116 protein-coding genes, 1 tRNA gene and 3 pseudogenes (1 of these 120 only partly in view) are annotated in these 107,341 nt (G+C 55.7%); 56 read left to right on the plus strand and 64 right to left on the minus strand.

Features of this window, described 5'->3' with window-relative positions; genetic code table 11:
* On the plus strand, positions 1 to 1,000 hold the 3' portion of the coding sequence (locus N438_RS12445; RefSeq protein WP_008806528.1) for a multifunctional CCA addition/repair protein. It extends 242 nt beyond the left edge of the window; the window shows 1,000 of its 1,242 coding nt (coding positions 243-1,242); the start codon falls outside the window, past its left edge; the stop codon is at positions 998 to 1,000.
* 11 nt (positions 1,001 to 1,011) lie between these two features.
* Here N438_RS12445 and bacA read toward each other — a convergent pair whose 3' ends face one another.
* On the minus strand, positions 1,012 to 1,833 hold the full coding sequence (gene bacA / locus N438_RS12450) for an undecaprenyl-diphosphate phosphatase (RefSeq protein ID WP_008806529.1): 822 nt from the start codon (positions 1,831 to 1,833) through the stop codon (positions 1,012 to 1,014).
* 197 nt (positions 1,834 to 2,030) lie between these two features.
* On the minus strand, positions 2,031 to 2,414 hold the full coding sequence (gene folB / locus N438_RS12455; protein ID WP_004150923.1) for a bifunctional dihydroneopterin aldolase/7,8-dihydroneopterin epimerase: 384 nt from the start codon (positions 2,412 to 2,414) through the stop codon (positions 2,031 to 2,033).
* A gap of 107 nt (positions 2,415 to 2,521) precedes the next feature.
* Between folB and plsY the strand changes: the two genes are divergently transcribed.
* Positions 2,522 to 3,139 carry a glycerol-3-phosphate 1-O-acyltransferase PlsY gene (gene plsY / locus N438_RS12460; protein WP_008806530.1) on the plus strand — a complete coding sequence of 206 codons (618 nt, stop codon included), beginning with the start codon at positions 2,522 to 2,524 and terminating at the stop codon, positions 3,137 to 3,139.
* Positions 3,140 to 3,294: 155 nt separating this feature from the next.
* A complete protein-coding gene (locus N438_RS29080; protein ID WP_046881937.1) occupies positions 3,295 to 3,390 on the plus strand; it encodes a hypothetical protein in 96 nt (31 codons plus the stop codon).
* Between the two features lie 73 nt (positions 3,391 to 3,463).
* Here the strand turns inward: N438_RS29080 and N438_RS28765 are convergent.
* A pseudogene (locus N438_RS28765) lies at positions 3,464 to 3,547 on the minus strand (short-chain dehydrogenase); the annotation flags it as partial.
* Between N438_RS28765 and N438_RS12465 the strand changes: the two are divergent.
* The 8 genes from N438_RS12465 to N438_RS12500 all read left to right on the plus strand — a co-directional run bounded on the left by N438_RS12465 (position 3,537) and on the right by N438_RS12500 (position 10,238).
* On the plus strand, positions 3,537 to 4,361 hold the full coding sequence (locus tag N438_RS12465) for an urease accessory protein UreD (protein WP_012967213.1): 825 nt from the start codon (positions 3,537 to 3,539) through the stop codon (positions 4,359 to 4,361). The pseudogene N438_RS28765 and the gene N438_RS12465 sit on opposite strands and share 11 nt — an antisense overlap.
* Before the next feature lie 9 nt (positions 4,362 to 4,370).
* Positions 4,371 to 4,673, plus strand: a complete 303-nt coding sequence (locus N438_RS12470; protein ID WP_002916871.1) for an urease subunit gamma — start codon at positions 4,371 to 4,373, stop codon at positions 4,671 to 4,673.
* Between the two features lie 9 nt (positions 4,674 to 4,682).
* Complete coding sequence (locus N438_RS12475) at positions 4,683 to 5,003, plus strand: urease subunit beta (RefSeq protein WP_008806532.1); 321 nt, start codon at positions 4,683 to 4,685, stop codon at positions 5,001 to 5,003.
* Entirely contained in the window at positions 4,996 to 6,699 is a 1,704-nt protein-coding gene (gene ureC / locus N438_RS12480) for an urease subunit alpha (protein WP_008806533.1), read from the plus strand. Before N438_RS12475 ends, ureC begins: the two co-directional genes overlap by 8 nt.
* Positions 6,700 to 6,708: 9 nt before the next feature.
* A complete protein-coding gene (gene ureE / locus N438_RS12485) occupies positions 6,709 to 7,176 on the plus strand; it encodes an urease accessory protein UreE (protein ID WP_116696315.1) in 468 nt (155 codons plus the stop codon).
* 1 nt (position 7,177) lies between these two features.
* The gene (locus N438_RS12490; protein ID WP_008806535.1) at positions 7,178 to 7,852 is read left to right on the plus strand and encodes an urease accessory protein UreF; all 675 of its coding nucleotides are present in this window, start codon (positions 7,178 to 7,180) and stop codon (positions 7,850 to 7,852) included.
* Positions 7,853 to 7,860: 8 nt separating this feature from the next.
* Complete coding sequence (ureG, locus tag N438_RS12495; RefSeq protein ID WP_002916877.1) at positions 7,861 to 8,478, plus strand: urease accessory protein UreG; 618 nt, start codon at positions 7,861 to 7,863, stop codon at positions 8,476 to 8,478.
* A gap of 152 nt (positions 8,479 to 8,630) precedes the next feature.
* The gene (locus N438_RS12500; RefSeq protein WP_032731264.1) at positions 8,631 to 10,238 is read left to right on the plus strand and encodes a cytosine permease; all 1,608 of its coding nucleotides are present in this window, start codon (positions 8,631 to 8,633) and stop codon (positions 10,236 to 10,238) included.
* 44 nt (positions 10,239 to 10,282) lie between these two features.
* On the opposite strand, the gene tsaD is transcribed toward N438_RS12500, so the two are convergent.
* Complete coding sequence (tsaD, locus tag N438_RS12505; protein WP_008806537.1) at positions 10,283 to 11,296, minus strand: tRNA (adenosine(37)-N6)-threonylcarbamoyltransferase complex transferase subunit TsaD; 1,014 nt, start codon at positions 11,294 to 11,296, stop codon at positions 10,283 to 10,285.
* Positions 11,297 to 11,533: 237 nt separating this feature from the next.
* Between tsaD and rpsU the strand changes: the two genes are divergently transcribed.
* From rpsU to rpoD, 3 genes are all read left to right on the plus strand, one after another.
* A complete protein-coding gene (rpsU, locus tag N438_RS12515; RefSeq protein WP_001144069.1) occupies positions 11,534 to 11,749 on the plus strand; it encodes a 30S ribosomal protein S21 in 216 nt (71 codons plus the stop codon).
* Between the two features lie 111 nt (positions 11,750 to 11,860).
* Positions 11,861 to 13,606: a DNA primase gene (dnaG, locus tag N438_RS12520; protein ID WP_008806538.1), complete on the plus strand. Its 1,746-nt coding sequence runs from the start codon at positions 11,861 to 11,863 to the stop codon at positions 13,604 to 13,606.
* A gap of 218 nt (positions 13,607 to 13,824) precedes the next feature.
* A complete protein-coding gene (rpoD, locus tag N438_RS12525) occupies positions 13,825 to 15,666 on the plus strand; it encodes an RNA polymerase sigma factor RpoD (RefSeq protein ID WP_008806539.1) in 1,842 nt (613 codons plus the stop codon).
* 99 nt (positions 15,667 to 15,765) lie between these two features.
* Here rpoD and mug read toward each other — a convergent pair whose 3' ends face one another.
* On the minus strand, positions 15,766 to 16,272 hold the full coding sequence (gene mug / locus N438_RS12530; RefSeq protein ID WP_008806540.1) for a G/U mismatch-specific DNA glycosylase: 507 nt from the start codon (positions 16,270 to 16,272) through the stop codon (positions 15,766 to 15,768).
* A gap of 124 nt (positions 16,273 to 16,396) precedes the next feature.
* Between mug and N438_RS12535 the strand changes: the two genes are divergently transcribed.
* Positions 16,397 to 16,472: transfer RNA gene (locus N438_RS12535), tRNA-Ile, on the plus strand.
* Between the two features lie 157 nt (positions 16,473 to 16,629).
* Here the strand turns inward: N438_RS12535 and N438_RS12540 are convergent.
* The 27 genes from N438_RS12540 to N438_RS12665 all read right to left on the minus strand — a co-directional run bounded on the left by N438_RS12540 (position 16,630) and on the right by N438_RS12665 (position 36,696).
* Positions 16,630 to 16,848, minus strand: coding sequence for a DNA-binding transcriptional regulator (locus tag N438_RS12540; RefSeq protein ID WP_023343301.1), 219 nt, complete (start codon positions 16,846 to 16,848; stop codon positions 16,630 to 16,632).
* A 67-nt stretch (positions 16,849 to 16,915) separates the two neighbouring features.
* Positions 16,916 to 18,079: a phage late control D family protein gene (locus N438_RS12545; protein WP_044524743.1), complete on the minus strand. Its 1,164-nt coding sequence runs from the start codon at positions 18,077 to 18,079 to the stop codon at positions 16,916 to 16,918.
* Positions 18,079 to 18,558: a phage tail protein gene (locus N438_RS12550; RefSeq protein WP_032420037.1), complete on the minus strand. Its 480-nt coding sequence runs from the start codon at positions 18,556 to 18,558 to the stop codon at positions 18,079 to 18,081. The genes N438_RS12545 and N438_RS12550 overlap by 1 nt, the downstream gene beginning before the upstream one ends.
* Before the next feature lie 13 nt (positions 18,559 to 18,571).
* The gene (locus tag N438_RS12555; RefSeq protein WP_044524746.1) at positions 18,572 to 21,013 is read right to left on the minus strand and encodes a phage tail tape measure protein; all 2,442 of its coding nucleotides are present in this window, start codon (positions 21,011 to 21,013) and stop codon (positions 18,572 to 18,574) included.
* Entirely contained in the window at positions 21,006 to 21,125 is a 120-nt protein-coding gene (locus N438_RS12560; protein WP_014343413.1) for a GpE family phage tail protein, read from the minus strand. Before N438_RS12560 ends, N438_RS12555 begins: the two co-directional genes overlap by 8 nt.
* 32 nt (positions 21,126 to 21,157) lie before the next feature.
* Entirely contained in the window at positions 21,158 to 21,433 is a 276-nt protein-coding gene (locus tag N438_RS12565; protein ID WP_004195711.1) for a phage tail assembly protein, read from the minus strand.
* A 60-nt stretch (positions 21,434 to 21,493) separates the two neighbouring features.
* Positions 21,494 to 22,009 carry a phage major tail tube protein gene (locus N438_RS12570; protein ID WP_044524748.1) on the minus strand — a complete coding sequence of 172 codons (516 nt, stop codon included), beginning with the start codon at positions 22,007 to 22,009 and terminating at the stop codon, positions 21,494 to 21,496.
* A gap of 13 nt (positions 22,010 to 22,022) precedes the next feature.
* The gene (locus tag N438_RS12575; RefSeq protein WP_044524750.1) at positions 22,023 to 23,204 is read right to left on the minus strand and encodes a phage tail sheath protein; all 1,182 of its coding nucleotides are present in this window, start codon (positions 23,202 to 23,204) and stop codon (positions 22,023 to 22,025) included.
* A gap of 109 nt (positions 23,205 to 23,313) precedes the next feature.
* A complete protein-coding gene (locus tag N438_RS12580; protein ID WP_044524753.1) occupies positions 23,314 to 24,387 on the minus strand; it encodes a phage tail protein in 1,074 nt (357 codons plus the stop codon).
* Between the two features lie 69 nt (positions 24,388 to 24,456).
* Complete coding sequence (locus N438_RS12585) at positions 24,457 to 25,272, minus strand: hypothetical protein (protein ID WP_044524756.1); 816 nt, start codon at positions 25,270 to 25,272, stop codon at positions 24,457 to 24,459.
* Positions 25,272 to 27,608, minus strand: coding sequence for a hypothetical protein (locus N438_RS12590; protein WP_044524758.1), 2,337 nt, complete (start codon positions 27,606 to 27,608; stop codon positions 25,272 to 25,274). Before N438_RS12590 ends, N438_RS12585 begins: the two co-directional genes overlap by 1 nt.
* A gap of 2 nt (positions 27,609 to 27,610) precedes the next feature.
* Positions 27,611 to 28,198, minus strand: a complete 588-nt coding sequence (locus N438_RS12595) for a phage tail protein I (RefSeq protein ID WP_165818801.1) — start codon at positions 28,196 to 28,198, stop codon at positions 27,611 to 27,613.
* Between the two features lie 7 nt (positions 28,199 to 28,205).
* Positions 28,206 to 29,114 carry a baseplate assembly protein gene (locus N438_RS12600; RefSeq protein WP_116696316.1) on the minus strand — a complete coding sequence of 303 codons (909 nt, stop codon included), beginning with the start codon at positions 29,112 to 29,114 and terminating at the stop codon, positions 28,206 to 28,208.
* A 4-nt stretch (positions 29,115 to 29,118) separates the two neighbouring features.
* On the minus strand, positions 29,119 to 29,466 hold the full coding sequence (locus N438_RS12605) for a GPW/gp25 family protein (RefSeq protein ID WP_044524762.1): 348 nt from the start codon (positions 29,464 to 29,466) through the stop codon (positions 29,119 to 29,121).
* Positions 29,463 to 30,056: a phage baseplate assembly protein V gene (locus N438_RS12610; protein ID WP_243414574.1), complete on the minus strand. Its 594-nt coding sequence runs from the start codon at positions 30,054 to 30,056 to the stop codon at positions 29,463 to 29,465. The genes N438_RS12605 and N438_RS12610 overlap by 4 nt, the downstream gene beginning before the upstream one ends.
* A gap of 123 nt (positions 30,057 to 30,179) precedes the next feature.
* Entirely contained in the window at positions 30,180 to 30,923 is a 744-nt protein-coding gene (locus tag N438_RS12615; RefSeq protein ID WP_116696317.1) for a hypothetical protein, read from the minus strand.
* A gap of 15 nt (positions 30,924 to 30,938) precedes the next feature.
* Complete coding sequence (locus N438_RS12620; protein ID WP_044524766.1) at positions 30,939 to 31,394, minus strand: phage virion morphogenesis protein; 456 nt, start codon at positions 31,392 to 31,394, stop codon at positions 30,939 to 30,941.
* Entirely contained in the window at positions 31,387 to 31,854 is a 468-nt protein-coding gene (locus N438_RS12625; RefSeq protein WP_023323002.1) for a phage tail protein, read from the minus strand. The genes N438_RS12620 and N438_RS12625 overlap by 8 nt, the downstream gene beginning before the upstream one ends.
* A complete protein-coding gene (gene lysC, locus N438_RS28770; RefSeq protein WP_224222702.1) occupies positions 31,817 to 32,068 on the minus strand; it encodes an Rz1-like lysis system protein LysC in 252 nt (83 codons plus the stop codon). Before lysC ends, N438_RS12625 begins: the two co-directional genes overlap by 38 nt.
* On the minus strand, positions 31,950 to 32,381 hold the full coding sequence (gene lysB / locus N438_RS12630) for an Rz-like lysis system protein LysB (RefSeq protein ID WP_032435914.1): 432 nt from the start codon (positions 32,379 to 32,381) through the stop codon (positions 31,950 to 31,952). The genes lysC and lysB overlap by 119 nt, the downstream gene beginning before the upstream one ends.
* A complete protein-coding gene (locus N438_RS12635) occupies positions 32,378 to 32,875 on the minus strand; it encodes a glycoside hydrolase family 104 protein (RefSeq protein WP_004195882.1) in 498 nt (165 codons plus the stop codon). Before N438_RS12635 ends, lysB begins: the two co-directional genes overlap by 4 nt.
* Positions 32,862 to 33,152: a phage holin family protein gene (locus tag N438_RS12640; RefSeq protein WP_019725381.1), complete on the minus strand. Its 291-nt coding sequence runs from the start codon at positions 33,150 to 33,152 to the stop codon at positions 32,862 to 32,864. The genes N438_RS12635 and N438_RS12640 overlap by 14 nt, the downstream gene beginning before the upstream one ends.
* Positions 33,153 to 33,156: 4 nt before the next feature.
* Positions 33,157 to 33,360: a tail protein X gene (locus tag N438_RS12645; RefSeq protein ID WP_019725382.1), complete on the minus strand. Its 204-nt coding sequence runs from the start codon at positions 33,358 to 33,360 to the stop codon at positions 33,157 to 33,159.
* Positions 33,360 to 33,866, minus strand: coding sequence for a head completion/stabilization protein (locus N438_RS12650; RefSeq protein WP_044524772.1), 507 nt, complete (start codon positions 33,864 to 33,866; stop codon positions 33,360 to 33,362). The genes N438_RS12645 and N438_RS12650 overlap by 1 nt, the downstream gene beginning before the upstream one ends.
* A 96-nt stretch (positions 33,867 to 33,962) precedes the next feature.
* The gene (locus N438_RS12655) at positions 33,963 to 34,706 is read right to left on the minus strand and encodes a terminase endonuclease subunit (RefSeq protein ID WP_044524773.1); all 744 of its coding nucleotides are present in this window, start codon (positions 34,704 to 34,706) and stop codon (positions 33,963 to 33,965) included.
* 3 nt (positions 34,707 to 34,709) lie between these two features.
* The gene (locus tag N438_RS12660; protein WP_044524775.1) at positions 34,710 to 35,768 is read right to left on the minus strand and encodes a phage major capsid protein, P2 family; all 1,059 of its coding nucleotides are present in this window, start codon (positions 35,766 to 35,768) and stop codon (positions 34,710 to 34,712) included.
* Positions 35,769 to 35,841: 73 nt separating this feature from the next.
* On the minus strand, positions 35,842 to 36,696 hold the full coding sequence (locus N438_RS12665) for a GPO family capsid scaffolding protein (RefSeq protein WP_032440341.1): 855 nt from the start codon (positions 36,694 to 36,696) through the stop codon (positions 35,842 to 35,844).
* 165 nt (positions 36,697 to 36,861) lie between these two features.
* Here N438_RS12665 and N438_RS12670 point away from each other — a divergent pair, with 165 nt between their 5' ends.
* Both N438_RS12670 and N438_RS12675 read left to right on the plus strand, forming a co-directional pair.
* Positions 36,862 to 38,631 (plus strand): terminase ATPase subunit family protein, encoded by a 1,770-nt coding sequence (locus N438_RS12670; protein ID WP_015959022.1) that lies wholly within the window; start codon positions 36,862 to 36,864, stop codon positions 38,629 to 38,631.
* A complete protein-coding gene (locus N438_RS12675; RefSeq protein ID WP_116696318.1) occupies positions 38,631 to 39,674 on the plus strand; it encodes a phage portal protein in 1,044 nt (347 codons plus the stop codon). Before N438_RS12670 ends, N438_RS12675 begins: the two co-directional genes overlap by 1 nt.
* A gap of 371 nt (positions 39,675 to 40,045) precedes the next feature.
* On the opposite strand, the gene N438_RS12680 is transcribed toward N438_RS12675, so the two are convergent.
* The 11 genes from N438_RS12680 to N438_RS12730 all read right to left on the minus strand — a co-directional run bounded on the left by N438_RS12680 (position 40,046) and on the right by N438_RS12730 (position 46,513).
* Positions 40,046 to 40,399: a hypothetical protein gene (locus tag N438_RS12680; RefSeq protein WP_044524779.1), complete on the minus strand. Its 354-nt coding sequence runs from the start codon at positions 40,397 to 40,399 to the stop codon at positions 40,046 to 40,048.
* The gene (locus N438_RS12685; RefSeq protein ID WP_044524781.1) at positions 40,396 to 40,923 is read right to left on the minus strand and encodes a hypothetical protein; all 528 of its coding nucleotides are present in this window, start codon (positions 40,921 to 40,923) and stop codon (positions 40,396 to 40,398) included. The genes N438_RS12680 and N438_RS12685 overlap by 4 nt, the downstream gene beginning before the upstream one ends.
* A gap of 170 nt (positions 40,924 to 41,093) precedes the next feature.
* Positions 41,094 to 41,825, minus strand: a complete 732-nt coding sequence (locus N438_RS12690) for a hypothetical protein (RefSeq protein WP_044524783.1) — start codon at positions 41,823 to 41,825, stop codon at positions 41,094 to 41,096.
* 82 nt (positions 41,826 to 41,907) lie between these two features.
* On the minus strand, positions 41,908 to 42,348 hold the full coding sequence (locus N438_RS12695) for a DinI-like family protein (protein WP_052542046.1): 441 nt from the start codon (positions 42,346 to 42,348) through the stop codon (positions 41,908 to 41,910).
* 114 nt (positions 42,349 to 42,462) lie between these two features.
* Positions 42,463 to 44,535 carry a replication endonuclease gene (locus N438_RS12700; RefSeq protein WP_165818802.1) on the minus strand — a complete coding sequence of 691 codons (2,073 nt, stop codon included), beginning with the start codon at positions 44,533 to 44,535 and terminating at the stop codon, positions 42,463 to 42,465.
* 148 nt (positions 44,536 to 44,683) lie between these two features.
* Positions 44,684 to 44,905 (minus strand): TraR/DksA family transcriptional regulator, encoded by a 222-nt coding sequence (locus N438_RS12705; protein ID WP_044524785.1) that lies wholly within the window; start codon positions 44,903 to 44,905, stop codon positions 44,684 to 44,686.
* Entirely contained in the window at positions 44,905 to 45,132 is a 228-nt protein-coding gene (locus tag N438_RS12710; RefSeq protein WP_044524787.1) for a DUF2732 domain-containing protein, read from the minus strand. The genes N438_RS12705 and N438_RS12710 overlap by 1 nt, the downstream gene beginning before the upstream one ends.
* A gap of 67 nt (positions 45,133 to 45,199) precedes the next feature.
* Positions 45,200 to 45,538, minus strand: coding sequence for a DUF5347 domain-containing protein (locus N438_RS12715; protein WP_000963463.1), 339 nt, complete (start codon positions 45,536 to 45,538; stop codon positions 45,200 to 45,202).
* A complete protein-coding gene (locus N438_RS12720; protein WP_023343330.1) occupies positions 45,502 to 45,702 on the minus strand; it encodes a phage filamentation protein Fil family protein in 201 nt (66 codons plus the stop codon). The genes N438_RS12715 and N438_RS12720 overlap by 37 nt, the downstream gene beginning before the upstream one ends.
* A gap of 7 nt (positions 45,703 to 45,709) precedes the next feature.
* Positions 45,710 to 46,219, minus strand: coding sequence for a phage regulatory CII family protein (locus tag N438_RS12725; protein WP_039818858.1), 510 nt, complete (start codon positions 46,217 to 46,219; stop codon positions 45,710 to 45,712).
* Positions 46,220 to 46,249: 30 nt separating this feature from the next.
* Entirely contained in the window at positions 46,250 to 46,513 is a 264-nt protein-coding gene (locus N438_RS12730) for a hypothetical protein (protein WP_010835444.1), read from the minus strand.
* A 129-nt stretch (positions 46,514 to 46,642) separates the two neighbouring features.
* Between N438_RS12730 and N438_RS12735 the strand changes: the two genes are divergently transcribed.
* Together N438_RS12735 and N438_RS12740 are read left to right on the plus strand one after the other, a co-directional pair.
* On the plus strand, positions 46,643 to 47,218 hold the full coding sequence (locus tag N438_RS12735; RefSeq protein ID WP_044524792.1) for a phage repressor protein CI: 576 nt from the start codon (positions 46,643 to 46,645) through the stop codon (positions 47,216 to 47,218).
* The gene (locus N438_RS12740; protein ID WP_044524794.1) at positions 47,218 to 48,219 is read left to right on the plus strand and encodes a tyrosine-type recombinase/integrase; all 1,002 of its coding nucleotides are present in this window, start codon (positions 47,218 to 47,220) and stop codon (positions 48,217 to 48,219) included. The genes N438_RS12735 and N438_RS12740 overlap by 1 nt, the downstream gene beginning before the upstream one ends.
* 2 nt (positions 48,220 to 48,221) lie before the next feature.
* Here the strand turns inward: N438_RS12740 and N438_RS12745 are convergent, their stop codons facing one another.
* From N438_RS12745 to N438_RS12755, 3 genes are all read right to left on the minus strand, one after another.
* Complete coding sequence (locus N438_RS12745) at positions 48,222 to 49,685, minus strand: hypothetical protein (RefSeq protein ID WP_116696319.1); 1,464 nt, start codon at positions 49,683 to 49,685, stop codon at positions 48,222 to 48,224.
* Between the two features lie 412 nt (positions 49,686 to 50,097).
* Positions 50,098 to 50,670 (minus strand): GNAT family N-acetyltransferase, encoded by a 573-nt coding sequence (locus N438_RS12750; RefSeq protein ID WP_023323299.1) that lies wholly within the window; start codon positions 50,668 to 50,670, stop codon positions 50,098 to 50,100.
* A gap of 92 nt (positions 50,671 to 50,762) precedes the next feature.
* On the minus strand, positions 50,763 to 50,996 hold the full coding sequence (locus tag N438_RS12755) for a hypothetical protein (RefSeq protein ID WP_116696320.1): 234 nt from the start codon (positions 50,994 to 50,996) through the stop codon (positions 50,763 to 50,765).
* 749 nt (positions 50,997 to 51,745) lie between these two features.
* On the opposite strand from N438_RS12755, the gene N438_RS12760 reads away from it, so the two are divergent.
* On the plus strand, positions 51,746 to 52,591 hold the full coding sequence (locus N438_RS12760) for an MBL fold metallo-hydrolase (RefSeq protein ID WP_116696321.1): 846 nt from the start codon (positions 51,746 to 51,748) through the stop codon (positions 52,589 to 52,591).
* Positions 52,592 to 52,861: 270 nt separating this feature from the next.
* Positions 52,862 to 53,134 (plus strand): hypothetical protein, encoded by a 273-nt coding sequence (locus tag N438_RS12765; RefSeq protein WP_032691249.1) that lies wholly within the window; start codon positions 52,862 to 52,864, stop codon positions 53,132 to 53,134.
* Between the two features lie 68 nt (positions 53,135 to 53,202).
* On the opposite strand, the gene N438_RS12770 is transcribed toward N438_RS12765, so the two are convergent.
* A complete protein-coding gene (locus tag N438_RS12770) occupies positions 53,203 to 53,568 on the minus strand; it encodes an HdeA/HdeB family chaperone (protein WP_162494467.1) in 366 nt (121 codons plus the stop codon).
* Between the two features lie 300 nt (positions 53,569 to 53,868).
* Between N438_RS12770 and evgA the strand changes: the two genes are divergently transcribed.
* On the plus strand, positions 53,869 to 54,483 hold the full coding sequence (gene evgA / locus N438_RS12775) for an acid-sensing system DNA-binding response regulator EvgA (RefSeq protein ID WP_008806546.1): 615 nt from the start codon (positions 53,869 to 53,871) through the stop codon (positions 54,481 to 54,483).
* Positions 54,484 to 54,487: 4 nt separating this feature from the next.
* Complete coding sequence (locus N438_RS12780; RefSeq protein WP_116696322.1) at positions 54,488 to 57,730, plus strand: transporter substrate-binding domain-containing protein; 3,243 nt, start codon at positions 54,488 to 54,490, stop codon at positions 57,728 to 57,730.
* A 90-nt stretch (positions 57,731 to 57,820) separates the two neighbouring features.
* Here N438_RS12780 and N438_RS12785 read toward each other — a convergent pair whose 3' ends face one another.
* A complete protein-coding gene (locus N438_RS12785; RefSeq protein ID WP_165587095.1) occupies positions 57,821 to 58,483 on the minus strand; it encodes a YfdX family protein in 663 nt (220 codons plus the stop codon).
* Between the two features lie 237 nt (positions 58,484 to 58,720).
* Between N438_RS12785 and N438_RS12790 the strand changes: the two genes are divergently transcribed.
* The 3 genes and pseudogenes from N438_RS12790 to N438_RS12800 all read left to right on the plus strand — a co-directional run.
* Positions 58,721 to 59,296: an HdeD family acid-resistance protein gene (locus N438_RS12790; RefSeq protein ID WP_012540525.1), complete on the plus strand. Its 576-nt coding sequence runs from the start codon at positions 58,721 to 58,723 to the stop codon at positions 59,294 to 59,296.
* A gap of 26 nt (positions 59,297 to 59,322) precedes the next feature.
* Complete coding sequence (gene hdeB, locus N438_RS12795; RefSeq protein ID WP_094917591.1) at positions 59,323 to 59,628, plus strand: acid-activated periplasmic chaperone HdeB; 306 nt, start codon at positions 59,323 to 59,325, stop codon at positions 59,626 to 59,628.
* A 76-nt stretch (positions 59,629 to 59,704) separates the two neighbouring features.
* A pseudogene (locus N438_RS12800) lies at positions 59,705 to 59,782 on the plus strand (cobalamin adenosyltransferase); the annotation flags it as partial.
* On the opposite strand, the gene dhaR reads toward N438_RS12800, so the two are convergent.
* Together dhaR and N438_RS12810 are read right to left on the minus strand one after the other, a co-directional pair.
* The gene (gene dhaR, locus N438_RS12805; protein WP_032733834.1) at positions 59,760 to 61,685 is read right to left on the minus strand and encodes a dihydroxyacetone kinase operon transcriptional regulator DhaR; all 1,926 of its coding nucleotides are present in this window, start codon (positions 61,683 to 61,685) and stop codon (positions 59,760 to 59,762) included. The pseudogene N438_RS12800 and the gene dhaR overlap by 23 nt on opposite strands.
* Before the next feature lie 101 nt (positions 61,686 to 61,786).
* A complete protein-coding gene (locus N438_RS12810; protein WP_044613632.1) occupies positions 61,787 to 62,884 on the minus strand; it encodes a glycerol dehydrogenase in 1,098 nt (365 codons plus the stop codon).
* A 251-nt stretch (positions 62,885 to 63,135) separates the two neighbouring features.
* Between N438_RS12810 and N438_RS28020 the strand changes: the two are divergent.
* From N438_RS28020 to N438_RS12835, 5 genes and pseudogenes are all read left to right on the plus strand, one after another.
* Positions 63,136 to 63,338, plus strand: a pseudogene (locus N438_RS28020) (hypothetical protein).
* A 155-nt stretch (positions 63,339 to 63,493) separates the two neighbouring features.
* The gene (dhaK, locus tag N438_RS12820; RefSeq protein ID WP_032741013.1) at positions 63,494 to 64,564 is read left to right on the plus strand and encodes a dihydroxyacetone kinase subunit DhaK; all 1,071 of its coding nucleotides are present in this window, start codon (positions 63,494 to 63,496) and stop codon (positions 64,562 to 64,564) included.
* A 10-nt stretch (positions 64,565 to 64,574) separates the two neighbouring features.
* A complete protein-coding gene (gene dhaL, locus N438_RS12825; protein WP_008806558.1) occupies positions 64,575 to 65,207 on the plus strand; it encodes a dihydroxyacetone kinase subunit DhaL in 633 nt (210 codons plus the stop codon).
* Between the two features lie 10 nt (positions 65,208 to 65,217).
* On the plus strand, positions 65,218 to 66,639 hold the full coding sequence (dhaM, locus tag N438_RS12830) for a dihydroxyacetone kinase phosphoryl donor subunit DhaM (protein ID WP_116696323.1): 1,422 nt from the start codon (positions 65,218 to 65,220) through the stop codon (positions 66,637 to 66,639).
* A 75-nt stretch (positions 66,640 to 66,714) separates the two neighbouring features.
* Positions 66,715 to 68,364, plus strand: coding sequence for a glycerone kinase (locus tag N438_RS12835; RefSeq protein WP_116696324.1), 1,650 nt, complete (start codon positions 66,715 to 66,717; stop codon positions 68,362 to 68,364).
* A gap of 203 nt (positions 68,365 to 68,567) precedes the next feature.
* Here the strand turns inward: N438_RS12835 and N438_RS12845 are convergent, their stop codons facing one another.
* Positions 68,568 to 69,344, minus strand: a complete 777-nt coding sequence (locus tag N438_RS12845) for a siderophore-interacting protein (protein ID WP_022066313.1) — start codon at positions 69,342 to 69,344, stop codon at positions 68,568 to 68,570.
* A gap of 237 nt (positions 69,345 to 69,581) precedes the next feature.
* On the opposite strand from N438_RS12845, the gene N438_RS12850 reads away from it, so the two are divergent.
* Together N438_RS12850 and ygjG are read left to right on the plus strand one after the other, a co-directional pair.
* Positions 69,582 to 70,136 carry a PadR family transcriptional regulator gene (locus tag N438_RS12850; protein WP_116696325.1) on the plus strand — a complete coding sequence of 185 codons (555 nt, stop codon included), beginning with the start codon at positions 69,582 to 69,584 and terminating at the stop codon, positions 70,134 to 70,136.
* A gap of 257 nt (positions 70,137 to 70,393) precedes the next feature.
* The gene (ygjG, locus tag N438_RS12860; protein WP_012540512.1) at positions 70,394 to 71,773 is read left to right on the plus strand and encodes a putrescine aminotransferase; all 1,380 of its coding nucleotides are present in this window, start codon (positions 70,394 to 70,396) and stop codon (positions 71,771 to 71,773) included.
* Positions 71,774 to 71,820: 47 nt separating this feature from the next.
* On the opposite strand, the gene lsrG is transcribed toward ygjG, so the two are convergent.
* The 6 genes from lsrG to lsrA are packed head-to-tail and all read right to left on the minus strand — an operon-like array spanning position 71,821 to position 77,546.
* Positions 71,821 to 72,117, minus strand: coding sequence for a (4S)-4-hydroxy-5-phosphonooxypentane-2,3-dione isomerase (lsrG, locus tag N438_RS12865; RefSeq protein ID WP_002917723.1), 297 nt, complete (start codon positions 72,115 to 72,117; stop codon positions 71,821 to 71,823).
* Positions 72,114 to 73,001 (minus strand): 3-hydroxy-5-phosphonooxypentane-2,4-dione thiolase, encoded by an 888-nt coding sequence (lsrF, locus tag N438_RS12870; RefSeq protein ID WP_002917724.1) that lies wholly within the window; start codon positions 72,999 to 73,001, stop codon positions 72,114 to 72,116. Before lsrF ends, lsrG begins: the two co-directional genes overlap by 4 nt.
* 11 nt (positions 73,002 to 73,012) lie before the next feature.
* On the minus strand, positions 73,013 to 74,026 hold the full coding sequence (gene lsrB, locus N438_RS12875) for an autoinducer 2 ABC transporter substrate-binding protein LsrB (RefSeq protein ID WP_008806564.1): 1,014 nt from the start codon (positions 74,024 to 74,026) through the stop codon (positions 73,013 to 73,015).
* Complete coding sequence (gene lsrD / locus N438_RS12880; RefSeq protein WP_064179335.1) at positions 74,023 to 75,027, minus strand: autoinducer 2 ABC transporter permease LsrD; 1,005 nt, start codon at positions 75,025 to 75,027, stop codon at positions 74,023 to 74,025. Before lsrD ends, lsrB begins: the two co-directional genes overlap by 4 nt.
* Positions 75,028 to 76,062 (minus strand): autoinducer 2 ABC transporter permease LsrC, encoded by a 1,035-nt coding sequence (lsrC, locus tag N438_RS12885; RefSeq protein WP_004174225.1) that lies wholly within the window; start codon positions 76,060 to 76,062, stop codon positions 75,028 to 75,030.
* Positions 76,059 to 77,546, minus strand: coding sequence for an autoinducer 2 ABC transporter ATP-binding protein LsrA (gene lsrA / locus N438_RS12890; RefSeq protein ID WP_116696326.1), 1,488 nt, complete (start codon positions 77,544 to 77,546; stop codon positions 76,059 to 76,061). The genes lsrC and lsrA overlap by 4 nt, the downstream gene beginning before the upstream one ends.
* Positions 77,547 to 77,764: 218 nt before the next feature.
* Between lsrA and lsrR the strand changes: the two genes are divergently transcribed.
* The 3 genes from lsrR to N438_RS12910 all read left to right on the plus strand — a co-directional run bounded on the left by lsrR (position 77,765) and on the right by N438_RS12910 (position 82,679).
* Positions 77,765 to 78,736 carry a transcriptional regulator LsrR gene (gene lsrR / locus N438_RS12895; RefSeq protein WP_116696327.1) on the plus strand — a complete coding sequence of 324 codons (972 nt, stop codon included), beginning with the start codon at positions 77,765 to 77,767 and terminating at the stop codon, positions 78,734 to 78,736.
* Between the two features lie 37 nt (positions 78,737 to 78,773).
* Positions 78,774 to 80,366, plus strand: a complete 1,593-nt coding sequence (gene lsrK / locus N438_RS12900; RefSeq protein WP_116696328.1) for an autoinducer-2 kinase — start codon at positions 78,774 to 78,776, stop codon at positions 80,364 to 80,366.
* A gap of 291 nt (positions 80,367 to 80,657) precedes the next feature.
* Positions 80,658 to 82,679, plus strand: a complete 2,022-nt coding sequence (locus tag N438_RS12910) for an NADPH-dependent 2,4-dienoyl-CoA reductase (protein ID WP_087653808.1) — start codon at positions 80,658 to 80,660, stop codon at positions 82,677 to 82,679.
* Between the two features lie 133 nt (positions 82,680 to 82,812).
* Here N438_RS12910 and rlmG read toward each other — a convergent pair whose 3' ends face one another.
* On the minus strand, positions 82,813 to 83,943 hold the full coding sequence (rlmG, locus tag N438_RS12915) for a 23S rRNA (guanine(1835)-N(2))-methyltransferase RlmG (RefSeq protein WP_002917887.1): 1,131 nt from the start codon (positions 83,941 to 83,943) through the stop codon (positions 82,813 to 82,815).
* A gap of 76 nt (positions 83,944 to 84,019) precedes the next feature.
* Positions 84,020 to 85,360 (minus strand): MFS transporter, encoded by a 1,341-nt coding sequence (locus N438_RS12920; protein WP_008806572.1) that lies wholly within the window; start codon positions 85,358 to 85,360, stop codon positions 84,020 to 84,022.
* Between the two features lie 108 nt (positions 85,361 to 85,468).
* Between N438_RS12920 and N438_RS12925 the strand changes: the two genes are divergently transcribed.
* The 6 genes from N438_RS12925 to sstT all read left to right on the plus strand — a co-directional run bounded on the left by N438_RS12925 (position 85,469) and on the right by sstT (position 92,472).
* Positions 85,469 to 86,335, plus strand: a complete 867-nt coding sequence (locus N438_RS12925) for an AraC family transcriptional regulator (protein WP_012540503.1) — start codon at positions 85,469 to 85,471, stop codon at positions 86,333 to 86,335.
* A gap of 129 nt (positions 86,336 to 86,464) precedes the next feature.
* Positions 86,465 to 88,108, plus strand: coding sequence for a glycoside hydrolase family 43 protein (locus tag N438_RS12930; RefSeq protein WP_012967192.1), 1,644 nt, complete (start codon positions 86,465 to 86,467; stop codon positions 88,106 to 88,108).
* Positions 88,109 to 88,186: 78 nt separating this feature from the next.
* Positions 88,187 to 88,687 carry a M48 family metallopeptidase gene (locus N438_RS12935; protein WP_008806575.1) on the plus strand — a complete coding sequence of 167 codons (501 nt, stop codon included), beginning with the start codon at positions 88,187 to 88,189 and terminating at the stop codon, positions 88,685 to 88,687.
* A 73-nt stretch (positions 88,688 to 88,760) separates the two neighbouring features.
* A complete protein-coding gene (locus N438_RS12940; protein WP_116696329.1) occupies positions 88,761 to 89,750 on the plus strand; it encodes a Gfo/Idh/MocA family oxidoreductase in 990 nt (329 codons plus the stop codon).
* A 271-nt stretch (positions 89,751 to 90,021) separates the two neighbouring features.
* Positions 90,022 to 90,993, plus strand: a complete 972-nt coding sequence (locus N438_RS12945; RefSeq protein ID WP_008806577.1) for a TerC family protein — start codon at positions 90,022 to 90,024, stop codon at positions 90,991 to 90,993.
* A 231-nt stretch (positions 90,994 to 91,224) separates the two neighbouring features.
* On the plus strand, positions 91,225 to 92,472 hold the full coding sequence (gene sstT / locus N438_RS12950; protein ID WP_008806578.1) for a serine/threonine transporter SstT: 1,248 nt from the start codon (positions 91,225 to 91,227) through the stop codon (positions 92,470 to 92,472).
* A 15-nt stretch (positions 92,473 to 92,487) separates the two neighbouring features.
* Here sstT and N438_RS12955 read toward each other — a convergent pair whose 3' ends face one another.
* From N438_RS12955 to uxaC, 3 genes are all read right to left on the minus strand, one after another.
* A complete protein-coding gene (locus N438_RS12955) occupies positions 92,488 to 93,042 on the minus strand; it encodes a YgjV family protein (RefSeq protein WP_008806579.1) in 555 nt (184 codons plus the stop codon).
* Positions 93,043 to 93,171: 129 nt separating this feature from the next.
* Positions 93,172 to 94,659 (minus strand): altronate dehydratase family protein, encoded by a 1,488-nt coding sequence (locus N438_RS12960; RefSeq protein WP_008806580.1) that lies wholly within the window; start codon positions 94,657 to 94,659, stop codon positions 93,172 to 93,174.
* Between the two features lie 18 nt (positions 94,660 to 94,677).
* Positions 94,678 to 96,090, minus strand: coding sequence for a glucuronate isomerase (gene uxaC, locus N438_RS12965; RefSeq protein ID WP_008806581.1), 1,413 nt, complete (start codon positions 96,088 to 96,090; stop codon positions 94,678 to 94,680).
* A 482-nt stretch (positions 96,091 to 96,572) separates the two neighbouring features.
* On the opposite strand from uxaC, the gene N438_RS12970 reads away from it, so the two are divergent.
* From N438_RS12970 to N438_RS13025, 11 genes are all read left to right on the plus strand, one after another.
* On the plus strand, positions 96,573 to 97,874 hold the full coding sequence (locus N438_RS12970; RefSeq protein WP_008806582.1) for an MFS transporter: 1,302 nt from the start codon (positions 96,573 to 96,575) through the stop codon (positions 97,872 to 97,874).
* 127 nt (positions 97,875 to 98,001) lie between these two features.
* Positions 98,002 to 98,778, plus strand: a complete 777-nt coding sequence (exuR, locus tag N438_RS12975; protein ID WP_012967188.1) for a transcriptional regulator ExuR — start codon at positions 98,002 to 98,004, stop codon at positions 98,776 to 98,778.
* A gap of 341 nt (positions 98,779 to 99,119) precedes the next feature.
* Positions 99,120 to 99,782, plus strand: a complete 663-nt coding sequence (yqjA, locus tag N438_RS12985; RefSeq protein WP_004206121.1) for a DedA family general envelope maintenance protein YqjA — start codon at positions 99,120 to 99,122, stop codon at positions 99,780 to 99,782.
* 8 nt (positions 99,783 to 99,790) lie between these two features.
* A complete protein-coding gene (gene mzrA / locus N438_RS12990; protein ID WP_162493301.1) occupies positions 99,791 to 100,168 on the plus strand; it encodes an EnvZ/OmpR regulon moderator MzrA in 378 nt (125 codons plus the stop codon).
* 149 nt (positions 100,169 to 100,317) lie between these two features.
* A complete protein-coding gene (locus N438_RS12995) occupies positions 100,318 to 100,686 on the plus strand; it encodes a DUF1090 domain-containing protein (protein ID WP_008806585.1) in 369 nt (122 codons plus the stop codon).
* Between the two features lie 45 nt (positions 100,687 to 100,731).
* Positions 100,732 to 101,037, plus strand: a complete 306-nt coding sequence (locus N438_RS13000; RefSeq protein ID WP_008806586.1) for a YqjD family protein — start codon at positions 100,732 to 100,734, stop codon at positions 101,035 to 101,037.
* Between the two features lie 2 nt (positions 101,038 to 101,039).
* Positions 101,040 to 101,438, plus strand: coding sequence for a phage holin family protein (locus tag N438_RS13005; protein ID WP_008806587.1), 399 nt, complete (start codon positions 101,040 to 101,042; stop codon positions 101,436 to 101,438).
* Entirely contained in the window at positions 101,435 to 101,731 is a 297-nt protein-coding gene (locus N438_RS13010) for a YqjK-like family protein (RefSeq protein ID WP_008806588.1), read from the plus strand. Before N438_RS13005 ends, N438_RS13010 begins: the two co-directional genes overlap by 4 nt.
* Positions 101,732 to 102,087: 356 nt before the next feature.
* A complete protein-coding gene (locus tag N438_RS13015; protein WP_002917920.1) occupies positions 102,088 to 102,480 on the plus strand; it encodes a DoxX family protein in 393 nt (130 codons plus the stop codon).
* Between the two features lie 75 nt (positions 102,481 to 102,555).
* Complete coding sequence (locus tag N438_RS13020; RefSeq protein WP_116696330.1) at positions 102,556 to 103,542, plus strand: glutathione S-transferase family protein; 987 nt, start codon at positions 102,556 to 102,558, stop codon at positions 103,540 to 103,542.
* Positions 103,543 to 103,668: 126 nt separating this feature from the next.
* Positions 103,669 to 104,037, plus strand: coding sequence for a DUF805 domain-containing protein (locus tag N438_RS13025; RefSeq protein ID WP_008806590.1), 369 nt, complete (start codon positions 103,669 to 103,671; stop codon positions 104,035 to 104,037).
* Positions 104,038 to 104,078: 41 nt separating this feature from the next.
* Here N438_RS13025 and N438_RS13030 read toward each other — a convergent pair whose 3' ends face one another.
* On the minus strand, positions 104,079 to 104,975 hold the full coding sequence (locus N438_RS13030) for a LysR family transcriptional regulator (RefSeq protein WP_004144865.1): 897 nt from the start codon (positions 104,973 to 104,975) through the stop codon (positions 104,079 to 104,081).
* A gap of 104 nt (positions 104,976 to 105,079) precedes the next feature.
* Between N438_RS13030 and N438_RS13035 the strand changes: the two genes are divergently transcribed.
* Positions 105,080 to 105,781 carry a pirin family protein gene (locus N438_RS13035; protein WP_008806591.1) on the plus strand — a complete coding sequence of 234 codons (702 nt, stop codon included), beginning with the start codon at positions 105,080 to 105,082 and terminating at the stop codon, positions 105,779 to 105,781.
* A gap of 24 nt (positions 105,782 to 105,805) precedes the next feature.
* On the plus strand, positions 105,806 to 105,973 hold the full coding sequence (locus N438_RS28030; RefSeq protein WP_008806592.1) for a hypothetical protein: 168 nt from the start codon (positions 105,806 to 105,808) through the stop codon (positions 105,971 to 105,973).
* A gap of 73 nt (positions 105,974 to 106,046) precedes the next feature.
* Here the strand turns inward: N438_RS28030 and N438_RS13040 are convergent, their stop codons facing one another.
* On the minus strand, positions 106,047 to 106,457 hold the full coding sequence (locus N438_RS13040; protein WP_008806593.1) for a Spy/CpxP family protein refolding chaperone: 411 nt from the start codon (positions 106,455 to 106,457) through the stop codon (positions 106,047 to 106,049).
* Between the two features lie 311 nt (positions 106,458 to 106,768).
* On the opposite strand from N438_RS13040, the gene N438_RS13045 reads away from it, so the two are divergent.
* A complete protein-coding gene (locus N438_RS13045; protein ID WP_012967186.1) occupies positions 106,769 to 107,233 on the plus strand; it encodes an OB-fold putative lipoprotein in 465 nt (154 codons plus the stop codon).
* The last annotated feature ends 108 nt before the right edge of the window (positions 107,234 to 107,341 follow it).

Here is a 107,341-nt window from a genome sequence, read left to right on the forward strand (position 1 = left end):
CGTGACCCTCGAAGCCGATCTGCTGCGCCGCGACCTGACGGTCAACGCCCTCGCCCAGGATGCCGATGGCACGATCATCGACCCCTACGGCGGGCAAAACGATCTCCGCCTGCGCCTGCTGCGCCATGTCTCTCCCGCCTTTAGCGAAGATCCGCTGCGCGTGCTGCGTGTGGCGCGCTTTGCTGCCCGCTATGCGCATCTGGGCTTTCGCATTGCCGAAGAAACCCAGGCCCTGATGCATGCGATGGTTGAGGCCGGTGAGCTGGCGCATTTAACGCCGGAGCGGGTGTGGAAAGAGACGGAAAGCGCGTTAACCACCCGCAATCCGCAGGTCTTTTTCCAGACGCTGCGCGACTGCCAGGCTCTTAAGGTGCTGTTTCCGGAAATTGACGCGCTGTACGGCGTGCCGGCCCCGGCGAAGTGGCACCCGGAAATCGATACCGGCCTGCACACCCTGATGACCGTCACGATGGCCGCGATGCTGTCGCCGGATGTCGACGTGCGTTTCGCCACCCTGTGTCATGACCTCGGTAAAGGACTGACGCCGAAAGCGCTCTGGCCGCGTCACCACGGCCATGGCCCGGCGGGCGTCAAGCTGGTAGAACAGATCTGCGCGCGTCTGCGGGTGCCAAACGATATCCGCGATCTCGCGAAACTGGTGGCGGAGTACCATGACTTGATCCACACCCTGCCGATCCTGCAGCCGAAAACCCTCGTCAAACTCTTCGACAGCATTGACGCCTGGCGCAAACCGCAGCGCGTGCAGCAGATCGCCCTCACCAGCGAAGCCGACGTCCGCGGACGCACCGGTTTCGAGGCCAGCGATTACCCGCAAGGGCGCCTGCTTCTGGAGGCCTGGGAAGTGGCGCAGTCTGTCTCCACCAAAGAGGTAGTGGCGGCGGGCTTTAAAGGGGCGGAAATTCGCGAAGAGCTGACGCGGCGGAGAATTGCTGCGGTGGCGCAGTGGAAGGAACAGCGTTGCCCCCAGCCGCAAGGCTGAGGGCACTGGTCTTAGAAGAAGACCACGTAAACGGCTGCCGCCACGATAAAGCGGTAGATAGCGAACGGGATAAACGAGATCCGCTTGATCAGCTGCAGGAAGGTTTTAATCGCAATCAGCGCCACGATAAACGCCATCACGAAGCCGACGGCAAACATCGGCACATCGCCCATGTTCAGGAAGCCGATGCTCTTGTAGACGTCCAGCACGGTGGCGCCCATCATCATCGGTACCGCCAGCAGGAAAGAGAACTCCGACGCCGCGTAGCGGCTGACGCCCATCAGCATGCCGCCGGAGATAGTCGCCCCCGAGCGCGAGAACCCCGGCCACAGCGCCAGACACTGAAAGCAGCCGATGACAAACGCCTGACGATAGGTCATATCGTCAATCCCGACCGCGCGCGGCTGTTTCGGCTTGAGTACTTCCGCCGCAATCAGCAATACGCCGCCGACAATCAGGGCGTACATCACGTTTACCGGGTTAAATAAGGATTTAATGGTGTCGTGGAAAATCAGCCCCAGCACCACCGCGGGGATCATGCCGAGGAGGATATGGATAAGCGACAAGCGACCGCTGCCTTTGCCTTCATGCTCCGGCGGCCTGCCGAAATGGATGCCGATCAGACCGAACAAACGACGCCAGAACATCACCACTACGGCGAGTATCGAGCCTAGCTGAATAACCACTTCAAAGGTATTTGCCGTATCACCTTCAAACCCCAGCAGGTGACCAACAATAATCATATGACCGGTACTGGAAACAGGTAAAAACTCTGTCAACCCCTCAACCACACCCAATATTGCCGCCACCAGCAGCGAGTGTATATCGCTCATTCAATTAAACCCTTTAAAAAGTAAAATGAAAAAAACCAGGAACACATTATCGATCAACAGGCGCAACCCGACAGCCAGAGCGCGCGTAATCCGCAGCGTACAGGAAGTACACACGGATTCGTCCACCGTTCTGGAAGGACATCGCCAGTAAAATTGCCTGATGACCGGATGCTATGACCGGTATAAACGCAATTTGTTTAACAAGTATGACCTGAAAAGTTTTGTTTCAGATTAAGGCCACGTTCAATAATCACACCGACATTTGCCGCGCGGGCCACGGCGCCAGGTTTGCTGACTTTAATACGCACCCATGGCGACTGGAATGTTTCCAGCAGCAGGTCGGCCACTTCTTCCGCCACCCGCTCCACTAACGCGAATTTTCCCCCCTCCACATGCGCGATCACTCGCTCGCTGATATCAGCATAGCTGAGGCAGTCGCTGACATCATCGCTGGCGGCCGCCTTGCGGTTATCCCATGCAATTTCGATATCGAACACCAGCTTCTGCTCAATGGTTTGTTCCCAGTCATAAACACCAATGGTGGTGATTACCGAAAGTTGCTCTATAAATACAATATCCATCACGCCCTGCCTGCTTTTTAGCTAAACCGGATACCACTTCCGGCGAATTATGCGTATTATCCACAGATGCAGAGAATACAACGACATTTTCAAAACGGAACAGCGTTATGAGTGCAATCGCGCCTGGACTGGTACTCCTCGCCTACCTCTGCGGCTCCATTTCCAGCGCCATTCTGGTATGTCGCCTTGCTGGCCTGCCCGACCCACGCGACAGCGGCTCAGGCAACCCCGGGGCCACTAACGTACTACGAATTGGCGGAAAAGGGGCGGCCGTAGCGGTACTTATTTTTGATGTGCTGAAGGGTATGCTCCCGGTGTGGGGCGCCTGGGCGCTGGGCCTTACGCCATTCTGGCTGGGGTTAGTGGCGATTGCCGCCTGCGTGGGCCATATCTGGCCAGTCTTCTTTCATTTCCGCGGCGGTAAAGGCGTCGCCACGGCCTTCGGCGCTATCGCCCCCATCGGTCTCGATCTGACCGGGGTGATGGCCGGGACCTGGCTGCTGACCATCCTGCTCAGCGGCTACTCATCCCTTGGCGCTATCGTCAGCGCGCTTATCGCGCCTTTCTACGTCTGGTGGTTTAAACCGCAGTACACTTTTCCGGTGTCGATGCTCTCCTGCCTGATCCTCCTGCGCCATCACGACAACATTCAGCGTCTGTGGCGCCGCCAGGAGAGCAAAATCTGGACCCGGATGAAGAAGAAAAAAGCGCCAGAGCAGAAATAATCTCCCCTCCCGGCCCCGTCTGCCGGGAGGATCCCCGGGCCTGTTTGCCCATCTCACCCGCACTTTTGCTCCACGTCGTCATGATACGCGGTAATCGCCGCATCCCCCTTTTATAACAACGCGTTATCGGCAACTAAAAGCAAAAGTTCCGCCGCCTGCTGGCATCGGGGACGGGCCCGCCCTCCCGCCTTATCCGCCGCGGCCAGTCAGCGGATAAGGATATTGACGGCAAAGATTATCCGGGTGAATAATCCGGAGCGGTTATACCGCTTTCCCCTCGCGCCCGTCGCGACGCGCCGGGTAACGAATGACATAAGCGTTTCATATGACCGGGAAAATCTCCCGCCGATCAATACTCATTGCTGCTGTTTTATCTTGATTTTGCAGGGGCGCAACATTGCACGGCACCGTGTTACCACCACTCAAAAAAGGCTGGCAGGCCACGCTGGATCTCCGCTTTCAGCAGGCCGGAGGCAAGACCGTTCTCGCCAGCGCCCAACACGTCGGCCCGCTGACCGTCCAGCGCCCGTTTTACCCGGAAGAAGAGACCTGTCACCTCTATCTGCTTCACCCGCCCGGTGGCATCGTCGGCGGTGATGAGCTGACAATTAGCGCCCACCTTGACCCCGGCTGCCATACGCTGATAACCATGCCTGGCGCCAGCAAGTTTTACCGCAGCAGCGGTGCGCAAGCGCTATTGCGCCAGCAGTTGACCCTCGCCCCGCAGGCGACCCTGGAGTGGCTCCCGCAGGATGCCATCTTCTTTCCCGGGGCCAATGCCCGGCTGTCCACCACCTTTCATCTTTGCGCCTCCAGCACGCTGCTGGCCTGGGATCTGCTCTGCCTTGGCCGCCCGGTGATTGGTGAAACCTTCAGCCACGGCACCCTCAGCAACCGGCTGGAAGTGTGGGTGGATGAGAGACCGCTGCTGGTTGAGCGCCTGCACCTGCAGGAGGGAGAGCTGTCCAGCGTCGCCGAACGTCCCTGGGTCGGCACTTTGCTGTGCTATCCGGCTACCGATGCCCTGCTCGACGGGGTGCGCGACGCGCTGGCGCCGCTCGGCCTCTACGCCGGCGCCAGCCTGACCGACCGCCTGCTGACGGTGCGTTTCCTCAGTGACGATAATCTGATTTGCCAACAGGTGATGCGCGACGTCTGGCAGTTTCTGCGCCCTCATCTCACCGGCAAATCCCCCGTACTTCCCCGAATCTGGCTGACTTAAGAGAACGTTATGGAACTGACCCCCCGAGAAAAAGACAAGCTGTTGCTGTTTACCGCCGCGCTGGTGGCGGAACGCCGCCTGGCCCGCGGCCTGAAGCTCAACTATCCGGAGTCCGTGGCCCTCATCAGCGCCTTTATTATGGAAGGCGCCCGCGACGGCAAAAGCGTGGCCTCACTGATGGAGGAAGGCCGTCACGTCCTGACCCGCGAGCAGGTGATGGAGGGCGTCCCGGAAATGATCCCGGATATCCAGGTCGAAGCCACCTTTCCGGACGGTTCGAAGCTGGTCACCGTTCACAACCCGATAATCTGAGGTAGCGCCATGATCCCCGGTGAATATCACGTTAAGCCCGGTCAGATAGCCCTGAATACCGGCCGGGCGACCTGCCGCGTGGTCGTTGAGAACCACGGCGATCGACCGATTCAGGTCGGTTCGCACTACCATTTCGCCGAGGTCAACCCGGCGCTGAAGTTCGACCGTCAGCAGGTCACTGGCTATCGCCTGAATATCCCGGCCGGCACGGCGGTACGTTTTGAACCCGGCCAGAAACGCGAGGTCGAGCTGGTGGCCTTCGCCGGTCACCGCGCTGTCTTCGGCTTCCGCGGCGAGGTCATGGGCCCTCTGGAGGCAAACGATGAGTAATATTTCACGCCAGGCCTATGCCGATATGTTCGGCCCCACCGTCGGCGACAAGGTGCGCCTGGCCGATACCGAGCTGTGGATCGAGGTGGAAGATGATTTGACCACCTACGGAGAAGAGGTCAAATTCGGCGGCGGCAAAGTGATCCGCGACGGGATGGGTCAGGGACAGATGCTGGCCGCCGACTGTGTCGACCTGGTGCTCACCAACGCGCTGATCGTTGATCACTGGGGGATCGTCAAGGCCGATATCGGCGTGAAGGACGGCCGGATCTTCGCCATCGGCAAAGCCGGCAATCCCGATATCCAGCCCAACGTCACCATCCCCATCGGCGCCGCGACGGAAGTGATTGCCGCCGAAGGCAAGATCGTCACCGCCGGCGGGATCGATACCCATATTCACTGGATCTGTCCGCAACAGGCGGAAGAGGCGCTGGTCTCCGGCGTGACCACCATGGTCGGCGGCGGCACCGGCCCGGCCGCAGGCACCCACGCCACCACCTGTACTCCGGGCCCGTGGTATATCTCACGCATGCTGCAGGCGGCCGACAGCCTGCCGGTCAATATCGGCCTGCTGGGCAAGGGCAACGTTTCTCAGCCGGATGCCCTGCGCGAGCAGGTGGCGGCGGGCGTCATTGGCCTGAAAATCCACGAGGACTGGGGCGCCACGCCGGCGGCGATCGACTGTGCGTTAACCGTCGCCGATGAAATGGACATTCAGGTCGCCCTGCACAGCGACACCCTCAATGAGTCCGGTTTTGTGGAAGACACCCTCGCCGCCATCGGCGGGCGCACTATTCACACCTTCCATACCGAAGGGGCCGGCGGCGGCCATGCGCCGGACATCATCACCGCCTGCGCCCACCCGAACATTTTACCGTCGTCCACCAACCCAACGCTGCCCTACACCCTCAACACCATCGATGAACATCTCGATATGCTGATGGTCTGCCACCATCTGGACCCGGACATTGCTGAGGACGTGGCCTTTGCCGAATCGCGCATTCGCCGGGAAACCATCGCCGCGGAAGACGTGCTGCACGACCTCGGCGCCTTCTCGCTCACCTCCTCCGATTCGCAGGCCATGGGTCGCGTCGGGGAAGTGGTCCTCCGCACCTGGCAGGTGGCGCACCGCATGAAGGTGCAGCGCGGAGCGCTGGCGGAAGAGACCGGGGATAACGACAACTTCCGTGTGAAGCGCTACATCGCCAAATACACTATCAACCCGGCGCTGACCCACGGCATCGCGCACGAAGTCGGATCCATTGAGGTGGGTAAGCTGGCGGACCTCGTGGTTTGGTCACCAGCCTTCTTTGGTGTGAAACCGGCCACCGTGATCAAAGGCGGCATGATCGCCATCGCGCCGATGGGCGATATCAATGCCTCGATTCCGACCCCGCAGCCGGTGCACTACCGTCCGATGTTTGGCGCCCTGGGCAGCGCCCGCCATCACTGCCGCCTCACCTTCCTGTCGCAGGCGGCGGCGGACAACGGCGTTGCCGAACGGCTGAACCTGCGCAGCGCGATCGCCGTGGTAAAAGGCTGCCGTACGGTGCAGAAAGCCGACATGGTGCACAACAGCCTGCAGCCTAACATCACCGTCGACGCGCAGACTTATGAGGTGCGGGTGGATGGCGAACTCATCACCAGCGAGCCGGCAGACGTTCTGCCGATGGCGCAACGATATTTTCTGTTTTAAGGAGAGCGGATGCTTTATTTAACTCAACGTCTGGAAACCCCCGCCGCCGCGACCGCCAGCGTTACGCTGCCGATTGACGTTCGCGTCAAAAGCCGGGTTAAGGTCACCCTCAACGATGGCCGGGAAGCCGGTCTGCTGCTGCCCCGCGGCCTGCTGCTGCGCGGCGGCGATGTGCTCAGCAACGAAGAAGGCACCGAGTTTGTGCAGGTGATTGCCGCTGATGAAGGGGTGTCGGTAGTGCGCTGCGACGATCCGTTTATGCTGGCGAAGGCCTGCTACCACCTCGGCAACCGTCACGTGCCGCTGCAGATCATGCCGGGCGAGCTGCGCTACCATCACGATCACGTGCTGGACGATATGCTGCGCCAGTTCGGCCTGACGGTGACCTTCGGCCAGCTGCCGTTCGAGCCGGAAGCCGGCGCTTACGCCAGCGAAAGCCACGGTCATCATCATGCCCACCGCGCTCACAGCCACTAGCATGTCGACAGCGGAACAACGCCTGCGGCTGATGCAGCTGGCCAGCAGCAACCTGCCGATAGGCGGTTACAGCTGGTCCCAGGGGCTGGAGTGGGCTGTGGAAGCCGGCTGGGTGCCGGACGTCGCGGCCTTCGAGCGCTGGCAGCGACGCCAGATGACGGAAGGCTTTTTTACCGTTGACCTGCCGCTGTTCGCCCGCCTGTACCGCGCCTGCGAACAAGGCGATATCGCTGCGGCCCAGCGCTGGACCGCCTATCTGCTGGCCTGCCGGGAAACTCGTGAACTGCGGGAGGAAGAACGCAACCGCGGCGCGGCGTTTGCCCGTCTGCTGAGCGACTGGCAGCCGGACTGTCCGCCGGCGTGGCGCACGCTGTGCCAGCAAAGCCAGCTCGCCGGGATGGCCTGGCTCGGCGTGCGCTGGCGCATCGCGCTGCCCGAGATGGCCCTCAGCCTGGGCTACAGCTGGATTGAGAGCGCCGTGATGGCCGGCGTCAAGCTGGTGCCCTTCGGTCAGCAGGCCGCCCAGCAGCTGATTTTACGTCTTTGCGACCACTACGCGGCCGAGATGCCCCGCGCGCTGGCCGCGCCGGACGGCGATATCGGATCGGCCACCCCGCTCGCCGCTATCGCCTCGGCCCGGCATGAAACCCAATACTCCCGATTATTCCGTTCCTAGGAGAAGCCATGAACTCTTATAAACACCCGCTGCGCGTCGGCGTCGGCGGCCCGGTCGGCTCCGGTAAAACCGCTCTGCTGGAAGCGCTGTGCAAAGCGATGCGTGATACCTGGCAGCTGGCGGTGGTCACTAACGACATCTATACCAAAGAAGATCAGCGCATCCTCACCGAAGCGGGCGCGCTGGCGCCTGAACGCATCGTCGGTGTGGAAACCGGCGGCTGCCCGCATACGGCGATCCGCGAAGATGCCTCAATGAACCTCGCCGCCGTGGAAGCGCTGAGTGAAAAGTTCGGTAACCTCGACCTTATCTTCGTGGAAAGCGGCGGCGACAACCTGAGCGCCACCTTCAGCCCGGAGCTGGCGGATCTGACCATCTACGTCATCGACGTGGCCGAAGGGGAGAAGATCCCGCGCAAAGGCGGACCGGGGATCACCAAATCCGATTTCCTGGTGATCAATAAAACCGACCTTGCCCCCTATGTGGGCGCGTCGCTGGAGGTGATGGCAAGCGATACCCAGCGTATGCGCGGCGATCGCCCATGGACCTTCACCAACCTGAAGCAGGGCGACGGCCTGAGCACCATTATCGCCTTCCTTGAAGACAAAGGCATGCTCGGCAAATAGGCCTGTTGCACCAGCCGGGCGCAGGCGCGTCCGGATGGTGCAGCCCCTGCTCTCTCTTCTATCACCCTGCACCATCCTCCCCGCCACGCCTGCCCTGCAATATGGCATAAGGTTTGCTAATTCAAGTCATGCCTAACCATTAAGGAATGACTATGTCATCACTGGATCTCAACCCTGAATTACCTGCGACAACGCGGACTTCCGGCTCCCGGGAAACCTTAGAAGATTACACCTTACGTTATGCCCCGCTGAGCTTCCGCCGCTGGGGACCGGGCGTCGTCGCGGTCACGGCGCTGGGCGGCATCGCCTACCTGGCCGACTTTTCCATCGGCGCCAGCATCGGTATGGCCTGGGGCACCAGCAACGCCATCTATTCGATCCTGGTGGCGGCGCTGGTGATCTTCCTCACCGGCATTCCGCTGGCGATCACCGCCGCGCGCTACAACATTGACCTTGACCTGATCACCCGTAGCGCCGGCTTCGGCTATTTCGGCTCGGTGATCACCAGCATTATTTTTGCCGGCTTCACCTTTATCTTCTTCGCCCTCGAAGGCTCGATCATGGCCCAGGGGCTGCTGGTGGGCCTCGGGATCCCGCTGTGGATGGGGTATCTGATCGCCACCCTGATGGTGCTCCCGCTGGTGGTCTATGGCATGAAAGCCCTGACCCGCCTGCAGGTATGGACCACCCCGCTGTGGCTGGTGCTGATGGTGGTGCCGGTGGTGTGGCTGATTGTCAAAGATCCGCAGCTGGTGGACGGCTTCCTGCATTTCGCCGGTAAAAACAGCGCGTCGACGGTGGATATCACCGCCATCATGCTCGGCGCCGGGGTATGCCTGTCGCTGATCATGCAGATTGGCGAGCAAATTGATTACCTGCGCTTTATGCCGCCTAAGACCGCGGAGAACCGTAAAAGCTGGTGGCTGGCGGTCTTTTCCGCCGGCCCGGGCTGGGTGGTGTTAGGCGCGATCAAACAGATCATCGGCGCCTTCCTCGGCTTCTATCTGTTGACCCGTTTCCCGGCGGTGCACAATACCGAACCGGTGCAGCAGTTCGTCAGCGTCTTCGATAACCTGGTGCCCGGCTGGCTGGCCCTGACGCTGGCGGTGGTGCTGGTGGTGATCTCGCAGATAAAAATTAATGTCACCAATGCCTATTCAGGCTCGCTGGCGTGGACCAGCGCCTGGACCCGCACCACCAAACGCTATCCGGGACGGATTATTTTTGTGGTGGTCAACCTGGCGATTGCCCTGGCCCTGATGGAAGGCGATATGTTCAGCGCCTTGTCGTGGATCCTCGGCTTTTACTCCAACTTCGCCATCGCCTGGGTCGTGGTGGTGGCGACCGACATCACCTTTAATAAAGGCTTGCTCAAGCTGGCGCCGGCGCAGCCGGAGTATCGTCGCGGCATGATCTACAACGTTAACCCGGTGGGCGTGGTCTCCTTTGGTCTGGCCGCCGGGCTGTCGATCTGCGCCTTCTTCGGCCTGCTGGGCGCGACGCTGGCGCCGTTCTCGCCGCTGATTGCGCTGGTCGTCGCCTTTGTCATGACCCCGCTGATGGGGATCCTTACCCGCGGGCGCTACTATATTAAGCAGGTGGATGACGGCATCGCCGAGCCGCGCTATGACGCGGCGGGGAACGCCTCCACCACCGTGTATCAATGCGTTAGCTGTGAGGAAGAGTACGAGCGCCCGGATGTGATGCACTCACACAAGCATCAGGGAGCCATCTGCTCGCTGTGTAAAAGTATGGAGTAGTCAGAAAGGCAGGCCGACGTGACGTCGGCCTGTTTCAGGATGCGTTAGGCGGCAGGCAGCTCGGCCAGCGGCCAGCGCGGGCGAACCGTCACGCCGAGCTCGGCTTTGGCGCCGGTTTGCAGACGCACCATGCCGGCGTAGGCGATCATCGCGCCGTTGTCAGTACAGAACTCAGGGCGGGCGTAGAACACCTCGCCGCCGCGTTTTTGCATCATCTCCGCCAGCTTCGCCCGCAGGGTACGGTTGGCGCTCACGCCTCCCGCCATCACCAGACGCTTAAAGCCGGTTTGCTCCAGCGCGCGGCGACATTTAATCATCAGCGTATCGACGACCGCATCCTCAAATGCCCGGGCGATGTCGGCGCGGGTTTGCTCATCGTCGCCATTATTACGAATGGTGTTGGCGGCGAAAGTTTTCAGGCCTGAGAAGCTGAAATCGAGCCCCGGGCGGTCGGTCATCGGCCGCGGGAAGACAAAGCGGCCTTCGGTGCCCTGAGCGGCCATTTTCGACAGCATCGGCCCGCCGGGATAATCCAGTCCCAGCAGTTTCGCCGTCTTATCAAAGGCTTCGCCCGCCGCATCGTCAATCGACTCGCCCAGCAGTTCATACTGACCAATACCAGTGACGCTAATCAACTGGGTGTGGCCGCCGGAAACCAGCAGCGCGACGAACGGGAACGCCGGTGGGTTATCTTCCAGCATCGGCGCCAGCAGGTGCCCTTCCATATGGTGTACCGGGATCGCCGGCACGTTCCAGGCGAAGGCCAGCGACCGGCCAACGGTCGCCCCGACCAGCAGCGCGCCGACCAGGCCAGGACCCGCCGTATAGGCGACGGCGTCGATATCTTTCGCCGTCAGACCGGCTTCTTTCAGCGCCGCCTGGATCAGCGGCACCGTTTTGCGCACGTGGTCGCGCGATGCCAGCTCCGGCACCACGCCGCCGTAGTCCGCATGCAGTTTCACCTGACTATACAGTTGGTTGGCTAACAGACCTTGCTGGTCGTCATAAATCGCGATGCCGGTTTCATCGCAGGATGTTTCAATGCCCAGTACACGCATGAGTTGTTTTACCTCGCTTCAATACCGCGCAGTGTAGGTCCAATGACCGGCGATGTAAAACTTTGCTCACCCCTGGTGCTCTCTTCGTGTATACTCCTCACCCTTATAAAAGTCCCTTTCAAAAAAGGCGCCGGTGCTTTACAAAGCAGCAGTAGTTGCAGTAAAATTCCGCACCATTTTGAAATAAGCTGGCATTGCGGCCAGCGGCAAACCGAATTAATCAAAGGTGAGAGGCACATGCCGGTAATTAAAGTACGTGAAAACGAGCCGTTCGACGTAGCTCTGCGTCGCTTCAAGCGTTCCTGCGAAAAAGCAGGTGTTCTGGCGGAAGTTCGTCGTCGTGAGTTCTATGAAAAACCGACTACCGAACGTAAGCGCGCTAAAGCTTCTGCAGTGAAACGTCACGCGAAGAAACTGGCTCGCGAAAACGCACGCCGTACTCGTCTGTACTAATCTGTTGAGAGCGACGCTCTCAATTCAGACCGAGTTGTAGTTGTAAGGCCGTGCTTCCGAAAGGAATGCGCGGCTTATTTTCGTTTATAGTCATCAGAAATAACGGGGCTTATGGCTGGACGAATTCCACGTGTATTTATTAGCGATCTGCTTGCCAGAACCGACATCGTCGATCTGATCGATGCGCGGGTAAAGCTGAAAAAGCAGGGCAAAAATTTTCACGCGTGCTGTCCGTTCCATAACGAAAAAACCCCCTCTTTCACCGTCAACGGTGAAAAACAGTTTTACCACTGCTTCGGCTGCGGGGCGCACGGCAATGCTATCGACTTCCTGATGAACTACGACAAGCTCGAGTTCGTGGAAACGGTCGAAGAGCTGGCCGCCATGCACAACCTTGAAGTGCCTTATGAAGCAGGCAACGGACCCAGCCAGATAGAGCGCCATCAACGGCAGAACCTCTACCAGTTACTGGATGGGCTGAATGCGTTTTACCAACAGTCTCTGATGCAGCCCGCCGCCGACCCTGCGCGCCAGTACCTGGCAAAACGGGGGTTAAGCAGCGAGGTGATTACGCGCTTTGCCATCGGCTATGCTCCCCCGGGTTGGGATAACGTTTTAAAACGTTTTGGCGGCAATCAGGAAAACCGCCAGTCGCTTATTGATGCCGGCATGCTGGTCACCAACGATCAGGGACGCAGTTACGACCGCTTCCGCGAACGGGTGATGTTCCCCATCCGCGATAAGCGAGGCCGGGTAATTGGGTTTGGCGGACGAGTGCTGGGCGATGCCCTGCCGAAGTATCTGAACTCCCCGGAAACCGACATATTCCATAAAGGCCGTCAGCTGTATGGCCTGTATGAAGCGCAGCAGGACAATCCCGAACCACCGCGTTTGCTGGTTGTCGAAGGGTATATGGACGTCGTGGCGCTGGCGCAATACGACATCAACTATGCCGTGGCCTCGCTGGGCACCTCGACCACGGCCGACCATATCCAGCTGCTGTTTCGGGTGACCAATAACGTCATCTGCTGCTACGACGGCGACCGGGCCGGCCGCGATGCCGCCTGGCGCGCGCTGGAGACGGCGCTGCCGTACATGACCGATGGCCGCCAGCTGCGTTTTATGTTTCTGCCTGACGGCGAAGACCCGGATACGCTGGTGCGTAAAGAGGGCAAAGCGGCGTTTGAGGCGCGGATGGAGCAGGCTCAGCCGCTCTCCACGTTCTTGTTTAACAGCCTGCTGCCGCAGGTCGATCTGAGTACCCCGGACGGGCGCGCGCAGCTGAGCACGCTGGCGCTGCCGCTGATAACCCAGGTCCCAGGCGAAACGCTGCGCATCTACTTGCGTCAGGAGCTGGGCAACAAGCTGGGCATTTTAGATGACGCACAGCTTGAACGTTTAATGCCAAAACAGTCTGAAAATGGCGCGCCGCGTCCCGCGCCACAGCTAAAACGCACGACCATGCGTATACTGATAGGACTGCTGGTGCAAAACCCGGATCTGGCGCCGTTAGTCCCGCCGCTGGAGGGACTGGACTCGCGCAAAATGCCAGGCCTTAGCCTGTTCAGCGAGCTGGTGAAAAGCTGTCTGGCGCAACCTGGTCTGACGACCGGGCAACTTTTAGAGCAATATCGCGGCACAAAAGAGGCTGCAACCCTTGAAAAACTGTCGATGTGGGACGATATAGCAGATAAAGATATCGCTGAAAAAACCTTCACCGACTCGCTTAACCATATGTTTGATTCACTGCTGGAACTGCGACAGGAAGAGTTGATAGCTCGCGATCGCACACACGGTTTAAGCAGTGAAGAACGCCGGGAACTCTGGACCATCAGCCAGGAGCTGGCGAAAAAATAAATGACAGACAATATCCTTCACGTTGTATCAAAGCAGTAAGAAAACGCAGAACAACGCGAGGGAAAAGTATTTAACGGCTTAAGTGCCGAGTATCGATCGGGAAGCCCCCGACAGCCGCGCAGAGGCGCAGCGGCAATAATATAAGTACGCCCTCGCTTTAAATGTCGACAGCCCGCCTGCCGACACCAATCAAACGAATTAAGTGTGGATACCGTCTTATGGAGCAAAACCCGCAGTCACAGCTGAAGCTTCTTGTCCAACGTGGTAAGGAGCAAGGCTATCTGACCTATGCCGAGGTCAATGACCATCTGCCGGAAGATATCGTCGATTCCGATCAGATCGAAGACATCATCCAAATGATCAACGACATGGGTATTCAGGTGATGGAAGAAGCACCGGATGCCGATGATCTGATGCTTGCCGAAAACACCGCGGATGAAGATGCTGCCGAAGCTGCCGCGCAGGTGCTCTCCAGCGTGGAATCCGAAATCGGACGCACGACCGACCCGGTGCGCATGTACATGCGTGAAATGGGTACCGTAGAGCTGCTGACCCGTGAAGGCGAAATCGACATCGCCAAACGCATCGAAGATGGGATCAACCAGGTCCAGTGCTCCGTTGCCGAATACCCGGAAGCGATCACCTACCTGCTTGAGCAGTACGACCGCGTCGAAGCGGAAGAAGCCCGTCTGTCCGATCTGATCACCGGTTTCGTCGATCCGAACGCCGAAGAAGACATGGCGCCGACCGCCACGCACGTTGGCTCCGAGCTGTCTCAGGAAGAGATGGATGACGACGAAGACGAAGATGAAGATGACGACGCCGACGACAACAGCGATGACGACAACAGCATCGACCCAGAGCTGGCCCGTGAGAAGTTCGCCGAGCTGCGTACCCAGTACGAGCTGACGCGCGACACCATCAAAGCCAAAGGTCGTAGCCATGCCGCCGCGCAGGAAGAGATCCTGAAGCTGTCTGAAGTCTTCAAGCAGTTCCGCCTGGTGCCGAAGCAGTTCGATTACCTGGTCAACAGCATGCGCAGCATGATGGATCGCGTTCGTACTCAGGAACGTATCATCATGAAGCTGTGCGTTGAGCAGTGCAAAATGCCGAAGAAAAACTTCATCACGCTGTTCACCGGCAACGAAACCAGCGAAACCTGGTTCAACGCTGCGGTAGCAATGAACAAGCCGTGGTCCGAGAAGCTGCTGGAAGTGAAAGAAGACGTGCAGCGCGGCCTGCAGAAGCTGCAGCAGATCGAAGAAGAGACCGGCCTGACCATCGAACAGGTGAAAGACATCAACCGTCGCATGTCCATCGGTGAAGCGAAAGCCCGCCGTGCGAAGAAAGAGATGGTGGAAGCGAACTTGCGTCTGGTTATCTCTATCGCCAAGAAATACACCAACCGTGGTCTGCAGTTCCTCGATCTGATTCAGGAAGGCAACATCGGTCTGATGAAAGCGGTTGATAAGTTCGAATACCGTCGCGGCTACAAGTTCTCGACCTACGCGACCTGGTGGATCCGTCAGGCGATCACCCGCTCCATCGCGGATCAGGCGCGCACCATCCGTATTCCGGTGCATATGATTGAGACCATTAACAAGCTCAACCGTATCTCCCGTCAGATGCTGCAGGAGATGGGCCGTGAACCGACCCCGGAAGAGCTGGCTGAGCGTATGCTGATGCCGGAAGACAAAATCCGTAAGGTGCTGAAGATCGCCAAAGAGCCTATCTCCATGGAAACGCCGATCGGCGACGATGAAGATTCGCATCTGGGGGATTTCATCGAGGATACCACCCTCGAGCTGCCGCTGGATTCCGCGACCACCGAGAGCCTGCGTGCGGCAACGCACGACGTGCTGGCCGGCCTTACCGCTCGTGAAGCGAAAGTCCTGCGTATGCGTTTCGGTATCGACATGAACACCGACCACACGCTGGAAGAAGTGGGTAAACAGTTCGACGTTACCCGCGAACGTATCCGTCAGATCGAAGCGAAGGCGCTGCGTAAACTGCGCCACCCGAGCCGTTCTGAAGTGCTGCGTAGCTTCCTCGACGATTAATCGTCGCGGGGCATCGTCCACAGCCGGTTAAAAAGCTCCCTGCGGGGAGCTTTTTTTATGGCGTTCAGGTGGCCATCCGGGGACAGTCGCCTCTCTCCGCTACTGGCCGCGGGTCGCCAGGGCATCATCCAGTTCACGATAGGCCGCCACCAGCTTATCGAGCGTCGCCCGGTTTAAGCCGCTGGGATTGGGCAGCACCCAGACCTGGGTCGTCCCGATGGTCATAGGCTGTTTCCCCCACTTCGCGCCGCGCTGGTTAAAGGCGAGCTCGAAGGCCTGCTTGCCGAGCACCGCCAGCGCCTGCGGCTGATACTCCTCAATCTTCCTCACCAGCTCACGGCCACCGCTGCGCAGCTCCTGCAGGGCGACCTCGCTGGCCTGCACCGTCGGTCGCTCTACCAGCATGGTGATGCCGCAGCGCGTATCCAGCAGCTGCAGCTCCTCTTCCGGCCTGAGCTGTCGATCGGTGAATCCGGCCTGATGGATGACCTTCCAGAAGCGATTGCCAGGATGGGCAAAATGAAAGCCGGTATGGGCGGAGGACTTCCCCGGGTTGATACCGCAAAAGACAACGCGCAGGCCCGGCGCAAGGATATCGCTAATCATGTTTTCTCCGGCTGTATGGCTAAAACATGATTATAAAGGATTGAAAATGCATTGTTTATAAAAACAGCAGCTGCGCGCTTTACGCTGGATTGCAACCGTCAGTTACTTTATAATCCCTCGCCACGGCCCCTTAGCTCAGTGGTTAGAGCAGGCGACTCATAATCGCTTGGTCGTTGGTTCAAACCCAACAGGGGCCACCAAATTTTAGCTTTAAAATCATATAATTAAGCCACTCACGTGAGTGGCTTTTTTCTTATATCGCTATTGAGTGGCGATAAAATGGCGGTGCATTTTTTACCGCCACTTTTCAGATCACATAAAAAAACCCGCTCGCGGCGGGCATTTTATGAAATTTTTTCAGAGCCATAGCGGGCGCTGACCACCAACTGTCGGATGAGGCGGGGCCGGGATTATCGTTCCTGGCGTAACAATAAAACGTTCCACCGATTCCATCGTTACGAACGTACAACTGCAATTTATGTTAGTACATTGGTGGTAACGCTCTTTGGTATTCTCACTTAGATAGCGACTGGTGCGCGCATGTGCCGCGTGCTGGCATTTTGGACAATGGAACATTTCACACCCCAAAAATTCACATAAAGTGAATTTATGATACTCATTTTTTCACTATTTGAGAATAGCTTTATTCTTCCCCTTCAGTCCCGTACTCTACATCCAACAATCTAACCTCAAGCTCTAGACTCGTCGTAAAGCCGCTATTATTCAGAGAGTGCATAACCTTCGTGATTGTCCATGATTGATCGTCTATGACGCGCTTAAAGCCCGAAACCTGCACGGGTGTCTCCGGGTAGAGATCGGCGCGCCCTGTCGCCAGCCTGATAGAAAACTCAGCAACACCACGTTGCAGTTTGTCCCATTTTGCCTGGGCAGCTCGCATCGCCTGCGCTTTGGTTGAAAAAATTGTCGTCAGGGCGAACACGTTGTCATCCTCGCCGACCATGTATTCACCTTCCCTGGCTTCCGGCGTCTTCACCGCTTTTTTCTTCGTTACCGGTTTGGCTTTTGGGTGCTGTAGTGCACGTAAATGTTGCTCTTTCGGTTTCCGCTTTAACGTCACCTTTTGCTTTTGTGGTTTCGGGTCTTTGGTGTGTAACCATTTTGCCGTGACACCGGTATATGCCCCACGGTCGGCAATCGAAAACTGATGCCTGTCGCCATCGCTGCGGGTGATAGTGACTTGTGGAATAGCCTTTCCACTGGCTGTTAACCCACGCCCGGCTTTCAGAAAAAGCAACTTTCCCGCTTTTACCGAAACCTCACCGCCGTTTCGCTCGGCGAGCCGTGTTAAAAATTTGGCATCTGATTCCTGTGACTGGTCGATATGCGGAATTTTTATTCCGGCCAGCTCCGGTATAACGCTCGCCGTCAGTTTGTTACGTGTCGCTATCGCTGCCACGATCTCGCCGAGCGTCTTGTCATGCCAGGACTCTTCCCGACGTGAGTTAAGCGTCCCCCGAAAATCGGCGCTACGGGCGCGGATTGTCACCGTATCTGGCGCGCCGTGATGTTCAACCTCATCGACGGTAAAACTTCCCTTACCAATCAACGCAAAGCCTTTCCACCCGAGGTAAAGCGTCAGTACCGCACCACGTAACGGAAGCTCGACCAGCCCGTCAGCATCATCAAGCTCAATGTCGAGCTGGTCGGCCTCGAATCCGCGATTGTCTGTCATGGTCAGACTCATCAACCGATTACTGATGTTGCCGGTAATATCTTTGCTGTCGAGCATCAGCATAAAATCGGGCGTCAGTACGCCACCCGCATTCAAATTCAGCATATCCAGCATCAGCTAATCCCCACCATGCCAGCCACTGACGAGGCCATATTACCCGCCTTTCCAATAAGTGATTTGGCCTGTTCACCAATATCACCATACAGCGCAGCGAGAGATTCATCCACGCGGGTAAGCGTCAGCGTAAAATCAATTTTTCTCGCCGTTCCGTCAGCAAAAAACAGGCTTCCCGTCTCGCTGATATTATTGATGACGTACATACCGTAAATCGTGCCAGTGCCATCCAGTAACGGCCAGGCGCGCCCCTCGTCAGCCATTAAACGAATGGCCGTCATCGTCAACTTTCCGCCGGTGAGCTCCGGGTAAAGCACACCGGCCAGGGTAATTTTTTCATCCCCCGGCCCCAGATACTGGAAAGAGTCCCGCTTACCAACGCGGGAGTTTGACGGCCACCGATATTCGGCGTCGCGTTGCATCGTCTGGTGTGGCAATGTCTGACGCATAAAAACAAACATACCGAGTGCGAGCATCATTTTTTGTCACCTCCTATCCGTCGTGGTTCATGCTGGCACGCTGGCGGGCGCGTTTTTCACGCTCAAACTTTTCGAGCGCATCCTGTAACTGGCGATCGAGCTGCGTACCGCTGCCGCCCCCCTGAACGTCGATGTGATATTCGTTTTTACTTTGGTCTATATAAGAACGCCCCGCCGGTGCGGTGACGGGTTGATATGCCTGATAGCCACCGTAAGTGCCGGTTGCCGGAATATAAGAGTTACCCTGTGTGGCTGCGTTCGCTTTTGCGGCAGTCTGGTCAAGCGTGATGGACTCTTTGTTGATAATGCCGAGTTTCTCTAGCACCCAATCAATACCGCTGCGCAGCTTATTGAATGCTGTAAGCGGTAACGTAAGAGCGTCAGCCAGGCGCTGACCAAACAACACACCGGCATCACGAAAACTGTTTAAGGTTTCCTGCGATGATTTTACCGGCGCAATCAGGTTGTTAAACCAGTCCCATGCGGCTTTCAGTTTTCCGCCCAGCCAGTCAAACATCGGTTTAAGCGGCGCAAACAGCTCAGCTACTGGCGCAAATGCGGCCCGCATCCCGTCAATCACTCCGCCGAAAAATGCGCTGATGGGCTCCCAATATTTACGGATGAGCAATGCCCCGGCGACAATCGCAGCCACAACAGCGACAACCGGCCAGGAAATCGCACCAATAGCGGTAATGATGCCTCCGGCCACCGTTGTAAATACGGTACCGAGCACCGTCGCAGCGGCGATGATGGCATTAACTCCTGTTATAACCGGCCAGGCAATCAGCCCAATGATCCCAATCATACCCACCACACCAAGCGCCACGGCGGTAATCATCCCAAGCGTCTGCGCGAGCTCTTTATTTCGCTGGATCCACTTATCAAGTTTGAGCACGTAGCCGGTCGCAGTCTGCACCAGTTTGCGTAATGAGGATTCCTGTTGGTCAAACAGGTCGGTGCCAACAGCCTCATACGCAGACTGAAACTCTTTGAAGTCACCACCGAGGTTATCCTGCATGACTTTAACCAGCTCCTCGGTCTTGCCGTCCGAGGCTTTAAATGCCACTGTCAGCTTATCGAGTTTCCCGCTGGCCGCAGCGTCTAACAGGGCATTAGACGATTTCAGCGCTTCCTCGCCGAATATCGTTTTCAGGTATTCGCCTGTCTGACTTGTTCCGAGCTTATTCTTTTTAAAACTGGCTTGGATTTCTTTCAGAATGGTAAATACGGGCCGCATGTTGCCCTTGCTGTCTGCCGTCTTAACCCCCAGCTCTTTTAATGCCGCCCATGCCTTACCTGTTGGGGCCTGTAACCGGCTAACGACAGCGCTGCTCCCGGTACCGGCCATCGATCCCGTGATATTGTTATCATGAAGCACACCCGTCATGGCGGCGGCTTCTTCGAGGCTTACTCCCGCAGCTTTGGCAACTGGTGCCAGATAGGTTAAGGCGTCGCTTAATCCCTGAAAATCGGCCGCTGATTTATTCATCGTTGCTGAAAGCACATCGCCGATATGGGCTACCCGGTCATTTGAAAGCTGGAAAGCGTTTTTGGTACCGAGCAAAAGCTGCGCGTTCTCTTCCATCGTCCGACGGTTAGCAAGCGCCATATTAAGTGTGACGGGCGTCGCCGCCTGAATCGCTGCCGCGTCTCCGCCTGCTTTCGCAATGATAATCTGAGCACCGGCCGCATCATCGGCAGAGGCGGCAGTATTGTCGCCCAGCAGTCGGGCCTGCTTTCGCAACGCAGTCATTTCTGCGGAGTCTTTCGCCACGCCGAGTACAGCCTGTAACTCGGAGTTTTTCTGCGCAAAATCATAACCCGGTTTCATTAGTGCAACACCGGCCAGCGTGCCTGTCGTCGCCATACCTACACCGGCGGCACCCATTGCGGCCGCATTTCCGGCCAACTCTTTACCGGCCTGATATCTCTGCTTAACCGCATTGAGCTTTGCCTGTTGCGCGCTGACCCGCGCCAGCGCTTCACGCTGACGATTGAGCTGTGCTGTCGTTTCGCTAATGTTGGTTTTTAACCGGCGTTCATCCGCGGCCAAGGTACGGGTATTAATTCCCGCCTGGCTGAGTTCCTGCCGCTGGCGCTGTACAGCCTGCCGTAAGCTGTTGTGTTTAAGCTGTAGCGCGGCGGCGCTTTTTCGTGCAGCGTCCATCGCCTGCGCCTGTGCGCGGGTAGGCTGCTCCGTATTTTTGAACTGGATCGCCAGCGCGGCGGCTTCCTGTTTAGCTTTCTTCAGCTCCTGACCGGTAACGGCGAGTTGCGCGCTGGCCTTGCGAAATCCGTCAATACGGGATGCCTGACCGTTAAGCTCACGCAGTAATTTTTGAGTGTCCCGGATATCACCAGACAGCGTTTTACTCGCTGTCTGGATGGTTTTAAACGGGCGGGTCGCCTGGTCAACAGCCTTGAGTAAAACCTGCAATTTAACGTCGTTACTCATTCGTGTTTCCGCTTCGCTGTAGCGCCTTTTCGCGCCAGGTGGTGAGCTCGGTCAGGCTCATGGGATATAATTCTGATGGCGGCCAGTGAAAAATCACCGCGATATCCGCCATCAGGTCATCGACCGACATGTCTTTCGGGAAATTTAATCCGCCAAATTCGGCGACAAAAAACCGATCACCTTTGTTGCCAGCGCCATCAGGTCGGGTAAATCCATCATGACGACATCCGATTCGGTAAGAGACGGACTGGTCATACGCGGCAGCACTTTAATCAGGGCATCCACTTCAGAGCGAGCGACGTCCGCCAGGCTAACGCCGCGCAGGGTTCCGGCGTTGGGTTTCATCAGGGTGATTTTTTCGATGACCTGCTCGCCGCGTTTGATCGGGTTTTCCAGGGTGACTATGTTTTCTTTGCTCATGAGTTTCTCACTATTTACGGATTCCGGGTTAACCGGCCAGACATGCTGGCCGGGGAAAAATTACAGGCCGATATTGCGGCGGTGCTGGTCGAGTCGGTCGACGCCGTTCACCTTCTCAATCATGTTGAGGACGTCGATTTCTACCAGCTCTTTACCGTTCATGCTCAGCTTGTAGTACGTGCAAACCAGCGATAATTTGCTGCTGGTATCCTCGCCCTGTTTGCTCTCGCCGTTATCGACTTCCTTCACCTTGAAACGGGTCTCAACTTCCACCGCCACGGTTTCGCCGGTATCGTCCCGCTGGTAAGAGCCTGCATAGCGCAGTAGCGTCCCGGTACCGACGGCACCATAAAGTGACCAGATCGCATCATCAGGGAAGCCGCCGAGGGAAATTTCCATCGCCAGCGCGTCATCGTCGAGGCCGAAATCGACAGGGGCCGAGCCTGACATCCCGCCGCCCCGGTAATTTTCCAGCTTACGGGTCAGCTTTGGCAGGGTGACGGACTCGATAACGCCGAGATAGCTGACGCCATCCAGAAACGTATTCAGGTATTTGAGCTTGCGCGGCATTGCCATTGGTCAGGGCTCCTTAATTGCTGTTAACCGATGACACCAGATTCGCCAGGTATTTATCGGTAATTCGCTGGCGTAGCGTCAGGTTTTCGAGAGGGGGAACCGGCGTATAGTCGTAATCGATATACAGTTTCCCGGCTTTGAGGGTCGCCGCGTCGTTGGCCGATTCATCAAACCAGCAGGTCGCATCGACGATATAGCCCGCCGTTTTCATCTCGCGGAATTTCGCATTGATACCCGCAACGATGTCCTTAATCAGCGTGGCAGTGATCGGCTTGTCGACCGCCCACATGTGACCAGCGGCCATTGTGTCAGCGATAACCTGCGCGGTGCGGGTGTAGTTCTCGAACAAGAACAGCGGGTCATCTGAGCAGCAGCGGTTGCCCCAGAAGCGGAAACCGTCTTTACGAATGAGCGTGGTGACGCCAGCCTCGTTAAGCAGGTCGGCATCGGTGCCGGATTCCTGCAAATCCCAGAAGACCGACGCGCTGATGCCAGTGACGCCATTCACGCCAACGTTTGACAGAGTTTTGTGCCAGCCGGTGTCCTGGTCGATTTTGGCGCGCAGGCCCAGCGCGCGGGCGGTCGCCCAGGCGGTCTCGGTCGCGTTCGCCGTGGTATCCCATGCCAGAAAATCCGGCCAGATAACCATCAGCTCACGCTGGCTGAAATTCTCGCGATAGAGCATCGCCTCGGAAATGTTCTTACAATCCCATGCGCTGATATAGCCAAAGGCGCGCAGCTTCTGGCAAATCGGCGCGAGAGCAGTTGCAACCTCAAGGGAGTCGAGCCCCGGAATACCGAGGATGCGCGGTTTAACGCCGGTGACGGCCTCCGCCGTGAGCAGTGCTTTCAGCCCGGTGTAATTGCCGTTTTCGTCGGTGCCGCCGATGATATTAGAGATAGTCTGCGCTTCGGCATCATCGCCGCTACCTTCGGCTACGCGCACAACGACAATTACCGGCTTCGACTGGTCGGCAATCGCCTGGAGGGATGCGGCCAGTGTGCCTTTTGTACCCGCTTTGGCGATGGCGCTTTGCACGCTGGTAATCAGTACGGGCTTATTGAGTGGGAAGGTGGCAGCATCAGCATCGCTGGCCGTGCAGACCATGCCGATAATAGCCGTTGATACGGTGGAAATGACGCGGGTGCCGTCGTTAATCTCGACAACCTGGACGCCGTGATGAAAATCGCTCATCCGTTTAACTCCGTGGTTAAGGGTGAGCATTATTTTCAATCGTGGTGGAAAGGGTGACGAGTCATCCCCGCTGTAACAGGGACAGAACAACAGGAATGACCGTCACAGGTCAGGCAACACGACTCCAGCACATCAGCAGCGTGTGGGATTCCACCACACTGAACGGTTTGCCCTCACCGAGGCTGGCTGTTTTGCCGCTGGTCGAGTGTTTGTGCGGCGGGATCGTGACGCCATGCTGATGGTCTTCTGCATAGTCGGTATAGTTCCACCCCGTATATTTCTGGTTATCCGTCCCGTGTGTGGCATCCTGCCAGGTATCCCCCGGCGCCCCATCCCCTGCCCTGTGCCGGTGCCTTCCGTTGCCCGATGTCGTCAGCTCCTGCTGCTCCTGTTCGCTGGTTTCGCCGGTCACGTCAATCTGAACGGCGGGCAGGTTGGCCTGCTGAAGTGTAACGGTATCGCTGCCACCGATCTGCCCGACATTCGAACCATCAGCCTTTCCGACGCGGATCGTCTTGTTTTCGCCGGTGTACACCCATTGCGACCACGGCCAGCGCTCATTGGGATTGAGGTTCTGGTTAAAAAAGCGGGTGGTTCCAACCGGGTTATCATCTTCCCAGAAATCTCGCTTAGCCGCCGTTATCGCATCGGCAATCACCTGCTGTATATCCGTATCCAGCTGGCCCGCAATCTTGTCGGCATAATCCTTTGCCTCATTTTTCGCCCGGTTTACCTCATCAACCGAAGCAAGAACAACCGTCGGGTCTGTCATCAGCTGGACATCGGCTGTACTGCTGACCGATATCCACATGTTAAGCGCCTGCAAACGGCCCGATCCTTCCTTGAGTAAGGGTTTATAGGATGGCGGCAGACTGGCGACGGCAAGACAAACTCCCTCGTTATCAAACAGCGCCGCCTCCCTTAACCAGAAACCACCGACCTGCGGCAACATAATCATTTCTGCCCTGATTACATTTGCAGCCTGATCCGCAACGACCACGCGATTAACTGGCGCTCGGTATAGCTCATTAACCAGTCCCGATTCCGGATCAGGCGTGTGATTCTCCCCGCCGCCATCACCGACGCCCATTTGAGAAAAGTTCACCGGCTCTCCGGTGACTGCCGCGGCCGCAAGGCGATTTCGCCCGGCCTCCGTCAGCACAGAGTAAAATTGTCCGGCCATTCATCCCCCGGTCATTAATTCTGTTTCGATGCTGCACGCCGGATCAGCCCGGCGATGCTGCTTTTTATATCAGCTGAACAGACCATTCACAGCGGCCATTTCGTCAGCGATAACTTCCTGTACAGTTTTCCCGGAAATCGTCAGGTCATCCATTCGCGCCCGGTAAAACAGACCGGCAAAAGCGCCGGTATCCGCCCGATCAGATCCCACACCGTTGTAGGTAATCGCGGATGACGGGTAAGGCACCTTCGCTACAAAGACCCCCTCATAAACCAGTTCTCCATCGAGATATATCATCCCCTTTTGCTGTGTGCCGTCCCCGGACTCCACATAACGTACGCTCAGGCAATGCAGAGAACCGTCAGTCAATGCCCCCAGGCGATCAATAACGCTGTAATTGATGCCACGCACACTCACTGTCAGTGCTTTTACCACTCCCTCGGTAATGGTCGGGTAGACCTGTAGGAGCCTGTTTACCGTCGTGGCATAACTGGTTGCCGCGATGCCAATTATCGCGTTGCCAAACCCTTCATTACCGGCATTGGCAGGATCAATTTTCAGCCAGAACGTATGCATGTAATCCCGCATAGCGGCCGTCGGGATAAATGCCGCTGGCATCCTGAAATACTGACGCGAGGCCCTGGTAAAAATCACACCGCCGTGCGCGGCATCATAATTCAGGGATACCGATCCCACAGTCGCGGGGTCTTCAACCCAGCACAGGTTCTGTAATTCTTCCCCTGACGCAAGGTTTTTCCCACCGCCCGCCCATCCATGCTTAACATCAACCAGCCCCAGAGTCCCGGCGTTAATGGCGGGATCACGGTACATCTTTGCCCGGGTCTTAATGGAGAGTCCCATAAACTGTTCAGCTTTACCGGCCATTATTTCACCCATCCTTTCATTTTCATAAACTGATATACAAACCGGGCATTCACTTCTGCCCCGATATAGAGTGCGCCATTCATTAACACCTGTGACGGGTGCAATGTGTCATATTTCAGTGATGACGGCGTGGTGTCATCGGCGATATTTTTTACATCCGTTTCATTTTCCGGGTTGAAATGATTTTTAAAGTTCTGGAGTAAATCCACTCCGTCAATTTCACAATAGTTACCCGGCCAGTAGTTTTTGAAAGCGGCATTAATGGCATGAATACGCTGCCAGCCCTCTGTTCCTTTAATTTCATCCCCACGCGTAAACTGTGGGCAAATAACAAAGCGTTTTCCCTTTGGTTTCAGGCTGGCTACTATTTTTTGTGCATCCCGTAATACTTCCTGCCATGACGCCGTGTTATTCCTGCCAAATGTTAATATCTGGATAGCCTCATTATGCTGTTCGTATAACGTTCCCGCCGCAACAGAGTTTTTGACAGTGGATGTCGTCACGGGATAAACATAAAGTGGTGACAGATCACTGACTTCAACGGGTGCACCCTCGCCATCACGAACAAAAATAGCCTGCGTTCCTGTCCAGTTAAAAACCCCGTCTACCCCAGCCAGACGGCATTTTATCCCTGACATGGTACCGTTTGATGCTGATGCCGCCGGACCGGGTAAATTGGGGATCAGATTTACTGAACCGCCTGACGGAATAATGCCGTTTACCGGGGCACATAAAAATGGCGATCCGCCTTGTCGCGCAGAGACAGCGGTACTGCGGATACCTGACTTCCCGAAATTGTACGCCGTTAATCCCGTTAGTTGATGAATCGTGCTCATGAAGACCGGATTTTCCATGAACGAATCACCCCACCCGCACAGAACATCACGGGAGATAAGCGGCCGGATAGTGTCATTTTCATCCAGAAAAAAACGGCCTCCCGGCACAGTCATATCACGGTCAGACTGCCAGCTTATCAGTCCGCTTCCATCCACCACCGGCGCGTATTCGCTGGCTGTCCCGTCCGTAACCTGCACCTGTTCACCGGAGACCGTATCCAGTATAAAAATCTGGCTTTTCCCGTCTTTTACCTGAGCGTAAGGGATACGTGAATCTCCCTTGTTTGCCAGCAGCAGATTCAGGTTTACGCCGTCCACAGTGATGGCATCAGCGTTAATTTCATCAAAATGATGTGGAATAAGATGATGCTGCTTCCCGGCCAGAATATAAGAGAGAATATTTCCGTCTTTATCATATCTGATATCATCGTAAGCGGCCCACGCTTCCATTTCTCCGCCGGGACTGAAAAGATCAGGGTTGATTAACCGGCTGGCTCCGTCAAGAGTAAATGTTTTTGTGACCATATCGTCAGCTGCAACCGGGATAAAGAAAACCCGACGACCATCACGAATGCACTCAAGGATATTATTATCTTTATCTAATTTAATATCTTCATCTTTGACTGATGCAAATTCACCACCTTCCCGGAAAACATCAGGGTCTAAAAACCGACTCGCCTTTGCCAGACCGGTTAAGTTTTCGGCGAGGATGGCAGGAGGAATACCATTCGGATCTATCTTCACGCCGCTGATTTCCAGCTCTTCGCCGGTTAACTTTTCTGACCAGACCGGGACAAAAAACATCCTCACACCTTCCCGCAGGCACTCGGTCATGTTTTTCTCCTTGTCTACTTTAATATCTTCATCTTTGACCCTTTCATATTCGGTCCCTTCAACCCCGGTTTCATAGAAACGTGAAGTATTATTCAGCGGGGTGATATTTTTAACTGACTGTGCAACGGCATCCACGGCCGCTTTGCCTACTGTCTCGGATAAAGGGGTAGGTGTACCGTTATCATTTCGATAAAGCACCTCGCGCCCGCCGTCATCATGAAATACCACGCGGAAAGTCTGACCGGTAAAGGTCGCGCTAATGCCTGTTACCGTTCCGTCAGGGTCGTTTTCCGTCGGAAAAATCGTCACCGTAAAAGACTGACCGTCGAGTATTTTTTTACCCGTTGCGACGGCCTGACCGCCTGCATTTGTGAACTCCTCCGCCCACACCCGGGCATCTTCCGACCTGACGGAAAAAAGCGCCCCCTCAGGGATGCGCCCCTGGACAATCGCGGCCTGCGCTTCTGCCTCAGAAGTAAAGGGGAGTTCGCCTGATTTAATCAGGGCGTTGTAAGCCTCCAGCTCCCCCTTCAGGTACGCTGTCCGGTTCGCCAGTTTACTGGTCTGGATATTAACCAGCCCCGCTTTTCCCCCTTCAACCTTATCCAGCCGGGCAATTAAAGGAATGTCAGTTTCCCATAGTGAAGTTTCATTAATCGTTGGCATAGTTAATTCCCGGAATAGTGATAATTGCCGTCATAATTCGCGAATTCATCGTAAAAAATACTGTCATCAGGCTGATAACCTTGTGGATATACAGTAATAACCTCTCCATCCGTTATTGCTGCACCAATAAACGCGATACCATTTACGCGGGTTGATAACGTCAGCTGTGATATGTGGCGACTGACCGGCTTTGCATCCCCGATAATCCGCTCCAGTTCTTTGATCATTGGCTCAGTGATGCCGATATCATTGAGGTCAATCTCAAGGCGGAAAGTCCCGGCAGGGTCGGCAACCTTCCACCACTCCTGGAGCGTCATGCTGTAGCCCAGCGTTTCAATCACCCGACGAACGGCGGCGACGGTTCCCTTGCGTTGGTGGATCCAAAACGCATCACTGACAGCCTGGCGCTTTTCCGTTTCTGACCAGGTTTCCTCCCAGCGGTCGACAGAAAACGCCCACGCCAGATAGGGCAGGAATTTCACCGGACATTTCCACGGATTCCACAAATCTCGCAGCGGCACAGATAAATCGCTGATAGAGGCGCATGCTGCTGCGGCTCGCTGTTCCAGCAGAGATGACCCGTTCGCCATCAGCGAATTATTCATCCGATCCCCCGATAATGACGCGGGCATCGGTGCAATAAGCGGCCTGGGCTTTATCCAGCACCACATCGGCCAGCGGTTCGCGAAGTTCGACGCGCTGGACCCCCTGCACATGCAGCGCGGCGTAAATCGCCGACATTCGGATGTCACGACCAAGGCGGCGCTGCTCCGTGATATAGGCAGTTAACTGCGCTTTTGCGGCAGCAAGAATCGGCTCGGTCGCCGGGCCGGGGTACACATACAGCACCGCGTCGATCGCATAATTGACGATTTCAGCCGAGACGACTGTCAGGCGGTCAGCGACCGGTCGTACACTCTCATCATTCAGCGCGGTACTGACGGCCAGCAATAAATCGTCCGACGCCGTGCCGTCACCTTCCCGCGACAGTACCGCGATAGTGACCTCTGCTGGAGCCGGGCTGTTCGCCGAAGCATCCGCGACACGTCCGTCGGCACTCAGGGCGTGAAATTCATAGGCACCGGTTGGCCCGGCAACACTCATCCCCTCAAAAGCAGCAGGTACGCGCTGACGTAAATCGCTGTCAGATTCCATGACCGCCGCCACCGGCGGGATTTGGGTCTCGTCTCCGGGGGTGATGACCAGGCGTTCAACGTTATTATTTGCCGCGAGCTGGTCGAGGTCGTTTTTGATGGCATAGGCCACCATCCCGGCTTTCGCCGCCTCGTTAATGCGCTGGCGTAAAATCACCTCGCGATAGGCATTCTCTTCGAGATATTTCACCAGTGGCTCTGACTCCAGCGTCAATGTCCTTGCGATCGCTTCCTGCTCATCTTCCGGGTACAGTGAAATCAGCGTCGCTTTGCGCTCGGCGAGGATGGTTTCAAAATCCAGCGTTTCCACCACATCAGGCGCGGGGAGCTGGCTCAGGTCGATAACTGCCATAGGTTCAACTCACAGGGATGGTTAAGGAAAGGCTCTCGCCGGTGTCGGTGATTTGGCCGGTCACGTCGACGACCATCTGCCCGTTAAACTGCCGCGCTGTGGTGATGCTGGTCAGTCTGACGCGCGGCTCCCACTTCAGGATCGCCATGTAGCACGCGGCCATAATTTGCAGCTCAAGCGCCGGGGTCTGAGGCTGGTCAATCATCTGCGACAACAGCGAGCCGTATTCACGACGCATGACGCGGGAGCCGGCGGGCGTGCGCAGAATATCCCCAATGCTCTGGCTGATATGGTCAACGTCTGAAATGCTTCCACCGGTCGTGCGGTTCATGCCGAGATAACGGGCTGTCATTGGGTGCCCTCCGTCCATTCATCGCCGCGTTTGATGCCACCGTGCCCGTGTTTATCCACCTGGACACCGTTGGATGTGAAAGCGCCGCCGCTGTGATCGATGTTGCCGGACATCTTCCCGCCTTTTTTCACCTCCAGCGTGCCGGTCGTGAGCTTGTTGGTACAGACCACCTCCGGCGTATCGAGGGTGACGCGGGTCGAGGCTTTTACCAGCACCACCGGCACGCTGACGGCAATCGTATCGGATGCGGTCACATCGGCAGTTTTAATGCCGGAGACGGTCAGCGCGCCGGTTTCCGGCTCATAACTCATAACGGCACCGTCGGGAAACTCAACGAGCCAGGCGTCCGCCGAGGCCGACGGCGCGGGGTTGTCGTCGGAATAAATACCCGGCAGCACAAAAGCGGTATCGAGCTCACCGCCCACGGCCAGAATCATCACCTGCTCACCAACGGAGGGAGCCCACCAGGTGCGCGAGCGCCCGGCCCGGTGCGTCAGCCACTGAAGCCAGTCGGTAAATATTCCCCCCGTCTGCACACGACAGCGCCCGGCATCGAGGTCAGTTTCGACAACGACGCCGGTGCGTATCATGTTGCGTATCGCGCGGGCGAGTTCCTGGATAGATGCGAGAGTATTCATAGGGGAAAGGATGCCGTCTGGGTGTTCCGACGGCAATGTAAGGCAGTTTGTCTAGCTACAGCACAACAGACATTATCAGTCGTTATATACCTTTTTTATTATCTCCATGCATTCTGCATGTGCATCTTTATGTTCAGCAAATTCTTTATTCAAAAATAAAAAGAATGCTTTCCCCACTTGAGGCATTTCAATAAAAATAAAATCATCTACCTTGTGAAAAAAGTGAAAGCTTTTATTTGTGGTGTTAAAAACCAATAATGAATTGTACTTATTTGCCTTTCTTTTCTTAGTTAGCACCCTGCGACTTCTTCTTATGGTATTGAACACATCATTTGGGGTCGCATCAATCTCTCCCCAGAACATTGCCACAGGGATATTAGATAAAAAAGGGATATACTCACCTCCTTTGTATCGCAAGAATTGAGAACGCAAATCCATTATCTGTAATTTAAACGCAATATATTGCAACCACCATATTATACAATCCACTTCATAATTATTTAATTCCGAACCGTCCTTTTCCAATAAAAATCGCTTAAGATAATCTTCAAAAGCACCAAGCAAATCAGAGTTGCATGTCTTGCATGCCGGAACAGTCATCTTTATGTAATTAGACGACTGATTGTTTTTAGTATTTATCAGGAATTTCTCTGGCCTTCCCTCAAATGACCATTGAGGCAACACGTGTTCCTTTGTAATTTCATTATCGCTACCACAAAGAATACATATTTCAGTTTTATGGTTGCTAATAACCTTATTCATTACCGCACTTTGTGATTCTTTTATTTTATGCCTCAGCAAACTAAATTTCTTATCCATTGCGAACTCACCACATTATTTGTTTTTAGACAAAAATATTAATAACTCCTTTTCAATCAATTGTATAGAGTCATCATCAAAACCCAGTAGCTGGCGCTGCGGGTACTCTACGGTGGCGCTTTTGGGGGATGGTTTATCTTTAAGCCCGAGTTGATGCACGCGGGCGATGCGCTGCACTTTCCCGGTAAATTCCACCACCGCCGCGCTGTCGTTACCGCTCGCTTTCATATAGCGATTGGTGCGCAGCTTCGCAAACATCTCGCGCTTAATCCGGCCTTGCTTTGCCCTGACGGGCGGGCGCTTACGCGGGGCAAATGGCGAACCGTCCGGCGCTTTTTGCGATTTAATGCGCTGTTGTTGCCGCTGGCGCAGTTTCTTCGCAATATCGGCTGTCATCCGACGGCGCCCGGCGGGGGAAAGGGCCGCTATCAATCCGGCGAGCTTGTCCTCAAAGGGTTTGAAGTCATTCATCCCATTTACTCACCAGTTCGCCATTACTCCACATTTCGACAGGGCTCGTCACCGGCTCCGGCGGTGGCGGCTCCGGGATGTTCTCAACGTACATTGCGCCGTCGACCTCATTGACCAGCGTGCGCTCGGTCAGCAACAGGCTGATGCTGACATCGAGGCTGCTGTCGTTATTAATGTCAGCGAACCAGGCAAATCCTTTTTTTCGCCCCTCGTCGGTTGTCATGATGTCCGGCTGATTGACGCGCAACCAGGCCATAATCGGCACAAACAGCAGGTCAATATCGTCGGTAAAATCCGTGACCACGATGTTAAGCGTGTACCGCTTTTCAAACGACAGGGAGCGCGCCAGCGTCGCCGTATTGTTGCCATCGTCCAGGCGAAGGTGAAGCATATCGGGGTTGGTACGCAGTACCGGCACCGCATCAGTTAAGGCTTTTCGCAGACTGTTGGGCTTTAACATCGATTTCATCCTGGCATTGTTTAACCGTATCGACCTGGATTGCGCAGCTTTTCAGGGCGTTTTCGAGCTGGCGTATATCCGCACTCAGGTCGCCATTAGTCAGCGGGTCGCTGCCCGGCATCGGGCAGGGACTGACCTTCGGGCAGGCGTTGTAAACAATCACCGGCGGCGGCGTTGGTACAGGCGGCGCGCTGGTGCAACCGGCGCACAGCATCAGGTAAATCAGCGCGATACCAGCGGCGAAACGCGTCATTTTCATTGAGTAACCTCGTGATAGTTTGTTCACGCCGAAAGGCCAGCAGGTTAGCCGCCGTGAGCTTATCCCTCATGGCAACCTGTGCCAGCTCTTTGCGCTGCGACTGCTCTGCGGCAACGTTGAGCTGATTTTTCAGCATGGTGATCGTGGTTTTCTGCGTACCGGCGACCCGGTTCGCACGTTCAAATGAGGCGCGCAAATTGCTGTTATCGTGTCTCATCCACAGCAGACCCGCACAGGCCAGCGCCAGCAGGAGAATCACTATCTTCATGCAGTTCCCCCTCCGGCCTTGCGCCACACTGCGACCAGCTTGTCGAGGCTATGCTCACGCTGACCGTATCCGGCACCCGGCAATGAAGCCCAGATATTGCGACAGCGGGAAATCGCGCGCTCAATGCGCCCCTGCTGCAAATCTTCCAGCGCACCACGCTCGCGGATAAGCTGAATGGCGAGCCTGTCCTGTGATACCGGGCTGAAATCTGGCAAAGCGAGCTGTTTCTGATAATGCGGCCAGAACAGATAAAGCTGCTGGTAACGCCCGGATGCCGTGGATTTTTCCCCGCGACGATTGAAGACCTTCGCCGGGCGTCCACCCGCGAACGGGTGATCGCGATAATCGGTAAAAATCTCCGGCTTGCCATCGATACCCGTGACGATAACGTCGTAACCGTTGTTTCGGGTCAGCGGATGCGTTGCTGTCCCTTCCGAAAACGCCAGCGTGTCGAGGAATGCCGCAACGTTGGGATGTGTCTTAATGACTGCCATCGTTTTCCCCTTTTTTAATCTTGCGCTGGATAGCAAGCTCTACCGCCTGATAACCGGCGATACCCAGCATGGAGCCAAATCCGCACACGGCCGCGGTTGGCAGGTCTGGAAACTGTACCAGGGCAACACCGGCCACCATCGAAACAAAGCCACCCAGCAACGTGCGACCAATAAAAAGACGTGCGGTGATCGGTTCACCACCGGCCAGCACTTTACCGACGACAATCAGCGCGCCGATGATAAAAAGCGAAATGACGCTTTTTTCCCCTTCCGTCATGTGGTTACTCCCAGAGGTTTATGGTTTCTGTTACGGGGGATGACTTCACATCAGGCAGCTCGATCACAGTGCCATGCGGCAATACTGCGCCGAGCTCGGCTAACCCCGGATTTGCGGCGAGCACCGACTCGAAGACCCCCTCAGTGCGCCCGTAATACCGGGCGCAAATCATGTCGAGCGTGTCGCCCTGTTGCGCGATGGCCTGCATCAGATTTGGCTCACGATGCAGCGGGGTTTGTCCTGGACGCGTGATACGGCCCAGCGCATGTCCCGCCACAGCTCGTCGACAGTGGTATCGATGCTGTCAGCTTTCTTGTCACCTCTGGCGCTGGCATCCACACCGCGATAACGCTCATAGAGCGTGGCGGTCGCCATTGAGGTGACGGCGCGCAGGTAATAGAAAACGCGCACACTCTCTCCGTCGAGATCGTCAGCCGGCACGTCGGCAAGCTTGCTAAAACCCCCGGCAATCTGCTGCTCCCGCCACAAAAACAGCTCGGCATTGGTTTCGGCGATGCCGGTTTTGATGGCCTCACGAAGCCGGGCCGGGGCGACGGTCTGCTCAAGTCGCATCCCTTCACGCACGCGTTTCGGGTCGATGTCAGGAAAGAAAAACGTATTTTTTATCACCGGCTCATCGCTGGCAGGTGGCGGGATGACCACCACGCCACCCGGCTGCGGCTCATCGTTCTTTTTAATAATCAGCGTCGTCATGACTACCTCTGAATAGGTGGGCGGTGGACGCCGGTCTCAGGTCAGGTAAAACACCCTCATCGACCGGCGTGCCGCCCTGGCGCGGGGCGCATTCTGTTAACCGGCGGTCTTTTTCGGTCGGCCACGTTTAGCCGGTGCCGTGGTTTTCACGGCGCGCGGCGCTCTTACCGGGGCTTTAACGACTGTTGCCGGTTTGGGCTTCAGCTCACGCTCAAGCCGTTCAATGTCTTTTTTTACGCCTGCCTGACAATCGAGCTGCATCGCTCGCTTGAGGTGGGCCAGCGCGTCGGCGGGCTGTTTGTTATCCCGTAACACCTGACCGGTGATTTTGTGCAGCTTTGCGCGCACTTCATCAGGCATATCGGCGGCGGCGGTCAGCGCCAGCGTGTCGAGCAGTTGGCTGACGACGACCGGTTCACCGGCGGCATGGGCGCGCATGGCGGCGAGCGCCACCTCTTCGGTAAACATGTATTGCGGCGGGCGGCGATGTTTGCCTGGCATGGTCAGACCGTACTTAAACGCGTAGCGGGCAATATCCATCGCGCCGCCGATATCGCCGACATCGAGACGCCACAGCATGACGGTCATCACGATGTCATCCTGTGCACCTTTGCCCTGTTCCAGCACGCCACTGACCCACGGCAGATAGAACGGCAGCAGCTCGCGCTTTTTCGTGGCTTTCAGCTCTTTACCAAAGATGGCTTTTAACGTGCGTTGGTCTGCGGCCAGCTTAACCAGCATCTGCTCGTAGGCAGTGGCATGCCGCAGCGGGTTGTTTTCCCGCTGCGCGGTTTCAATGGCCGAGACCCGCATCATGTGACGCCGTGCGGGGCTCGTCATCGGTTAGCCCTCCGGTTGTGCGGCAGAGAAATCGCCCAGCTTGATATTTTCAATGAAGCACCCGGCGGCGTAGGTTTCGACCACGTAATCGATGTTCATCGATTCGTAGTTTTCCACCTGGTCGAGTTTCGGGTTTTCGATAATGGAGCGGCGATGACTTTCATCCATGAAATAGATGGACAGGTTATCGAGACGCGTCACCATAATCGCGTTCGCCGGGAAGTACGGCACACGGACGGCGGGCAGGTTGCCGATGCGTTTCTGGCTGATAATGATGTCAGCCGCGAGCGCTTCGCTGTTGGGCTGGTCTTTGTTAACGATCGGGAAATATTTGTCGGCCAGCAGCTTACGGCCCACAATTGCGACGAGCTCCGAATCTTCCTGATAAATCTCGTCAATCAGGTTGTCGGTGGCATCCATGACCAGCGCATCGAGGTTAACGTAATCGCCGTTTTTACCCACGCGGATAACAGCGGAAACGACGTTTCCTTCCTCGTCGACGATTTTGCTCATCACGCGGGTCGGCGCTTCATTGCGGTATTTCTGCGGCCAGCCGACGGCGACATCCTGCAACATCGGATGAGTGGCACGGTCAGAGGTTTCGGCACGCTCAACGCCGTTGAACCCGGCCATGATGAAATCGAGCGCCTGCCGCTGGATGATGGCATCGCGAATACGGCGCTGGAAGTCCTGGAAGCGCGCCCACAAATCCAGCTTTTTATATTTGAAGTGGAAGTCAAAGTTGACCTGATCGCACTCGTATTTTTTGGACTCCAGCGCGGTAAAGTCGGCGGTTTTACGCTCCTTGCCGCTGTTGGTGTCCGTGGTGCTGGCGATGGTGCCATTGACGCCGACGCCAATTTTTTCACCCTTCAGCTCATCCACCGGCACGATATTAATTTTCTGCAAAAAGGCCGAGGACATCTGCACGGTGTTCATCATGGTTTGCGTGACGGACGGCTCGACGGAGAATTTTTTACTCACGTCGTCCGGGTCGATGCCGTTCAGCTCGGCAACGCGGGACAGGTAGGCATTAAATTTAAAACGGGTTTCCTGACGCATAGTCTTTCCTGTTGGGTTAAATCGGGTTGTCTGACCGGGCAAGCCTGTCGCCCGGCGATAAAATCACGACCGTTTAGCAGTCGGTCAGCAGCTCATCGCCACCGCCACCGGTGGAGAGCTTGCGGCGTGGCTGCGTGGTGCTTTCGGTGTTATCCAGCGACGTTTTTAACTGGCTGAATGCCTGGCTGGTCTGGTCAGCCTTCGTGGTGACGTCCTTTTTCAGGGTCGCAAAGGCATTTTCCAGCGTGGCAAGACGCTGTTCAGTGGCAGTGAGGTTTTCCTGCACATGTTCACTGACGGTCGTCACGGCTTCATGCACATCCTGAAAACGGGCGTCATCGCTGGCCTGTTTGCGGCTGAAGATCGCTTTCACTTTGTCGCTCAGGGCTGTAAAGACATTTTCCGCCTGGTCTTCAAACTCCAGCTCGGCGAGAGTGGCGACGGAAATCAGGTTGCCCGGCTCGGCTTTGAAGCGGTTGAGGGGGTTAAATTTGGCACCCCGGCAAAATTCGAGGTATTCGGTGCCTAGGCTGGCCGGGTCATCGGTCACGGCGAGGCCGACCAGGTAGCATTTACCGCTATTGGCGAAATTCGGCTGAATTTCCATTGAGGTGTAGACCTTCTGCAATTTTTTATTCATTGCGATCAGGTCATCGGTCGGGGTGATTTTGGCGAACAGCGCCAGCTTGCCTTTCAGTACCGAATCATCGTCAATCTTTTCAGACTTCAGCTCAACCACATCGCCGTAACGACTGAACGGGCCATCCGGCAGGATGCCTTTCAGGTGTTCGAGGTTAATGCGGCAACCATAGACGCGGGGGTCAAAGGTCTCTGCCATTTCCTGAATATCCGTCGCGCTGATAACGCGGCCGTCACAGGTATCGCCTTCGACGCCGATGCGAAACCATTTTGAAACTTTTTTTGCCATTGTCAGGAGTCCTGATATCGGGTTAACGGGTCGGAGTTAGTTTCCCGACGTCGCCGCCCACCCGCCATCTGTCCCGGATGGCTTATCCCTCACACAACAGCACCTTAGCGATTCGCATCACCCGTTTCTTTAGCCTTGCCCTGTATCAATCACGGCGAGGCATCCATGACCATCACCACCGACACCACTTTATTAAACGACCCGCGACGCCAGGCGGCTTTACTGTACTGGCAGGGGTTTTCCGTGCCGCAGATTGCCGAAATGTTGCAGACCAAACGCCCGACGGTGCAGAGCTGGAAACAGCGCGACCAGTGGGAGGAAACCGCACCGCTGAACCGGGTCGAAAGCACCTTAGAGGCCCGGCTGATTCAGCTCTACGCAAAGCCCAACCTGACGCCCCACGATTTCAAGGTGGCTGATTTTCTGGCCCGACAGATGGAGCGCTTTGCGCGCATTAATCGCTATGGCCAGACCGGAAATGAGGTTGACCTTAATCCCAATGTGGCCAACCGCAACAAAGGCGACCGCAAAAAGCCGACAAAGAACTTTTTCAGCGACGAGGCTATCGAGAAACTGGAGGAGATTTTTTTCGCGGAGTCTTTCGAGTATCAGCTCCGCTGGCACCGCGCCGGGCTTGAGCACCGTATTCGCGACATTCTGAAATCGCGCCAGATTGGGGCGACGTTCTACTTTTCCCGCGAGGCGCTGCTGCATGCGCTGAAAACCGGCCATAACCAGATTTTCCTGTCAGCGAGTAAGACGCAGGCGTATGTATTCCGCGAGTACATCATTCAGTTTGCCCGCCGGGTCGATGTCGACCTGACCGGCGACCCGATTGTCATCGGCAATAACGGCGCAAAGCTGATTTTTCTCGGCACCAACTCAAACACCGCGCAGAGCCACAACGGCGACCTTTATGTCGACGAAATTTTCTGGATCCCCAACTTCCAGAAACTGCGTAAAGTGTCGTCGGGCATGGCCTCACAAAGCCACCTGCGCAGCACCTACTTTTCGACACCTTCCACCCTGGCACACGGCGCTTACCCGTTCTGGTCGGGGGAATTATTCAACCGGGGCCGCGCCAGCGCCAGCGAGCGGGTTGACATCGATATCAGTCATGACGCGCTCGCCGCTGGCGTGGCGTGTCCTGACGGTCAGTGGCGGCAGATTGTCACCATTGAGGATGCGCTCGCCGGGGGCTGTACGCTGTTCAATCTGGAGCAACTCAAGCGCGAAAACAGCGTCGACGACTTCCGCAATCTGTTTATGTGCGAGTTCGTTGACGACAAGGCGTCGGTGTTCCCGTTCGAGGATTTGCAGCGCTGCATGGTCGACAGTCTGGAAGAGTGGGAAGACTTTGCCCCGTTCGCCGACAACCCGTTCGGCTCCCGCCCGGTCTGGGTGGGATACGACCCGTCGCACAGCGGCGACAGCGCCGGGTGTGTGGTGCTCGCACCGCCGGTTGTCGCCGGGGGCAAGTTTCGCATCCTGGAGCGCCATCAGTGGAAAGGCATGGACTTCGCGACTCAGGCCGAATCCATCCGCCAGCTCACCGAAAAATACAACGTCGAGTACATCGGTATCGATGCGACCGGCCTCGGTATTGGCGTCTTCCAGCTGGTTCGCTCGTTTTATCCCGCCGCCCGCGATATCCGCTACACGCCGGAAATGAAAACCGCAATGGTGCTGAAAGCAAAAGACGTTATCCGCCGTGGCTGTCTCGAATATGACGTCAGCGCCACCGACATCACCACCTCGTTTATGGCAATCCGTAAGACCATGACCAGCAGCGGGCGCAGCGCCACCTATGAGGCCAGCCGCACCGAGGAAGCCAGTCACGCGGACGTCGCCTGGGCGACCATGCACGCGCTGTTAAACGAACCGCTTACCGCTGGCAGCGGCCAGGTAACATCATCCATTCTGGAGTTCAACTGATGAGTAAATACAAAGGCCGCAATCCACAGCCACAAAAGCGCCCGCGCAACATGAAAGACAGCGCGCCCCAAAAAATGGAGGCGTTTACCTTTGGTGAACCGAGCGCCGTGCTCGACCGCCGCGATATTCTGGATTACGTGGAATGCGTCAATAATGGCCGCTGGTTCGAACCGCCGGTCAGCTTTAACGGGCTGGCGAAAAGCCTGCGCGCCGCCGTTCATCACAGCTCGCCGATTTACGTTAAGCGCAACATTCTGGCCTCAACGTTTATTCCGCACCCGCTACTGTCACAACAGGACTTCAGCCGCTTCGCGCTTGATTTTCTGGTGTTTGGCAACGCGTTTTTAGAGCTCCGAAAGAGTGTCACCGGTCGCCCGCTGAAGCTGGAAGCGTCACCGGCTAAATACACGCGGCGTGGTATTGAAGATGATGTCTACTGGTGGGTGCCGTCATTTGACCAGCCGCACCCGTTCGCGCCGGGATCCGTATTCCACCTGCTGGAGCCAGACATCAACCAGGAGTTGTACGGCATGCCGGAATATCTCAGCGCGCTAAACTCCGCCTGGCTGAATGAAGCGGCGACGCTGTTCCGTCGCAAGTATTACCAGAACGGAGCGCATGCGGGTTACATCATGTATGTGACGGACGCCGCGCAAAGCGGTACCGATGTTGAGGCGTTGCGCGATGCGATGCGCAGTTCGAAGGGGCTCGGCAACTTCAAAAATCTGTTTTTCTACGCACCGCACGGAAAACCAGACGGCATTAAAATTGTGCCGCTCAGTGAGGTGGCAACGAAAGACGATTTCTTCAATATCAAAAAAGTCAGCGCCGCTGACCTGCTCGACGCTCACCGCATCCCGTTCCAGCTGATGGGCGGCAAGCCGGAAAACGTCGGCTCGCTCGGTGACATCGAAAAGGTGGCAAAAGTGTTTGTTCGTAACGAGCTCATCCCGTTACAGGACAGAATGCGAGAGGTCAACGAGTGGGTCGGTCAGGAGGTGATCCGGTTCAAAAGTTACACCCTCGACACCGAAAGTGACTGATTTCCGCCGCCTCCGGGCGGCTTTTTCTTACCCCCACGCCTGACCGCCTCAAAAGCCCGCCACGCCCTCAAACGCCTCCGCATCGCCCACCGACACCCTCGCGAATCCGCGCGGCGCAGCGACGCGCTCAGGTTGCGAAAATAAATGCGCAAAAGTACGCTGGCGCGCAGTGCTTTCCCCGCCTCGCCTGCCCGCTTCGTGGGTCGGAATTAATGCAGATGCAACAGGTCATCGGATCCGCGCCAGTTCTGTATTAGGACAGATGATTGTGTGTATTACGGCGCATGCAAAAAAATGCAACAACTGCATGCGCCAACAATGTAAATGAAGTACGACGTTTAGCAACTTGATTGAAAAACTTATTTACCCCTCTAAAATTGTTTCTTCAATGCTTCATGCATTTCTTTTATTTGTGCTTTAGTTGGTAAATCCTGCTCCACTATCTCTTGATACATTTCCTTAGTGACACTATCGAGTCTGGATACATCTATCTGTTTTTTCTTAAACTTATCAAGCCTCCACATAACAATTTTACGACAAACAACACCGTATAGGAATGAGATTACCAGAGGAACAGTAAGTGAAATGAAAACAACGGCTTGATAATAGATCGCCGGCGATAGAAAACTACTAAGAAAATCTTTGTACTTATAGCCAATAAAAAAAGAAATCACCATATTCACAAGCAGTGTAAGCAAAAAAACTGTCAGCGTCGCATTTTTCATTCGTGTAACCCTATGCATTCTTCTAAAAATTTTTCAGGCGAATTTTTATAGGCCTCAATCTGATTGTGTAACTCTCGTGAGGTGACAGCCCCGGTTAAAACCATTGAAATGAATGATAGCTTAATATCATGCGAACTATTAGATGACATGAATGCGTTATGTCTAACATCGATTGTAAATAAATCCAAGTCTTCTCGATAAATTACAATGGAACTAAAATCAGATTTCATATTTACATAGTTTGCTATCTTGTACTTCACCAAAGGCTCAACATCAATAAGGATTTTCTTAGCCATAACCAACAATGAAATCGCATAATCATAAGACACCGTTGAATTAACATCATCATCATCTTTTATTTCAGACGGCAATTTTCCATCATTGAATAAAACAAATAACACTTGTCCTTTCCACTTAACCATAGTGAGTCCATCATCATCATTTTTTTTACTTTTGCTTTTGATGATTTCAAAATCCTCAACTGATGACATAACTGATAAGAACTGCTCTTTTGAAACCTTCATCTAATCCTCTCCAAATCTTGATATAAACTCACATGCGTACCATAGGATGAGCTTAGCAAGTTTGCGGTTATCATAACACTCTTCATTAGAGAAAATTCTAACGCCTCGCTTAGCTCGTTGTTCAACGCCGCCAGACCAGAAAGGCACTTTCAGGGCTGGCGGCGTTATGATTAATTATCGATTACTGATTCAATTTCACCTGTTCTGACATCTACACGAGCGGCGATAGTCTCTTTTACAATTGCACCGTATGAGTTTGTACCACGAAACGTCGTTTTTACAACTGCATGCGGGTCTTTATTTAAAATCAAATGATAGACCGTTGAAACATGTTTATAAGATGAATCATTATTCATGTTCGATTTTATTAGTTTTTCTAACGGGCGATAAGAGCCATCCCAACCGCTGAAATTACTTTGAAATGCGTCAAGGTTGATTTTATTATTCAGAGATTGCGGCTCTTTCTCAAAGTCATTGAAACACCACCCCAACACATCACCAAGCTTTAATACATCATCTTTAGTAAAAGTGTACTCACTCATACAAGCATAAAAAACATCAGTAGAGCTGGCCGGTACACTTTTGAAATCAACATAGTTTTTAACGATATCGTGTCGGGTTTCTTTTGGCTCATTGCGATATTCTTTGAGGGTTTTATCTGCATACTCAAACGTTGGCGTAGCCGGTTCCGCTTTAACCTCCAGTGCATCAGTTTTTGCAACAGGCTGACTCTTTTCAGGCGGCCATAAAATTGAGCCAATAACGCCCAACGCGAGACAGCCACCAAGGTAAACCGCACTGGAGCGCTTACGGTTCGGCATCCGAACCAGAGACGGCTTGAGTAAACCCACGATAAAAGCAATAAAGAGTGCCAAAGATAAAAATGCTATTACGGTATCCATGATTTTCCTTTATGTGTAATCCCCATACAAAACAACCCCATGCTATCAAACACGGGGTCGATGGTTATACATTTTTCAGGAACTAACGCCAGCTCTCATCTTCCCATACTTCCTGAAGAATACCGTCCAACGCTTCTCGGTCTGACGCCTGGTCGAACCCAACCAGTTCGACTCCTGTCATTGACCCTTTTTTTACCGTTACTCTCGTTGATGGGAAAATTGATTGTACGCGTCGGGTCAACTCGCACTGAAAAGCATCGACAACTTGCTGCCCGATTTTTTGGTCTTTATCCAACGTGATGTTAACCCTCACTTCGCCCCCTTTTTTTAATCTTTGTTCAACAGGAGCGGGAGCGAAAACAACTGAAAAAGAGTTATTTTTCATCAAGTTCCCTCTCGCAATTTCCGCAATTAAATTCAAAGCAATTTCACGATCTCTTTCCTGACAAACACCCTCTGTCGTCAGACGCGCAATCATTTCGACCCGTTCAATCATGACTTGCTCGTTTAACTCTCTATCCACACAACCTCCAATACGGGATACTGTATAAATACACAGTATCACGTATCGATAAAAAGATGAAAGAAAAAGTTACGCTACAAAAGGACGTATGTGCATGATATGGCTATGAATTAGTCACAGCCTCAACTTAGTAACTGACGCTAACCCCGCGACTCGATTTAGGATTTGTCTGGCCTGCGCCCGGTGTGACGGTGCTGCCGGGAAAATCTCACCGGTTGATGAACCACGGCACCATTTGCCGTTTATGCAACTTTTGCCACCAGCCATCAGGTGCAGAGCCTCACCCCGGCTGATAGTTTCGCCGGTCGTGAGCTGAATCTCGTCTATTGTTCTGTCAATGGCTGCACTTTGTTTATCCGTTCCGTGGATAAAATCACGCCTGGTGACCCGTTTTTTGTCCCTGAGTCTGGTTGTTAGCTTCCGCCTTTCACTTCGACTCAACGGTTTGGATAAATCCAGCTCCGGCAGATCGCTTTCGCTTCCCGTACAGTTATTGACAGAACTCCGAGAGGGCGCAGGAGCGCCCTTAACGTCAACGGCCAAATCAACGGCACGCTTCGGTACAATTTTCCACTGCGTTAGCCGGGTTAAAATCGGGGTACCAGCACCGACAGCAGAATCGTACACGCCACGGATGCAGACGGTTTCCTCACCATACTGGTTAAACTCGGCGCGCGGTTCATAAAGCGTGCGCACCTGCAAATCATCGCGACGGACAAACGGGCCACCCTGCGCATTAACGTAACCAGCCCAGTCACCGGCGTCAGCGGCATCATGGACGGCGGCAAATTCAACGCTCAGAGCGTGCGCGGTCTCGGTATCGGCGAGACGACGCAATTCACGGTAGACCGTCACCGGCGCACCGCCGATAAACTGGAATTGACGGATGTGCCAGCGCGCCGCCCATGCTGATACAGCGGGGGCTGTCTCTTTCAGCAGCTCACCGCTTTCGCCATCGGTTTCACCATCAAGAGCATAGCCGTCGATATTTTTCGAAATGTATTTAGCAACATAGCCGGTAGCGCTGCCTTTTTCCGGGTCAATGGCCTCGGCATGAAAGCGCGCTTTTTTGGCTTTATCGCTTCTCAGTTCGTGGCGGTCTTCCTCCCACACATAATCACGGATGATGAGGCGCACGCGCTCGACGTCTTCCGGCAACATGAACATAAGCATGTGCCAGTGTGGCGTTCCGTCGTGATGAGGTTCGGCAACACGGATGCCGAAAATGCGGATTTCTTCCCGATGTAGTTTGGCACGAATACGCGCCCAAAGGCCGGTGAGATAACTTTGCGTGTCCGACGGGCTGGCTCCTTTCCATTTGGTGTTACGGTAACCCGCCTTAGTTGTGGCGTGATATTTTGACGGCGCGGTCAGGGTATAAAACTCACCGACATAACCGAGCTCATTGCAGATATTTTCAAACCCACGGATGCGGGTCATCAGCTCGCAGCGACGTATCGCAGGGTTAGCGACCGATCCATCGTATTTTTCAATCAGGCTGATGCGGTTGCCGTCTTCGTCTTCGAGATCCAGCCCCTTGAGAAATTCACGCGTGCGGCGCTTCTGCTCGCGCCAGTCGGTCACGCAGTTTTTACTCGCGTAAGCATGCTTTTTCTTGCTGACGTTGCCAACGGCAATGTGCAGGTGTTCGCGCCATGCAGCCGCAATGCGTCGTAATCGGCCACGCCACCAAACCTCATTAAACATGCGAGTGATAGCAGGGGCTATTTCATCCTCACCAACATATTTCTTTGTCACCCTCTCCCAATGCGGCGGGGTAACGTTGAATTGCAGGGAAATGAAACCGGCTCGCATGTACCAGGTGTACAGCGTTTTAAGCTCGCTAAATCCGGTGTCATCAATGTCAGCCAGTTCAGCGCGAATGAAATTAGCGATATCAGAGGCCAGCAGGTCAATATCGGCGCGCGACATATCCGGGAGGCGGTTATATCTGGCAACCATATTAACCATGCGTGACGCAAGATATTGCATAAGCTGGGTATCAAAAAGACCGCCAAAAACAGCGGCTGATACGTTGCTGTTGATACCTACACACTCATATTTTTTTGCGACCAGTTCAAGACGCGGCAATGCCTTTTTGCAGAAGCTGATTAAAAAGGCATTGGCTCGTTGACTGCCCTGATTTTGCTCCAGCACCGTAGCGGTTCGATAAACATCAAAACGCACACACTCAGGCTGGAGAGAAAGCACTTTTCTCGCATGCAGCAAAGCCGCGAACATACGGTCGCGGCGATGCTGTTGGTCATAGGTAAGATATGGGCTGGCTATTGCCGACCGTGGAGCATTCCACGGGTAAGCGAATTGAACCGCCAAGTCATACCCCCCGATAATGTTTAGATTTCAATTCGGTGACCTCCTGACAGGTCACGCAAAAGGCCCCCCCCGGAATCGCAATGCGGCGAGCTTCCGGGATTGGTGCGTCACATTCTTCGCAGAGAAAACGGGAAGGTGCAGCGATACGGCTACGCGCGTTGCTGATGTGGCGTTCGCGGTCTTCCTGCTCGCGCAGTTGTGCTAAATCCATTGCGTCGGCCATTAGTGCAGCTCCTGTGATTCATTCTCAAAGCGAGTGGCTTCACGGCGCAGCAGTTCGGCGGCTTCGGTACCGCTCATCCCCTCTTTGGTGATATGTATCGCCAGTGCCTCAAGACGGATTGAAACAGCGAGCGCGCGGTCTTTACGTTCTTCTTTTTTGGCATCGGTCAGCAATACGGCCAGCGCATCGCTATCTGTATTAAAACTACGGGTTATGGTATTACGCATAATTTATTCTCCTGATTTCGGGCAATAAGAAGCCCGGCGGGTTTACGCCATTAAATTTCTGTTTGGATTAATTCGGCATGGTTAGCCGTTTGGGAAATAAACTCACAACTGCACGAAAATGATTCATCGCTGTAATAAGCGCCTTTTTCTCGTCAGTAGTCAGCTCACTTAATTCGAGCTCATGACGAGCCGCCGGGATTTTTGCCAGAAAGAAAATAGCGGCCAGCGCCCGATTATTTTCTTCAAATTGTGGGTCACGTTTATCGCGCATATCATCGACAAAACGTTCAACCTCTTTCCAGCTATCGCCCCAATATCTCGCGCGCAATTCAGCCACATGATTGAGACCGGCCAGACGTTCACCCGCTTTTAGCGGAACAGTCGCAGAAACAGCTTCGATAGCCATGATTCCCCCTGCTTTTGAGTGGAGAGACCAGCCAGTAAATCAGCCTGTGAGCTGCTCGGGTGCCAGCGCTTGCCATCCTTACCTGCGATCCAGCCGTGGCCATAGTGCATGCCGGGACTTTGCTTTTTAAGCAAAGACGCGAATGACGGTTCAGTATTCAACATAAGCACCTCACATCAGACCGAATGAGGCACCGAGACCGCTCATGGTGTCTACAACGCTTGTCATTGCCGGGTTAGCCTGAAGCCGCGCATGCAGCGCCAGAGCCGACAATGACAACATGCGAATTCCAGCATTTACGCTTTCAATCATGTTGTGCTTACGTGCAGAGGTCAGGCGCTCATCAGAGACCGCACCGCTTGCCAGCTCGCCGAGTTCACTCATTGCTCGCATGACATAAGACTGCAATTTGTCTTTAGCCAGCTCATTTACCGGCACGCACGGTAGACAATGAATCTGCGCCAGAAAACCATCAACGAGGGTTGAGTCTTCGGTCAGGTCAGTCAGCAGCCACAATTCAGGCGGCGTGAACTGGTGAGGCTGTTCCGGGTTGAGCTTGTTACGTAACGTCTGAACGTTCATACCAGCGCGCTCGGCCAGCTTCGCCATGTTGTGACGCTGCGCAAAAGCCCTGCACGCTTCGTCATAATGGGGATGTTTGGAAACCTGAAAATCAAACATGTCTCATCCTTACAATTCACATAAAGTGAATTAAGCGCCGATGACGAGTTGAAAACGGGAATGGCCCAACGCCTTACGCAACTGATCTTCTTTCCAGCGTGCGTAATAAATACGAATCGGACCACCTGCTTTCTTGCAGCCTTTACGGATGGTGCGTGGTTCGATTGGTACACAAGGGTTGTCGCCGGTTGTCCAGCGGTAGGCGGTGCGTTCAGAAACACCCTCAAGCTCTGCGAATTGTTGCAGAGTAACGATTGGTGCAGGAACTTTGATGATTGCGATTTCAGAAGCCATGTTGCATGATTCCCCTTTTACTAAAGATTGCAATTAATAGCCATCTGTTTGCCAACGTTCGCCATTAATTGCCTAGGTTTAGGCTTAACATAGCTCCCAAAATGGAGTTTGTAAATAGGTTAAAGCTACATGAGAATTGAAGGTCTTGGTTTTAACAATGAAGAAGTGCTGGATAGGATTTGCGAGGCTTACGGATTTTCTCAGAAAATTCAATTAGCTAGACACTTTGAAATTGCATCAAGCTCTCTTGCTAACAGGTACAGTCGCGATTCCATTTCTTATGACTTTATTGTGCATTGCGCCCTAGAAACTGGCGTAAATCTCGCTTGGCTGCTCACCGGCAAAGGGTCACCTACAACCGGAAACATGAATACCGATACCCAAAATGTGGAGAAATTCACATTAAGTGAAGAGACTCTGGTTAGTGATGGCGATTTGAGTATTGCTGGCAAGTTCTTTAGCAAGCCGCTTACGAATCCAATTGCCGTCTACGCTGACGGAAAACTCCATTTCATCGAGCGAGACGCATCCCTATCAGACGGAGAATGGCTCGTCGATATTGAAGGTGCTATTAGCATTCGAGAATTAACAAAATTGCCAGGCAGAAGACTACATGTAGCAGGGGGCAAGGTTCCCTTCGAATGTGGATTTGATGACATTAAAGCATTAGGTCGCGTGATGGGTGTATACAGCGAGGTTAACTAATGACTGTGCGTAAAAATCCAGCTGGCGGTTGGATTTGTGAGCTCTACCCAAACGGTGCAAAAGGCAAACGCATCAGAAAGAAATTCGCTACCAAGGGCGAGGCTCTGGCGTTTGAACAGTACACCGTTCAAAACCCGTGGCAGGAAGAAAAGGAAGACAGGCGCACGTTAAAAGAGCTGGTTGACTCATGGTATAGCGCTCATGGCATTACACTGAAAGATGGCTTGAAACGTCAGTTAGCCATGCACCATGCTTTTGAGTGTATGGGCGAGCCACTCGCACGCGATTTCGATGCACAGATGTTTTCCCGCTACCGAGAAAAACGGTTGAAAGGTGAGCATGCCCGTTCAAACAGAGTGAAAGAGGTATCGCCTCGCACGCTTAATCTTGAGCTGGCCTACTTCCGGGCAGTGTTCAATGAGCTAAACCGCCTCGGAGAATGGAAAGGTGAAAACCCACTGAAAAATATGCGCCCATTCCGCATTGAAGAAATGGAAATGGCCTGGCTAACTCACGACCAAATTTCGCAACTACTTGGAGAGTGTAAACGGCACGACCACCCTGATTTAGAAACAGTGGTAAGAATTTGTCTCGCCACTGGCGCACGGTGGTCAGAGGCCGAGAGTCTGAGAAAAAGCCAACTCGCGAAATACAAAATCACATACACCAACACGAAAGGCAGAAAAAACCGCACCGTCCCAATCAGCAAAGAACTCTATGAGTCTCTGCCTGATGATAAAAAAGGCCGGTTGTTTAGTGATTGTTATGGCGCATTCCGCTCAGCTCTGGAAAGAACAGGCATCGAACTACCGGCAGGGCAGCTTACCCACGTTTTGCGCCACACCTTCGCCAGTCACTTTATGATGAATGGTGGTAATATTTTAGTTTTACAACGCGTTTTGGGGCATACCGATATCAAAATGACAATGCGGTATGCACATTTTGCTCCAGACCACTTAGAAGACGCTGTTAAGCTTAATCCATTAAATACATTTAGTTAGGCTTATTTATTATTCATTTCTCGTAGATCTTGCTCCCAATGGGTATCGTTGGACTCAACAATACCCTCTCTTTCCAAAAGCATCATTCTCTTCAAAAGATACTTTTTGCTAACACCTCTTGTATAATACCTAACAGTTTCGGCAAAATCCCAATTGTTATCTGAAAATAGCCTTGGTTGGAAAGAGTGGCAATATATAATCTCAATATCCTTACCCTCGCAATCAAAATTAGCTAACATATTAGTAATTTTTTTATCACGAAGCACCTCGACATGAGGGCCATGTAATGTTTCATATCCAATATGGATAACTGTTTTACCATCACTTGGGGCTTGCTTTACAGCTTTCACAAGTAACCCCTTAACATCTTTAGCTTTTTTGGAAATCGACTCATCTGCTATACATTCCCATTTAGCACAGAAAGGTCTCCTTATCTCATCGGCAAAAACATTAATTGTACTATATTCATCTTCGCTATAAGTGCAAAGTTTAGCCTGTAATGCCATCGTATAACTACCATGGGGTTCATAGTTATCATCTAAAAGATAGTTAAGTTGTGGCGAAGGATACTTTACTATCCATTTGGCAAAGTGTTCATTTACTCGGTCCATATCAATTAAATTTGCAACTACTGATATTTCATCATTTTCACAACATACAACACCGCATTGCATCAAATCTCTTGAGGCGTATAAATGCCTAACAACATTCAAAAAAATATCAGGGTTGGTGCTATTGACCTCACATTTGAACTTTACATTAAAAAAAACAGGATATGGGTAAGAAATTATGTAAGGTAGAGCTTTCTGCCATCTTTTAACCCATTCCATACGTTCATTTTCTGAATATTGAGTTACCTTTGCAAGCCTTTTACATTCTACATATAGTTTATCATTTTCTTTCTTCACCAGAAGGTCTGGTGTTTTACCTGCACCTGACTCAGGTATAAACTCTACTTCCCAACCATTTTTTATATAACAGGCAGCAACTACTAATTCAAATAAGACAGAGTCTGGTTGATTCTCAGGTTTAATAAGTAAATCTTTAAGTTTATTTTCAATGCCTTTTGTACGCTTTAACTCTTCGCTAAATTCTCCGATGGTGGCAAAGAACGGCAAAATTCTAGAGGATTGTGCAGGTTCATCAACTGTTGGGCGATCGGCAAGTGATTCTGCAAGGTACAAATACCAAGCGATCCAATCATCATAAAAGGCCATACGCGAATCTTTTTCATGTAAAGAAACATCTGTTTGACTGCTATATAACCTTTCAGTGAGGGTACGAAAATACCGCAGAACATTATCTCTTCGCTCAAACCATTTTTCTTCCCCCATAACCTCAACAAACCATCGATATGTTTTCTTTACATCTTTCACGAGTGGATCGTCATATCTCGCATTAAAATGCTTCCAAAATTCAGCGTACTCATCTTCAGTAACATTTTTATCATGGCTATTTTCGTTCACTTTATGTCCTCGGGTGGAAAAAAAGATATGTCCAATTTACTATTTTTTAACCCATATGTATGTAACTGCATTCACAAACATAGCGCATTTTAGTGGCGATAAAGTGGCGGTAGAAATGGCTGATAATGGGTAATCATTGGCAAATGATGGCAATCTATGTCAATGATAAATAACGCAAACCATTGATTTTCGGTTGTTCAGGTAGGAACTCATAATCGCTTGGTCGTTGGTTCAAACCCAACAGGGGCCACCAGATATCAAGGGCTTACGTGCAAACGTAGGCCCTTTTCCTTTTCAGCCTTCCCTGAAGAGAACAGCGATCGGCAAACCACCGGCTTAACCTGGACCTGCGCTTATGCCGACAGGCGCCGAAGACGCCCGCCGGGTATGCCGCACTATTTCAGCCCAACGCTCAGGAGGTCGGTAATGCCATCATGTGGTACTTATTGCCATTGAAGTTAAAGAAACCGACGTCTTCAAACTGGTTGCGGGTATGAAACGCATACGAGCGCGGGTTCAGTACATTGACGAAAGTAACGATGACGGGATAACGCGGGGCGAACACCTTGCGCTGATACGCAAGCAGCAACTCGCCCACGCCCTGACCACGATACTCTTCTGCGACGCAGATGGGGCCATACTGATATGAGCTAGCCGCATCCAGTTTTTTCCCCTGGTAGCGATATTCGTTGAGAATACTTGCCATATATTTAAACATGGGCCAGGGGCTGAGAAATTCCCACGATCCGCCGAGCAACAGGCCAATAACCTTGTTACATGAACGATCAACAGCGATCACTACACCACTTTCGGCTGAACTCAGTTCGCTTAATTGCTGCTGCGTCATATCGGTGGTGACAAATCCATTCGCCCGCTGCTCGCCTGCAAGATTTTTAGCGTGATAGCGCTCCAGCAATTGTTTCACCTCAGGGATGTCTACGTCTTGCGCCAGACGAATGACGATATTTTCATTGACCATTGCCATTTCATACTCCTGTAAAATATTTTACTGAAAGCGTCACCATCATCGCACCGACGGTGACAAACAGAACTTTGCAAATGATTTCACCATTGGTTTTAATGGCGGGCAGAACCATAAGCGCCATGTACCTCTGCATTTTTTGCTTCAGTATAATCAGTACAGGCGGGAATGATGGAGGACTGGGTGATTTGCCGGATATAAAATTGCGGTAGTTTCCATATTACATAACAGTCCTCTTCAAGCCTTTTCCTGAATTCGTCTGTTGGTATGGGAAGCGCGTCTTTGATACGATCGGCGATTGATAGAATAATTCCATTCTTCATAAACATACCCTGTCCTGAAGCTACCAGTATAATAAGATTTGTTTCACTATTTATCTGAATAACGCATTCAGATATTTCCATTTCATTCTAAATAGTGCGGTCAATTTATAACGCAGATTTATTAACCCCTTCAAGATAGCGGATAAAATCCAGACGATCTTTCTACCTTGCGAGCTGATTACAACCCTTTAAATTTTAACTACATAATTTTTATAAAACTTTATCCTGCCGGGATAAAGCTGAATCAGTTCAGCTAAATATTGTCAACAATTCATTAATAACAAATAGAAATAAGATATATCAACATTAGCAATGCTACTAGATACGACGTTTCTCAAGTCAGTTCAGCGATGCGGGCAATTGCGCATTTCCATCCCTGCAGCCCTCAGGATCGTGGATGTCGAACGGCCCGACCTGACGGTCGCGTTCATTCGGTCTACCACGAGGGCGTGGCGTAATACCGGCATACTCATAGACAGGTTAAGTTGTCAGGAATGAAAGACAGTGATTGCCCTGCCACCGCTGCCATTGACACGATAGTTGCCGCGTCTGCATTAATAGCTAACTCAAGCAAGAAGCGGGCTTTGCGAATTTTTTAGCTGTGCCCATTCTTTTTCCTGCAGGTGGCTAGCCAGCATTAACGTGCAAGCCAAATGTTGGTGAATTGCTTATCCGCAATGAATGTGGCATAACACCGGTCCATAATAGAAAGAGTTTCCTTTTCATATTGTTGGCGCAACATCGAGGATTTGCTGATGCAATTAACGGTTCTGGTTGATAATAATACATTAATTGACAGGTATCTTGTCGGTGAGCCTGGTGTATCCTATCTGATTGAGCATGATGGACAAAAAATCCTTTTCGATACCGGATATTCGGATGTTTTTTTGCAGAATGCGCAAACGTTGCAAATTGATTTAACCACCATCGATAGTATCGTTTTATCGCATGGGCATAACGATCATACCTGGGGCCTCAATCATTTAACCCAACATTATGATCGCCTAAATTTCACGCCTGAGAGAAAGATAAACTTAGTTTGCCATCCAGATGCATTAAACCCAAAGTATTTTGATGCAAAATCTATAGGGATCAACTACAGATTCGATCAAAATGATCTCTTCTTCGATAAAATTTGCAGCAAAAAACCTTATCCACTCACTGAAAACATCATCTTTCTTGGTCAAATACCAAGGGACAATAAATTCGAGATGCTGACACCGGTAGGCCAAACGGTGGATGATAACGGCGAAATCACTGATGATTACGTTATGGATGATTCTGCGTTGGCAACAAAGACAGAAGAGGGACTGGTGGTAGTCACAGGCTGTTCTCACGCGGGAATAGCTAACATTATCGAATATGCCAAACAGGTTACCGGAGAGAATCACATTGTGTCGGTCATTGGCGGATTCCATCTGCAAAATGCCGATGAAGATCGCCTCACGCAGACAGGGGATTATCTTAAAGCATTATCCCCAGATTCCCTCTATCCATGCCATTGTACCGATCTTGCGGCTAAGATTAGCCTGGCGCGTTTTATCAAAATCAACGAGGTCGGCGTTGGGCTAAAACTAGATTTTTCTGCCGCCGGGAAATGAATGCAAAAGAAGGTAGCCGGCACGCAGGAGAGCAAACGGCAGCAGCGGCAGCAACCAGGCTCGTTAAAATTCAGGTCAATATCTGAAAAATAACCATAGCCTGCACCAGCTGATCGAAATCAATACTCCCCTCTCGCCCCTCTTATATATAACCCGTTGACTCACAAAAAGGATGAAATGATGAAAATGCGGGATATATCAATCAGTACCTGTCTGGCACTGTTATTAATGGGTTGCGTAGCTAAACCGCCAATGGCGACGGAAAGTGAAATGAAAGAGGCCGCCGCCTTTGCTTTTAATGTCGATGCTTCACAGGTGACAATTTCCGATGCGAAGCAGCAGGATGTGAAAACCAATTTTGTGGCCACCATCGGCAAAACCAGCCATCGATGCTATGTGACAAAAGCCGCCGAGCCGAAACTTTACGGGCTGATCCCACTGGGCGGCGGCAGTACCGTCTCGGATGCCATCTGTGCCGGCAGCAACCCGACGCCAGCGAGCAAAACCTGCGACGCCCTGTCGAAAAAAGCGGGCCGCTGCTGAGCCTTTGCGCAGGAGAAGGCCGCTGACTGCACACTTAGTCACTTTTCCTGCCGCTTTACCGCGGTCGCTTAATTCAGCGACCGCACCTGCTGATAAGAATTGAGCCGTTCACGCAGCGAAGTCAGCCAGGCATCTGGCTCCTGGCGGCAGATTTCGGTGAGGATCGGCGTCAGCACCAGTTCAGCTTCATGAAAGTCGGTCCACTCCGGCGGCTGCAGAGAAAAAGGATCGTTCATCAACCAGATCACCATCGGCGTCCAGGTGCGCGGGTCCAGTTGCAGATAATCCTGACAGCGCATCATATCGCGAGTCCGTACCTCATCGGGTGCGATATTCTTTCCCGCCGCGACGCTACTTATTGCCAGAATGATTATTCCTGCCATCAGACGTTTCCAACCCCATTTTCGCCAGAGGGCGCGCTTTTCTTTTGCCATTGTTATTATTTACCTGCCAGCTGTTGCCGGAGGGAATTCCGGGCTACTCACCTTAAAAAGAGCAGATTAATCGTTTGCATTTTTTTTAACAGCAGACAGCGCTGAAGTCAGTGAACGCCTGTTCCTACAGCTGTCATCCAGATATGCAAATATATTCGACAAGCACTCATCCACAATATTTTCCCGGCCGAAAACGATTTGTGTTACAATTGCGCCTTATTCCGGCACCGATAAAAATAATCCCCGCCGCACCTGCACCAGGCATCGCCCTTCTTTTTTCATATCAGGATTTACGCCCCCATGAATGCGATAATCATTGACGATCATCCATTGGCACGTATCGCCATTCGCAATCTTCTCGACACCAACGGCATTACCGTCGCGGCAGAACTCGACAGCGGCGCCCATGCGGTGCAGACCGCAGAAAGCATGCAGCCTGACCTGCTGATTGTCGATGTCGATATTCCGGAGCTCAGCGGCATCGACGTTCTGGAGCAGCTGCGCAAACGCCGTTACCGGGGAAAAATTATCGTCATTTCCGCGAAGAATGAACTGTTCTACGGCAAACGCAGCGCCGACTGCGGAGCAAATGGTTTTGTGAGTAAAAAAGAGGGAATGAATAATATCCTCGCCGCAATCGACGCAGCCAATAATGGCTACAGCTATTTCCCCTTTTCACTGGAACGCTTCTGCACCCACGGCATCACCGATCAGGACCGGCTGGATACGCTGTCAACGCAGGAGATGAAGGTGTTCCGCTATATTCTCAGCGGCGTCGACTACACCACCATCGGCAGCAAAATGAATATCAGCAATAAAACGGTAAGTACCTATAAGGTCCGTCTGATGGATAAATTAGGCTGCAGCACCCTGCTTGAGCTATATGACTTTGCGCAACGCAATAAAATAGGGTGATGGCATGGCGGTTCGTCTTATTTTATCCGTCGTTGTCGGGTTGGCGCTGAGTCTCTCTCCTGCCACGTATGCCATGAAACAGCTGGAGCTGAAGAGCCATTCTCATATCGCGGCGATCGATATCCCGCTTAGCGGTAAGGAGAAAGCATGGCTGGCGGCGCAGCCTACGCTGACCGTCGGGACCTGGCTTCCCGAGAGGACGCCCATCGTCTATGACGGCGACGAGAAAAGTTATCAGGGCATCAACGCCGACTATCTGGCACTGATGAAGCACAGCCTCGGACTGAAGGTGATTATCCGCCAGTATGACACCGAGCAGCAGGCGCTGGCCGCCCTGGACGACCGGCAGGTCGATACCCTGCTCACTCAGGTAGCTCACCGGGATGCGCTCGCCGCAGGCCTGGTACGAACCGCGCCGCTGATCAAAACCTGGCCGGCGCTGGTGACCTCGCTGAAATCCCCCCTGCCGCCGCTGACCACTGACCGCCGCGTTACGCTGGCCTGCACCCGCGAATGCGCCTTTTTCGATATTATTCAGCAGGCGTTTCCCAACGCCAAAATCACCCTTTACGATAGCGACTATCAGGCGCTTGCCTCGGTGGTCAGCGGTGAAAATCAGTATTTCATTGGCAACAACATCACCACTGGCCACTGTATCTCGAAGTATTTCTCGCAATCGTTGGTCATTGCGCACTATTTTCGTCAGCAGGAACAACACAACCGCTTCGTCACCCGCGACGATCGGCCGGAGTTACACCAGATCCTCGATCGTTTCATTCATGCCATCGACAGCGATACCGCGATGCGGATCATGCAAAACTGGCTCAACCGCGGCGATCTGTCGTTTCTCAATACCCCCCTCCCCTTTAGCGCCGAGGAGCAGCGCTGGCTACAGAAGCATCGTCGCGTCCGCCTGCTGGTCAACCCCTACTTTCCGCCCTTTACCCTGGTGGATGACGAAGATGAGCTGCGCGGCATCATGGCCGATATGCTGAATATTTTCTCACTGCAGACCGGACTACAGTTTGACCCCATCCTGGTGCGCAATCGCCACGATCTGGCAAAGCGCATGGAAAAAGAGGACTGGGCGATCATGCCCGCCGCCACCCTCAATTCGCAACCGCAGGCCTACGTCACCCTCAGCGATCCGCTCATTAACGTGGCCTTTGTGCTGGTCGCCCGCGGCAGCGCGCCCGACCCGCATCTGCTGACGCGATCGGTGCGGATCGCCCTGCCGGTGGGGCCGATCGCCGCCCACGACCTGAAAGCGCGCTTTCCGCAGGTTAACTGGGTAGAGACGGATAACGTTGGTGTCGCCATGAAGATGGTGGAGGAAGGCGAAGTGGATGCCGCCGTGGCCTCGGAACTCTCCGCCCGCTATGTGATCGATCACTACTATCCGCAGGGCCTGCACTACACCCGCATCGACGGACTCCCGGTCGCCGCCATTCGGCTGGCCATCCCGCGCGATGAACCGGTGCTGGCCGCCATTCTTGGCAAAGCGCTGCAGGCGATTCCACCACGGGATATTCTGCAGATGACCGAGAAGTGGTCGAAAATATCCAGCCAGCAAATAGAGAACTGGAGCCAGTACAGCCGCCAGTTTTACCAGCTGATCGCCTTTGCGCTGGTGCTGATCGCCATCAGTCTCGGCTGGGGACTCTCCCTGTGCCGGGAAGTGCGCAAACGCAAAGACTCCCAACAGCGGCTGGAAGACGAGCTGGCGCAGAAGGAGGCGCTCTCCTGTGCGCTGGAGCGCGAAAAAGACAAAGCGATTCAGGCGACAAAGGCGAAGAGCCGCTTTCTGGCCAGCATGAGCCACGAGCTGCGCACGCCGGTGAGCGCCATCGTCGGCTTTCTGGAGCTGCTGGCGAAACCGGAGCTGAACGGCGGCCAGCGTAAAGAGGCGATCGAGCTGGCGGGATCGACGGCGCAAACTCTGCTGGGGCTGATCGGTAATATTCTCGATATCGACAAGATTGAGTCGGGAAAATACCAGATCACCCCGCAGTGGAGCGATGTCGCACAGTTAGTGTCGCAGCAATGCCACACCTTCGACGCGCTGGCGCAGCAAAAGGGCATCGTTCTGCACCACCATAACGCGCTGCAGGAAGGGATCATGCTGTGGCTCGACCCGCAGGCGCTACGGCAAATCCTCAATAATCTCATCGGCAATGCGCTGAAGTTTACCGCCGAGGGTGCGATTCAGGTCAGTTGCCGGCTGGTGCAGGCGGATGAGACGCAGGGGGAGCTGACGCTCATCGTCAGCGACAGCGGCTGCGGGATCAGTGAAGCAGAGCAGGCTACTCTCTTCCACCGCTATGCTCAGGCGCGCCAGGGGCGCCAGCAGACCGGCTCCGGACTGGGGCTGGTCATTTGCAAAGAGCTGGTTGCGCTGATGCAGGGTCGACTGGAGATGGTCAGTCACCCGGGGGTGGGGACAACTTTCACCATCACCCTGCCGGTCAAGGCGAGTCACTGCGCGCTTCATGCGCCGCAGGCATTGCCCACCAGGCCGCAGGCCCTGCCCGGGCTGGCGATATTGATAGCGGACGACCACCCCACCAACCGGCTGCTGCTTAAACGCCAGCTCAGCACCATCGGCTATAGCGTCGATGAAGCCTGCGACGGTGAAGAGGCGGAGAATAAGCTCGCCAGCAAACATTACGATCTGCTGATCACGGACCTCAATATGCCCAGGAAAGATGGTCTGGCGTTGGCGGCCTCGTTACGCCGTCGCTATCCGGGCCTGGTCATTTGGGGCGTGACCGCCAGCGCGCTGCCGCAGTCACGGGAGGCGTGTCTGGCCAGCGGCATGAATATGTGTCTGTTTAAGCCGGTGTCGGTTCAGACGCTGAGCCATGAGCTCAGCCGTTTAGCGGAGGGCCGCGCATCACCTAACGTCACCCGGCACCTGAAGCTCAACGTGCTGACCGAAAATACGGGGGGAGACCAGGCGCTGATGACTGAAATACTGGAGACGTTCCGCGATGCGTCGGCCACAGATTTGCAGGCCGCCGGACAGGCTATCGTCCGGCATGAACCGCAGACCTTTCTGCGAGCGCTGCACCGTCTGCACGGTTCAGCACAAATTCTGGGGATTACTGCGCTACAACAATTGTGCGCCCCTTTTGAGGCTAAGCGACCTGATTCGCTGACGCCGGCAAGCTGTCTGGAGGTGGTACAGCACATCACCGGCGTCATGCGCGAGATCGACGGCGAAATCAACGCCCTGATCGGCCGCTAGCCGTTCCGCTCGGGCAGTCCGCCTGCCCGAGCGTTAAGGGGACATCCATGTCAGTTTCTTCCTCTGCGCTCTCTCAGGGTGGAACGAGGATCAGTTGCCTGCCACCAGCATCTCGCTATCCACCACAATGCCCTCTTCAGCGCCCTTCAGCACCAGATTCGCTTCGTAATACTTCCCGGCTTTCAGCAGTTTTTGCGCCTGCGCCACCGCTTTACGGGTCTGGTTGAGCGGCATCAGATACTGGTTCTCGATCACGCCGATGCCGGCCAGACGCAGGGTATCAATAGCCCCTTTCTGGTCACCTTTCGCCAGCTTTTCGTTGGCAGATTTAATGGCACTCTCTTTTTCCGGTGTGGCCACGTAGTCTTCAGACAGGGCGACGGTCGCGTTGATCACCACATAGCGATCGGCGATCATTTTTGCTGTGGCGTCAGTTTTCACGAACTTCGCCCAGCTGGCGTCATCGGCGGCCAGCAGCGCGGCGGCGTCGTCTGCCAGTTTTTTGGCGCTCTCCGGCTGGCCGTGGAACAGCGCCAGACGGGCGAACTGGACGTCGCGCATCGCGTTCGCGCCCTGCACCGCCACCTGCAGCACATCGGCAGCTTCTTTCTGTACCTGCGCCGTGGCTGCCGCGGTTGGCGCTGCCGTCGCGCTGTCTGCCGCCCACACCGGAGAGGTACCCATCATGGTTGCCAGCAGGCTCGCCAGAATGACTTTTTTCATTGTTAACTCCTGATTAAAATCGGTAAGCATCACCAAACGCAGCCAGCTTAAAAAATATCGTGGTTATTGAGAATCAGAGCCCGGAAGCGATATTGCGGGCCTGGTCTGACAGCTGTCAGACCAGGCGTATAAAGTGACCTCGGCGCTCTTATTTACGCCTGGCGATACCGCGGCCTACTATTTTTCTCAGACATTTTTTTTGGCCCGCGGAATAAACCATACGTTTATTTCAGCACCAGGCCGCCTACCGGGATCTGCGGAGCAATTATGTTTATGTTTAGCCATTACACTTTAAATGCGTTTAGTCCACGCATCTTCTTACGATATAAACGGCATGCCGGCATGATGGCCGCCCTGCTGTTTATCTGCGGGGCCTGTTGCCTGGCCTGGCCGTTGGTCGCCGGTTGGTATCTCGCCGTGGTAACCGGCATGTTGTTGATGATCTGTGGCTTCTATTCACTGTACAGCTTGATTGTCTTCCGCCAGCAGCACTGGAAATCACGCCTGGTGGCGCTGATCTTCGCCATCGCCTGGATCGTGCTCGGCCTGAGCTTTGTCGTCAATCCCCTCAACGGTATGAGCAGTCTGGCCATTTTATTTGGCTTTTTATTTGTTCTCGGCGGTATTTCCCGCATCGTCAGCGGATGTCAAACCCGAAAACAAAGCGGCGCTGGCTGGAATATTTTTATCGGTTTGCTGGATTTACTTATCGCCTGCCTGTGGCTGGCAATGAACCCGCAGCAAAGCTGGTTATTTATCACCGCGTTTATCGGCGTTGAAATGATATTTAGCGCCATCGGCTTTCTGGTCCTGCGCAATAAGATGAAGCACGCCCAGGCTTAAGCCGTATTTTATCACTGGAGAAGAAAATGAATTTACCTAAAGCACTCGTGTTGACCGCGGCGGCCACCACATTCTGTCTGATGACCAGCCCGGCGTTCGCGGTTCAGGAAACCACACCGCAGAATATGACCTGTCAGGAGTTTATGGATATGAACCCGAAAAGCATGACCCCCGTGGCCTTCTGGGTCGTGAATCGCAACACCGACTTCAGCGGCGGCGACTATGTCGACTGGCATGAAGTCGAAACCGTCTCGGTACCGAAAATGCTGCAGGAGTGCCACAAGAACCCCACCGCTAAACTCGGCGATCTCAGCGCGGTCATCAAAAAATAACCCTGCTCCCCGGCGTCCTGCCGGGGAAAGTTAACCTCGTTACCCGCCGGACCCGTCTCACTTATCGATACCGCTACGCTACAGCAATCGCCTGTTGGATGCCCTGTTCTCCATGGCGCGTATCGAGGAGACTAGGCCTGATGCTTGCGCTTGAACTGGCTGGCGTCAATATCGTACTGCTTCATTTTGCGCCATAGGGTGGTGCGGCCGATATTGAGCAGCTGCGACATCTCCTGCACCCGCCCGCTGGTCACTCGGGCGGCGTGAATAATAGCTTCCTTTTCGATGGCGCTAAAGGTCAGGCTGGCCGGCAGCAGCGATGACGCGCTATCCCCGCCCGGCCGCTCGGAAAAGAGATATTCCGGCAGATTACTCAGGCGAATGTGGCCGTTGTCGCTGCTGATGGCGATATTCTCAATGACGCTGTTGAGCTCAAAATCATTCCCCGGCCACGAGTAGGCCACCAGCTGCGCCAGCGCGTCATCGTCCACTTTCAGTCGCGAAGAGAAACGCTTCTCCAGGCTTTTCAGGCGGTTATGCACCAGCGACGGAATACTGTTGCGTCGGGCGCGCAGCGGCGGGATGACGATCTCGAACGAGTGCAGCGCATAGTACAGCTGGCGGCTAAAGCGGTTCTGCTCCACCAGGTTGGCCAGATCGACGGTGGTGGTGGCGATCACCTTCACATCCACCGGGATCAGGCGCCGGGCGTCAAGGCGGGTGAGCACTCCCTGCTTAATGACCTGCAGCAGAGCCGACTGCAGCTCCGGCGCCAGATACTCAATCTTTTCCAGAAACAGGGTGCCGCCGTTGGCCAGCTCAAGCCGGCTCAGGCGGCCATTCTCATCATCAGTGGGGGCGCTGCCCATAAAGTCCTGGCCCAACACGCTGTCGGCATACAGCTGGCAGTTGACGGCGATGTAGGGGCCGCCCGCCCGCTCGCTTTCATTGTGGATGGCCTGGCTCAGCAGCTCTTTCCCGACCCCCTCTTCGCCGCACAGCAGCACCGGGAAGCCGCCGCGCGCCGCCTGGCGGCCAAAGTGGATCAGGCGCCGGGTTTCCGGATCGTCAGCAGACATCTGCTCAAAGGTGTGGCTGACTTTACCGAGCTGGCTGGTCATCAGCTGCCGCATCTGCTCCACCGGGTGCAGGAGCAGGATAAAGCTGTTGCCTTGCGCCTCGACAATCGGTTTTAAGGTGATCACCGCGTCGACAAACTGATGCTGACTTTCAAAGGTGACTTCGACGTGATTCAGGCCGCGGGCGTGTTTGATGGCGCGGCGCAGCAGCGCAGGGAGGGTCACCAGATCGGCGATATTTTTCCCCTGGCTGGCCTGGGCATCAAGATGCAGCAGTCTCGCCGCCTGAACATTGAGAAACTGCAGGACGCCCTGCTCGTTCCACGCCATCACCCCATCGTCCATGCTCTCCAGCAGGCCGTACATCTGATTGAGGTGGCGGTTGGATTCCGCCAGCAGGCTGTCGGTGAGCAGTGAATTGCCCACCTCGCGGGCGATGGCCAGCGTCAGGGAAAGGTCGGCGCTGGACTGGTGCTCCACCAGACAGCAAAGCGAGATAGAGCCGAACAGCCGCCCGTGATTATCAAACACCGGCGTCGAACAAAAGCTCCATGGCTGCAGGGCCTGCTTAAAATGCCGATCGCCGGCGGTGTTGATCGGCTGCCCCTGCATCGCGGCCAGCGACAGCGCGCAGGTGCCGATAATGCTCTCCGCACAGTAGCTGCCGTCGCGAAACCCCAGGTCAGCCAGCTGGGCCAGCGTTTGCGGTTCGCCGCAGCGGCTCAGGATGCAGGCGGTCTCATCAAGAATAAACAGCGCGCAGGGGCGACCGTCCATAAACTCCCAGGCGTCCTCCAGCGCCGCCTGACCGATGGTCAGCAGCGCGGTTTTACGCCGACAGATCGAGTCAAAAGTCAGGCCCTGGGCCTGGTGCGGCGTTTGCCAGGTTTCACGCTGCATAAACTTGCTGCAGCGATGCCATGACTGGGCGATGACGGCAGAGACCGCCTTCCCGGTATCCTGAGTCTGAACAGTCATACTGTTTTCCGCGTTTTACCATAGAGAACCCCTCCGGCAGCCACTGCCAGAGGGGAGAAAGAAAAACCGCCGACCGGCGCCAGCGGTTTAGCCACCGCGAATTAACGCGCCAGCCACTGCTGGCCTAACAGATCGGCGGTGAGGATAGCGGCGTGCACACTCTCCGGGGTCACCGCGAACGGCATATTGTGGATGGTCTCCCCTTCCGCGCAGGTGGCTTTCGCCACCGCGGCGATTTTCGCGTCGATCTCCTCTTTGACGCCCATCTGCGCGAGGGTCACCGGCAGGCCGACGCGCTGGCAGAAGCCCAGCACCGTTTCAATCTCATCCATCGGGCTGTTCTGCAGCACCAGCTGCGCCAGGGTACCGAAGGCCACTTTCTCACCGTGATACAGATGGTGGCACTCTTCCAGAATGGTGAAACCGTTGTGGATCGCGTGGGCGGCGGCCAGGCCACTGCTTTCAAAGCCAATGCCGCTGAGGTAGGTGTTCGCCTCGATGATGCGCTCCAGCGCTTCGGTCACCACCCCGGCCTGCGCCGCCAGACGGGCCTTTTCGCCCTCCGCCAGCAGCGTATCATAGCACAGGCGGGCGAGGCTCAGCGCCGCCTCGGTGGACTGCCCCCCGGCCATGCTGGTGGCGCGCGCATCGTAGCAGGCCTTGGCCTCGAACCAGGTGGAGAGCGCATCGCCCATGCCGGAGACCAGCAGGCGTACCGGCGCTTTGGCGATAATCGCCGTGTCCATCACCACCATATCCGGGTTTTTCGGATAGATCAGATACTCTTCAAACTCACCCGCTTCGGTGTAGATCACCGACAGCGCGCTGGTTGGCGCATCGGTCGAGGCGATGGTCGGGATCACCACCACCGGCAGCTTCTGGTAGTAACCGATCGCCTTCGCGGTATCGAGGGTTTTACCGCCGCCGATGCCAACCACGCCGCGGCAGCCCTGTTTTTGCAAAATCGCCATCAGACGGTTAATTTCCGCATGGCTGCATTCACCGTTGAACCGTTCCGCATGGCAGCGAATATCGTGGCTCTGCAGACCATTCACCACTTTCTCTCCCGCCAGCTTCATCACGAAATCGTCGGCGATGACGAAGAAGCTCTCCGCCAGGTTTTTGGCATATTGACCGAACAGGACAGCAGCATCAGGACCCTGAAGATATTTGGCTGGAGATTGAATAACTTTTAGCATTCCTTTCACCCTCAAATAAGTGCGCATGTAGACATGAAGAGCCCTGGCGTTATCCGCGCCGGCCGGAAAACGCGGCCTGAACGGAACGGTACCGGAGCAGTGCGATCACTGTAGGGCCGGCAGGGAACAAAAAAATCTTTCGCCTTTTTGTTCTGATATGAAACACAGCTTAAATTTTTACGTTTCATATTGGAACAAAAAACCCTGTTCTCTGTCAGGATTGCGATCCCGATCCGCTCATCTGCCGCATAATGCCCTTACCATCCCCCCTTTTCGGCCTTTTTTTCTCCCGCAGCCGGCAGAAAATCAGCAAAAATTTTTTCCCACCCGCTTCGCCAGCCATCCTGACCGCCGCTTATAACAGAAGAAAAAAAGCGCGCCAGCTCGCATTTTCACCGTATCCTCGGCAAAAACGTTCCATAAAGAAACAAAATCAGGAAGCAATGTTTCGTAATGAAACCCGATCGTCGGGGCATTCTTTTTTTCGTCCGCTCAGCCAGAATCATCATATCGCCAGGCACGCTCCACCGTCAGACGATACCCCTACGCGATGACCGCCTCCGCCAGCAGAGAGGCCGCATCGAACCTTCTCCAACGGAGCACTGAATAATGAAAAAGCTGATTAACCGTGTTGAAGATGTACTGAATGAACAATTACAGGGGCTGGCTAAAGCCCATCCGCAGCTGACCCTGCATCAGGACCCGCTATATGTGACCCGCACCGACGCGCCGGTGGCCGGCAAGGTGGCCTTGCTCTCCGGCGGCGGCAGCGGACATGAGCCGATGCACTGCGGCTATATCGGCCAGGGCATGCTCTCTGGCGCCTGCCCGGGGGAAATCTTCACCTCGCCGACGCCGGACAAAATGTTCGAATGCGCGATGCAAATTGACGGCGGCGAAGGCGTTCTGCTGATTATCAAAAACTACACCGGCGACATCCTGAACTTCGAAACCGCCACCGAGCTGCTGCATGAGAGCGGCATTAAAGTCACCACCGTGGTGGTCGACGACGACGTGGCGGTGAAAGACAGTCTCTATACCGCTGGTCGCCGCGGCGTCGCCAATACCGTGTTGATCGAAAAACTGGTCGGCGCCGCCGCCGAGCGCGGTGACTCGCTGGAAGCCTGCGCTGAACTGGGCCGCCGCCTGAACAATCTCGGCCACTCGATTGGTATCGCTCTCGGCGCCTGCACCGTACCGGCCGCCGGGCAGCCCTCCTTTACGTTGAAAGATAACGAGATGGAGTTCGGCGTCGGCATTCACGGCGAGCCGGGCATCGACCGCCGCCACTTCAGCTCGCTGGACCAAACCGTCGATGAGATGTTCGATACCCTGCTGGAGAATGGCGCCTACAGCCGCACGCTGCGCCAGTGGGATACCGTCAAGGGCGCGTGGCAGGAAGTGAAGCAGAGCAAAACCGCGCTGCAAAACGGCGACCGGGTCATCGCGCTGGTCAATAACCTCGGCGCCACCCCGCTGTCCGAACTGTACGGCGTGTATCACCGTCTCGCCCAGCGCTGCGAAGCGTCCGGCATCATCATCGAACGCAACCTCATCGGCAGCTACTGCACCTCGCTGGATATGTCGGGCTTCTCCATCACCCTGCTGAAAGTGGATGATGAGACGCTGGCGCTATGGGACGCCCCGGTTCATACCCCGGCGCTGAACTGGGGAAACTAAGGAGCACGACATGTCACTGAACAGAACGCAAATCGTCGACTGGCTGTACCGCTGCGGCGACATTTTCACCAAAGAGAGCGATTTTCTCACCGGCCTCGATAAAGAGATCGGCGACGCCGACCACGGTCTCAATATGCACCGCGGCTTTAGTAAAGTGGTCGAAAAGCTGCCGTCGATCGCCGATAAAGATATTGGCTTTATCCTGAAAAATACCGGCATGACGCTGCTCTCCAACGTTGGCGGCGCCAGCGGCCCGCTGTTCGGCACCTTCTTTATTCGCGCCGCGCAGGTCACTCAGGCCCACCAGAGCCTGACCCTCGACGAACTGTACCTGATGATCCGCGAAGGCGCGGACGGGGTGGTCAACCGCGGCAAAGCGGAGCCAGGGGATAAAACCATGTGCGACGTCTGGCTGCCGGTGGCGGACTCCCTGCGCCAGTCCAGCGAGCAGCACCTGTCGATCGCCGCCGCGCTGGATGCCGCCTGCGAAGTGGCCGAGCGTGCGGCCCACGCCACCATCACCATGCAGGCGCGTAAAGGCCGCGCCAGCTATCTCGGCGAGCGCAGCATCGGACATCAGGATCCCGGCGCAACCTCGGTGCTATTTATGGTTCAGATGCTGGCCGCCGCCGCCAAAGAGTAAGGAAATCGCGATGGTAAACCTGGTTATTGTTTCTCATAGCGCCCGGCTGGGCGAAGGTGTCGGAGAACTGGCCCGGCAGATGTTAATCAACGATGGCTGCAAACTGGCGATCGCCGCCGGGATCGACGATCCCGACAGCCCGATCGGCACCGATCCGCTTAAAGTCATGGAGGCGATCGAATCTGTCGCCGATACCGATCACGTGCTGGTGATGATGGATATCGGCAGCGCGTTGCTCAGCGCCGAAACCGCCCTCGATCTGCTCGATCCGACGATTGCCGCGAAGGTGCGGCTGTGCGCCGCGCCGCTGGTGGAAGGGACGCTGGCGGCCACCGTCAGCGCTGCCTCCGGCGCCGGGATCGACAAGGTGATCGCCGACGCCATGAGCGCCCTGGAGGCCAAGCGGGTTCAGCTGGGTTTACCTTCGCCAACTTCTGACGCCGCGCCGGCGCCGATGCTTGCCGACGACGGCGACACAAAATCGGTTTCAGTTATTATTAACAATCACAACGGCCTGCACGTGCGTCCGGCGTCGAAGCTGGTCGCCGCGCTGGCGGGTTTTAATGCCGATCTGCTGCTGGAGAAAAACGGGAAGTGCGTCAAACCGGACAGCCTCAACCAAATCGCGCTATTGCAGGTACGCCGTAACGATAAACTGCGCCTGCTGGCCCGCGGTCCGGATGCCGACGCGGCGCTGGCGGCGTTTCAGGCGCTGGCCGCCGATAACTTCGGTGAATCGCCTGCGGCGCAACCGGCAGCGGCTCCGGCAACGCCCGAGCGCGTCGAAGGCGTTGCCCTGCGCTATCCGCTGGCCCTGATCCAGCCGCTCCGCCCGGCTGCCGCCGATGCTGCCCGCGAGCAGCAGCGCCTGCGCCAGGCCATTGACCAGACGCTGGCGGATCTTATCGCCCTGACCGAGCTGGCGGAAAATAAATTTCACGCCGATATCGCGGCGATCTTCGCCGGGCACCACACCCTGCTCGACGATGACGATCTGTTTGATGCCGCCAACGATCGTCTGCTCACCGAACAATGCTCGGCGGAATGGGCATGGCATCAGGTGTTGATGGAGCTCAGCCAGCAGTATCGCCAGCTGGATGCCCCCTACCTGCAGGCGCGCTATATCGATATCGAAGATATTTTGCAGCGCACCCTGCGCCATCTGCAGGGCGTTCAGGAGAGAGTGCCGACACCCGGCGAGCCAACAATTATTATTGCCGACAACATTTATCCCTCAACCGTCTTACAGCTGGATGCCAATCTCGTCAAAGGCCTGTGCCTGCGCGATGGCAGCGAACAGGCTCACGGCGCGATTATCGCCCGCGCCGCGGGGATCGTCTGGCTGTGCCAGCAGGGCGAGGCGCTGAATGATATTCAGCCTGGCGAAGCCATCGCGCTCGATATGCGTAACCAACGCCTTATCCGTGACTAAAATTCACGTTGACCGTTACCGCTCCGGAGGCCTGCCTCCGGAGGGTGAGTTTTCGCTTATTCTTCAGGAACCACTATGTCTCAATTCTTTTTTAACCAGCGCGCCAGCCTCGTCAACGATGTGATTGAGGGTACCATTATCGCCAGCCCGTGGAATAACCTCGCCCGTCTGGAGAGCGACCCGGCGATCCGGGTGGTGGTCCGTCGCGATCTGAATAAAAACAACGTGGCGGTGATCTCCGGCGGCGGCGCCGGCCATGAACCGGCGCACGTCGGCTTTATTGGTAAAGGCATGCTGACCGCCGCGGTCTGCGGCGATCTGTTCGCCTCGCCGAGCGTCGACGCGGTGCTTACCGCCATTCAGGCGGTGACCGGCGAGGCGGGCTGCCTGCTGATCGTCAAAAACTACACCGGCGATCGGCTTAACTTCGGCCTGGCGGCGGAGAAAGCGCGCCGTCTCGGCTACAACGTGGAGATGCTGATCGTCGGCGACGACATTTCGCTGCCGGATAACAAGCATCCGCGCGGCATCGCCGGGACCATTCTGGTGCATAAAGTGGCGGGCTATTTCGCCGAGCGCGGCTTCAACCTCGCCACCGTCCTGCGTGAAGCACAATACGCCGCCAGCCATACCGCCAGCATCGGGGTGGCGCTGGCCAGCTGCCACCTGCCGCAGGAAGCCGACAGCGCGCCGCGCCATCAGGCCGGTCATGCCGAGCTGGGAATGGGCATCCACGGTGAGCCAGGCGCCTCGACGATCGCCACGCAAAACAGTGCGGAAATCGTCAACCTGATGGTGGAAAAACTGACTGCCGCCCTGCCGGAAACCGGCCGCCTGGCGGTGATGCTTAATAACCTCGGCGGCGTGTCGGAGGCTGAGATGGCGATCCTCACCCGCGAGCTGGCCAACACCCCGCTGCAGGCGCGCATTGACTGGCTGATAGGCCCGGCCTCGCTGGTGACGGCGCTGGATATGAAAGGCTTCTCGCTGAGCGCCATCGTGCTGGAGGAGGGTATTGAAAAAGCGCTGCTGTCGGACGTGGAAACCGCCGGCTGGCAGACGCCGGTGCAGCCGCGGGCAGTTAACATCATGCCGTCCACTCTCGCCAGCGCGCGCGTCGACTTCATGCCATCGGGCAATCCACTGGTGGGCGATTACGTCGCGCAGGTGACCGGCGCCCTCATCGATCTTGAAGAACATCTCAACGCACTGGACGCCAAAGTGGGCGACGGCGATACCGGCTCCACCTTCGCCGCCGGGGCGCGCGAGATTGCCGACCTGCTGCAGCGCCAGCAGCTGCCGCTAAACGATCTGCCCACGCTCTTTGCGCTGATCGGCGAACGCCTGACGGTGGTGATGGGCGGCTCCAGCGGGGTATTGATGTCGATCTTCTTCACCGCTGCCGGGCAGAAGCTGGGGCAAGGCGCCAGCGTGGCCGAGGCGCTGAACGCCGGTCTGGAACAGATGAAGTTTTACGGCGGCGCCGATGAGGGAGACCGGACGATGATCGACGCTCTGCAGCCGGCGCTGGCGGCGCTGCTGGCCGAACCGGAGAACCTGCAGGCCGCTTTTGCCGCGGCGCAGGCCGGGGCGGATCGCACCTGCCAGTCGGGCAAAGCTGGCGCCGGACGAGCGTCCTATCTCAACAGCGATAGCCTGCTCGGCAACATGGACCCCGGCGCCCATGCGGTAGCGATGGTGTTTAAGGCCCTGGCGGAACGATAAGCCTTCCCCGGTGGCGCAGCGCTTACCGGGGCTACAAATCGGCGCCAACCGTACGCAAGCCGCTATCCGGGTTTTACTGGGGCGACGTCACACCGCCGAATAGAAGGTCGGGTAAGGCGTAAGCCGCCACCCGACAAAAAACGGCGCCAACCGTAGCCCGGATAAGGCGCAAGCCGCTATCCGGGTTTTACCACGATGGCTTTTTACTTACTGTGCCAGTACGCCTGGGAACGCACCAGCTGCTGATCGATACTCTCGTCTTCAAAGCGCGCCAGCAGCGATTTCACCACCGCGCCTTCGCCGGTCAGCCAGATGAAATAATCCTCCGCCGGCACCTTCACCTGGGCCAGACGCTCGGCGACGAAGGCCGGGTTGTGGCCCACCACCCACTCGATGTTAAAGCCGTCGAGATCCGCCAGATAATCTTTATACGACGCATCGGCGATAGTAACGATGGCCGTCACCTGCGGCCTTGCCGGCAGCTGGCGTAATCCCAGCAGACGACGGCGCAGCGCCGGCATGCCGGACTCATCGCAAACATACAGCTGCCAGGCATAATCTTCCGGCACCACCAGCGAGCCGCGCGGGCCGCCGATCACCAGCTTATCGCCCACTTTTGCTTCCAGCGCCCAGCGGCTGGCGATACCGCCATCGTGGATATAGAAATCGTAAGTCAGCTCGTGACGTTCGGCATCGTACAGCGGCGTATAGTCACGAGTGGCAGGCCGCACGCCCTCGCCCCAGTCAATCCCCTCCTCGGTCACCTGCGGCGGGGTAAATGCCGCGCCCGGCTCGGGGAAAAAAAGCTTGGTATGATCGTCAAAGCCGTGAGAAGCGAAGCCTTCCAGCGTCTCGCCTCCCAGCACGATACGCTGGAACGCCGCGCCTGCGCGCTCCACGCGCAGCACCGTCAGCTCACGGAAACGCAGCTCATTGCGGACACGCTGCGGGTACTTGTCTGCTTTGGTTTTTGTCATCATCGATTGCCTTCGTGAACGGTAAATAGATATATCTAAACTTGATGCAAATGATAATGATTGCCAACTAAAAAGAATGCAAGTCTTTTTTTGATATAGTCAAAACAAACCGCATCAAAATCCACAATTAGAAAATAATTACATATATATCAATATATTAAAAAATAAATATCAACCAGCATTGCGAACATTCATTTTTTAGATATAAATTAGATATATCAAAAACAGCAGGAGGTAACCATGCGACATCATCATGAAGAGGGGCGTGGGCCACGCGGGCGCCACGGTGATCCCAGCGAATACGGCGACCATGGCCGCCGCGGCGGCGGACGTCGCCAGCGTTTCTTTGGCCACGGTGAACTGCGGCTGATCATTCTGGATATCCTCAGCCGCAACGCCAGCCATGGCTATGAGCTGATCAAAGAGATCGAAACGCTTACCCAGGGGAACTACAGCCCCAGCCCGGGGGTGATCTACCCGACGCTGGATCTGCTCCAGGACCAGGGCCTTATCAGCGTGGAAGATGACAACGGACGTAAAAAAATCGTTATCAGCGAGGAAGGAAAACAGCTGCACGCCGAGAACCAGGAGCACCTGGCCCATATCCAGGAGCGTCTGCAGGCGCGGATGGTCGGCTGCGAGCTGCGCCGGGATCCGCAGATGAAGCGCGCGCTGGAAAACTTCAAAGCGGTCCTCGACCTGAAAGTGAACCAGCAGGCCAGCAGTACCGCTCAGCTCAAACAGATCATCGGCATTATCGACCGGGCGGCGATGGAGATCTCTCAGCTCGACTAAGCCTCTTTTTTCACCACCGGCTGCCCCGCGCTGGGGCAGCCCGCACCACGACGGATCGCCCCGTTCATCGCCGCCAGGCAGAAAATCTCGTCAGCTCAGGAATAAAACGTGCCAATAGTGGCGCAATGAGATTAAATTTTACACATTTCGTCTTTTACTTTGCATTTATCCCGATTTTCACCGCTTCTGCCGAACTGGCGTAATCCCTGCAATACTTAATCCAGTATCGTGTGATACGTCCGCCCCAGGAGCACATTTTGAACAGGTTACCTTCCAGCGCATCGGCTCTGGCCTGCAGCGCACACGCACTGAATCTCATTGAAAAGCGCACGCTTGATCATGAGGAAATGAAAGCACTTAACCAGGAGGTCAGGGAATACTTTAAAGAGCATGTGAATCCGGGGTTTTTAGAGTATCGAAAATCGGTCACAGCCGGCGGGGATTACGGAGCCGTAGAGTGGCAAGCGGGAGGGTTAAATACGCTTGTCGACACCCAGGGACAGGAATTTATCGACTGCCTTGGTGGGTTTGGCATCTTCAATGTAGGGCACCGTAATCCAGTTGTGGTATCCGCCGTCGAGAATCAACTCGCGAAACAACCGCTTCACAGTCAGGAACTGCTGGATCCGCTACGCGCGATGCTGGCGAAAACCCTGGCAGCCTTAACGCCCGGCAAACTAAAGTACAGTTTCTTCTGCAACAGCGGTACCGAATCGGTAGAGGCGGCCATCAAGCTGGCGAAAGCCTATCAGTCGCCGCGCGGTAAATTTACCTTCATCGCCACCAGCGGCGCCTTCCACGGTAAATCGCTGGGCGCGCTGTCGGCCACCGCCAAGTCGACCTTCCGCAAACCCTTTATGCCGCTGCTGCCGGGCTTCCGCCACGTGCCGTTCGGCGATATCAACGCCATGCGCACCATGCTGAGCGAGTGCAAGAAAACCGGCGACGACGTCGCGGCGGTGATCCTCGAGCCGATTCAGGGCGAAGGGGGCGTGATCCTCCCGCCGCAGGGGTATTTGCCGGCGGTGCGTAAGCTGTGCGATGAGTTTGGCGCCCTGCTGATCCTCGACGAAGTGCAGACCGGCATGGGCCGCACCGGCAAGATGTTCGCCTGCGAGCATGAGAACGTTCAGCCCGATATTCTGTGTCTGGCGAAAGCGCTCGGCGGCGGTGTGATGCCGATCGGCGCGACGGTGGCGACGGAAGAGGTCTTCTCGGTGCTGTTCGACAACCCGTTCCTGCACACCACCACCTTCGGCGGCAACCCGTTGGCCTGTGCGGCGGCGCTGGCGACGATCAACGTGCTGTTGACGCAAAACCTGCCGGCGCAGGCGGCGCAGAAAGGCGATATGCTGCTGGACGGGTTCCGCCTGCTGGCGCAGGAGTATCCGGACCTGGTGAATGAAGTGCGCGGGAAAGGCATGCTGATGGCCATCGAGTTTGTCGATAACGAGATTGGCTACGACTTTGCCAGCGAGATGTTCAGACAGCGGGTGCTGGTCGCCGGGACGTTAAACAACGCCAAGACGATCCGCGTTGAACCGCCGCTGACCCTCACCCTGGAGCAGTGTGAGCAGGTGCTGAAAGCGGCGCGTAAGGCGCTGGCGGCCCTGCGCGTCTCGGTTGAAGAAGCGTAATAAGTGCCCTTCCCCCTCTCCCACAGGGAAAGGGGGAAGGAAAATCCTCACACCTGCGGCAACAGGCCGATAAAGCTGCGCTTCTGCCGCGGCTGCGACATCATCTCCTCCAGCTTTTCGACGCAGGCTAAATAGTGCGGCGTCTTCTTATGCGCCAGCACCGCCTCATCGTCTTTATAGGCTTCGTAGATAAAAAAGCGGGTTTTCACCTCGGGATCCTGCAGGACATCAAAGCGCAGGTTGCCCGGCTCCTGCAGCGCGCCTTCGTGGTTGGCGCGAAACACCTCAAGAAACTCATCCACCCGCTCGGGTTTAATATTGATCTCCACCAGCGTCACATTCATTTCAGCTCTCCCTGTTTCTCTTCCTGCCAGAACTGATACGCTTCGCGCGCGTTCAGATTCTCATGCACCACCTTTTTCACCGCCTTCAGCATCGCGCGCGGGGCGCTGGACTGGAAAATATTGCGCCCCATATCCACCCCGGACGCCCCCTGATCGATCGCCCGCCAGCACATCTCCAGCGCCTCATGCTCCGGCAGTTTTTTACCGCCGGCAATCACGATCGGCACCGGACAGCTGGCGGTCACTTTTTCAAAGCCTTCCTCAACGAAATAGGTCTTCACAAACTGCGCCCCCATTTCGGCGGCAATCCGGCTGGCCAGCGAAAAGTAGCGCGCATCGCGGGTCATCTCTTTGCCGACGCCGGTAACCGCCAGGACCGGCATACCGTAGCGATTACCGGCATCCACCAGTTTGATGATGTTATTGATCGACTGATGTTCGTATTCGCTGCCGATATAGACCTGCGCCGCCACCGCGCAAACGTTGAGACGCAGCGCGTCTTCCATCGCCACCGCCACGCATTCGTTAGAGAGTTCGCTCAAAATCGAATTGCCGCCGGAGGCGCGGAGCACCACCGGCTTATTGGTGGCCGCCGGTACCTGGCTGCGCAGTACGCCGCGGGTGCACATCAGCACATCGGTGTCGGCAAACAGCGGCGCAATCGACAGGTCGATACGCTCCAGCCCGGTGGTTGGCCCCTGGAAGTAACCATGATCGAAGGCCAGCATCACCGTGCGGTTGCTGTGCGGATTAAAGATGCGCGCCAGCCGCGACTGCATGCCCCAATCCAGCGAGCCGCAGCCTTTCAGGGTATACAGCGTATTCTGCTGCGGGCGGTCGATACCGAAGTCCTTACCTTCTTTGATGTCGTCTAAATCAGCCATCTCATCCTCCGTCAGAAGTCGTAGTTATTGATGTTCTCTTTGCTGAACACCACGCGCTCCGGCAGCAGCACGATACCGTTGCCCTTCGCCTCATACTGGTAGCCCTGCACGCTATTCGGTTCGACCTTCAGCGAGCCGATATCTTTCACCTCAACGCTATCGCCTACGTTAAGATCGCCCTTTTTCAGCAATCGATCGGCGACGTTAACCGCAATTTTGCCCTGCTGAACCACATCCCACAGGCCGAACGCTTTTACCGTGCCGCGCTCAACGTACGGGCGCATCACGTTCGGCGTACTAAAGCCGACGATCGCCACGCCCTGACGCTTGAGGTTCTCCGCCGCCTGCGCCGCCGCCGGCAGCGCATTGGCATCCGGCGCGATAATGGCGTCGAGATCCGGATACGCTTTTAAGATCCCCTCGGCGGTTTGCAGCGATTTGGTGGCATCGTTATAGCCAAACTGGGTGGTGACGATTTGCCACTGCGGATGCTCTTTTTCGATTTTGGCTTTGGCTTCCTTCACCCACTGGTTCTGGTCGGTCACCGTCGGGCTGGAGTAGAAAAACGCGACTTTGGCGGCAGGTTTGCTGACCTGCTTTTCCGCCATCTCCACCAGCAGGCCGCCGAGCTGCTGCGGCGTGCCCTGGTTGATATAGATGCTGCGGCACTCCGGTTTGGTATCGGAATCCCAGGTCAGGACTTTCACCCCGCGCTGCATCGCCCGCTTCAGCGCCGGGCACAGGCCGTCCGGCGAAACGGCGGAGACGATAATCGCGTTGTAGCCCTGGTTGACGAAGTTGTTGATAAGCTGCACCTGGCCGGAGACGCTGGGCTCGGTGGGGCCGTCATAGGTGACATCCACACCCAGCGCTTTCCCCGCCTCTTTCGCGCCGTTGCCGCCGCTGGTAAAGAAGCCGACGCCGACCAGCTTAGGAATAAAGGCGATGCGGTCCGCCGCTTGCGCGGTAACCACGCTCATCGCCAGCGCCAGCGCGCTGACCTGCAGGATACGTTTTGTTTTCATTGTTGTGCTCCGATTGTTCTATGCGAGAAAAGACGCCGCCAGGTCGCGCGCACCCATTCACGGTGCAGGCTCAGCGAACGCCCCATCACCACCACAACCAACAGCGCCCCTGACAGCGCGCTCGACACTTGGTTGGGGATGCCGACCATCTGTAAACCCTGTTGCAGATACCCCACCAGCAATGCCGCCAGCGCGGTACCCAGTATCGATCCCGAGCCGCCGTAAATATTGGCCCCGCCGAGCACCGCCGCGGTCAGCGCCGGCATCAGCAGGTCGCGGCCTAAATCCGAACGCGCCGAGCCGAAATAGGAGACCATCACCAGCGCCGCGACCGCCGAGGCGACGCCCACCAGGCCATACAGCACGTACGGGATGCCTTTCACCGACAGCGCGGCATAGCGCGCGGCGCGCGGGTTTTGCCCGAGTAAAAAGAGATGGCGGCCAAAGCGCCCGCGATGGGCCAGCAGCCAGAAGAGAAAGGTGATAATCGCGAACAGCACCAGCGGCAGCGGCAGTCCGGCGAGGGTTAAATTGGCGATGGCGGTGAAGCTATCGGGAAAACCGCCAATCCCCTCGTAACCGGTCGCGCCGGCCATCCCGGAAAGCAGCAGCGCGCCGCCGCCATACAGATACAGCGTACCAAGCGTGATCACCAGCGGGCTGATGCCGGTGTAGTGGATCAGCGCGGCGTTAAATAACCCGCACAGCAGCCCCAACAGCAACGTCAGCGATACCGCGAGCCACAGCGGCCAGCCCGCCTGGGTCATCACTCCGAGGGCGATGGCGCACAGGCCGATGGTCGAGCCCAGCGAAATATCGATCCCGCCGCTGATGATCACCAGCGTCAGCGGCAGCGCGACAATACCGATGCAGATAAAGTCGCTGGTGCTAAAGAGCAGCATATTGAGATCCAGCATGCGCGGATTCAAGGCGCCGAACAGCAGGATTTCCGCGATCAGCAACGCCAGCAGCGCGCTTTCCCAGTTAAGCTTCAGCTTCATTTAAGCCACCTCTTTGCTTTTGCGTTCGGGAAAGCGGGCAACCTGTTTGCCCCCTTTATTACCGGGCTGGAAACGGCTGTACTTTAGCGCCCGCTGATGGCGGGCCAGCGCCTGGCGCAGGCGGCCATCGAGCACCAGCACGCCGAGCAGCACCAGGCCGGCGATAAAGTCATTCCACCAGGCGGGAAGGCGGAACAGCACCAGTACGGTGTCAATTTGGGTGAGGAAAAAGGCGCCGAGAAACGCGCCAAGCAACGTGCCGGTACCGCCGAGCAGCGAGATCCCGCCCAATACGCAGGCGGCGATGGCTTTCATCTCCAGGCCGCTGCCGGTCTGATTAGGCACAAAACCAATCTGCGCGGCGAAGACGATCCCGGCGCAGGCCGCCAGCATACCGTTGAGGGTAAAGGCCAGCATCCGCGTGCGGTTGACCGCCACGCCCAGCTGGCGCGCGGCGGCGAGGTTATCGCCAACGGCGTAAAAATCACGACCAAAGGCGGTACGCGACAACAGCCAGCCGCCCGCCAGCAGCAGCGCCAGCACCAGCCAGCCCAGCGGCGACACGCCGATAAACGCGGGCTCCGAGAGCGATTTCAGGCTGTCGGGCAAACCCTCGATCCATTTCCCGCCAGTCCACAACAGCATCACCCCGCGATACAACCCCAGCGTACCGAGCGTCGCGACGATCGCCGGGATGCGCAGCCCCACCACCAGCAGGCCGTTAAAAGCTCCGGCCAGCGCGCCAATCGCCAGCGCGAAGGCGATAGCCGTCGCCAGCCCGTAACCGTTGTTCAGCGCCACGCCGACGGCGATGGCGCACAGCCCAACGGTCGAGCCTACCGACACATCAATATTGCGGGTCAGCATCACCAGCGTCGCGCCCAATGCCAGCAGGCAGAGGATCTGCGAGCTGGCGAAAATCATCGCCAGGGTCTGCAGGCTGAAATAGGCTGGATTGAGCGCCACCAGCACGACAAAGAGCGCCACGATGGCAAAGAAGGCGCTCAGTTCGCGATTCTTCAGTAACGTTTTCATGCCTGTCCTCCGAAGGCCAGGGTCATCATGCGATCGACGGTCACCGCCTGCCGCGCCAGCTCACCGCTGTAGCGGCCCTGATGCATCACCAACACCCGGTCGGCAAGATCGACGAACTCATCCACATCGGAAGAGATCATCAGCACCGCCACGTTTTGCGCGGCAACGCTTTTTAGCAGTTGATAGATATCGGCGCGGGCGGAGACATCCACGCCGCGCGTCGGCTCATCGACAATCAGCAGTAACGGATTAGCTTCCAGACAGCGCGCCAGCAGCACCTTTTGCTGGTTACCGCCAGAGAGAGTGCGCACCGGCTGATCGCCATCGGCCAGCTTGATCCCCAGCGCCCGGTGATAGCGTTCAACCACCGCCGCCTCCCGTTTCCCCTGCTGCCACCACGACGGCTGATTGAACATCACCGTGTTCCAGCGCACTGGCGCATCGAGAAACAGCCCCGAGACCTGGCGGTCTTCCGGCAGATAGACCAGCCCGCTGGCCAGCCTGGCGCGGGTGCTGTCGCGGCTAATCTCGCGGTTCTCCAGCCAGATCCGCCCGGCGCGCGGTGGACGCAGGCCGTATAGGGTTTCGGCAAATTCGGTGCGCCCGGATCCTACCAGCCCGGCCAGACCGACGATCTCTCCGGCGCGGATCTCCAGATTGAGATCGATAAAACCTTCTCCGGTGAGATCCTCCACCCGCAGCACGGGAAAGTCCTGCGGTTGCGTACGGCGGTTACCCGGTAGCGACAGCCACAGCTTTTGCGTGTCGCTCAGCGCATGGTCGCGGCTGACCGGCGTCATCGCGTTAATCAGTTGCTCGTCGCGGTATGCCGCGGTCTCGCCGCTCAGCACCACCGCGCCATCGCGCATCACCGAAATATGGCTGGCAAGCTGGCGGATTTCGGGCAATTTGTGTGAGATAAAGACGATCCCAACGTCCAGCGCCTGTAACGCGCGGATCTGGCTAAAGAGCCTCTCGGTTTCACCCGGCGTTAAAGAGGCGGTGGGCTCATCCAGGATCAGGATCCGCGCCTCGCGCATCAGCCCGCGCAGGATCTCGACCATCTGTTGATCGGCTACCTCGAGCGTGCTGGCGCTGGCATCGAGGTTGATCTGGCAGTTCAGCTGCTGCAGTTTGTCCTGCAGTCGCGCGGCGGTATCCGCCCGCTTCGGCAGGCGGAAAAGAATGTTCTCGCGCACGCTGAGGTTGGGAAACAGCATCGGCTCCTGCGGCACCAGATAGATGCCTAACTGATGAGCCAGCGCCGGATTGAGGCGCGCAAACGCGCGTTCGCCGATCGTCAGTTCACCGCTATCCGGCGTTTCAACGCCGGCGATGATCTTCATCAGCGTCGATTTACCCGCGCCGTTGCCCCCCATCAGCGCATGCACCTGGCCCGCGCCTAGCGTGAAATCAATGCCCTTGAGCACCGCAACGCCGGAGAACTGTTTGCAAATCTGGCGAGCTTCAAGCAGTGGCTTCATCATCGCGCCTCGATTGAACAAATGATTTTTAAATTTAATAATGTTCAAAAGCGTAGACGGTGAACTATATTTACAACCGTGCGAAGATCACACTTTGGTGCTTTAGATCGTCAGGAAAAAATGGGCCAGCGATGAAAGATCCGTTTTGCCAGTCGGCTCACACTTTCCGACCGCGCAATAGCGAACATATGATCTAAATTTTTATAAGAGTTCAATTTATGAGCGAAAAACGCATTACGGAAGAGAACCGCTACGCCGGGCTGGCGTTAGCCGAGGAAGAGCTGGTGGCGCGGGTGGCGTGGTGCTACTACCACGACGGCCTGACGCAAAATGACATCGGCGAGCGTTTGGGGCTGCCGCGGCTGAAGATTTCCCGTCTGCTGGAGAAAGGCCGCCAGTCCGGGGTGATCCGCGTGCAGATCAACTCGCGCTATGAGGGCTGCCTGGCGCTGGAAAGTGAACTCCAGCAGCGCTTTGGCCTCAAGATTGCCCGCGTGCTGCCGGCGCTCAACACCCCGCCGATGAATACCCGGTTGGGGATCGGCGCGGCGCAATCGCTGATGGGCATTCTGCAACCGGGTCAACTACTGGCGGTCGGGTTCGGCGAAGCCACCATGAGCTGCCTGCAGCATCTCAGCGGCTTTATCGGCTCGCAGCAGGTGCGGCTGGTGACCCTCTCCGGCGGCGTCGGCCCCTATATGACCGGCATCGGCCAGCTTGATGCCGCCTGCAGCGTCAGCATTATTCCGGCGCCGCTGCGGGTCTCTTCGGCGGAGGTCGCCGAGATCCTGCGCCGCGAGTCGAGCGTGCGCGACGTGATCCTCGCGGCAACGGCGGCGGACGCGGCGGTGGTCGGCATTGGCGCCATCGATCAGCGGCGCGACGCCACCATTTTACGCTCCGGCTATATCAGCGAGGGCGAACAGCTGATGTACGCGCGCAAAGGCGCGGTCGGCGACATTTTAGGTTATTTCCTGCAGGCCGACGGCCGGCCGGTAGAAGGACTGGAGATCCATCGGGAACTGCTCGGCGTAACCCTTGATGAGCTGGCGCAGCTGCCAACCATCGTCGGCGTCGCCGGGGGAGAACAAAAAGCGCAGGCGATTCATGCCGCTCTGACTGGAAAGCGCATTAATGGCCTGGTAACGGAAGAGACAACAGCACGCGCGGTGCTCGCACTGGCCTCCTGACGGCCTGGCGCCGCGCGACAACAGCGAGGCGCATGTCATGAGTTACCTGTTAGCGTTAGATGCCGGGACCGGCAGCATTCGGGCGGTCATTTTCGATCTTAATGGCCGCCAGCTGGCGGTAGGCCAGGCCGAATGGAAACACTTGAGCGTCGATAACGTCCCCGGCTCGATGGAGTTCGACCTTACCACCAACTGGCAGCTGGCCTGCCAGTGCATTCGCCAGGCGCTCGACGCCGCCCGGCTCTCTGCCGCCGACATTCAATCCGTCGCCTGCTGTTCGATGCGCGAAGGGATCGTCCTCTATGACCGCAACGGCGAGGCCATCTGGGCCTGCGCCAACGTCGATGCCCGCGCCAGCCGCGAAGTGGCGGAGCTTAAGGAGATCCACGACTATCGTTTTGAATCCGAGGTATACGAGGTCTCGGGACAAACCCTGGCGCTTAGCGCCATGCCGCGCCTGCTGTGGCTGGCGCACCACCGCCCCGATATCTACCGCAAAGCGGCAACCATCACCATGATCAGCGACTGGCTGGCGGCGAAGCTATCCGGCGAGCTGGCGGTCGACCCGTCAAACGCCGGCACCACCGGCATGCTCGACCTGTTCAGCCGCGACTGGCGTCCGGCGCTGCTGGATATGGCCGGGCTGCGCGCCGATATGCTGTCGCCGGTCAAAGAGACCGGTACCCTGCTGGGCGCCGTCACCGAAGCTGCGGCGCATGAGAGCGGCCTGCGCGCCGGGACGCCGGTAGTGATGGGCGGCGGCGACGTCCAGCTCGGCTGCCTGGGCCTTGGGGTGGTGCGCGCCGGGCAAACTGCGGTACTCGGCGGCACTTTCTGGCAGCAGGTGGTCAACCTGCCGCAGGTGCGCACCGATCCGCAGATGAATATTCGTGTTAATCCTCATGTCATTCCCGGCATGGCGCAGGCGGAATCGATCAGCTTCTTTACCGGCCTGACCATGCGCTGGTTTCGTGACGCCTTCTGCGCTGAAGAAAAACTGATTGCCGAGCGGCTCGGCGTCGATGCCTATTCGCTGCTGGAGGAGATGGCCAGCCGCGTCCCCGCCGGTTCCCACGGCGTGATGCCTATTTTTTCCGACGCCATGCACTTTAAGCAGTGGTACCACGCCGCGCCGTCGTTTATTAACCTCTCCATCGATCCGGAGAAGTGCAACAAAGCGACCCTGTTCCGCGCGCTGGAGGAGAACGCAGCGATTGTCTCCGCCTGCAACCTCGCGCAGATCTCCCAGTTCTCCGGGGTGACATTCGAGAGCCTGGTGTTTGCCGGCGGCGGCTCTAAAGGCGCGCTGTGGAGCCAGATCCTCAGCGACGTCACCGGCCTGCCGGTGCGGGTGCCGGTGGTTCGCGAAGCCACCGCGCTGGGCTGTGCTATCGCCGCCGGAACCGGCGCCGGACTGTATGGCGATATGGCCAGTACAGGAGAACGGTTAGTGAGCTGGCACCGCGAGTTCACCCCAAATCCGCAGCATCGCGAGCTGTATCAGGAGATGATGAGCAAGTGGCAGACGGTGTATGCCGATCAGCTTGGCCTTGTCGATAGCGGGCTGACAACGTCGATGTGGCAGGCACCGGGCCTGGAGCGCCGCCAGCGCGTAGCCCCCTCACCCTAACCCTCTCCCGGTGGGAGAGGGAACCGTTCGGCACAGGCCTTGAATACCGATGCCGATCCGCCTTTCCCCCTCGCCCTTTGGGTGAGGGAACCGTTCGGCACTAGCGTTAAATATCGGTGCCGGTCCGCCTTTCTCCCTCTCCCTTTGGGAGAGGGTCGGGGTGAGGGACAACGTGTTCCGTTCTTTGAATTCCATCACAATCACCGCACTCCCCTTTTCCCTTTTTCTCCACGATGGCTAAATTAGTAACTCATCCGACCACATAACAATAATTTTACATTGGAAGCCACTATGAGCCGCTATCCGTCGCTTTTCGCCCCGCTTGAGCTGGGCTTCACAACGCTCAAAAACCGCGTGTTGATGGGCTCGATGCACACCGGGCTGGAAGAGCTGCCGGACGGCGCGCAGCGGCTGGCGGCCTTTTACGCCGAGCGCGCCCGCCACGGCGTGGCGCTGATCGTCACCGGCGGCATCGCTCCGGCACCCTCTGGCGTCACCATGGCCGGCGGCGCGGTACTCAACGATGCCAGCCATCTGGCGCACCATCGCCATATTACCGACGCGGTACATCAGGAAGGCGGCAAAATCGCCCTGCAGATCCTGCATACCGGCCGTTACAGCTACCAGCCCGCGCTGGTGGCCCCCTCGGCGCTACAGGCGCCGATTAACCGTTTTACGCCCCATGAACTGAGCCACGATGAGATCCTGACGCTGATCGATGATTTTGCCCACTGCGCCCAGCTGGCGCGTGAAGCGGGCTATGACGGCGTCGAAGTGATGGGTTCAGAAGGCTATCTGATTAACGAATTTCTCGCCGCGCGCACCAACCAGCGCGACGACCAATGGGGCGGCGATTATGCCAGGCGCATGCGTTTCGCCATTGAAGTGGTTAAGGCGGTGCGCCAGCGCGCCGGCCACGATTTCATTATCATCTACCGCCTGTCGATGCTCGATCTGGTCAACGACGGCAGCACGCTGGCGGAAGTCACCGAACTGGCCAAAGCGATTGAAGCGGCGGGAGCGACAATTATCAACACCGGGATTGGCTGGCACGAAGCGCGCATTCCGACCATCGCCACGCCGGTACCGCGCGGAGCTTTCAGCTGGGTCACCCGCAAGCTGAAGGGCGCGGTGTCGATCCCGTTGATCACCACCAACCGCATCAACGATCCGCAGGTCGCGGAGGATATTCTCGCTCGCGGCGATGCCGATATGGTATCGATGGCCCGCCCGTTCCTCGCCGACGCCGAATTTATGTCGAAAGCGCAGCGCGATCGCGCCGGGGAGATCAATACCTGCATCGGTTGCAACCAGGCGTGTCTCGATCGAATCTTCGTCGGCAAAGTCACCTCCTGTCTGGTCAACCCGCGCGCCTGTCATGAAACCCTGATGCCGGTCCTGCCGGCCAACGCGCCTAAACGGCTGGCGGTGGTCGGCGCCGGGCCTGCCGGTCTGGCCTTCGCCGTTAACGCCGCCGCTCGCGGTCATCACGTCACGTTGTTCGATGCGCTCCCGGAGATCGGCGGCCAGTTTAATATCGCCAAACAGATCCCCGGCAAAGAGGAGTTTCACGAGACGCTGCGTTACTACCGCACCATGCTCGATCTTCATGGTGTCGATCTACGCCTGAACACCCGCGTCACGGCAGACGATCTGCTGACGTTCGATGAGACGATCCTCGCCACCGGTATCGCCCCGCGCCTGCCGGCGATCGACGGGATCGATCATCCCAAGGTGCTGAGCTACCTGGATGTCTTGCGTGATAAAGCGCCGGTTGGCGCGAAGGTGGCGATTATCGGCTGCGGCGGTATCGGCTTCGACACCGCGATGTATTTAAGCCAGTCGGGCGTGGCCACCAGCCAGGATATCGGCGAGTTCTGCCGCGAATGGGGTATCGATACCAGCCTGCAAACGGCGGGAGGGCTGCATCCTGAAGGCCCGCAACTGAGTAAAAGCCCGCGACAGATTGTGATGCTGCAGCGCAAAGCCAGCAAACCGGGCGAAGGGCTCGGCAAAACCACCGGCTGGATCCACCGCGCGACGCTGCTGGCGCGCGGCGTGAAAATGATCCCGGCGGTCAGCTATGAAAAGATCGATGATGAAGGGTTACATGTCACTATCGGCGGCGAGCGCCAGCTGTTGGCGGTCGATCAGGTGGTGATCTGCGCCGGTCAGGAACCGCGCCGCGAGCTGGCGGATCCGCTGCGCGCGGCGGGGAAAACGGTGCATCTCATCGGCGGTTGCGACGTGGCGGCGGAGCTGGATGCGCGTCGGGCGATTGCCCAGGGCACAAAACTGGCGCTGGCGATTTAGCCGTGTCCCGGGGGCGGCGCGATGCGCCTTCCCCGGGCTACCACGATAATCCCGTACGCTAGCCCGGCTAAGGCGACAGTCGGTAGCCCGGCTAAGGCGACAGCCGCAAGCCGGGGGGAAACAACAAAAGGAATCAGCGCTGCTTACGCACCTTCGTTGCTTTCAAAATGACAAACTTATTGTTCGTCGCAATCGTCGTGCAATTACCAAAAGCGCGCTTCAGCTTACGGAAGTAATCGAGGTGGCGGTTGCCGACGACGTACAGCTCGCCGCCGTATTTCAGGCTGCGGCGGGCATCGTTAAACATCTGCCAGGCAATATGGTCGGTAATCGCGTGCTGCTGATGGAACGGCGGATTACACAGGATCGCCGTAAAGCGATCCGGCTCAATGCCGGAGAGCGAGTTATTGACCATAAATTCACAGCGTGCGATATCGTCCGGCAGGTTGCGCTCGACGTTCAACCGGCTGGAAGCCACCGCCATGTGCGACTCATCGGTAAACATGACCCGCGCGTTCGGGTTTTGCGCCAGCGCCTGCAGGCCAATCACCCCATTGCCGCAGCCGAGATCGGCGATCTCGCCTTCTAAATCAGACGGTAAGTGCTGCAAGAAGAAACGCGCGCCGATATCTAGCCCGCTGCGGGCAAAAACGTTGGCGTGGTTATGGATGGTCCACGGCGTGCCGTCCAGCTTCCAGCTGTAGGTTTGCGGCGCATCGGCAAGCTCAGGAGCGGTGAAAACGCAGTGGATCAAACGCGCTTTTTTCCACGCCAGCGAGGTGGTGGTGGTGCCGAGGATTTTTTCAAACAGCGCCAGCGTCGAGTTGTGCACATCTCGGGCTTTCGCCGCGGCGATAATGCGGGTCTCCGGCGTCACCACTTCGCGCAGCGCGCGCAGCTGCTGTTCCAGCAGCGCCAGCTGTTTTGGCACCTTAATCAGCACCAGCGCCGGCGCGGCGGGCAGCGGGCTCAGGCTATCCTGAAAGCGCACGCTCTCTTCATCGATACCGTTCATCCGCAGGTTGTGGCGGGTCGCCAGCTCGGAAATAAAGGAGTCGTTGATGCTGACCGGGTTGCGCTCCGCCAGCGCGCAGGCGAGCGCGCCAAAGCCGTCGTTGAAGATGAGCGTCAGGCCGTCGACGTCATTCACCTGTTGCAGCAGATATTCATCCGCCGCTTCCCATGCCTGTAGCGCTTCTTCTTCAGCGTTAGGTGGGAACCGCTCTAATGTGAATAACTCACCGTTTAACTCTGCCTGGCTCATCGCCTCTCCGCCTCCGGAATACTAAAACCCGCGAGTTTATACGCAAACTTCGCCCAGTTGAATAGAGATCGGTCGATTATCTCCCGCTTTCCTGCGCCATATGCGACAGACGTTTATCATCCAGACTGTAGCGATTCATTATCACTATCAACAGCGCCACCAGCACGCCCGGGAAGAGAGTGAACAACAATTTAATCATCTGCAGCGCTGAAGCCGATTGCTGCGCGGCGCCGCCGACGTAGTCCCCCCACGCCAGCAGATAACCCACCAGCGCGCCGCCGATGGCAATCCCTAATTTGATTGCAAACAGGTTGGTTGAGAAGACAATTCCGCTGAGCTTCTTGCCGCTGCGCTTTTCTTCCGCATCAATGATATCTGAGAGCATGCTCCACTGTAGCGGTGTTGCCGCCAGCTGAATGATATTGATGATTATCACCAACGTGAAGATGGCGGCGACGTTGCCCGCCGGGACGAAATACATCGCGATTAACAGCACCGCCTCCAGCGCCATTGACAGCTTGAAGCCCTTCACTTTATCGATGTTCTTAAATATGAACGGCGACAGCATGGCTCCCACCACTCCGGAAGCCAGCGTGGTGGTCAGCAACAAGCTGCCAAGATCCGCGCGCCCCATAATGTTATTGACGTAGTAGAGCGTGGTACCGCCTTTGAACAGCACGGCGATCAGGTTCACCACGTTCAGCGTAAATAAAATGCGCCAGTCTTTGTTCGCCAGCAGGGTTTTCAGGTCATCAAGGATGCTGCTCTGATTATTGGCCGTAATGTCTGTAGAGTAGCGCTCTTTAGTCAGGCCAAAACAGATAAAGAACAGCACGATGCTCAAGGCGCCCATCACCATCATGGTGTAGAAATACCCGTTTTGCAGATTGCCTTTCCCCAGCCAGGCTACCAACGGTAGCGCAGTCAGCGACACAATCAGGCCGCCTAAGGTACTTAGCGCAAACCGCCACGACTGCAGCGATACTCGCTCGCGGGAGTCATTGGAAATATTATTAATCATCGCGCAGTACGGGACGTTAATAGCGGTATACACTAACGATAATAAAGTATAAGAAACATAAGCATAAATTAACTTACCGCTATAACCTAAATCCGGGGTATAAAACGTTAAGCAGCACAATACGCCAAACGGAATGGCAAACCATAAAATATAGGGCCGGAATTGACCATATTTAGTGCGGGTTCTATCAGCCACCGCCCCCATTAATACATCAGTCACCGCATCTAATACTCTGACGGCTAAAAACATGGTTCCCATATGCGCGGGGCTTAAACCAAATACGTCAGTATAAAACCAGGCCATGAACAACATCACTGTTTGCCATACTAAATTACAACCGGTGTCGCCTAAGCCATAGCTGAATTTTTCTTTGATACTAATACGGGCAGTATTCATCGCGCCTCCGCAATAAGAGCACTGGTAGATTTGATAGGCATACGTTATTGCTAAGGGCAATCCGGTTATGTATAAATTATCCTGTTAAATATAAGAAGAGTGTACCCGATGAGTGACGAATCTCCCGTTTTCGAAAAGATCCCCGTTGGCGCAGGTGAACTCTTTACGCTGCGAGCAGATAACATAAATGATTTCAATGGGATAAATGTAGTTCCACATTTCCATATGATGGACGAACTGATGTGGTTCAGAGAATCAGGGGGAAGCTATTCCATTGGCGACGAAAAATTTACCATTAAAAACAACACGCTGGTATATGTCCCTGCCCTACTCATTCATGAAATGACGCTACCGCCCGCTGCCAGCCACAAGCGTTATCTTATGCAATTCGAAAAAGAGTGGCTGGAAGGATATGATCTGTCGCTACCTGCGGCCCACTGCGGCGCGGTAGTTTATCTTTCCGGCGAGGAGGCTGAGCGCCTTGAGCTGCTGCTGAGCTGGTGCAGTGAGTTCAGCGACTTCTCCGATTCGCTGTTCCGTTCCCTGATGCAAAGCGTACTACTGCATGCTTTTAATCGCCTTAAAGATTCCGTTCCTGTTACCGAACGAACCCATCATCGCTACCTGAGCGAACTTATCGAACTACTACAAGTCATTAATGCCAATGAAAATTTTGAAATGACAACAGAGGAAGCCGCCCGACGCTGTCAGTGGTCAAAATCCTGGTTTTCCCGCACCTTTAAATCCGCCTTTGGCATCAGCTTTAAGAAATTCATGCTGCTGCGCAAACTCAATATCGCTGTCAATCTGCTGACAAACACCGACCTGAAGATCAGCGATATCTCGCAAAGTGCCGGCTTCACTGACAGCGCCTACTTCTGCCTCAAGTTTAAAGAGATGATGAACGATACTCCGCAATCTTTCCGCCACAAAATCAGAAGCACCGATGCCGTAGGCAGTCGGGCGGAGAAATAAATCGTTTTTTGTGAGCAGCATCACCAGATAAGTGGACGTTTATTATATAAATGGAAACAGTCTATATATCTCCTGAGTCATCCTCCACTTAAAATTATTGCTATATTTTGAGCATTAAGGATAAATACGATGATTCAGAATCCTGTCTTTAGAGGTTTTAATCCTGACCCCTGTATATGCCGCCGCGGCGATGATTATTATGTGGCGGTATCATCATTTGAATGGTTTCCCGGACTACCGGTTTATCATTCAAGGGATCTTAAACATTGGCAATTGCTCACCCATGTGCTTACCGATGATAATAACCCAGACTTAAAAAAACTGCCTTCTGCCAAAGGTATTTGGGCCCCAAGCCTGACCTGGTGCGAAGAAGAAAAGCTGTTTTATGTCATTTATGGCGTTATGAATTCAATGAACTCCCGTTATTTTGACGTTGATAATTATCTTATTACCGCCGAGGAGATCACTGGCCCGTGGAGCGCCCCCGTTTATCTCCATTCTGCTGGATTCGATGCCTCAATTTTGCACGACCACGATGGCAGAAAATGGATCGTCTCACTGGAGTGGGAAACTCGCGAAGGCTATGAAAAACCGGGAGCGATCTGCCTGGTGGAATATTCGCCGCAGACGCACAGCGTCATCGGCTACCCGCAGCGCATCTGGCACGGCGGTACCGACCGCGGCTGCATTGAAGCGCCGCATCTGACGAGACGCGGCGACTATTACTACCTGATGGTCGCCGAAGGCGGCACCGGTTACGGGCATTCTGTCACCATGGCCCGCGCCACCGAGGTCGCTGGCCCCTATCAAGGCGATCCGCTCAATCCAATCGTCACATCCTGGCCAGAGAATTTTAACGAACGCAAAGATACAGGCCATCTCAAGCCCCACTATTTCAATCCGGAAACCTACCTGCAAAAGGCCGGGCACGGTAGCTATGTCGAGACCCCAACGGGTGAAGTCTGGCTAACCCACCTTTGCAGTCGTCCGTTTCGCCAGGAGCTACGCTGCCCGCTGGGTCGCGAAACGGCGATCCAAAGGATGGAATGGAGCGAGGATGGCTGGCTGCGCCTGGCCGCTGGGGGTCATCTCGCACAGCATCAGGTAGAAGGATCCCGTCTGCCGCCGCACCCGTTTCCACCAAAAGCGGACCTTGATGATTTTGATGAGCCAAGGGTGGATAACGCGTTTTATGCGCCGAGGATCCATTTCCAGCGTTTTACCTGCCTGACGCGTAAAGCAGGCTATCTTGCTCTACGCGGTCAGGAGTCGCTGAGCTCGCTCAATAAAGTCAGTCTGCTGGCGAAAAAGCTGACCTCGGTATACGCCAACATCAGTACGAAGATGGATTTTAACCCGGAGATTTATCAGCACAGCGCTGGACTGGTGCTCTATTACGACAACATGAACTATCTGTTTTTACATAAAACCTGGGATGAAACCTCTGGCGCGGCGCAACTGGCTATTATCTACATGGATAACGGTGAGCGTCACGACGATCCACAGAAAATTCGCCTTGCCGAGGGAGAAATCTATCTCGCGATTGCTATTAATGGCCGAGAGGTACAGTGTTCATGGTCTGTCGACGGTGAGCACTATCACCCCATCGGAGCGGTCTACGACACATCGCATTTCTCCGATGAATACAGCCGCTACGGCGAGTTTACCGGGGCGTTTGTCGGCATGGCCTGCGTGGATAGTATGCTGCATCGCAAAGAGGCGCTGTTTGATTTCTTCTGCTACCGGGCGGATGAAGACGCGATAATCGAGTAACGATGCCTTTCTGGCATCCTGTCCGCACAGGGTGCTAGAATCCCCGGCTGTTGTCGCTTAATTACGCAAACGGGCTACATGAGCACATTACCTTATCTCCATGGCTATCCTGAATCGCTGCTGTCGCAGGTGACGACCTTAATCGAGCAAGACCGCCTCGGCGAGGTGCTGCAAAAGCGTTATCCGCAGGGGCATGACGTTAACAGCGATAAAGCGCTGTATCAGTACACCCAGGATCTGAAGGCCCGCTTTCTGCGCGGAGCGGCGCCGATCAACAAAGTGATGTACGACAGTAAAATCCACGTGCTGAACAATGCGCTCGGCCTGCATACCGCGATTTCCCGCGTTCAGGGCGGTAAGCTGAAAGCCAAAGCGGAAATTCGCGTGGCGACGGTGTTTCGCGACGCGCCGGAGGCCTTTCTGCGGATGATCGTGGTCCATGAACTGGCGCATTTGAAAGAGAAAGATCACAACAAAGCCTTTTATCAACTGTGCTGCCATATGGAGCCACAGTACCATCAACTGGAGTTCGATACCCGCCTGTGGCTGACGCACCTTTCGTTAAATCGTTCTGCGTAGTGACGCACTGGTTTTGTCATGATGGCATGATAGAGTGACGACAGGTTCCCTTTAATGGAGTTCGTCAACGTTTATGATACGTTTCGCAGTTGTTGGCACAAACTGGATCACCAAGCAGTTTGTCGATGCCGCCCATGAAACCGGCAAATATAAACTTACCGCCATCTACTCCCGCAGCCTCGAACAGGCGCAAGCCTTCGCCAATGACTATCCGGTCGAGCATCTGTTTACCTCGCTCGATGAGCTGGCACAGAGCCCTGACGTTGACGCGGTCTATATTGCCAGCCCGAACTCGCTGCACTTCCCGCAGACCCGGCTGTTCCTGAGCCACAAAAAGCACGTCATTTGCGAAAAGCCGCTGGCATCGAACCTGCAGGAAGTCGAGGCGGCGATAGCGCTGGCGAAAGAAAATAACGTTGTGCTGTTTGAAGCCTTTAAAACCGCCAGCCTGCCTAACTTTCTGCTACTCAAAGAGACGCTTCCTAAAGCGGGCAAACTGCGCAAAGCCTTCATCAACTATTGTCAGTACTCCTCGCGCTATCAGCGCTACCTTGACGGCGAAAACCCCAACACCTTTAACCCGGCGTTCTCTAACGGTTCGATTATGGATATCGGCTTCTATTGCCTGGCGTCCGCTGTGGCGTTATGGGGCGAACCGCGGGCCGTTCTTGCCACCGCCAGCCTGCTGGACAGCGGCGTAGACGCCCAGGGCACCGTGGTGCTGAGCTATGGCGACTTCGACGTGACGCTGCATCACTCCAAAGTTAGCGATTCCGCGATCCCCAGTGAAATCCAGGGCGAAGACGGCACATTAGTGATCAAAAAAATCTCCGAATGCCAGAAGCTGGCGTTTGTGCCGCGCGGCGGCAAAGCCCAGGACCTGACGCAGCCCCAGCACATTAATACTATGCTGTATGAGGCGGAGACCTTTGCGCGCCTGGTGGAGACACAGGACGTCAATCACCCGGGTCTGACCGTGAGCCGTATTACGGCAAAACTGTCGAGCGAAATTCGTCGCCAGACCGGAGTGATCTTCCCGGCCGATACGCAGCCGCTGGCGTAAAAGAGTGTAAAGGCCGGACCGGCCGCCATTGACGAAAACCGCCCTGTGACATATTTTGTTACGTGCAAAGGGGAGTAACTTCCTTGCCGGTTGATCGTCATTACGATGCGTGCAATACCGCATCCGGTCGCCGGGCAATAACCAAAGCCCATCGCGATGTACTTTGGTTGTTGTAAGTGAGACCTTGCCGGAAGGCGAGGTCTATGCATAAAAGCGCAGCGGCTGCCGTCTTCCGACGTCAGCCGTTTTGTTTTTATGTAAGGAATATCAAATGAATACTGTCGGCACGCCGTTGCTATGGGGTGGATTCGCTGTCGTCGTCGCGATCATGTTGGCAATCGATCTGCTGCTTCAGGGACGACGCGGTTCGCATAGCATGACCATGAAGCAGGCCGCGGGCTGGTCAATCCTCTGGGTCACGCTTTCTCTGCTGTTCAACGCCGCCTTCTGGTGGTATCTGGTACAAACCCAGGGCCGGGCCGTCGCTGACCCGCAGGCCTTAGCCTTCCTCACCGGTTATCTGATTGAGAAAGCGCTGGCGGTCGATAACGTCTTCGTCTGGTTGATGCTGTTCAGCTATTTCGCCGTACCGCCTGCTCTGCAGCGCCGGGTACTGGTGTATGGCGTGCTGGGCGCGATTGTTCTGCGTACCATCATGATCTTCGCCGGCAGCTGGCTGATTTCCCAGTTTGACTGGCTGCTGTACGTCTTCGGCGCCTTCCTGCTTTTTACCGGCGTGAAGATGGCGCTGGCGAAAGAAGATGACTCCGGCATCGGCGATAAACCACTGGTGCGCTGGATCCGCAGCCATCTGCGAATGACGGATAAAATCGAGAGCGAGCGCTTCTTCACCCGTAAAAACGGGGTGCTGTTCGCCACGCCGCTGCTGCTGGTGCTGATCCTGGTGGAACTGAGCGATGTGATTTTCGCCGTCGACAGTATCCCGGCGATCTTCGCGGTCACCACCGATCCGTTTATCGTCCTGACCTCAAACCTGTTCGCGATCCTCGGCCTGCGCGCCATGTACTTCCTGCTGGCGGGGGTCGCCGAGCGCTTCTCGATGCTCAAATACGGTCTGTCGGTGATCCTGGTGTTTATTGGCGTGAAGATGCTGATCGTCGACTTCTACCATATCCCGGTCGCCATCTCGCTGGGCGTAGTAGGAGGCATCCTGGCCGTCACGCTGCTGATTAACGCCTGGGTCAACAAGCAACACGACAAGCAGCGCAAACTGCCTGAGTAATCTGCACAACGCGCCGTCGGCCATCGCCGACGGCAATCTCTGCTCATGTCACAGTTATGTTACTACATAGTTAAAAAACAAGATCCAGATTAAAATCACAGCATTTTACGCTTCCCGCCCGCCATTCTTTCCGTATACTCGACTATGCAAACATCTACTTACATCCTGACATAAACGTAACAAATAATACGTGGCTGGGATGGCTTGCTACATCACTGGAAGGAATGAATTATGACCACACGCACTCCCCCATCGGGGTGGATCTCACGCCTGGCGCAAGGCAGCCTGGTGAAACAAATTTTAATCGGTCTGGTGCTTGGCGTGCTGCTGGCGCTGGTCTCTAAGCCAACGGCCATTGCCGTCGGTCTGCTGGGGACCCTGTTCGTCGGCGCGTTAAAGGCGGTGGCGCCGGTGCTGGTATTGATGCTGGTGATGGCCTCCATCGCTAACCATCAGCACGGACAAAAAACCAGTATTCGCCCCATTCTGTTTCTCTATCTGCTGGGCACCTTCAGCGCGGCGCTGACCGCGGTGTTGTTTAGTTTTGTCTTTCCGTCGACTCTGCATTTAACCACCGCCGCCGACAGCATCACGCCGCCGTCGGGGATTGTCGAAGTGCTGCGCGGCCTGCTGATGAGCATGGTATCTAACCCGATCGACGCCCTGCTGAACGCCAACTATATCGGCATTCTGGTGTGGGCGGTGGGGCTGGGCTTCGCCCTGCGTCACGGTAACGACACCACCAAAAACCTGATCAACGATGTCTCCCATGCGGTGACCTTCATCGTCAAAGTGGTGATCCGTTTTGCACCGCTGGGGATCTTCGGTCTGGTCTCTTCCACCCTGGCGACCACCGGTTTCGAGACCCTGTGGGGCTACGCCCAGCTACTGCTGGTGCTGGTCGGCTGTATGCTGCTGGTAGCGCTGGTGATTAACCCGCTGCTGGTGTTCTGGAAAATCCGCCGTAACCCCTATCCGCTGGTGCTGACCTGCCTGCGCGAAAGCGGCGTCTACGCGTTCTTCACCCGCAGCTCCGCCGCCAATATTCCGGTGAATATGGCGCTGTGTGAAAAGCTGAATCTGGATCGCGATACCTATTCGGTCTCCATTCCACTGGGGGCGACCATCAATATGGCGGGCGCGGCGATCACGATCACCGTGCTGACGCTGGCGGCGGTGCATACGCTGAATATTCCGGTGGATCTGCCGACGGCGCTGCTGCTGAGCGTGGTCGCTTCGCTGTGCGCCTGCGGCGCCTCCGGCGTGGCGGGCGGTTCGCTGCTGCTGATCCCGCTGGCCTGTAATATGTTTGGGATCCCGAACGATGTGGCGATGCAGGTGGTTGCCGTCGGCTTTATTATCGGCGTGCTGCAGGATTCCTGCGAAACGGCGCTCAACTCCTCAACCGACGCCCTGTTTACCGCCGCGGCCTGCATAGCAGAAGATGACCAGCTGGCGAAAAACGCCCTGCGCAGCTAATGCCTTTCCCCTCCGCTATCGGGCGGAGGGGCTCTCTTCCTGGACTGCGTTTTCAACCTTAAACGGATCGATACCGCGCTTTTGCATCCGGCGGAAGCGAATGATATTGAGCCCGTTGACGATCAGAAAACTGCCTTCAATCAGCGTCCCACCAATCGAACCCAACCACAGATTATGCGTGACCCAGCAGGCGGTGGAGCACCACATCACGCAGCGGACGGTCAGCCCTTTGCAACGAAAAAGCGCCCAGGTGCTGGCGACGGTGCCAATGATCGGCAGCAGCTCCATGGCATGCTGCAGTTTGCCCAGGCCGAGGATCAGCGTCAGGAGGATAAAGACGGTCATCACCCACAGGCTACGGGTGCGTAAGGAAATGACCGTACGTAGCGCATTGAGCCCGGCGCTCATTCCGGCCGACCCGGCGCCCATCAGGAAAAAATGGACGCCGATAATAGCGCTATAGACCGCCAGCTGTAGCCTGAAACGGCGTTCATCGCGGTTGATAAAGGTGGTAATGCCGATAAGAAAGGCGATGACGCCGACCCCCTGGGCCAGCCAATACGCGGTCATGAAAGCTCCCTGACTGAAAAAAACAAACGGCGCTTCACTGGCTGAAACGCCGCTGTTACGAGCCCGATGGCGTTACGCTATCAGGCCGATACACGTTCTACGCCCCTGGGCGCCAATGTGAATACCCCTTTACAGGGTAACACCGCTTTTAAAGATGGCCAGTTCGCGGAAGTCATTCTGTTCATTACAGGTCGGTTTACCGTTAGCGAAAGCCACAATGGCATCCACAAACTCCTCCAGCAGCTGCGGCATCGCTTTGCCATGGATCAGCTGCCCGGCATCGAAGTCGATCCAGTGCTTTTTCTTCGCCGCCAGTTCGCTGTTGGTGGCGATCTTCACCGTCGGCACAAAGCCGCCGTACGGCGTGCCGCGTCCGGTGCTAAACAACACCATATGACAGCCGGCGCCGGCCAGCGCGCTGGTGGCGACCGCGTCGTTGCCCGGCGCGCTCAGCAAATTCAGACCATGAACCTTCAGGCGCTCGCCGTAGCGCAGGACATCCACCACCTGGCTGGAACCCGCTTTCTGAGTACAGCCCAGCGACTTATCTTCCAGGGTGGTGATCCCCCCGGCTTTGTTACCCGGGGAAGGGTTTTCGTAAATAGGCTGGTCGTGGGCGATAAAGTACTGCTTAAAGTCATTGACCATGGTCACCAGCTTGTCGAAGGTCGCTTCGTCACGGCAGTGACTCATCAGCAGCTGTTCAGCACCGAACATCTCCGGCACTTCGGTCAGCACGGTGGTGCCGCCGTTGGCGATCACATAGTCTGAGAAGCGGCCCAGCATCGGGTTAGCGGTAATGCCCGACAGGCCGTCCGATCCCCCGCACTCGAGACCAAACTTCAGCTCGCTCAATTTACCCGGCTGGCGTTTATCCTGACGCATCACTTCATACAGCTGATGCAGATGCGCAACCCCCGCTTCCACTTCATCGTCCTGGTGCTGGCAAACCATAAAGTGCACACGCTGCGGGTCAAACTCGCCCAGCGTTTCGCGAAAGGCATCCACCTGGTTGTTTTCACAGCCAAGGCCAACCACCAGTACCGCCCCGGCGTTCGGGTGACGAACCATATTTTGCAGCATGGTGCGAGTGTTGATGTGGTCGTCCCCAAGCTGCGAGCAGCCATAGGTGTGGCTGAAGAGATGCACCCCATCGATATCCTCAGCGCCATACGTCTCTTTCAGGAAACGGTTCTGCATTTGTCTGGCCATCGCGTTGACGCAGCCGACGGTCGGCAGGATCCACAGCTCATTGCGCACGCCGACGTCACCGTTGGCGCGACGATAAATCTGCACTTCGCGATCCGCAGGCTGTGGCGGTTGGGCAACCCGGTCCGGTTGATAGCGATACGCGTCAAGGTCGCTGAGATTGGTGCGCGTATTGTGCGCATGAACATGCTCGCCCGGCGCGATATCCGCCAGCGCATGGCCAATCGGCAACCCGTACTTAACGACGTTTTCCCCTTTCGCGATAGCGCGCAGTGCAAACTTGTGGCCGCGAACGATATCCTGGCCGAGGGTGACCGAATCCTTATCAATCGTCACCACACTACCGGCAGCGATATCCGCCAGCGCGACCGCGACGTTATCCTGCGAATGGATTTTAATGTATTGCATATCAACCGACCTCTGGCCTTAGTTCAGTTCAATGGCGAAATAGTCACGCGCATTGTTAAAGCAAATGTTTTTCACCATCTCGCCCAGCAGCGCGATATCCGCAGGCGCTTCGCCGGCAGCCACCCAGCGGCCGATCATCTGGCACAGAATGCGGCGGAAGTATTCGTGGCGCGTGTAGGAGAGGAAGCTGCGGCTGTCGGTCAGCATCCCGACGAAGCGGCTCAGCAGGCCGAGCTGCGCCAGCTGGGTCATCTGCCGCTCCATGCCGTCTTTCTGATCGTTGAACCACCAGCCGGAGCCGAACTGCATCTTGCCTGGCATGCCTTCACCCTGGAAGTTACCGATCATGGTGCCCAGCACTTCGTTATCACGCGGGTTCAGGCAGTAGAGAATGGTTTTCGGTAGCAGGTTCTCTTCGTTCTGCTTGCTCAGCAGCTTAGACAGCTCTTCAGCCATCGGGCGATCGTTGATCGAGTCGAAGCCCACGTCCGGGCCTAACAGTTTGAACTGACGCAGGTTGTTATTGCGCAGCGCACCGATATGGTACTGCTGTACCCAACCGCGACGGGCATATTCTGCGCCGAGGAACACCAGCACCGCGGTTTTGAACTGCGCCACTTCGTGTGCGCTGAGGGTCTCGCCAGCCAGACGGCGCGCCAGAATGGCGTCCAGCTCGGCGTCGGTCGCTTCCGCAAACAGCACCACGTCCAGCGCGTGGTCGGAGACCTTGCAGCCGTGTGCGGCAAAGTGGTCCAGACGTTTGGTCAGAGCGCTTTGCAGGTCCGCAAAACGGCGAATATCGGTATCGGACACCTCACCCAGCTTCGCCATGTAGTCATTAAAGGTCGCCTGTTCAATGTTGAATGCTTTATCCGGGCGCCAGCTCGGCAGCACTTTGATATCAAAGGAGGTATCTTTGGCGACAACCGCATGGTGCTCGAGAGAATCAATCGGATCGTCGGTGGTACCGACCATCTTCACATTCATCTGCTTCATGATCCCGCGGGCGGAGAAGGCGTCCTGAGCCAGTAAATCATTGCACTGGTCCCAGATCTCATCGGCGGTGGATGGAGACAACAGCTTACCTGTAATACCAAAAGGGCGACGCAGCTCTAAATGGGTCCAGTGGTATAACGGGTTGCCAATAGTGTGCGGCACCGTTGCCGCCCAGGCGTCAAATTTCTCGCGATCGGACGCATCACCGGTACACAGACGCTCCGGTACGCCGTTAGTGCGCATTGCGCGCCATTTGTAGTGATCGCCTTTCAGCCAGATGTCATACAGATTTTTGAAGCGATAGTTTTCGGCAACCTGCTGCGGCGGAAGGTGGCAATGGTAGTCGAAAATCGGCTGATCTTTGGCGTAATCGTGGTACAGACGGCGAGCAAATTCGGTATCGAGTAGAAAATCTTCAGTCATAAACGGTGTCATTCGCGTGTCCTCTTCGCTCCGTAGCGGGAGCCTTTCAGATGATTGACTACAATGCTGACAAAGTTATCACACCAATTTCTACAGACCGAGCTGTTTTTCGTGAGTTAGATCAATAAACGTCGATAAAAAAACGACCGTCTCATTGGAAAATACCCCGGCAGGGCGCGCCATCTCTGGCTTTGCCGGTAAGGGCTAAAGACCACACTAACTTTCCCACTTTTGTGACAGCACTCAACTTTTAAAGTTGTATGACAAGTTATCTTTCTGCCGTCGCAACATATAAACCGACGGAATGCATTACCGGTGTTTATGGCATCGGCTTATACGGAATGGACACCGACTTTCAACATAACAACTGATGGTAAGGTTCGGGCCAGAGGGGGATCCCCCCTCCTGAACCCTCCGTTTCGCTTTCCCGACCGCGTATTGCCGTCAGGAAAGGCCGCACCTGATGCGGAAAGATAACAGACGATGAGGTTTACATGCGTAAAATTAAAGGGTTACGTTGGTACATGATTGCGCTGGTGACGCTAGGCACCGTGCTGGGCTACCTGACCCGTAACACCGTGGCGGCGGCCGCGCCGACGCTGATGGAAGAGTTACACATCTCGACTCAACAGTACTCCTATATCATTGCAGCCTATTCCGCTGCCTACACCGTCATGCAGCCTGTCGCGGGTTACGTCCTCGATATTCTCGGGACCAAAATCGGCTATGCCTTCTTTGCTATCGCCTGGGCGATATTCTGCGGCTCAACCGCGCTGGCAGGCAGCTGGGGCGGCCTGGCGCTGGCTCGCGGCGCAGTCGGCGCAGCGGAAGCCGCGATGATCCCTGCCGGGCTGAAAGCCAGTTCTGAATGGTTCCCGGCAAAAGAGCGCTCTATCGCGGTGGGCTACTTCAACGTCGGTTCCTCTATTGGCGCCATGATCGCGCCGCCGTTGGTGGTGTGGGCGATTGTCATGCACAGCTGGCAGATGGCGTTCATCATCTCCGGGGTATTGAGCTTCGCCTGGGCCATCGCCTGGCTTATCTTCTACAAACACCCGCGCGACCAGAAAAAATTATCTGACGAAGAACGCGACTACATCATTGGCGGTCAGGAGTCTCAGCATCAGACCAATAACGCGAAGAAAATGTCGCCGTGGCAGATCCTGCGCAACCGTCAGTTCTGGGGTATCGCCCTGCCGCGCTTCCTCGCCGAGCCGGCCTGGGGGACCTTTAACGCCTGGATCCCGCTGTTCATGTTTAAGGTTTACGGCTTTAACCTGAAAGAGATCGCGATGTTCGCCTGGATGCCGATGCTGTTCGCCGACCTCGGCTGCATCGTGGGCGGTTACCTGCCGCCGCTGTTCCAGCGCTGGTTTGGCGTCAACCTGATCGTGTCGCGTAAAATGGTGGTCACCATGGGCGCCCTGCTGATGATTGGCCCGGGGATGATCGGCCTGTTCACCAGCCCGTACGTGGCGATTGCCCTGCTGTGCATCGGCGGGTTCGCTCACCAGGCGCTGTCCGGGGCGCTGATCACCCTCTCTTCCGACGTCTTTGGCCGTAACGAAGTCGCTACCGCCAACGGTCTGACCGGGATGGCCGCCTGGCTGGCGAGCACCATGTTCGCCCTGGTTGTCGGCGCGCTGGCAGACACCATCGGCTTCAGCCCGCTGTTTGCGGTACTGGCCGTCTTTGACCTGCTGGGCGCGTTGGTTATCTGGACGGTGCTGAAAAACAAACCGGCTGACGATGACTCGACGCCGCTTAGCAGCCGCAAACCCGCCACGCAGAGTTAGATCATGTGCTGATATGACCGCTTATCGAGCCGCCTTCTCAGGCGGCTTTTTCATGCCTGCCAGTGGTGGAAAGCGTGTAAAAGTGGTATAACAAATCGAATATTGTCGCCATCTTGCGGGAGCGAATATGGAAATCATTGAACCACGCCGTCTGTATCAGCAGCTTGCCGCTGAGCTGAAGACGCGCATCGAACAAGGTGTCTACCTTGTAGGGGATAAGCTGCCCGCCGAGCGCTTTATCGCCGATGAAAAAAACGTCAGCCGCACCGTGGTTCGTGAAGCCATTATCATGCTGGAAGTGGAAGGGTATGTCGAAGTCCGCAAAGGGTCGGGTATTCATGTCATCTCCAACCATCCCAAGTACCAGCAGGTGGCCGATGAAAGCCTTGAATTCGCCAACTATGGCCCTTTTGAACTCCTGCAGGCGCGGCAGCTAATTGAAAGCAATATTGCTGAATTCGCGGCGACTCAGGTGACCAAACAGGACATCATGAAGCTGATGGAGATTCAGGAGAAAGCGCGCAACGAGAAGTGTTTCCGCGACTCCGAGTGGGATCTCCAGTTCCACGTCCAGGTGGCGCTGGCCACGCAGAACAGTGCGCTGGCGGCGATCGTGGAAAAAATGTGGACCCAGCGCGTGCATAACCCGTACTGGAAAAAGCTGCATGAGCATATCGACCTGCGCACGGTCGATAACTGGTGCGACGATCACGATCAGATCCTGAAAGCCCTGCTGCGTAAAGATCCCAACGCCGCCAAGCTGGCGATGTGGCAGCATCTGGAAAATACCAAGCAAATGCTGTTTAACGAAACCAGCGATGACTTTGAATTTAATGCCGATCGCTACTTATTTGCCGATAATCCGGTAGTTCATCTCGATACGGCGGCCAACAGCGCGAAATAAGCGCTTATCCTGACGGCGCGCGGCCCCTGCGCGCCTGCCCCCCAGGCCGGCTGGAGTAAGTAAAACATATATAGTGTCAGCCTGTGTAAATCCTCTCGCCTCCCACCGCCGCAATCAGCAAAATCAACGAGCAACACCTTGCAATTTCTCTGACGTAAAGTCAGCTGATTTGTTACAATTAGATGCATTTTGCCGTTCTGGGGGTAAGTGTTTACTTACTTCAGTCTTATACAGGGAAGCGTTCAGAGCGCCTAAGCAGCGACCAAAATCTCATAAAAATCTTGTCGCCCAACATGCCACGCGCTCAGACGTGCCGTTAACCGATGTACCAGGAATCGTGAATGGAACTTTTAACCCAGTTATTGAATGCCTTGTGGGCTCAGGATTACGAAACGCTCGCGAATCCCTCCATGATTGGCATGCTGTATTTTGTCTTGTTTATGATTTTGTTCCTTGAGAACGGGTTACTGCCTGCCGCGTTTTTACCGGGGGATAGTCTGCTTGTGCTCGTGGGCGTGCTGATCGCCAAAGGGGCGATGGGCTTTCCGGAAACCTTGCTGCTGCTTACCGCCGCCGCCAGCCTCGGCTGCTGGCTGAGCTACATTCAGGGGCGCTGGCTGGGCAATACGCGGATCGTGCAAAACTGGCTGTCGCATCTGCCCTCTCACTATCATCAACGCGCGCATCACCTGTTTCATAAGCATGGGCTCTCCGCGCTGCTGATCGGCCGCTTTATCGCCTTCGTGCGTACGCTGTTGCCGACGATTGCCGGCCTTTCAGGCCTCAATAACGCTCGCTTTCAGTTCTTTAACTGGATGAGCGGCCTGCTGTGGGTGCTCATCCTGACCTCGCTGGGCTATCTGCTGGGCAAAACCCCGGTATTCCTCAAGTATGAAGATCAGCTGATGTCCTGCCTGATGCTCCTTCCGGTCGCGCTGCTGGTCTTCGGACTGATCGGCTCGCTGGTGGTGCTGTGGAAGAAAAAATACAGAAGCCGGGGCTAATGATGGTCATTAAACGCCCCTCCCTGCGCCAGCTGAGCTGGCTGCTGGGTGGCTCTCTTGTGCTCTGCGCGCTGTTCTGGCTCTGGCTGGCAGTGCAGCAGCAGGAGGCCACGCTGGCGATCCGTCCGGTTGGCCAGGGCGTCAGCATGCCGGACGGCTTCTCCGTCTGGCATCATCTCGACGCCAACGGTATCCGCTTTAAGAGCATTACGCCGCAAAAAGATGGCCTGCTGATTAAGTTCGACTCCACCGCCCAGGGCGCGGCGGCGAAAGAGGTTCTCGGTCGCGCTCTGCCACATGGTTATATTATTGCCCTGCTGGAGGACGATAACTCGGCCACCGCCTGGTTATCCCGTCTGCGCGACGCGCCTCACCGGCTCGGGTAAACTACCGCCTTACTGCGTTTTTTACGCAGTCTGGTGGTTTCCTGCATTTGTTACTATGCTTAAACCTGCGGGAATCAACGCATTCCCGTTCACCATCGGGAACGGGTATATCCTCCGGGTATACCCTCAGACAATGGAAGGTACTATCCATGAAACACCGCATCGCTCTGCTTCTGGCCCTGACTTCACTTAGCGCCAGCGCCATAGCAGCCTCTCCCTGCCAGGAAAAAGAGCAGGATATTCAACGAGAGATCAGCTATGCCGAAAAGCATCATAATCAAAGTCGCATTGATGGGCTAAATACCGCGCTACGTCAGGTACGGGAAAACTGCAGCGACAGTAAACTCAAAGCCGATCATCAGCAAAAAATTGCCAAACAGCGGGAAGAGATCGCTGAACGTCAGCGCGATCTGCAGGAAGCCCGGAAGAAAGGCGATGCGGACAAAATCAACAAACGCCAGCATAAACTCAATGAAGCGCAACAGGAGTTAAAAACGCTGGAGTCTCGGGACTACTAATAACAGTTAACTTTCGCAACACGGACCACGCTACAGGAGAACGACATGGCTAAAGAGAATGTGACTGACGACCTTCGTGCAGAACTGAAAACGCTGGCGGATACCCTGGAGGAAGTTCTGAATTCCTCAGCGGACAAGTCGAAAGAAGAGATTGGTAAACTGCGTAGTAAAGCAGAGAGCGCGCTAAAAGAGAGTCGTGCCCGCCTGGGTGAAACCAGCGATGCGATTTTGCGTCAAACGCGCGAGACCGCCGCGCGGGCGGATGATTATGTTCGCGAAAATCCGTGGACAGGAGTCGGGATTGGTGCCGCCGTCGGGCTGGTGCTGGGTGTCCTGCTGTCGCGTCGCTGATTATGGCGAATACTCAACACACGCAGGGGCCAGGCCAGCGCGTGTTCTCCATTGGCCAGCGTATCGTCACGCTGCTGGCCGAAATGGTGGAAACACGGCTGCGCCTGGTCGTCGTGGAGCTGGAGGAGGAGAAAGCCAACCTCTTCCAGCTGCTGATCATGACCGGACTGACGCTGCTGTTTGCCGCGTTTGGCCTCATGAGTCTGCTGGTGCTGGTTATCTGGGCCGTTGACGCCCAGTACCGCCTGCACGTCATGATCGCCACCACCGTCGTTCTGCTCCTCGCCGCCGCGATCGTGGGTATCCTTACCCTACGTAAGGCGCGCCGCTCCACGCTGCTGCGCCTGACGCGTAAAGAGCTGGAGAACGACCGTGCCCTTCTGGAGGACGATAAACCGTGAATGGCCGACAGGAGCGTGAACGGCAAAAGGCGCTGCTGCTGCGCCAGATCCAGCAGCAACGACTGGAGCTTAGCGCCTGTCGTCGCCACTGGCTGGAGGCGACAGCGCCCCTCGATCGCGGCTGGCATACGCTGCTGAGTTTACGTTCGTGGCTGATGGTTGGCAGCGGTTTGATGGCCGTCTGGTCCATACGACACCCGCACTTTTTGATGCGCTGGACCAAACGCGGTCTCGGACTGTGGAGTACCTGGCGGATGGTCCGCGGGATCCTGCGCCAGTCGTCAACACACTAGCAGCCCGGAGCGCGGGCGCTTATCCCGGCGCCCCGCTCTGCCATTTCCCCGTCCGATACAATACGCCGTTCGCGGCAGACGGGGCCTTCGCCGCAACCCGCGGTTAGCCCCCCTCAGATCTCAATTCATTCCGCTCAGCCACCCGATATCGGGACGGGTAGTTCCCCTCGTCGCCAGAAAATTTCTCCTCACCGCACTTATTGCTCAGAAACTTTGAAGAAGATCTACAGTTTTCCTTGCTAACAATTCCCTCTCCGCCTCGTTACTATCCTCTCCATCGACAGCAACACCGTGTAACCACGCGGGATTGCGCTAAAAAACAAAACTGCCGCCCTTTGGGTTTTCTGGAGTAAGAAATGAAAAAATTAGAAGATGTTGGTGTACTGGTAGCGCGTATTCTGATGCCGATTCTGTTTATCACTGCTGGATGGGGCAAAATCACTGGTTACGCCGGAACCCAGCAGTATATGGAAGCCATGGGCGTGCCGGGAGCACTGCTGCCGCTGACCATTCTCCTTGAATTCGGCGGCGGTCTGGCGATTCTGTTCGGTTTCCTGACCCGTACCACCGCGTTGTTCACCGCAGGCTTTACGCTGCTGACCGCGTTCCTGTTCCACAGCAACTTTGCGGAAGGCGTGAACTCGCTGATGTTCATGAAAAACCTGACCATTGCTGGCGGTTATCTGCTGCTGGCCATTACCGGACCGGGCGCATTCAGCATCGACCGCGTACTGAATAAAAAGTGGTAAGCGCACTATACTGAGTAAAAATCTAAAAAAAGCGAGGGGATATCTCCTCGCTTTTGCTATCTGCGGGAGGAAGTAATGGGACAATTAGTCGACGGCGTCTGGCAAGATACCTGGTATGACACCAAATCCACCGGAGGACGATTCAAGCGTTCCGTTTCGGCCTTCCGTAACTGGCTCACGGCCGATGGCGCGCCGGGGCCTGCGGGCGAAGGTGGCTTTGCCGCGGAAAAAGACCGTTATCATCTGTATGTTTCTTTAGCCTGCCCGTGGGCGCACCGCACGTTAATTCTGCGCAAGCTGAAAGGACTGGAACCCTTTATATCCGTCTCCGTGGTCAATCCGCTGATGCTGGAAAACGGCTGGACCTTCGCCGATGATTTCCCTGGTGCTACCGGCGACCAGCTCTATCATCATCAGTTCCTCTATCAGCTCTATCTGCAGGCTGACCCGCACTATACCGGTCGCGTCACGGTCCCGCTATTGTGGGACAAAAAGCAGCAGACCATCGTCAGCAATGAGTCGGCAGAAATCATCCGCATGTTTAATACCGCCTTCGATGGTCTGGGCGCCAGAGCCGGGGATTACTATCCGCCGGCGCTGCGGGAAAAAATCGATGAACTGAACGGCTGGATCTACGACAACGTCAACAACGGCGTGTATAAGGCCGGCTTTGCCACCAGCCAGCAGGCTTACGACGAAGCGGTCGAGGCGGTCTTTACTTCACTGGAGCGGCTGGAGCAGATCCTCGGTCAGCATCGTTACCTGACGGGAAATCAGCTGACGGAAGCCGATATTCGCCTGTGGACCACGCTGGTACGGTTCGACCCGGTATATGTGACGCATTTTAAATGCGACAAACGGCGCATTAGCGATTACCTCAACCTGTACGGTTTTCTGCGCGATATCTACCAGATGCCCGGCATCGCGGAGACGGTGAGTATTCCGCATATCCGCCACCACTATTACCGCAGCCATAAAACCATTAATCCAACCGGCATTATCTCCATTGGACCGCAACAGGATCTCAACGAACCCCACGGCCGCGATCAGCGCTTCCGTTGATCTTTCGGGCGCCAGTGATGGCGCCCAATAATTCAGAAAACAGATATTTACCCACCATTCATTCACGTCTATTCTTATTGCGATCGCTTAAAAAACAAGTGATTGACGGTTAATTGAGGCGTAGAAATGGACTGGTATCTCAAGGCATTAAAAAACTATATAGGATTTGGCGGCCGTGCGCGGCGCAAAGAGTACTGGATGTTTATTCTGGTCAACCTCATCCTGACCGGCGTATTGAGCATCATCGATAAAATGCTGGGCTGGCAGCGGGCGGGCGGCGAAGGCATTCTGACGACCATCTATGGCGTACTGGTCTTTTTACCGTGGTGGGCGGTGCAGTTTCGGCGTCTGCATGACACCGACCGCTCAGCCTGGTGGCTGCTGCTGCTGTTGATCCCGGTCATCGGCTGGCTGGTGATCCTGATCTTTAACTGCCAGCGCGGCACCGAAGGCAACAATCGCTTCGGACCCGATCCGAAACCCTTCTCCTATTAATCTTCCCGCTCCTCCCGCTAGCGGGAGGAGCGTCTTCTCGACTAGCGTCCCGCAAACAGCTTAGGGATTTCGCGCAGACACCAGGACTTCGCCTCGCCCATACTGTCCCGCCGCCAGGCCATGATTATGTCAATTTCATTGGTGTATTCCGGGCTGACGACCCGCAGACGCCCTTCGGCAATATCCTTCTCCACCAGCGGATAGGGCATGGTCGCCACGCCTAGCCCGGCCAGCAGTGCCTGGCGCTTATCTTCAATGGTACTCACCGTTAAGCGCGGCTGTTTATCCAACAACTGGACGGTGAGGACGGGCCGCTCGCGCGCTGTATCCGCTACTGCGACGCCGCGGTATTTCACGCGGGTCACTTCCGAGAGCGGTTCCGGCTCCTGGTGGATCGGGTGATCCGGCGCCGCGACGTACACACTGAGCACCGAATAGAGTTTGCGCGAGTTAATCTCCGAGGAGGAACGAAAATGCATATCCGGCGCGACAACAATATCCGCCCGCCCCTGCTCCAGCCGCTCCCAGGCGCCGGCCAGCACTTCGGTGATAATCGACAACTGCGTATTAGATTTGGTCGCCAGTTTTTCAATTAGCGGAAACAGATCCGGGGTGGGCACCAGCGCTTCGGTGACGATCGTCAGGTGGGTTTCCCAACCGCGCGACAACGCTTCCGCATCGGTGGTGAGTTTATCCGCCGCTTCGAGCAGCACGCGCCCACGCTCAAGCAGCATCCGTCCCACGTTGGTGAACTTCGTGCGATGACCTGAGCGGTCAAACAGCACCACGTCCAGCTCCTCTTCCAGTTTTTGCATGGTATAGCTCAGGGCGGAAGGCACGCGTCCCAGCTCATCAGCCGCGGCAGCAAAGCTCCCACGGCGGTCGATCGCATCCATCACACGCAACGCTTCCAGCGTTAATGCTCTCTCTTTGGCCATCGCTTTCTCATTCAGGAAATTTGAACATACCGGGCAGAATATCTGGCTAACAATACAGCGTCCATACCTTTACCATTGATTTAGTGTAAAGAGAGGTCAAGAACATGATTACTACCCGAACAGCCAAACAATGCGGACAAGCAGACTTCGGCTGGCTGCAGGCCCGCTACACCTTCTCCTTTGGCCACTACTTCGACCCGAAATTACTGGGCTTCGCGTCCTTGCGCGTCCTCAACCAGGAAGTGCTGGCGCCCGGCGCTTCCTTCCAGGCCAGGACGTACCCAAAAGTCGATATCCTGAACCTGATTCTGGAAGGCGAAGCGGAGTATCGCGACAGCGACGGCAACCACGTGCAGGCCAAAGCCGGTGAAGCGCTGCTTATCGCCACCCAGCCTGGCGTGAGCTATAGCGAGCATAATCTGAGCAAAGAGCAGTCGTTAACGCGAATGCAGCTGTGGCTCGACGCTTGCCCGCAGCGGGAAAACCCGCTACAGCAGAAAACCGAAGTGGTGAGCGCACCGCTGCAGCTGCTGGCCTCGCCGGAGGGAGAGAACGGCAGTCTCCAGCTTCGCCAGCAGGCCTGGGTCTACCATATCGCACTGGAGAAAGGAGAGCAGATTAGCGTGCAGCTACATGGTCCACGGGCTTATCTACAGTCGATTCACGGCACCGTCCATGCCGTCGCGCAGGAACAACAAAAACAGGCTCTCACCTGTGGTGACGGCGCATTTATTCGTGACGAAGCTAACATTACCCTCGTCGCCGATACGCCGCTGCGCGCTTTGCTGATAGATTTACCGGTGTAACAACGGAAGGGATGGAGTCTGTCAGTGAGTAAAAAGAAAAACAGAAAAAAGGCGTCCCCGACGCCATCAGCCCCGACGCAGCCGGAAACCGCCGGCGTCGTCAGCTTTGGTTATGATGAGATGCTGAGCGAACTGGAAGCCATTGTTGTCGAAGCGGAGATTCGTCTGCGGGATGAAGAAAGTCTCGCCTGAAAAGGCAATATCAATGATTCGATTTTCGTTTATAGCCTGAAGATAATATCGGCCCCGAAAGGGGCCGATGACATTATTCGCTCAGCGCGTCGGCAAGATCTTTTTTCACCTGGGTACGCTGCTCCGGCGTCAGGACCTGATTCACATCGAAATAATACTTCACGCGGTAATAACGCACCTGCTGATCGATCTTACTGAAGGCAGCCAGCTGATCCTTGACTGCCTTTTCATCCCATTTTCCGGAATCAATCACGTTAATCAAGGCGCCATCTTTAATGTCTTGCTGCGAAATCTGTTGAACATTATTTTCCAGTTGCTGATGCAGGCTTTTAATTTTCGCAACCTGATCGCTGGTGAGTTTTAAGTGCTGGACAATAGGGTCCTGCGCCGGCGCTGGCGCCGCCTGCACGTCCGCGGCTTGCGCAGACAGAGAGAAACCGGTAGTCAGAAGGGCTGCAAACGCAATACGGGTCATTAATTTCATTGTTTTATCCTGAAGTGAAAGTGTCTGAAATAGCGGTTTATTATTTTACAGTTGGTAGTGAATAAATGTAAAAAATAATACCTAAAGATTATTCACAGCGTGCACCTGATCACAAACCATTCAATACATAAGAAATTCAAATGTTCTCACCAAATGAATTCATATGAAAAATACCACGTTTATATAAAATGACTTTAGCGCTTATCACGGAAATTAATTGACAGTAGCCACGGTTACTTTATTTAATTAGCGAGAAAGATGTCATACATAAAAGCAGGGATATCATTTTTAAAATATATAAGGAGATAGTTATGTTATTACGCACTCGCGTATTACCGCTGTTTTTTGTCATCTCGCTGTTAAGCGGCTGCGGCCTGGCGTCTAAAGCCTTTTATTCCGCGGGAGACAAATTATTTCAACCGGGAGATGACGCCGTCGCTTCGATGCAGACGTATTCAGTCGCCCAGTTCCTGCAGCCGTTTACCCTCAACCCGGCGAAGGCCAGCAGCGATTATCTGGGCAAATGGGTCAAGGTGCGCGGCGTGATTGTCGACATTCGCCGAATGAGCGGTATCGCCGGCAGCTACTATTTTACCGTGACCATGCGAGATGAACAGAATAAAACGGATAAACGTCTGACCTTCAATTTTGGCTCACATAACAGCGCAGACGTTGAGGCGTTAAGCAACGGCAGCATCGCCACGATCGTCGGTCAGGTTCATCAGGTACAAGATTCCACGATCCCGACGCTACAGAATCCTAAGGTGGTTAAATAACGGTAACTGACCAATAAGCCGCGTTCTTTTGGTATAGCGTCGTGGACAGTCATTCATCCTGTTCCCGCTATCCGAATAGTCAAAACCCCGCCGGAGCAGGGTTTTAGC

Source organism: Klebsiella sp. GL120222-02 (assembly GCF_003097195.1).
Lineage (GTDB): Bacteria > Pseudomonadota > Gammaproteobacteria > Enterobacterales > Enterobacteriaceae > Klebsiella > Klebsiella variicola.

Bases quoted from the DNA above. Each gene is read 5' to 3' on its own strand.
- bacA (WP_008806529.1), bottom strand. From the start codon at position 1,833: ATGAGCGATATACACTCGCTGCTGGTGGCGGCAATATTGGGTGTGGTT.
- folB (WP_004150923.1), bottom strand. From the start codon at position 2,414: ATGGATATTGTATTTATAGAGCAACTTTCGGTAATCACCACCATTGGT.
- plsY (WP_008806530.1), top strand. From the start codon at position 2,522: ATGAGTGCAATCGCGCCTGGACTGGTACTCCTCGCCTACCTCTGCGGC.
- N438_RS12470 (WP_002916871.1), top strand. From the start codon at position 4,371: ATGGAACTGACCCCCCGAGAAAAAGACAAGCTGTTGCTGTTTACCGCC.
- N438_RS12475 (WP_008806532.1), top strand. From the start codon at position 4,683: ATGATCCCCGGTGAATATCACGTTAAGCCCGGTCAGATAGCCCTGAAT.
- ureC (WP_008806533.1), top strand. From the start codon at position 4,996: ATGAGTAATATTTCACGCCAGGCCTATGCCGATATGTTCGGCCCCACC.
- ureE (WP_116696315.1), top strand. From the start codon at position 6,709: ATGCTTTATTTAACTCAACGTCTGGAAACCCCCGCCGCCGCGACCGCC.
- N438_RS12490 (WP_008806535.1), top strand. From the start codon at position 7,178: ATGTCGACAGCGGAACAACGCCTGCGGCTGATGCAGCTGGCCAGCAGC.
- ureG (WP_002916877.1), top strand. From the start codon at position 7,861: ATGAACTCTTATAAACACCCGCTGCGCGTCGGCGTCGGCGGCCCGGTC.
- N438_RS12500 (WP_032731264.1), top strand. From the start codon at position 8,631: ATGTCATCACTGGATCTCAACCCTGAATTACCTGCGACAACGCGGACT.
- tsaD (WP_008806537.1), bottom strand. From the start codon at position 11,296: ATGCGTGTACTGGGCATTGAAACATCCTGCGATGAAACCGGCATCGCG.
- rpsU (WP_001144069.1), top strand. From the start codon at position 11,534: ATGCCGGTAATTAAAGTACGTGAAAACGAGCCGTTCGACGTAGCTCTG.
- dnaG (WP_008806538.1), top strand. From the start codon at position 11,861: ATGGCTGGACGAATTCCACGTGTATTTATTAGCGATCTGCTTGCCAGA.
- rpoD (WP_008806539.1), top strand. From the start codon at position 13,825: ATGGAGCAAAACCCGCAGTCACAGCTGAAGCTTCTTGTCCAACGTGGT.
- mug (WP_008806540.1), bottom strand. From the start codon at position 16,272: ATGATTAGCGATATCCTTGCGCCGGGCCTGCGCGTTGTCTTTTGCGGT.
- N438_RS12540 (WP_023343301.1), bottom strand. From the start codon at position 16,848: ATGTTCCATTGTCCAAAATGCCAGCACGCGGCACATGCGCGCACCAGT.
- N438_RS12545 (WP_044524743.1), bottom strand. From the start codon at position 18,079: ATGCTGGATATGCTGAATTTGAATGCGGGTGGCGTACTGACGCCCGAT.
- N438_RS12550 (WP_032420037.1), bottom strand. From the start codon at position 18,558: ATGATGCTCGCACTCGGTATGTTTGTTTTTATGCGTCAGACATTGCCA.
- N438_RS12555 (WP_044524746.1), bottom strand. From the start codon at position 21,013: ATGAGTAACGACGTTAAATTGCAGGTTTTACTCAAGGCTGTTGACCAG.
- N438_RS12560 (WP_014343413.1), bottom strand. From the start codon at position 21,125: ATGGCGGATATCGCGGTGATTTTTCACTGGCCGCCATCAGAATTATAT.
- N438_RS12565 (WP_004195711.1), bottom strand. From the start codon at position 21,433: ATGAGCAAAGAAAACATAGTCACCCTGGAAAACCCGATCAAACGCGGC.
- N438_RS12570 (WP_044524748.1), bottom strand. From the start codon at position 22,009: ATGGCAATGCCGCGCAAGCTCAAATACCTGAATACGTTTCTGGATGGC.
- N438_RS12575 (WP_044524750.1), bottom strand. From the start codon at position 23,204: ATGAGCGATTTTCATCACGGCGTCCAGGTTGTCGAGATTAACGACGGC.
- N438_RS12580 (WP_044524753.1), bottom strand. From the start codon at position 24,387: ATGGCCGGACAATTTTACTCTGTGCTGACGGAGGCCGGGCGAAATCGC.
- N438_RS12585 (WP_044524756.1), bottom strand. From the start codon at position 25,272: ATGGCCGGTAAAGCTGAACAGTTTATGGGACTCTCCATTAAGACCCGG.
- N438_RS12590 (WP_044524758.1), bottom strand. From the start codon at position 27,608: ATGCCAACGATTAATGAAACTTCACTATGGGAAACTGACATTCCTTTA.
- N438_RS12595 (WP_165818801.1), bottom strand. From the start codon at position 28,198: ATGGCGAACGGGTCATCTCTGCTGGAACAGCGAGCCGCAGCAGCATGC.
- N438_RS12600 (WP_116696316.1), bottom strand. From the start codon at position 29,114: ATGGCAGTTATCGACCTGAGCCAGCTCCCCGCGCCTGATGTGGTGGAA.
- N438_RS12605 (WP_044524762.1), bottom strand. From the start codon at position 29,466: ATGACAGCCCGTTATCTCGGCATGAACCGCACGACCGGTGGAAGCATT.
- N438_RS12610 (WP_243414574.1), bottom strand. From the start codon at position 30,056: ATGATACGCACCGGCGTCGTTGTCGAAACTGACCTCGATGCCGGGCGC.
- N438_RS12615 (WP_116696317.1), bottom strand. From the start codon at position 30,923: ATGGATAAGAAATTTAGTTTGCTGAGGCATAAAATAAAAGAATCACAA.
- N438_RS12620 (WP_044524766.1), bottom strand. From the start codon at position 31,394: ATGAATGACTTCAAACCCTTTGAGGACAAGCTCGCCGGATTGATAGCG.
- N438_RS12625 (WP_023323002.1), bottom strand. From the start codon at position 31,854: ATGTTAAAGCCCAACAGTCTGCGAAAAGCCTTAACTGATGCGGTGCCG.
- lysC (WP_224222702.1), bottom strand. From the start codon at position 32,068: ATGCTGTGCGCCGGTTGCACCAGCGCGCCGCCTGTACCAACGCCGCCG.
- lysB (WP_032435914.1), bottom strand. From the start codon at position 32,381: ATGAAGATAGTGATTCTCCTGCTGGCGCTGGCCTGTGCGGGTCTGCTG.
- N438_RS12635 (WP_004195882.1), bottom strand. From the start codon at position 32,875: ATGGCAGTCATTAAGACACATCCCAACGTTGCGGCATTCCTCGACACG.
- N438_RS12640 (WP_019725381.1), bottom strand. From the start codon at position 33,152: ATGACGGAAGGGGAAAAAAGCGTCATTTCGCTTTTTATCATCGGCGCG.
- N438_RS12645 (WP_019725382.1), bottom strand. From the start codon at position 33,360: ATGCAGGCCATCGCGCAACAGGGCGACACGCTCGACATGATTTGCGCC.
- N438_RS12650 (WP_044524772.1), bottom strand. From the start codon at position 33,866: ATGACGACGCTGATTATTAAAAAGAACGATGAGCCGCAGCCGGGTGGC.
- N438_RS12655 (WP_044524773.1), bottom strand. From the start codon at position 34,706: ATGACGAGCCCCGCACGGCGTCACATGATGCGGGTCTCGGCCATTGAA.
- N438_RS12660 (WP_044524775.1), bottom strand. From the start codon at position 35,768: ATGCGTCAGGAAACCCGTTTTAAATTTAATGCCTACCTGTCCCGCGTT.
- N438_RS12665 (WP_032440341.1), bottom strand. From the start codon at position 36,696: ATGGCAAAAAAAGTTTCAAAATGGTTTCGCATCGGCGTCGAAGGCGAT.
- N438_RS12670 (WP_015959022.1), top strand. From the start codon at position 36,862: ATGACCATCACCACCGACACCACTTTATTAAACGACCCGCGACGCCAG.
- N438_RS12675 (WP_116696318.1), top strand. From the start codon at position 38,631: ATGAGTAAATACAAAGGCCGCAATCCACAGCCACAAAAGCGCCCGCGC.
- N438_RS12680 (WP_044524779.1), bottom strand. From the start codon at position 40,399: ATGAAAAATGCGACGCTGACAGTTTTTTTGCTTACACTGCTTGTGAAT.
- N438_RS12685 (WP_044524781.1), bottom strand. From the start codon at position 40,923: ATGAAGGTTTCAAAAGAGCAGTTCTTATCAGTTATGTCATCAGTTGAG.
- N438_RS12690 (WP_044524783.1), bottom strand. From the start codon at position 41,825: ATGGATACCGTAATAGCATTTTTATCTTTGGCACTCTTTATTGCTTTT.
- N438_RS12705 (WP_044524785.1), bottom strand. From the start codon at position 44,905: ATGGCCGACGCAATGGATTTAGCACAACTGCGCGAGCAGGAAGACCGC.
- N438_RS12710 (WP_044524787.1), bottom strand. From the start codon at position 45,132: ATGCGTAATACCATAACCCGTAGTTTTAATACAGATAGCGATGCGCTG.
- N438_RS12715 (WP_000963463.1), bottom strand. From the start codon at position 45,538: ATGGCTATCGAAGCTGTTTCTGCGACTGTTCCGCTAAAAGCGGGTGAA.
- N438_RS12720 (WP_023343330.1), bottom strand. From the start codon at position 45,702: ATGTTGAATACTGAACCGTCATTCGCGTCTTTGCTTAAAAAGCAAAGT.
- N438_RS12725 (WP_039818858.1), bottom strand. From the start codon at position 46,219: ATGTTTGATTTTCAGGTTTCCAAACATCCCCATTATGACGAAGCGTGC.
- N438_RS12730 (WP_010835444.1), bottom strand. From the start codon at position 46,513: ATGGCTTCTGAAATCGCAATCATCAAAGTTCCTGCACCAATCGTTACT.
- N438_RS12735 (WP_044524792.1), top strand. From the start codon at position 46,643: ATGAGAATTGAAGGTCTTGGTTTTAACAATGAAGAAGTGCTGGATAGG.
- N438_RS12740 (WP_044524794.1), top strand. From the start codon at position 47,218: ATGACTGTGCGTAAAAATCCAGCTGGCGGTTGGATTTGTGAGCTCTAC.
- N438_RS12750 (WP_023323299.1), bottom strand. From the start codon at position 50,670: ATGGCAATGGTCAATGAAAATATCGTCATTCGTCTGGCGCAAGACGTA.
- N438_RS12755 (WP_116696320.1), bottom strand. From the start codon at position 50,996: ATGTTTATGAAGAATGGAATTATTCTATCAATCGCCGATCGTATCAAA.
- N438_RS12760 (WP_116696321.1), top strand. From the start codon at position 51,746: ATGCAATTAACGGTTCTGGTTGATAATAATACATTAATTGACAGGTAT.
- N438_RS12765 (WP_032691249.1), top strand. From the start codon at position 52,862: ATGAAAGAGGCCGCCGCCTTTGCTTTTAATGTCGATGCTTCACAGGTG.
- N438_RS12770 (WP_162494467.1), bottom strand. From the start codon at position 53,568: ATGGCAAAAGAAAAGCGCGCCCTCTGGCGAAAATGGGGTTGGAAACGT.
- evgA (WP_008806546.1), top strand. From the start codon at position 53,869: ATGAATGCGATAATCATTGACGATCATCCATTGGCACGTATCGCCATT.
- N438_RS12780 (WP_116696322.1), top strand. From the start codon at position 54,488: ATGGCGGTTCGTCTTATTTTATCCGTCGTTGTCGGGTTGGCGCTGAGT.
- N438_RS12785 (WP_165587095.1), bottom strand. From the start codon at position 58,483: ATGCTTACCGATTTTAATCAGGAGTTAACAATGAAAAAAGTCATTCTG.
- N438_RS12790 (WP_012540525.1), top strand. From the start codon at position 58,721: ATGTTTATGTTTAGCCATTACACTTTAAATGCGTTTAGTCCACGCATC.
- hdeB (WP_094917591.1), top strand. From the start codon at position 59,323: ATGAATTTACCTAAAGCACTCGTGTTGACCGCGGCGGCCACCACATTC.
- dhaR (WP_032733834.1), bottom strand. From the start codon at position 61,685: ATGACTGTTCAGACTCAGGATACCGGGAAGGCGGTCTCTGCCGTCATC.
- N438_RS12810 (WP_044613632.1), bottom strand. From the start codon at position 62,884: ATGCTAAAAGTTATTCAATCTCCAGCCAAATATCTTCAGGGTCCTGAT.
- dhaK (WP_032741013.1), top strand. From the start codon at position 63,494: ATGAAAAAGCTGATTAACCGTGTTGAAGATGTACTGAATGAACAATTA.
- dhaL (WP_008806558.1), top strand. From the start codon at position 64,575: ATGTCACTGAACAGAACGCAAATCGTCGACTGGCTGTACCGCTGCGGC.
- dhaM (WP_116696323.1), top strand. From the start codon at position 65,218: ATGGTAAACCTGGTTATTGTTTCTCATAGCGCCCGGCTGGGCGAAGGT.
- N438_RS12835 (WP_116696324.1), top strand. From the start codon at position 66,715: ATGTCTCAATTCTTTTTTAACCAGCGCGCCAGCCTCGTCAACGATGTG.
- N438_RS12845 (WP_022066313.1), bottom strand. From the start codon at position 69,344: ATGATGACAAAAACCAAAGCAGACAAGTACCCGCAGCGTGTCCGCAAT.
- N438_RS12850 (WP_116696325.1), top strand. From the start codon at position 69,582: ATGCGACATCATCATGAAGAGGGGCGTGGGCCACGCGGGCGCCACGGT.
- lsrG (WP_002917723.1), bottom strand. From the start codon at position 72,117: ATGAATGTGACGCTGGTGGAGATCAATATTAAACCCGAGCGGGTGGAT.
- lsrF (WP_002917724.1), bottom strand. From the start codon at position 73,001: ATGGCTGATTTAGACGACATCAAAGAAGGTAAGGACTTCGGTATCGAC.
- lsrB (WP_008806564.1), bottom strand. From the start codon at position 74,026: ATGAAAACAAAACGTATCCTGCAGGTCAGCGCGCTGGCGCTGGCGATG.
- lsrD (WP_064179335.1), bottom strand. From the start codon at position 75,027: ATGAAGCTGAAGCTTAACTGGGAAAGCGCGCTGCTGGCGTTGCTGATC.
- lsrC (WP_004174225.1), bottom strand. From the start codon at position 76,062: ATGAAAACGTTACTGAAGAATCGCGAACTGAGCGCCTTCTTTGCCATC.
- lsrA (WP_116696326.1), bottom strand. From the start codon at position 77,546: ATGAAGCCACTGCTTGAAGCTCGCCAGATTTGCAAACAGTTCTCCGGC.
- lsrR (WP_116696327.1), top strand. From the start codon at position 77,765: ATGAGCGAAAAACGCATTACGGAAGAGAACCGCTACGCCGGGCTGGCG.
- lsrK (WP_116696328.1), top strand. From the start codon at position 78,774: ATGAGTTACCTGTTAGCGTTAGATGCCGGGACCGGCAGCATTCGGGCG.
- N438_RS12910 (WP_087653808.1), top strand. From the start codon at position 80,658: ATGAGCCGCTATCCGTCGCTTTTCGCCCCGCTTGAGCTGGGCTTCACA.
- rlmG (WP_002917887.1), bottom strand. From the start codon at position 83,943: ATGAGCCAGGCAGAGTTAAACGGTGAGTTATTCACATTAGAGCGGTTC.
- N438_RS12920 (WP_008806572.1), bottom strand. From the start codon at position 85,360: ATGAATACTGCCCGTATTAGTATCAAAGAAAAATTCAGCTATGGCTTA.
- N438_RS12925 (WP_012540503.1), top strand. From the start codon at position 85,469: ATGAGTGACGAATCTCCCGTTTTCGAAAAGATCCCCGTTGGCGCAGGT.
- N438_RS12930 (WP_012967192.1), top strand. From the start codon at position 86,465: ATGATTCAGAATCCTGTCTTTAGAGGTTTTAATCCTGACCCCTGTATA.
- N438_RS12935 (WP_008806575.1), top strand. From the start codon at position 88,187: ATGAGCACATTACCTTATCTCCATGGCTATCCTGAATCGCTGCTGTCG.
- N438_RS12940 (WP_116696329.1), top strand. From the start codon at position 88,761: ATGATACGTTTCGCAGTTGTTGGCACAAACTGGATCACCAAGCAGTTT.
- N438_RS12945 (WP_008806577.1), top strand. From the start codon at position 90,022: ATGAATACTGTCGGCACGCCGTTGCTATGGGGTGGATTCGCTGTCGTC.
- sstT (WP_008806578.1), top strand. From the start codon at position 91,225: ATGACCACACGCACTCCCCCATCGGGGTGGATCTCACGCCTGGCGCAA.
- N438_RS12955 (WP_008806579.1), bottom strand. From the start codon at position 93,042: ATGACCGCGTATTGGCTGGCCCAGGGGGTCGGCGTCATCGCCTTTCTT.
- N438_RS12960 (WP_008806580.1), bottom strand. From the start codon at position 94,659: ATGCAATACATTAAAATCCATTCGCAGGATAACGTCGCGGTCGCGCTG.
- uxaC (WP_008806581.1), bottom strand. From the start codon at position 96,090: ATGACACCGTTTATGACTGAAGATTTTCTACTCGATACCGAATTTGCT.
- N438_RS12970 (WP_008806582.1), top strand. From the start codon at position 96,573: ATGCGTAAAATTAAAGGGTTACGTTGGTACATGATTGCGCTGGTGACG.
- exuR (WP_012967188.1), top strand. From the start codon at position 98,002: ATGGAAATCATTGAACCACGCCGTCTGTATCAGCAGCTTGCCGCTGAG.
- yqjA (WP_004206121.1), top strand. From the start codon at position 99,120: ATGGAACTTTTAACCCAGTTATTGAATGCCTTGTGGGCTCAGGATTAC.
- N438_RS12995 (WP_008806585.1), top strand. From the start codon at position 100,318: ATGAAACACCGCATCGCTCTGCTTCTGGCCCTGACTTCACTTAGCGCC.
- N438_RS13000 (WP_008806586.1), top strand. From the start codon at position 100,732: ATGGCTAAAGAGAATGTGACTGACGACCTTCGTGCAGAACTGAAAACG.
- N438_RS13005 (WP_008806587.1), top strand. From the start codon at position 101,040: ATGGCGAATACTCAACACACGCAGGGGCCAGGCCAGCGCGTGTTCTCC.
- N438_RS13015 (WP_002917920.1), top strand. From the start codon at position 102,088: ATGAAAAAATTAGAAGATGTTGGTGTACTGGTAGCGCGTATTCTGATG.
- N438_RS13020 (WP_116696330.1), top strand. From the start codon at position 102,556: ATGGGACAATTAGTCGACGGCGTCTGGCAAGATACCTGGTATGACACC.
- N438_RS13025 (WP_008806590.1), top strand. From the start codon at position 103,669: ATGGACTGGTATCTCAAGGCATTAAAAAACTATATAGGATTTGGCGGC.
- N438_RS13030 (WP_004144865.1), bottom strand. From the start codon at position 104,975: ATGGCCAAAGAGAGAGCATTAACGCTGGAAGCGTTGCGTGTGATGGAT.
- N438_RS13035 (WP_008806591.1), top strand. From the start codon at position 105,080: ATGATTACTACCCGAACAGCCAAACAATGCGGACAAGCAGACTTCGGC.
- N438_RS13040 (WP_008806593.1), bottom strand. From the start codon at position 106,457: ATGAAATTAATGACCCGTATTGCGTTTGCAGCCCTTCTGACTACCGGT.
- N438_RS13045 (WP_012967186.1), top strand. From the start codon at position 106,769: ATGTTATTACGCACTCGCGTATTACCGCTGTTTTTTGTCATCTCGCTG.